The organism is Ruegeria sp. AB6 (assembly GCF_056542685.1).
In genome coordinates this window covers 1-115,343 of sequence record NZ_JBQGAD010000004.1, presented here as the reverse complement: position 1 = coordinate 115,343, position 115,343 = coordinate 1, and the positions used below count along the sequence as shown (strand labels likewise).

General features: G+C 57.8%; 101 protein-coding genes and 2 pseudogenes (1 of these 103 running past the window's edge). 45 read left to right on the top strand and 58 right to left on the bottom strand.

The window, feature by feature from the left end; genetic code table 11:
* The 11 genes from ACR0DB_RS10500 to ACR0DB_RS10450 all read right to left on the bottom strand — a co-directional run.
* On the bottom strand, positions 1-1,304 hold the 5' portion of the coding sequence (locus tag ACR0DB_RS10500) for a sugar ABC transporter ATP-binding protein (protein ID WP_480550680.1). 247 nt of this gene lie to the left of the window's left edge; 1,304 of the gene's 1,551 nt are visible here — the first part of the coding sequence; the start codon lies at positions 1,302-1,304; the stop codon falls past the left edge of the window.
* A 516-nt stretch (positions 1,305-1,820) separates the two neighbouring features.
* Positions 1,821-2,636 (bottom strand): inositol monophosphatase family protein, encoded by an 816-nt coding sequence (locus tag ACR0DB_RS10495; protein ID WP_480550678.1) that lies wholly within the window; start codon positions 2,634-2,636, stop codon positions 1,821-1,823.
* A gap of 2 nt (positions 2,637-2,638) precedes the next feature.
* A complete protein-coding gene (locus tag ACR0DB_RS10490) occupies positions 2,639-3,619 on the bottom strand; it encodes a zinc-dependent alcohol dehydrogenase (RefSeq protein WP_480550676.1) in 981 nt (326 codons plus the stop codon).
* Between the two features lie 38 nt (positions 3,620-3,657).
* Positions 3,658-4,479, bottom strand: a complete 822-nt coding sequence (locus tag ACR0DB_RS10485; RefSeq protein WP_480550674.1) for a RibD family protein — start codon at positions 4,477-4,479, stop codon at positions 3,658-3,660.
* 30 nt (positions 4,480-4,509) lie between these two features.
* The gene (locus ACR0DB_RS10480; protein WP_480550672.1) at positions 4,510-5,289 is read right to left on the bottom strand and encodes a class I SAM-dependent methyltransferase; all 780 of its coding nucleotides are present in this window, start codon (positions 5,287-5,289) and stop codon (positions 4,510-4,512) included.
* Positions 5,273-5,668, bottom strand: a complete 396-nt coding sequence (locus ACR0DB_RS10475) for a 6-pyruvoyl trahydropterin synthase family protein (protein ID WP_480550670.1) — start codon at positions 5,666-5,668, stop codon at positions 5,273-5,275. The genes ACR0DB_RS10480 and ACR0DB_RS10475 overlap by 17 nt, the downstream gene beginning before the upstream one ends.
* A 47-nt stretch (positions 5,669-5,715) precedes the next feature.
* Positions 5,716-6,753, bottom strand: a complete 1,038-nt coding sequence (locus tag ACR0DB_RS10470) for a glycosyltransferase family 4 protein (protein ID WP_480550668.1) — start codon at positions 6,751-6,753, stop codon at positions 5,716-5,718.
* A complete protein-coding gene (locus ACR0DB_RS10465) occupies positions 6,753-7,652 on the bottom strand; it encodes a lysylphosphatidylglycerol synthase transmembrane domain-containing protein (protein ID WP_480550666.1) in 900 nt (299 codons plus the stop codon). The genes ACR0DB_RS10470 and ACR0DB_RS10465 overlap by 1 nt, the downstream gene beginning before the upstream one ends.
* The gene (locus ACR0DB_RS10460) at positions 7,649-9,262 is read right to left on the bottom strand and encodes a sulfatase-like hydrolase/transferase (RefSeq protein WP_480550664.1); all 1,614 of its coding nucleotides are present in this window, start codon (positions 9,260-9,262) and stop codon (positions 7,649-7,651) included. Before ACR0DB_RS10460 ends, ACR0DB_RS10465 begins: the two co-directional genes overlap by 4 nt.
* Positions 9,259-9,984, bottom strand: a complete 726-nt coding sequence (locus ACR0DB_RS10455; protein ID WP_480550662.1) for a CDP-alcohol phosphatidyltransferase family protein — start codon at positions 9,982-9,984, stop codon at positions 9,259-9,261. Before ACR0DB_RS10455 ends, ACR0DB_RS10460 begins: the two co-directional genes overlap by 4 nt.
* Positions 9,985-10,073: 89 nt before the next feature.
* Entirely contained in the window at positions 10,074-10,820 is a 747-nt protein-coding gene (locus ACR0DB_RS10450; RefSeq protein ID WP_480550660.1) for an endonuclease/exonuclease/phosphatase family protein, read from the bottom strand.
* Between the two features lie 83 nt (positions 10,821-10,903).
* Here ACR0DB_RS10450 and ACR0DB_RS10445 point away from each other — a divergent pair, with 83 nt between their 5' ends.
* A complete protein-coding gene (locus ACR0DB_RS10445) occupies positions 10,904-11,485 on the top strand; it encodes a YceI family protein (RefSeq protein ID WP_170783440.1) in 582 nt (193 codons plus the stop codon).
* A 347-nt stretch (positions 11,486-11,832) separates the two neighbouring features.
* On the opposite strand, the gene ACR0DB_RS10440 is transcribed toward ACR0DB_RS10445, so the two are convergent.
* Positions 11,833-12,675 (bottom strand): cytochrome P460 family protein, encoded by an 843-nt coding sequence (locus ACR0DB_RS10440; RefSeq protein ID WP_480550658.1) that lies wholly within the window; start codon positions 12,673-12,675, stop codon positions 11,833-11,835.
* Between the two features lie 165 nt (positions 12,676-12,840).
* Positions 12,841-13,050 carry a hypothetical protein gene (locus ACR0DB_RS10435; RefSeq protein WP_480550656.1) on the bottom strand — a complete coding sequence of 70 codons (210 nt, stop codon included), beginning with the start codon at positions 13,048-13,050 and terminating at the stop codon, positions 12,841-12,843.
* Between ACR0DB_RS10435 and ACR0DB_RS10430 the strand changes: the two genes are divergently transcribed.
* Genes ACR0DB_RS10430 through ACR0DB_RS10405 form a run of 6 tightly spaced genes read left to right on the top strand, consistent with a single transcriptional unit; the run spans position 13,032 to position 20,368 of the window.
* Positions 13,032-14,162, top strand: a complete 1,131-nt coding sequence (locus tag ACR0DB_RS10430) for a LacI family DNA-binding transcriptional regulator (protein ID WP_480550654.1) — start codon at positions 13,032-13,034, stop codon at positions 14,160-14,162. The two genes, ACR0DB_RS10435 and ACR0DB_RS10430, sit on opposite strands and share 19 nt — an antisense overlap.
* Before the next feature lie 21 nt (positions 14,163-14,183).
* A complete protein-coding gene (locus ACR0DB_RS10425) occupies positions 14,184-15,539 on the top strand; it encodes an ABC transporter substrate-binding protein (RefSeq protein ID WP_170789221.1) in 1,356 nt (451 codons plus the stop codon).
* A 59-nt stretch (positions 15,540-15,598) separates the two neighbouring features.
* A complete protein-coding gene (locus tag ACR0DB_RS10420; RefSeq protein WP_480550652.1) occupies positions 15,599-16,834 on the top strand; it encodes a carbohydrate ABC transporter permease in 1,236 nt (411 codons plus the stop codon).
* On the top strand, positions 16,834-18,042 hold the full coding sequence (locus ACR0DB_RS10415; protein ID WP_480550650.1) for a carbohydrate ABC transporter permease: 1,209 nt from the start codon (positions 16,834-16,836) through the stop codon (positions 18,040-18,042). The genes ACR0DB_RS10420 and ACR0DB_RS10415 overlap by 1 nt, the downstream gene beginning before the upstream one ends.
* Positions 18,043-18,047: 5 nt before the next feature.
* Entirely contained in the window at positions 18,048-19,295 is a 1,248-nt protein-coding gene (locus ACR0DB_RS10410; protein ID WP_336510135.1) for an MGH1-like glycoside hydrolase domain-containing protein, read from the top strand.
* Entirely contained in the window at positions 19,295-20,368 is a 1,074-nt protein-coding gene (locus ACR0DB_RS10405) for an ABC transporter ATP-binding protein (protein WP_480550648.1), read from the top strand. The genes ACR0DB_RS10410 and ACR0DB_RS10405 overlap by 1 nt, the downstream gene beginning before the upstream one ends.
* A 160-nt stretch (positions 20,369-20,528) precedes the next feature.
* Here ACR0DB_RS10405 and ACR0DB_RS10400 read toward each other — a convergent pair.
* The 8 genes and pseudogenes from ACR0DB_RS10400 to ACR0DB_RS10365 all read right to left on the bottom strand — a co-directional run.
* Positions 20,529-20,612, bottom strand: a pseudogene (locus ACR0DB_RS10400) (IS6 family transposase); the annotation flags it as partial.
* A 34-nt stretch (positions 20,613-20,646) separates the two neighbouring features.
* A pseudogene (locus tag ACR0DB_RS10395) lies at positions 20,647-20,892 on the bottom strand (caspase family protein); the annotation flags it as partial.
* Positions 20,893-21,184: 292 nt separating this feature from the next.
* Positions 21,185-22,573 (bottom strand): FAD-dependent oxidoreductase, encoded by a 1,389-nt coding sequence (locus tag ACR0DB_RS10390; RefSeq protein WP_480550646.1) that lies wholly within the window; start codon positions 22,571-22,573, stop codon positions 21,185-21,187.
* Positions 22,554-23,420 carry an isocitrate lyase/PEP mutase family protein gene (locus ACR0DB_RS10385; protein WP_480550644.1) on the bottom strand — a complete coding sequence of 289 codons (867 nt, stop codon included), beginning with the start codon at positions 23,418-23,420 and terminating at the stop codon, positions 22,554-22,556. The genes ACR0DB_RS10390 and ACR0DB_RS10385 overlap by 20 nt, the downstream gene beginning before the upstream one ends.
* Entirely contained in the window at positions 23,417-24,037 is a 621-nt protein-coding gene (locus tag ACR0DB_RS10380; protein WP_480550642.1) for a cysteine hydrolase family protein, read from the bottom strand. The genes ACR0DB_RS10385 and ACR0DB_RS10380 overlap by 4 nt, the downstream gene beginning before the upstream one ends.
* The gene (locus tag ACR0DB_RS10375; protein ID WP_480550640.1) at positions 24,038-26,095 is read right to left on the bottom strand and encodes a hydantoinase/oxoprolinase family protein; all 2,058 of its coding nucleotides are present in this window, start codon (positions 26,093-26,095) and stop codon (positions 24,038-24,040) included.
* Positions 26,092-27,786, bottom strand: a complete 1,695-nt coding sequence (locus ACR0DB_RS10370) for a hydantoinase B/oxoprolinase family protein (protein ID WP_170789213.1) — start codon at positions 27,784-27,786, stop codon at positions 26,092-26,094. Before ACR0DB_RS10370 ends, ACR0DB_RS10375 begins: the two co-directional genes overlap by 4 nt.
* Entirely contained in the window at positions 27,783-28,349 is a 567-nt protein-coding gene (locus ACR0DB_RS10365; protein ID WP_480550638.1) for a tautomerase family protein, read from the bottom strand. Before ACR0DB_RS10365 ends, ACR0DB_RS10370 begins: the two co-directional genes overlap by 4 nt.
* Positions 28,350-28,495: 146 nt before the next feature.
* On the opposite strand from ACR0DB_RS10365, the gene ACR0DB_RS10360 reads away from it, so the two are divergent.
* From ACR0DB_RS10360 to ACR0DB_RS10335, 6 genes are all read left to right on the top strand, one after another.
* Positions 28,496-29,296, top strand: coding sequence for a GntR family transcriptional regulator (locus ACR0DB_RS10360; protein ID WP_480550636.1), 801 nt, complete (start codon positions 28,496-28,498; stop codon positions 29,294-29,296).
* Positions 29,293-30,699 (top strand): 3-isopropylmalate dehydratase large subunit, encoded by a 1,407-nt coding sequence (gene leuC, locus ACR0DB_RS10355; protein WP_480550634.1) that lies wholly within the window; start codon positions 29,293-29,295, stop codon positions 30,697-30,699. The genes ACR0DB_RS10360 and leuC overlap by 4 nt, the downstream gene beginning before the upstream one ends.
* Entirely contained in the window at positions 30,699-31,310 is a 612-nt protein-coding gene (leuD, locus tag ACR0DB_RS10350) for a 3-isopropylmalate dehydratase small subunit (protein ID WP_480550632.1), read from the top strand. The genes leuC and leuD overlap by 1 nt, the downstream gene beginning before the upstream one ends.
* 95 nt (positions 31,311-31,405) lie before the next feature.
* The gene (dctP, locus tag ACR0DB_RS10345; protein WP_480550630.1) at positions 31,406-32,419 is read left to right on the top strand and encodes a TRAP transporter substrate-binding protein DctP; all 1,014 of its coding nucleotides are present in this window, start codon (positions 31,406-31,408) and stop codon (positions 32,417-32,419) included.
* Between the two features lie 60 nt (positions 32,420-32,479).
* Positions 32,480-32,983, top strand: coding sequence for a TRAP transporter small permease (locus ACR0DB_RS10340; protein WP_480550628.1), 504 nt, complete (start codon positions 32,480-32,482; stop codon positions 32,981-32,983).
* On the top strand, positions 32,983-34,290 hold the full coding sequence (locus tag ACR0DB_RS10335; RefSeq protein WP_170772117.1) for a TRAP transporter large permease: 1,308 nt from the start codon (positions 32,983-32,985) through the stop codon (positions 34,288-34,290). The genes ACR0DB_RS10340 and ACR0DB_RS10335 overlap by 1 nt, the downstream gene beginning before the upstream one ends.
* Positions 34,291-34,338: 48 nt before the next feature.
* Here the strand turns inward: ACR0DB_RS10335 and ACR0DB_RS10330 are convergent, their stop codons facing one another.
* Positions 34,339-34,797: an Lrp/AsnC family transcriptional regulator gene (locus tag ACR0DB_RS10330; RefSeq protein WP_480550626.1), complete on the bottom strand. Its 459-nt coding sequence runs from the start codon at positions 34,795-34,797 to the stop codon at positions 34,339-34,341.
* Between the two features lie 132 nt (positions 34,798-34,929).
* Between ACR0DB_RS10330 and ACR0DB_RS10325 the strand changes: the two genes are divergently transcribed.
* Positions 34,930-36,162, top strand: coding sequence for an aminotransferase-like domain-containing protein (locus ACR0DB_RS10325; protein ID WP_480550624.1), 1,233 nt, complete (start codon positions 34,930-34,932; stop codon positions 36,160-36,162).
* A 3-nt stretch (positions 36,163-36,165) separates the two neighbouring features.
* Positions 36,166-36,813, top strand: a complete 648-nt coding sequence (locus tag ACR0DB_RS10320) for an RraA family protein (protein ID WP_480550622.1) — start codon at positions 36,166-36,168, stop codon at positions 36,811-36,813.
* Positions 36,814-37,080: 267 nt separating this feature from the next.
* Here ACR0DB_RS10320 and ACR0DB_RS10315 read toward each other — a convergent pair whose 3' ends face one another.
* Positions 37,081-37,524, bottom strand: a complete 444-nt coding sequence (locus tag ACR0DB_RS10315; RefSeq protein ID WP_480550620.1) for an SH3 domain-containing protein — start codon at positions 37,522-37,524, stop codon at positions 37,081-37,083.
* A 296-nt stretch (positions 37,525-37,820) separates the two neighbouring features.
* Here ACR0DB_RS10315 and ACR0DB_RS10310 point away from each other — a divergent pair, with 296 nt between their 5' ends.
* Positions 37,821-38,462 carry a glutathione binding-like protein gene (locus ACR0DB_RS10310; RefSeq protein WP_170772125.1) on the top strand — a complete coding sequence of 214 codons (642 nt, stop codon included), beginning with the start codon at positions 37,821-37,823 and terminating at the stop codon, positions 38,460-38,462.
* Positions 38,463-38,931: 469 nt separating this feature from the next.
* On the opposite strand, the gene ACR0DB_RS10305 is transcribed toward ACR0DB_RS10310, so the two are convergent.
* The 3 genes from ACR0DB_RS10305 to ACR0DB_RS10295 form a co-directional block, all read right to left on the bottom strand.
* The gene (locus tag ACR0DB_RS10305; RefSeq protein ID WP_480550618.1) at positions 38,932-39,792 is read right to left on the bottom strand and encodes an AraC family transcriptional regulator; all 861 of its coding nucleotides are present in this window, start codon (positions 39,790-39,792) and stop codon (positions 38,932-38,934) included.
* A 252-nt stretch (positions 39,793-40,044) separates the two neighbouring features.
* A complete protein-coding gene (locus tag ACR0DB_RS10300) occupies positions 40,045-41,679 on the bottom strand; it encodes an FAD-binding oxidoreductase (RefSeq protein WP_170783483.1) in 1,635 nt (544 codons plus the stop codon).
* A gap of 66 nt (positions 41,680-41,745) precedes the next feature.
* Positions 41,746-42,366, bottom strand: a complete 621-nt coding sequence (locus tag ACR0DB_RS10295) for a glutathione S-transferase family protein (protein ID WP_480550616.1) — start codon at positions 42,364-42,366, stop codon at positions 41,746-41,748.
* 115 nt (positions 42,367-42,481) lie between these two features.
* Between ACR0DB_RS10295 and ACR0DB_RS10290 the strand changes: the two genes are divergently transcribed.
* On the top strand, positions 42,482-43,381 hold the full coding sequence (locus tag ACR0DB_RS10290) for a LysR family transcriptional regulator (RefSeq protein WP_480550614.1): 900 nt from the start codon (positions 42,482-42,484) through the stop codon (positions 43,379-43,381).
* A 14-nt stretch (positions 43,382-43,395) separates the two neighbouring features.
* Here the strand turns inward: ACR0DB_RS10290 and ACR0DB_RS10285 are convergent, their stop codons facing one another.
* On the bottom strand, positions 43,396-44,181 hold the full coding sequence (locus ACR0DB_RS10285) for a FadR/GntR family transcriptional regulator (protein WP_170772135.1): 786 nt from the start codon (positions 44,179-44,181) through the stop codon (positions 43,396-43,398).
* A 350-nt stretch (positions 44,182-44,531) separates the two neighbouring features.
* Here ACR0DB_RS10285 and ACR0DB_RS10280 point away from each other — a divergent pair, with 350 nt between their 5' ends.
* From ACR0DB_RS10280 to lpdA, 8 genes are all read left to right on the top strand, one after another.
* Positions 44,532-45,581 (top strand): TRAP transporter substrate-binding protein, encoded by a 1,050-nt coding sequence (locus ACR0DB_RS10280; protein WP_480550611.1) that lies wholly within the window; start codon positions 44,532-44,534, stop codon positions 45,579-45,581.
* Positions 45,582-45,698: 117 nt separating this feature from the next.
* Positions 45,699-47,762: a TRAP transporter large permease subunit gene (locus ACR0DB_RS10275; protein WP_480550609.1), complete on the top strand. Its 2,064-nt coding sequence runs from the start codon at positions 45,699-45,701 to the stop codon at positions 47,760-47,762.
* A 14-nt stretch (positions 47,763-47,776) separates the two neighbouring features.
* Positions 47,777-48,964: an alpha-hydroxy acid oxidase gene (locus tag ACR0DB_RS10270; protein ID WP_480550607.1), complete on the top strand. Its 1,188-nt coding sequence runs from the start codon at positions 47,777-47,779 to the stop codon at positions 48,962-48,964.
* Entirely contained in the window at positions 48,961-50,652 is a 1,692-nt protein-coding gene (dld, locus tag ACR0DB_RS10265; RefSeq protein WP_480550605.1) for a D-lactate dehydrogenase, read from the top strand. Before ACR0DB_RS10270 ends, dld begins: the two co-directional genes overlap by 4 nt.
* A 161-nt stretch (positions 50,653-50,813) precedes the next feature.
* Positions 50,814-51,536 carry an acetoacetyl-CoA reductase gene (gene phbB / locus ACR0DB_RS10260; RefSeq protein ID WP_170772146.1) on the top strand — a complete coding sequence of 241 codons (723 nt, stop codon included), beginning with the start codon at positions 50,814-50,816 and terminating at the stop codon, positions 51,534-51,536.
* 33 nt (positions 51,537-51,569) lie between these two features.
* Positions 51,570-54,224, top strand: a complete 2,655-nt coding sequence (gene aceE, locus ACR0DB_RS10255) for a pyruvate dehydrogenase (acetyl-transferring), homodimeric type (RefSeq protein ID WP_170783497.1) — start codon at positions 51,570-51,572, stop codon at positions 54,222-54,224.
* 27 nt (positions 54,225-54,251) lie between these two features.
* Positions 54,252-55,502, top strand: a complete 1,251-nt coding sequence (gene aceF / locus ACR0DB_RS10250) for a dihydrolipoyllysine-residue acetyltransferase (RefSeq protein WP_480550603.1) — start codon at positions 54,252-54,254, stop codon at positions 55,500-55,502.
* 11 nt (positions 55,503-55,513) lie between these two features.
* Complete coding sequence (lpdA, locus tag ACR0DB_RS10245; RefSeq protein ID WP_480550601.1) at positions 55,514-57,244, top strand: dihydrolipoyl dehydrogenase; 1,731 nt, start codon at positions 55,514-55,516, stop codon at positions 57,242-57,244.
* A 42-nt stretch (positions 57,245-57,286) separates the two neighbouring features.
* Here lpdA and ACR0DB_RS10240 read toward each other — a convergent pair whose 3' ends face one another.
* Together ACR0DB_RS10240 and ACR0DB_RS10235 are read right to left on the bottom strand one after the other, a co-directional pair.
* Complete coding sequence (locus ACR0DB_RS10240) at positions 57,287-58,018, bottom strand: CocE/NonD family hydrolase (RefSeq protein WP_480550599.1); 732 nt, start codon at positions 58,016-58,018, stop codon at positions 57,287-57,289.
* 75 nt (positions 58,019-58,093) lie between these two features.
* Positions 58,094-58,789, bottom strand: coding sequence for a hypothetical protein (locus tag ACR0DB_RS10235; protein ID WP_480550597.1), 696 nt, complete (start codon positions 58,787-58,789; stop codon positions 58,094-58,096).
* A 213-nt stretch (positions 58,790-59,002) separates the two neighbouring features.
* Between ACR0DB_RS10235 and ACR0DB_RS10230 the strand changes: the two genes are divergently transcribed.
* From ACR0DB_RS10230 to ACR0DB_RS10210, 5 genes are all read left to right on the top strand, one after another.
* Positions 59,003-61,093: a tetratricopeptide repeat-containing sulfotransferase family protein gene (locus tag ACR0DB_RS10230; RefSeq protein ID WP_480550595.1), complete on the top strand. Its 2,091-nt coding sequence runs from the start codon at positions 59,003-59,005 to the stop codon at positions 61,091-61,093.
* Positions 61,094-61,255: 162 nt separating this feature from the next.
* Entirely contained in the window at positions 61,256-61,753 is a 498-nt protein-coding gene (gene aroQ, locus ACR0DB_RS10225) for a gamma subclass chorismate mutase AroQ (RefSeq protein ID WP_480550593.1), read from the top strand.
* Between the two features lie 515 nt (positions 61,754-62,268).
* A complete protein-coding gene (locus tag ACR0DB_RS10220; RefSeq protein ID WP_480550591.1) occupies positions 62,269-63,930 on the top strand; it encodes a TadE/TadG family type IV pilus assembly protein in 1,662 nt (553 codons plus the stop codon).
* Positions 63,931-63,951: 21 nt separating this feature from the next.
* Entirely contained in the window at positions 63,952-64,557 is a 606-nt protein-coding gene (locus tag ACR0DB_RS10215; RefSeq protein ID WP_480550589.1) for a TadE/TadG family type IV pilus assembly protein, read from the top strand.
* A complete protein-coding gene (locus ACR0DB_RS10210) occupies positions 64,557-65,195 on the top strand; it encodes a TadE/TadG family type IV pilus assembly protein (RefSeq protein WP_170772167.1) in 639 nt (212 codons plus the stop codon). Before ACR0DB_RS10215 ends, ACR0DB_RS10210 begins: the two co-directional genes overlap by 1 nt.
* A gap of 87 nt (positions 65,196-65,282) precedes the next feature.
* On the opposite strand, the gene ACR0DB_RS10205 is transcribed toward ACR0DB_RS10210, so the two are convergent.
* Together ACR0DB_RS10205 and ACR0DB_RS10200 are read right to left on the bottom strand one after the other, a co-directional pair.
* Positions 65,283-66,419 carry an aminotransferase gene (locus ACR0DB_RS10205; protein ID WP_480550587.1) on the bottom strand — a complete coding sequence of 379 codons (1,137 nt, stop codon included), beginning with the start codon at positions 66,417-66,419 and terminating at the stop codon, positions 65,283-65,285.
* A 62-nt stretch (positions 66,420-66,481) separates the two neighbouring features.
* Positions 66,482-67,063 (bottom strand): carboxymuconolactone decarboxylase family protein, encoded by a 582-nt coding sequence (locus tag ACR0DB_RS10200; RefSeq protein ID WP_480550585.1) that lies wholly within the window; start codon positions 67,061-67,063, stop codon positions 66,482-66,484.
* Positions 67,064-67,212: 149 nt separating this feature from the next.
* Here ACR0DB_RS10200 and ACR0DB_RS10195 point away from each other — a divergent pair, with 149 nt between their 5' ends.
* Positions 67,213-68,319, top strand: coding sequence for a hypothetical protein (locus tag ACR0DB_RS10195; protein ID WP_480550583.1), 1,107 nt, complete (start codon positions 67,213-67,215; stop codon positions 68,317-68,319).
* On the opposite strand, the gene ACR0DB_RS10190 is transcribed toward ACR0DB_RS10195, so the two are convergent.
* The 4 genes from ACR0DB_RS10190 to ACR0DB_RS10175 are packed head-to-tail and all read right to left on the bottom strand — an operon-like array spanning position 68,308 to position 71,234.
* Positions 68,308-69,372 carry an aromatic ring-hydroxylating dioxygenase subunit alpha gene (locus ACR0DB_RS10190; RefSeq protein WP_480550581.1) on the bottom strand — a complete coding sequence of 355 codons (1,065 nt, stop codon included), beginning with the start codon at positions 69,370-69,372 and terminating at the stop codon, positions 68,308-68,310. The genes ACR0DB_RS10195 and ACR0DB_RS10190 overlap by 12 nt on opposite strands.
* Positions 69,373-69,377: 5 nt before the next feature.
* Positions 69,378-69,713, bottom strand: a complete 336-nt coding sequence (locus ACR0DB_RS10185) for a carboxymuconolactone decarboxylase family protein (protein ID WP_170772177.1) — start codon at positions 69,711-69,713, stop codon at positions 69,378-69,380.
* A gap of 12 nt (positions 69,714-69,725) precedes the next feature.
* Positions 69,726-70,484: an amino acid ABC transporter permease gene (locus ACR0DB_RS10180; RefSeq protein WP_170772179.1), complete on the bottom strand. Its 759-nt coding sequence runs from the start codon at positions 70,482-70,484 to the stop codon at positions 69,726-69,728.
* Positions 70,485-70,493: 9 nt separating this feature from the next.
* The gene (locus ACR0DB_RS10175) at positions 70,494-71,234 is read right to left on the bottom strand and encodes an amino acid ABC transporter ATP-binding protein (RefSeq protein WP_170772181.1); all 741 of its coding nucleotides are present in this window, start codon (positions 71,232-71,234) and stop codon (positions 70,494-70,496) included.
* A gap of 120 nt (positions 71,235-71,354) precedes the next feature.
* Between ACR0DB_RS10175 and ACR0DB_RS10170 the strand changes: the two genes are divergently transcribed.
* Entirely contained in the window at positions 71,355-72,125 is a 771-nt protein-coding gene (locus tag ACR0DB_RS10170) for a transporter substrate-binding domain-containing protein (RefSeq protein ID WP_170772183.1), read from the top strand.
* Positions 72,126-72,225: 100 nt separating this feature from the next.
* Here the strand turns inward: ACR0DB_RS10170 and ACR0DB_RS10165 are convergent, their stop codons facing one another.
* From ACR0DB_RS10165 to ACR0DB_RS10155, 3 genes are read right to left on the bottom strand one after another with little or no spacing between them, the layout of a single operon-like run.
* Entirely contained in the window at positions 72,226-72,645 is a 420-nt protein-coding gene (locus ACR0DB_RS10165; RefSeq protein WP_480550578.1) for a GlcG/HbpS family heme-binding protein, read from the bottom strand.
* A gap of 11 nt (positions 72,646-72,656) precedes the next feature.
* Complete coding sequence (locus ACR0DB_RS10160; protein ID WP_170772187.1) at positions 72,657-73,109, bottom strand: MaoC family dehydratase; 453 nt, start codon at positions 73,107-73,109, stop codon at positions 72,657-72,659.
* Positions 73,106-74,122, bottom strand: coding sequence for an aldo/keto reductase (locus ACR0DB_RS10155; protein ID WP_480550577.1), 1,017 nt, complete (start codon positions 74,120-74,122; stop codon positions 73,106-73,108). The genes ACR0DB_RS10160 and ACR0DB_RS10155 overlap by 4 nt, the downstream gene beginning before the upstream one ends.
* A gap of 157 nt (positions 74,123-74,279) precedes the next feature.
* Between ACR0DB_RS10155 and ACR0DB_RS10150 the strand changes: the two genes are divergently transcribed.
* The 4 genes from ACR0DB_RS10150 to ACR0DB_RS10135 are packed head-to-tail and all read left to right on the top strand — an operon-like array spanning position 74,280 to position 78,214.
* Complete coding sequence (locus ACR0DB_RS10150; RefSeq protein ID WP_480550575.1) at positions 74,280-75,425, top strand: acyl-CoA dehydrogenase family protein; 1,146 nt, start codon at positions 74,280-74,282, stop codon at positions 75,423-75,425.
* Entirely contained in the window at positions 75,422-76,192 is a 771-nt protein-coding gene (locus ACR0DB_RS10145; protein WP_480550573.1) for a 3-ketoacyl-ACP reductase, read from the top strand. The genes ACR0DB_RS10150 and ACR0DB_RS10145 overlap by 4 nt, the downstream gene beginning before the upstream one ends.
* A 9-nt stretch (positions 76,193-76,201) precedes the next feature.
* A complete protein-coding gene (locus ACR0DB_RS10140) occupies positions 76,202-77,350 on the top strand; it encodes a dihydrodipicolinate synthase family protein (RefSeq protein ID WP_480550571.1) in 1,149 nt (382 codons plus the stop codon).
* Between the two features lie 3 nt (positions 77,351-77,353).
* Entirely contained in the window at positions 77,354-78,214 is an 861-nt protein-coding gene (locus ACR0DB_RS10135; protein WP_480550569.1) for a sugar phosphate isomerase/epimerase family protein, read from the top strand.
* 47 nt (positions 78,215-78,261) lie between these two features.
* On the opposite strand, the gene ACR0DB_RS10130 is transcribed toward ACR0DB_RS10135, so the two are convergent.
* The 3 genes from ACR0DB_RS10130 to ACR0DB_RS10120 are packed head-to-tail and all read right to left on the bottom strand — an operon-like array spanning position 78,262 to position 80,939.
* Entirely contained in the window at positions 78,262-78,573 is a 312-nt protein-coding gene (locus tag ACR0DB_RS10130; protein ID WP_170789147.1) for a Dabb family protein, read from the bottom strand.
* A gap of 18 nt (positions 78,574-78,591) precedes the next feature.
* Entirely contained in the window at positions 78,592-79,359 is a 768-nt protein-coding gene (locus ACR0DB_RS10125; RefSeq protein ID WP_480550567.1) for an enoyl-CoA hydratase/isomerase family protein, read from the bottom strand.
* On the bottom strand, positions 79,359-80,939 hold the full coding sequence (locus ACR0DB_RS10120; protein ID WP_480550565.1) for an acyl CoA:acetate/3-ketoacid CoA transferase: 1,581 nt from the start codon (positions 80,937-80,939) through the stop codon (positions 79,359-79,361). The genes ACR0DB_RS10125 and ACR0DB_RS10120 overlap by 1 nt, the downstream gene beginning before the upstream one ends.
* Positions 80,940-81,085: 146 nt before the next feature.
* On the opposite strand from ACR0DB_RS10120, the gene ACR0DB_RS10115 reads away from it, so the two are divergent.
* Complete coding sequence (locus ACR0DB_RS10115) at positions 81,086-81,904, top strand: aldo/keto reductase (protein WP_480550563.1); 819 nt, start codon at positions 81,086-81,088, stop codon at positions 81,902-81,904.
* A 55-nt stretch (positions 81,905-81,959) separates the two neighbouring features.
* Here the strand turns inward: ACR0DB_RS10115 and ACR0DB_RS10110 are convergent, their stop codons facing one another.
* From ACR0DB_RS10110 to ACR0DB_RS10075, 8 genes are all read right to left on the bottom strand, one after another.
* Positions 81,960-83,558, bottom strand: coding sequence for a GMC family oxidoreductase (locus tag ACR0DB_RS10110; RefSeq protein ID WP_480550562.1), 1,599 nt, complete (start codon positions 83,556-83,558; stop codon positions 81,960-81,962).
* Positions 83,558-85,063 carry an aldehyde dehydrogenase family protein gene (locus ACR0DB_RS10105; RefSeq protein WP_480550560.1) on the bottom strand — a complete coding sequence of 502 codons (1,506 nt, stop codon included), beginning with the start codon at positions 85,061-85,063 and terminating at the stop codon, positions 83,558-83,560. The genes ACR0DB_RS10110 and ACR0DB_RS10105 overlap by 1 nt, the downstream gene beginning before the upstream one ends.
* Positions 85,064-85,086: 23 nt before the next feature.
* Positions 85,087-85,644, bottom strand: coding sequence for a hypothetical protein (locus ACR0DB_RS10100; protein WP_170772211.1), 558 nt, complete (start codon positions 85,642-85,644; stop codon positions 85,087-85,089).
* Positions 85,645-85,664: 20 nt separating this feature from the next.
* Positions 85,665-86,702, bottom strand: a complete 1,038-nt coding sequence (locus ACR0DB_RS10095; RefSeq protein ID WP_480550558.1) for a zinc-dependent alcohol dehydrogenase — start codon at positions 86,700-86,702, stop codon at positions 85,665-85,667.
* Positions 86,699-87,640 (bottom strand): ABC transporter permease, encoded by a 942-nt coding sequence (locus ACR0DB_RS10090; protein WP_170772214.1) that lies wholly within the window; start codon positions 87,638-87,640, stop codon positions 86,699-86,701. Before ACR0DB_RS10090 ends, ACR0DB_RS10095 begins: the two co-directional genes overlap by 4 nt.
* A 10-nt stretch (positions 87,641-87,650) precedes the next feature.
* Positions 87,651-89,159, bottom strand: a complete 1,509-nt coding sequence (locus ACR0DB_RS10085; RefSeq protein ID WP_480550556.1) for a sugar ABC transporter ATP-binding protein — start codon at positions 89,157-89,159, stop codon at positions 87,651-87,653.
* Between the two features lie 10 nt (positions 89,160-89,169).
* Positions 89,170-90,135, bottom strand: a complete 966-nt coding sequence (locus ACR0DB_RS10080) for an ABC transporter permease (RefSeq protein WP_170772218.1) — start codon at positions 90,133-90,135, stop codon at positions 89,170-89,172.
* Positions 90,136-90,224: 89 nt separating this feature from the next.
* A complete protein-coding gene (locus ACR0DB_RS10075) occupies positions 90,225-91,331 on the bottom strand; it encodes a sugar ABC transporter substrate-binding protein (RefSeq protein WP_170783544.1) in 1,107 nt (368 codons plus the stop codon).
* Positions 91,332-91,608: 277 nt separating this feature from the next.
* Between ACR0DB_RS10075 and ACR0DB_RS10070 the strand changes: the two genes are divergently transcribed.
* The gene (locus tag ACR0DB_RS10070; protein ID WP_170783546.1) at positions 91,609-92,250 is read left to right on the top strand and encodes a TetR/AcrR family transcriptional regulator; all 642 of its coding nucleotides are present in this window, start codon (positions 91,609-91,611) and stop codon (positions 92,248-92,250) included.
* A gap of 146 nt (positions 92,251-92,396) precedes the next feature.
* On the opposite strand, the gene phnY is transcribed toward ACR0DB_RS10070, so the two are convergent.
* Genes phnY through ACR0DB_RS10055 form a run of 3 tightly spaced genes read right to left on the bottom strand, consistent with a single transcriptional unit; the run spans position 92,397 to position 96,307 of the window.
* Positions 92,397-93,839 carry a phosphonoacetaldehyde dehydrogenase gene (gene phnY / locus ACR0DB_RS10065; protein WP_480550554.1) on the bottom strand — a complete coding sequence of 481 codons (1,443 nt, stop codon included), beginning with the start codon at positions 93,837-93,839 and terminating at the stop codon, positions 92,397-92,399.
* Between the two features lie 18 nt (positions 93,840-93,857).
* On the bottom strand, positions 93,858-95,102 hold the full coding sequence (phnA, locus tag ACR0DB_RS10060) for a phosphonoacetate hydrolase (protein WP_480550552.1): 1,245 nt from the start codon (positions 95,100-95,102) through the stop codon (positions 93,858-93,860).
* Between the two features lie 17 nt (positions 95,103-95,119).
* Positions 95,120-96,307 carry a 2-aminoethylphosphonate--pyruvate transaminase gene (locus ACR0DB_RS10055; protein WP_480550550.1) on the bottom strand — a complete coding sequence of 396 codons (1,188 nt, stop codon included), beginning with the start codon at positions 96,305-96,307 and terminating at the stop codon, positions 95,120-95,122.
* Positions 96,308-96,425: 118 nt separating this feature from the next.
* On the opposite strand from ACR0DB_RS10055, the gene ACR0DB_RS10050 reads away from it, so the two are divergent.
* Entirely contained in the window at positions 96,426-97,304 is an 879-nt protein-coding gene (locus tag ACR0DB_RS10050; protein ID WP_480550548.1) for a LysR substrate-binding domain-containing protein, read from the top strand.
* Here the strand turns inward: ACR0DB_RS10050 and ACR0DB_RS10045 are convergent.
* Entirely contained in the window at positions 97,282-98,820 is a 1,539-nt protein-coding gene (locus ACR0DB_RS10045; protein WP_480550546.1) for a PAS-domain containing protein, read from the bottom strand. The genes ACR0DB_RS10050 and ACR0DB_RS10045 overlap by 23 nt on opposite strands.
* Before the next feature lie 499 nt (positions 98,821-99,319).
* Between ACR0DB_RS10045 and ACR0DB_RS10040 the strand changes: the two genes are divergently transcribed.
* From ACR0DB_RS10040 to ACR0DB_RS10025, 4 genes are read left to right on the top strand one after another with little or no spacing between them, the layout of a single operon-like run.
* Positions 99,320-100,030: a GntR family transcriptional regulator gene (locus ACR0DB_RS10040; protein ID WP_480550544.1), complete on the top strand. Its 711-nt coding sequence runs from the start codon at positions 99,320-99,322 to the stop codon at positions 100,028-100,030.
* A gap of 8 nt (positions 100,031-100,038) precedes the next feature.
* Entirely contained in the window at positions 100,039-100,956 is a 918-nt protein-coding gene (locus ACR0DB_RS10035) for a dihydrodipicolinate synthase family protein (RefSeq protein WP_170775590.1), read from the top strand.
* Positions 100,957-100,959: 3 nt separating this feature from the next.
* Positions 100,960-102,456 carry an aldehyde dehydrogenase gene (locus ACR0DB_RS10030; RefSeq protein ID WP_480550542.1) on the top strand — a complete coding sequence of 499 codons (1,497 nt, stop codon included), beginning with the start codon at positions 100,960-100,962 and terminating at the stop codon, positions 102,454-102,456.
* Positions 102,453-103,793 (top strand): NAD(P)/FAD-dependent oxidoreductase, encoded by a 1,341-nt coding sequence (locus ACR0DB_RS10025; RefSeq protein WP_480550540.1) that lies wholly within the window; start codon positions 102,453-102,455, stop codon positions 103,791-103,793. Before ACR0DB_RS10030 ends, ACR0DB_RS10025 begins: the two co-directional genes overlap by 4 nt.
* A 103-nt stretch (positions 103,794-103,896) precedes the next feature.
* On the opposite strand, the gene ACR0DB_RS10020 is transcribed toward ACR0DB_RS10025, so the two are convergent.
* From ACR0DB_RS10020 to ACR0DB_RS10010, 3 genes are all read right to left on the bottom strand, one after another.
* Entirely contained in the window at positions 103,897-105,450 is a 1,554-nt protein-coding gene (locus tag ACR0DB_RS10020; RefSeq protein ID WP_480550538.1) for a trimethylamine methyltransferase family protein, read from the bottom strand.
* 168 nt (positions 105,451-105,618) lie between these two features.
* Positions 105,619-106,569: a GlxA family transcriptional regulator gene (locus ACR0DB_RS10015; protein WP_170783644.1), complete on the bottom strand. Its 951-nt coding sequence runs from the start codon at positions 106,567-106,569 to the stop codon at positions 105,619-105,621.
* Positions 106,570-106,806: 237 nt separating this feature from the next.
* Entirely contained in the window at positions 106,807-107,679 is an 873-nt protein-coding gene (locus ACR0DB_RS10010; protein ID WP_331252389.1) for a LysR substrate-binding domain-containing protein, read from the bottom strand.
* 133 nt (positions 107,680-107,812) lie between these two features.
* Between ACR0DB_RS10010 and ACR0DB_RS10005 the strand changes: the two genes are divergently transcribed.
* Complete coding sequence (locus ACR0DB_RS10005) at positions 107,813-109,333, top strand: trimethylamine methyltransferase family protein (RefSeq protein ID WP_170789029.1); 1,521 nt, start codon at positions 107,813-107,815, stop codon at positions 109,331-109,333.
* A 110-nt stretch (positions 109,334-109,443) separates the two neighbouring features.
* A complete protein-coding gene (locus ACR0DB_RS10000; RefSeq protein ID WP_480550535.1) occupies positions 109,444-111,912 on the top strand; it encodes a GcvT family protein in 2,469 nt (822 codons plus the stop codon).
* A gap of 100 nt (positions 111,913-112,012) precedes the next feature.
* On the opposite strand, the gene ACR0DB_RS09995 is transcribed toward ACR0DB_RS10000, so the two are convergent.
* Both ACR0DB_RS09995 and ACR0DB_RS09990 read right to left on the bottom strand, forming a co-directional pair.
* A complete protein-coding gene (locus tag ACR0DB_RS09995) occupies positions 112,013-112,624 on the bottom strand; it encodes a response regulator transcription factor (protein WP_480550533.1) in 612 nt (203 codons plus the stop codon).
* Positions 112,621-115,011: a sensor histidine kinase gene (locus ACR0DB_RS09990; protein WP_170775609.1), complete on the bottom strand. Its 2,391-nt coding sequence runs from the start codon at positions 115,009-115,011 to the stop codon at positions 112,621-112,623. The genes ACR0DB_RS09995 and ACR0DB_RS09990 overlap by 4 nt, the downstream gene beginning before the upstream one ends.
* Between the last annotated feature and the right edge of the window lie 332 nt (positions 115,012-115,343).

Below are 115,343 nucleotides of genomic sequence, written 5' to 3'. Positions count from 1 at the left end.
GGTTGCGTCGCTAACCATTTGCCCAAAACGACCTTTTGTTGGTTGCCCCCGCTCAGCTTTCCGACCGGGTGATCTGGCCCTGTGGCCGCCACTTTCAGTGTTTCGATCGCCTTCAACGCCTGTTTGCGCTGCTCGACGTCCGAGTACCGCCCAAATCGCGATTGCAAAGGCATCAGCGGCAGCGCCACATTCGATGAGATTGACCGTTCGAGCAACAGCCCGTTCCCCTTGCGGTCCTCGGTGATCAGCGCCAGCCCGTTGCGAACCCCGTCTTGCGGTTTGACCGGGCGCAGCGGTTTGCCTTCCAGCGTGATCTGCCCGTGATAGTTCCCGCCGCGCGCGCCGAATAGTGTTTCCAGAAGCTCGGTGCGACCGGCTCCTAGCAGGCCACCAATGCCCAGCACTTCTCCGCGTTTGAGGTCGAACGACACATCTTCCAAAACTTTGCGGTTACCGGTCCAGGCCGACAGGTTCGCGACCTGCAGAACCACTTCGTCCTGCGCCGGGTTCTGGCGTTCAACGGCGTTAATCTCAACCGTGCGGCCAACCATCATTCGGATTAGTTCGGCGGATGTTGTCTCGGATGCCAGACGCGTTCCGATCAAGTCACCATCGCGCAGAACCGTGACCCGATCCGAGATTTCGAACACCTCATCCATCCGGTGAGAGATATAGACGACCGCGACGCCCTGCAGCGCCAGATCGCGCACGACTTCCATCAGAATATCCGCTTCAGCCTGCGACAGGGCCGAGGTCGGCTCATCCATGATCAGCAATCGCGCATTCATCAGCAGTGCGCGTGCGATCTCAACCAGTTGTTGTTCTCCGACACGCAGGTCTTTGACCGGGGTGTCGATATCCAGTGTGAATCCGAACCGCGATAGGGCCTGCCGTGCCTTCTGCCTCAGAGCCTTGCGGTCGATGAAGGTGCCGAATTTTCGCGGCTCATGCCCCAGCAAAACATTTTCGGCTACCGTCATTTCGGGGATCAGGCTCAGCTCCTGATGCATGATGACGATACCGTGCTGTTCCGCATCGCGGGGCGAGTCGAACGTGACGGTTTCCCCGTCAATCTGGAACGTTCCGAATGTCGGCTTCTGTACGCCGCTGATGATCTTGACCAGCGTGCTTTTCCCGGCACCATTCTCACCCATGAGAGTGTGGATTTCACCGCCGTCAAAAACCAGATCGACGTCTCGGAGAACGGATACACCGGAAAACGACATACCAATCCCGCTGAGAGACACGGTAATCTGACTTTCGGTTCCTTGTTGCGCCCGAAGCGCCGACTCTTGCTTCGCCATCACAGCGCCTCCCTTCGCCGATCTTAACGATTCACCGCAAAACGGTTTCATATATAAAACCACAGGCTTCAACAAAACGTCAAGAAGTATTTTGGACGGCGCTTCAAGCAGCGAATTATCGGCGTTGTCGTACCGGTTTTGACTCAGTGTGGACGCTGGTTGTCTGAAGTCGGCGTTTAGTATAAGTATAAGAAAAAGATATATAAATTTACTGTTTAGGCAAAAAACCTGCTGCGCATTTTCGCATCCTAGGTCCGCATTGGTCAGATAGTTGCCCGAAGCGGTGCTGCTCAGGTGATCCAGAATAGAAACCGTTTCACCAGTAAAGATAGAGTCGGGTTTTAGAAGAAGGATGAGCCCCGCTACGATGCCACAGGTGGCCTATCTTCATCCATCCGTCGGGCACGTCTAGGACAAAGGCTTTGGTTGCTCGATCCCAATCGAAATGGCTAGGTAGAAATTCTTAAACAACACCTTAGAGGACAACCTTCCGCGGGTGCAATCTGCCGAGCGTTTTCATAAGATGTTCTTGCGTAGCACTGTGGCAAGTTCGGAATTGCTCGCAATCAGGGACCCAGTCGCCAGAATGTCGGTGTTTGGCCAAAGGGGTTGAACCAATCCTCCGGCCTCGCGGACCAGTAGCAGCCCGGCGGCGATATCCCAAGCGCCAAGGTTGCGCTCCCAATAGCCCTCAACGCGGCCTGCGGCAACATAAGCCAGATCAAGCGCCGCCGCGCCGCCGCGTCTGATCCCTGCGCAGCTCGGCATCAGCCGTTCGATATCCGCCAATGCAGCTTTCAGATACGTCACCCGCGCGCCAGCAGGGACCCCGGTGGCAAAAAGTGCGTTTTGTGTGTCTCTCTCGCCGCTGACCCAAATGCGTCCACCGTTCAGATAGGTCCCGGACCCACGTTCGGCAGAAAATACCTCGTTCTTTGTTGGGTCGCACACAAGGGCGGCGACGATTTCGTCTTTGTCGCACAGCGCGATTGAGATAGCCCAATGCGGAATGCCCTTCACGAAGTTCGTCGTGCCGTCCAATGGATCAACAACCCAGTGCAAGTCGGTTCCTTGACCGAGGCGGCTGCCCGTTTCCTCGCCCAGCCAGCCGTAGTCCGGGTAGGCACAGGTCAGCTTCCGGGCGATCTGTGCCTCGGCCTCGCGGTCGGCCTGTGAGACGAAATCGCCCTTGGTCTTTTGTTCGACTTGCAGCGCGTTGCGGTTTGCAAAAGCTTGCTGCAAGCCGGTGGCGGCGCTTAACGCGGCGTCGGCCATGGCTAACAGGTGGTGCGACGCGTTTGGTGGAAGCCAGTGTTTTATGTCCAGCACCATGGTCAATCCCGGGCAAACCTGATCCGATGGCAAAGCGTTGATGAGGCGTCCAAAATCGCCTCATAGCTTTGTGGCAGATCGTCAAATTCCGTCTCACCCGAGATGAGAGCATCCAGAACCGGGTCTGCAAGTAGGTCGATGGCTTTACGCAGCCGTTTTCCATAGGTCCAGCGTGCGGCCATATGGGCCGGAATACGCCCGACCTGACTGCTGATTATCCGCAGGCGTTTGCGATGAAAGGCGCCCCCCAGTGGCACGGTGGTGGGTTGGGTGCCGTACCAGCTGGTTTCGACGATGGTGGCTTCGACCCCGGCTGCGGCGATTGCGGTCGCCAGCCCCGCAGATGTGGCCGAGCTATGGATCACCACATCGGAATTCTGCGGTACCTGATCGGGGTGCGCAAAGTCGCAACCCAACTGCTGCGCAATTGTGGCTCTGTCGGGGTTGGTGTCGACAAGGCAGACCTCGGTTCCGGGCATGCGGGCGTAGAGATACCCCGTCAGGGCCCCGACTACCCCAGCCCCGACGATGGTGACGCGGCTACCGGCACCGAGCTCCGCGTCCCACAGAATGTTCAGTGCGGTTTCCATGTTGGCGGCAAGCACGGCACGGGCGGGAGGGACCGATGGAGTGATTGGGATGGCCGCAGATGATGGCACGCTGAACTGCGTTTGGTGCGGATGCAGGGCAAAAACGAGCTCTCCTGCCCGAGGGCCGGACTGAATGCTTCCGACGGCGGCATAGCCGTATTTGACAGGGAATTCGAAACTGCCTTCCTGAAAAGGGGCGCGCATCGTTTCGAACTCGGCCTTAGGAACCTGCCCGCGAAACACCAAACGCTCGGTCCCGCGACTGATGCCGGAATATAGCGTCTTGATACGTGCGCCGTCAGGACTTTCGCCAAGGACCGTGTCCAAAAGCGCGGGTTTTCCGGCTTGGGTGATCCACAACGCGCGGGCCGTTTGGTCTGAATTGACTTTCATGGCGTGCCTTTGATCTTCGGGTTTGTGCCGGGGGCCGCTCAGTTTGTGTGGACGGCGGCCCGGCAGGGCAGGGGGTATGGCTTGATCTGCGCTGAGGCGGGTTCAAACGTGCAATCAAACAGCACATCCGAGCCCAACCCATAGACATCCGTCCGGGGCCGTAGTGCCTGAGACAGACGCTCGACCGGTGAGGTGGTCAGGCCCTGTGGCCCGGCGCCGATCAGCAAGGGCGCGACGGCGACATGTAGGTGGGTCAACAGATTTGCCTCAAGGAATTTGGCGATGGTGATGCCGCCGCCTTCGATCAGGATGCGGTTCAATCCCCGCTGTTGCAAGGCATTCAGGATTTGCGCGGGCGAAATCCAATGGGTGCGCGGCAGTGTAATCACCTCGACATGGTCGGGGCGGGGTTTGTCGACGGACTGGATGACAATGCAATGCGCTGACCTGTCTTGCATCAACCCGATATCGTCCGGCATGCGCCCGTTTGGATCGATGATCACGCGCACGGGGTTCTCACCTTCGACCATGCGCACGGTCAGACGAGGATTGTCGTGAAGAGCTGTCTTGACCCCGATCACAACCGCATCGGACAGCGCCCGCAGACGGTGCAGATGGACAAGGCCATCCTTGCCCGAGATATCTTTGGCATCGCCCGATACGGTGGCAATGCGCCCATCCAGCGACTGCCCAATCTGACCAATGACATGGCCACTGGACTTCGGTTGCGCCAGAGCGCCATAGATCGAAAGGGCCTGCTTTTCGCCTTCGCTCCAATCGGGGTCGCATAAGCATCCGCGACCGGCACGAACAGACAAGATACGGTCCCAGACCTTGGGTGTTACGTCAACGTCCTGCATCGTTATCTCCGTATTCCGGCTTGCCGTTGTTCATCTTGGGATCGCCAGATGATCGGTATGGCCGATGAAACCAAGCGTCTGGGACAGTGTCTTTTGTCGGGCGGCGGCCCAATCCTGGGCCTCGTCCTTGCCAACCTCATGCGCGGCCTGTGCAATTCCGGCCAACAGCTTGGCGTGCAGCGTGGTGTCCTCAGCACCAAGGTGCCAGGGGCTTTGGGCCGAACTGACCGCATAGCCATCTGCCGCGCAAACCCTTGCAAAGCGTGATCCGGCTTCGGGGCCAAGTGCTAGTCCCAGCCCCTTGTCGGTTCGCTGGTGCTGGTTAAAGGCTTGGGTGACGCCCTCGTCGTGTGGGTCTGCGGGGGACCAACGCATCACGCCGTCATAGTTGAGCGCCGTGTAAACCGGAATACCGGCCGCGCTGGCCCACTTGACTAGAGCGTCCACCCAGCTTTCGGGCATCAGGTCGAATAGGGCCGAAGCTGTGATCAGTCCGACCCGGTCCAGATCAAGACCGTCGATGCGGCTCAGATCGCATTGCACGCACTGCGCGTTGGGATGCCGCGAGGCCGCGATACGCAACAGGGCCGGATCATTGTCGACAAACCGCCAGTTGAGATCCGAAAATCCGGCACTGGCAAAGGCGCGCGCGGTCGAACCCGTGCCGCTGCCAAGATCAAGGATCGTCATCCCCTCAGCGACACAGCCCGCAGCACGCCGCAGCAGATCCTGATCCCGAGACCGGTGATCGACCGGTTCCCGCAGGCTGAGCCAGTCGGGTTCAAAGCCGATTTCAGAGGTCTGCTTCATACCACCCACGCGCGACATGGCTTTCGTGTAGCTGCACGCGGATACGCTTGAGGCGACCTTTGTCGCCAAGCCCTCTTGTCTTTGCGACATCGCGTAACTGTTCCCAGATATAGTGGCAAAGGAATTCGGTTGTAGTGATCTTGCCTTTGAAGGCAGGCACCTCGTCCAGATTAGTATAGCGCAGCGGGGCCAGCGTCTGGGCCAGGGCCTCGGTGGCCAGGCCGATATCGACGACCAGACCGTTTTCGTCCAGATCGGCGGTGTAAAAAGCGGCATCCACGACAAATGTGGCCCCATGCATCCCCTGAGCGGGGCCAAACACGGGCGAGGGCAAGGAATGTGCGATCATCACGTGGTCGCGGACTTCAACAGCAAACATGAGCTTTCCAATTCATAGCATCTGCATGGTGTAAATGAGGGCGCAGGTCATGACGCAAACCTTTCGATTACTTTGGCGAACTGGTTTGCGGTGTCCTGCCAGGTTGGCAAACTTGCGGCCCGCAAAGCCGAGGCGCGGGCCATGTGCGCAAGATGGTCGGGGTTCTGCAACAGCGCGCGCAGCTTGTGGGCAAAAGCCTCGGGTTGGTCCGGGGGGACCAACTCTGCCGCATCACAGGTAGTGTCCGGGACCGCGCCGACTGCGCATGAGACGACGGGCAGGCCGCGCAGCATCGCCTCGCTCAGGACCATGCCATAGCCTTCGTACCGGGTGGCCAGAGTAAAGAGAGAGGCGCGCTGATAGGCCGCCTCGATCGCTGTGCCACCGACTTCACCCACAAGCGTTACGCGGTCTTTCAGACCCGCCGTTTTAATCTGTGCCTGGAGCGCGGCGGCATAGGCGGGGTCTTGCGGCCGACCTATGATTTCTGCTTGCCACGGGATGTCCGATATCTGCTCCAACGCGCGGATCAGCACGTCATGCCCCTTGCGTTCGACCAGTAGACCAACGCTGAGGATAAGCGGGGGGTCAACCGGCGCTGAAACGGCGCGAGGACGTTCAAATCCGGGCGCAGCCACGGTGATCTTGTCGGCAGGCACCCCGAAATCGGATCGGAGCGTCCGTCCGATATGGGCGCTGGTCACGATGATATGCGCGACCTGTTCCAAAACTGCGGCCTCATTGCGGATTAGCGCGGCAGCTTTGGTCGGATCAGTGCCGGTTTCAAGACCAAGCGGATGGTGCACCAGTGCAATGACAGGCGCAGCAAGCGCGGCAATCGCGTCAGGCGGCATCGCGCCAAGGGCCAAACCGTCAATTATAACCGGGTCCGAGGCGGGTACGGCGTTCAACGCCCGCACAGCTCGGGACATGTCCTGCGGCGGGGCGTCGGGAAAGCTGCCGGGCAGTTCCAGATGCGTTGTCGCGCAGCCGCTTTTATTCAGCAGGTCCAAAACCGTGGCGTCATATATATAGCCGCCAGTGCGCTGGTCTTTGTCGCCGGGTATTGCAAAAACAGCACTCATCATACGTTTTCCAATGGTTTGCGCTTATGGGCATGGTCGGTTGAAAGAAGAAGAAAGCCAATCGCAGGTAGGGCGGCCAGCAACATGACAGCACCATAGCAAATGCCCATCGCTATTCCGGCCTCGGGCGTGGCACCAGCCAGCGGGAACAGCGCTGCGGCAGCGCCTTCGCGCCAGCCCCATCCGGCGATGGACAGCGGGACAATCATGGCACACAAGACCAAGGGCAGGATGGTATAGCAGGCCTCTGGCGGCAAGGGCGTACCGGTTGCACGGGCGCAGGCGTACAGTCCCAGTATCAGCAAAACCGCCGCGAAAACCGCAAGCGCCGTGATATCACGCCGGGACAGCAGCCCCAGGAAAAACCGGGTGAAACCCGCCGTCATCCTGAACTTTGCAAGCCAGATCACCAGACCCGCCGCAACGGCCAGAGCGGCGGCTATCAGCCAGCTGGTCGCCGCAGGCCATGCGATCCCGCCCGGTATCGACAGAGCCCAGAACAGACCGCCAAACACAATCGCCAGCAGCGCGGCCTGACCCAAAAGACGCTCGGCCAGCACCGATTGGGCTGCATTTTTCAGGTCGCCGTGATGTCGGGCGCGAATGGCGCGGCTGACATCTCCGACGACGCCACCGGGCAGGGCGGAGTTGGCAAGCAGGGACAGATAGTATTCTCGCACCGCGCCGAAATAGGACAGCTCAAGCCCAAGTGCGCCTGCGGTCAGTTGCCAGCGCCGTGCCATCGACAGCGTGCTGCATGTCAGGGCCACGAACGCGACCAAAACCCAGTATAGGTCGGTCTCATGGAGCCGCGCCCAGACATCGCCAGCCGCGCTGAACCAAAGAAGGCCGCCCAACAGCGCCAATGATCCCAGTATGCGCCCCATACGTCCCATCATGGCGCGGCCTTCGCCAATGGCTCGAAGGACGAGAATGCGCTCAGAAAGTCATCGCGGAATCGATCCATCCGCCGTACCGGCGTGTCAGGCGCGGGCAAAAGCCCGTCACTCAGCCCCCAATGGGCGAGATGCGACACCACCTCGGACGGGCCAATGACATGAAAGGGGACATCGCGGTTGTTGCTACCTGCCACAAATCCTGCGGCCTGATGATCTCCTGCAACAATGATCAAAGGCGCCTGCGCGCCCAGATTGGCCACATGGGCAAACACGGCTTGCAAGCTGTAATCGACCGACCGCCGATAGGCGTCCCGCACGGCGTCTCGGTCCTTCCACAACTCGCGGGGGGCGGGGCCTTGCTGGGCCATTTGTTCAAAAACCGAACCGTCTCCGATCTCCTCCCAAGGGATCATCCGGGGAACCGGGGTCCATGGTGCATGCGACGAGATCAATGCCACCTGTACAAAGCGCGGCTGCGCGGATTGGGGTAGTAGGTCCGGGTAGGCAGCAAGCGTGAATTGATCGGGCATCGTGACCCAATTGAACCGTTTGCCCTGGTAGGGAATGTCTGCGGCGGCAAACACGTGGTCAAAGCCCATGGCGCTGCTTTCCGGCCAGGCAAGCGTGATGGCGGGCATGATGGCTGCCGTCTGGTACCCAGCCCTTTGCGCATAGTGGAACAGCCATTTTCGACCGCTGGCGATCATCGCGTTGTATCGCCCGTTATCCGAGGTCCACAGCCCCGTTGCCAGCGTCCCATGCGCCAGCCAGCTTTCGCCGCCCGCCGTCGGAGAGGTCAGCCAGCCACTGCGCATGGACATGCCGGTTTCTCTGATCGCGGCCTCGGCGCTCCGCAGGGTTTGCTGATGCGTTTGTGCATAAAGCGGGTTGTCGAAACTGGCGCGCCCATAGCTTTCGATCCAAATCAGCAGCACATCGCGGCCTTCCAGCATGTCAAGCAAGCCTTGGGCCTGAAGCATCGGGTCAGACTGCGCGTTGCGGCGGAATTGGGCAAGATCGGCGGCAGTCGCCTGCATCTCGGCCCCGCGCTTGTAGATCAGGCGAGAGGTCCAGGCCGTACCTGGCGGGCTGGCTTCGAACCGCCACTGGTCAAGGTGGTGACCCACATCCGCAACGGCCCATGTACCGGCCATCAGCACACCTGCCGCCGCCGCCCCTCGCATCCAGTTTTGTGTGGGCAGATCGGCCCAGGCTTTCAACGCGAACTGAAGCAGGACAAACAAAAGGACTAGGGCTGCGCTGCCCAGCACCACCAACATAAGCGTCAGCGGCAGGCCCAAGCTGGTTGTCAAAAGGCCGAACCCGGCGTTGATCAGGAACAAATCGACGATGGGGTTGAACGTCCGGTTATAGGCGATGAACGTGCCATAGTCGGCAATTTTTACCAGCGTTGCGACAACCAACAACAGCGCAGTCACCGTCGCCAGTCCGCGCAACCGGCCAAGGGCGATCATCAGCGCAACGATCACAGGCAATTCCAACGGCCAGCGATTCAACGCGGCCCACGTCATCGTGCCGGGATGGTTGGGCAGGACCAGTACGCAAAAGATCAGGCCGGTTCCGAGGCAGAGTGTCAGGACCTGCTTCATTTCGATCGGCGCAACAGCCAGTGAATATCGGCCCCGAAAGAATAGCTGAGCGCCAAGGACGCCGTTAGTGACAGCGGCGCCAGCACAGCGGCAGGGGTCAGCGGGAAGACCAGCAATAGCAACGCCGCAATCTGGACCACGCAGACTGCTTTGCGGCGAAACGAAGGGGGCAGGTTCCCGCGCAGTTGCGGCCAAACCCACCCGGCCGCAACAAAAGCGTAACGCGCGAACCCCAAAATCAGCACATAGGCCTGCGCGGTCCCCGACAACATCACCCAAAGCGCAAGGACCGCTCCCAGCGCGGCGTCCGTTTCCATGTCGAACCGCGCGCCAAAGTCGGATTGCAGACCGGACCTGCGGGCAAACCACCCATCCAACCCATCCAGAGCAAAGGCAAACGCCCCAACCGCAAAGACCAGCCATCCAGAGACCTCGGTCGTGAAGAACAGGGCGCCGAACAGAAAAGCAACCAAGGCGGCGCGTAGCAGCGTTGTTGTGTTGCACAGCCCCAGCACGTTGTGCGGATAGCGGCTGACCAACCCCGCACCAGACAGGACCGTCGCGACCAGAAACGCGGACAATGCCCAGAACACCGAGGGCAAGGCCATCGACGCTGCCAGAGCCAACCCTGCGCCCATCACCACTGCCTGCCCGGCAAATACAGACACAGGCGAGAACGCTTGGGAATGGGTCACCGGGCCCAGGGGCCGATGCGCTTTCATGGTAGTTTCTTCGGGTCGTCTGTTACCATCATACTCAAATTAGTGCGTAATTCCGCTTTGGCTAATGTGATAACACTTGAAACGCCATTTTATTCACCAGATTTCTCGATTAGGACCTCGGCCTTCAAGGGCAGGTGGTCCGAGGCACTGCGAAGGGCCCGCGATGTGCAGACCTGCATGTCCCGGACGGCGCCTTCGCGATCCGTCAAAATCCGGTCCAGGGGCAATAGTGGGCGTTTGGCTGGAAAAGTTGCCCGTACCGGCCCGCTCAGCGACCTCCCGATAAGACGGTGCTGAAACATCGCCCCTCCCCAGGGCCGCCATTCATTCAGATCCCCCAGCAGTATGTTTTGCATCTCGGGGCGGCGACGCAGGTATTGACCGACGATCCGCATCTGAATGACGCGCAAAGGCTGGAACAGGGACAAATGTGTCGAGATAACACGAACGGGAATGCCGTCACACACGGCCTCGATGACAACCGCGCCGCGATAGCAATGGCCGGGCAGGTCCAGTACATCCCTGTGCGTGACGTTGAAGCGCGGATGCAGGAACAGAATGGTCCCCAGAAACCCATCACTGTCACGACCCCAACGCATGCCGGGCGCGTCATGCTGATAGGCAAGCCCGGTCTCGGCCGATATCCGGTTCATGTCAAGAAGACCTGCATGCGGCCTGCACTCTTCATCCGCCTCTTGCAGGGCAAAGATATCGGGAGCTAGGGGGGCAAGGTCTGATGCAACGGCCCCGTGGATGCGCGAAGGATCGACAAGGCCGTCATGCCCGCGAGCGCGGTGAATGTTCCAGGTGACGCAAATCAATCGGGTAGCGTACATTTGATGTTCTTTGTCGATGCGGAATGCGTACTATGTACAGGTAAGTCTTGCACCCTAACTCGACAACTTGACGAGGGCCACCGATGCGCCACCTAGCCTTAAGCTTTCTGATCGCCACCACCCCAGTCGCAGCCGTTGCTGAGATGGCCCGGTATGAGCTCGACCCCGATCACACAGCGGTTTACTTCACGGTCGAGCATATCGGTTTCGCAAAAACGCTGGGCATCTTTGGTGAGGTTCGGGGCAGCTTTGACTATGACACCGACACGCAGGAACTTGCGAATGTGCAAGTCGTGATCGCGTCCGACAGCGTCAACACCTTCCACGACGCGCGGGATGGGCACGTAAAGGCAAAAGATTTTCTTCATGTGTCCGAGTTTCCGGAAATCACCTTCACCGCCATGGCGGGTCAACCGGCCTCGGCGGATGCAGGTACCGTGACCGGAGACCTAACGATTTTAGGGATCACACAACCGGTGACGCTGAACGTAAAACTCAACAAAGCCGATACGTATCCGTTCGGGCACAAACGTATGGTTCTTGGCCTGTCTATCGACACATCGGTCCAACGCAGCGAGTTTGGGATGGCCTATGGCGTAGGAAACGGTCTGGTGGGTGATCAGGTGGATATCAACATCGAAACCGAAGCGATGCGGGTCGAATAACCGGTTCGCTTTTGTCTTAAACAACTTTGGCTTCGACATGTAAGGCACCGAGCAGCAATCGTTGCAAGCCATCAGAATCCGACTGTCAAAGTTTTCGCGAACGTCCTGGGCTCACACTAGGTCATCATCAACGCGTCGCAAGAAAGCGGCGCACTTTTAAGCGTTGTCGTCAAATCAGAACGCAATTAGCCGGCTCAATCCAGCCTAGAAATGCAATTGCCAGTGGGCAAAAAGGCGCATTCGATAGGCATCCAGAGCCCACTGGCAAGGTGGAGCGGAAAAAACACCTTGGTGCTAGTCTTTCTGCAACTGGCCCTTGCCAGTGAGGCACAGGGAACTTCAAACACTTACTCTAAAAGTTTGTGAGAATACCCGATTGTCTTTGAGGATTGGAAACCTTCCACCCAATCAACGGTAAAGGCATAGTCATCCTCTGTCAGGGGCTTGTGGCACGCCATGCAGGGCGCTTCATTTACGCCATTTTTGTTGCTGCCATCAGCTTCGAACACGGAATACCGCCAGTTGTCATTTCGATAGATATCGGGCACGCCATCACCCCACCCGGTTCGTTTTTCCATCGCGGTGTATAACTTTCGTTCACCAGCGATAAGACGGCCTTCGGCATCTTTGAGCAGATTGCCATCGGCGTCCTTCTTGGCGTCGAATACTTCCACAAGGAAATAGGCTCCGGGTTCAAAAGGCCCTCCATCCGCCACTCCGGCAAGTGCAATGTCGTTACCGCTGAAAAACCGCACTTGCTTGCGATCGTCATAGTCTTTGCGATGATATCGGGTGAAAGTTGTTTCGTAGTCCTCTGGAAGCTTCAAGAGTGAACCGTCCAAACCAGTTTCATTATTCGCGACCGCGCCGGCTTCACCTCCGGGCAGGCTGGCAAAATAAGTAGCCAGGTTCTCGATATCCGCGTCGGTCAGGTTTGCGGCAATTGCATTCATCAGATCGTTCTTCCTCGTCCCTGATTTGAATGCCTTCAATTGCGCCTTGATATAACCTTCTTTTTGACCTGCGAGGTTTGGAAAATTATCTGCGGTGCTGATCCCGGCATTGCCATGACAGGCGGCGCATTGACCAGCTGTCTCACCACCAGCCTGTAGATCGCCTGCATGCACTGCAATACCCATTGAAGCGCTGAATACGGCGGCTCCTAGAAGAGCTTGAGCCAAAGAGTTCATGAGGTGTCCTTTCACTGGCTAACAACATCCCAAAGACCGATAAAAAACCGTCTGTAATTCGAGGCAACAATAGGCCCGTAGCAGAGGCCCGCAATGGATGTCGGGATCACAACTTTGCACGAAATCAAGAGATCGGCTCGGTGGGTTTGCCTCTTGATGAACCTGCTATCCTGTTCCGCTGTTTTGTTTTGCTACTTGCGCCTGACCATCTCGGTCGGGATAGGAGAGCCAAACTCCTTCTACGTGTTTCCTTTCATTATTGGTGCGATCCTTAAAGCGTTCAAAAAATAACCAGGCTGCACTTATTTTAACTTTTTTGTTGCCGAAACCGGTTTCGGAGCAAACAAATAGCTTCAATGACTGCGAATCTTTCATATCCACCGCGTGACCAATCCGGTCCAGCAACCGTCTCGGGCCGGGTAAAATTGGACGAATTGGCTGCGCATCTGGGCTTGTCCAAAAGCACTGTTTCACGCGCGCTCAACGGGTATCCGGATATCTCTTCGACGACGCGCGCACGTGTTGAAAAAGCGGCTCGGGTATTGGGATACCGCCCGCTCAGCCATGCGCAGGCGATCCGAACCGGGCAAGTTCGTGCGATAGCGATGGTTATCAACAGCGAGGAACCGGATCAGCACAATCCCTTCTTGCAGGACTTTCTGGCCGGAGCCTGCGAAGCAGCAAGCTGCCTGGATTGGACCATGACGATTTCCACGGCGACCTCCGAGAAAGACACACTAAAAGTTCTTAGCCGCCTCTACGAAGAACGGAAGGCCGATGGGTTTATTCTACCGCGGACAGCGGTGAAGGATGCACGTATCGGCCTGCTGCGCAGTCTTGGGGTGCCTCATATCCTGTATGGTCGTACCGGCTATGGACAACCGAACGATTGGGACGAGACTTCGTGGTTCGACATTGCCGGGGAAAGCGCGATGCGCAATGCCGTTTTGCGGCTGAGCAATTTGGGGCATACACGCATAGGCTTTGTCGGGAGCGATCCCAAGTTCAACTACGCGCATCTACGCCGTGACGGTTATGCCGAGGGTCTGCACGCTGCTGGCCTGCCATTGGATCCGGATCTGATCCAGGAGGGCGCGCGCACGCGCGAAGATGGCGCGGCGCAGGGACGGGTACTGATGGCCTTGGATCAACCTCCAACAGCGATTGTCTTTGCGACCGATCTGGCCGCACTGGGGTTCTGCGCGGATGTGCAGGATCAGGGGCTCGAGATCGGGCGCGACGTTTCGGTGATTGGGTATGACGGCATTCCGGAATGCCGTTACGCGCGACCTGCACTGACCACATTTTCCGTCGATTCCCGCGCGGCCGGTGTACGGCTGGCGACACTACTGATCCGACAAATCCGCGGCGAAGCGGCTGCAGACTTGCGAGAACTGGTCGAGGCCACTCTGATCGAAGGTGGCTCTGACGGGCCACCAAAACTGACGTCACACGAATTGGCGCAGAAACTAAACCATCTGACGTGAACACAACCGGGGAGGAAACCGATGAAACTAACACCCAAAGCTGCGAAGTTGATGCTTGGCTCGTCACTTGCGCTGGCGCTGACAGCGCTATCAGTGCAGGCCGACACAATCCGTTTTTGGACAACTGAAGAGCAGCCCGAACGTCTGGCCAAACAGCAAGAGATGGCGGACCAGTTCAAAGTCGAAACCGGCACCACAGTTGAGGTGATCCCGGTCACCGAAAGCGATCTGGGAACGCGCGCTACTGCCGCATTTGCCGCCGGGGACCTGCCGGACGTGGTCTATCACACACTGCAATACGCTCTGCCCTGGGCCGAGGCTGGCATTCTGGACACCGAAGCCGCGACCGAAGTGATCGAAGAACTGGGCGCAGACACTTTTGCACCCGGTGCTTTGGCGATGGCTGCGTTCAACGGCGAAACCGCCTCGGTTCCAGTCGATGGCTGGACGCAGATGGTCGTTTACCGCAAGGACCTGTTCGACGAGGCGGGTTTGGAGGCCCCCGACAGCTTTGCGGATATTCAGGCCGCATTGGAAGCCTTGCACAACCCGCCGGAAATGTACGGGTTTGTCTCAGCCACCAAGGTTGACGAAAACTTCATGAGCCAGGTGCTGGAGCACGTGTTCCTCGCCAATGGCGTCAGTCCCGTTGGCCCTGATGGGTTCCAACCGCTGGACGAAGCCAAGACCACCGAAGTTTTGGATTTCTACAAAGCAATCTCCAAAGCGTCACCTCCGGGTGAGCTTTTCTGGAAACAATCGCGCGAACTGTATTTTGACGGCAAGGCCGCGATGATCATCTGGTCGCCATTCATACTGGACGAGCTGGCCGGTCTGCGTGACAGCGCCCCGCCAACGATCAACGACGACCCGACCTCGCGCGATCTGGCCGGCAAGACCGGCATCGTGACCAAACTGTCGGGTCCGTCGAACCCTGATGGTGCGGCTTGGGGGGATGTGCGGTACTTTGGTATCACCAATGATGCCGATACCGATGCAGCGATGGAGTTCGTGAAATACGCCATGGACGAAGGTTACACCCAGACGCTGGCCATCGCGCCGGAAGGCAAGTTCCCGGTCCGCCGTGGCAATGCCGACAACCCAACCGCGTTCTCGGAAGCCTGGGCAGAGTTACCTGTTGGTGTCGATCGCAAGGCCCCGCTGGGTGATCTGTACGAACAATCCATGATCGACGAAATCGTTGGCGGCCTGGATGTGGCACAGCGCTGGGGTGTGGCTGAAGGCCAACTGGCGTTGGCATCGAAGATGATCAACAGCCAGGCCATAAACCGCGTCGTGCGCCAGTATATCGACGACGAGATCGACGCGGCCGCAGCCATCGCGGCAATGAACGACGAGTTGGGCAAGGTTCAGTAACCACCCCGGCACCTGCAGCGGCGTGCGCGCCGCTGCCCCTAAACCCTTCGAGGTAAACTATGACTTCGGCCACCCCACCGACCGGAACCGGGGCGTTAGCCAAACGCGAGGCGCGTCTGGCCTGGACGCTGCTGGCTCCGACCATCATCAGTGTGTCGCTGGTTGTGATCCTGCCCCTGCTGGCGATCTTCTGGATCAGCTTCAAACCCTTCACCCTGTCTGACCTGCGCCCTCCTGCACCGGTCGTGCGTGAAAGCCTGCGTGGATCGGGTGATGATCTGCGGATCGAATACCGCCTGCGCAACTCCAGTCAGGATATTGCGATTGATGGCGTGACCGTCCGGGATGTCCTGCCCGATGGCGTGATGCCACTCGGCGACCTTGCAGCCCCTTGTGCGTTAACCGGGCAAGAGCTGTTCTGCGACTTTGGTACGCTGGAAGGTGGCCAACGCGAGCGTATTCGCGTCCCTGTTGCGGTCGATGGTGACCCGGATGCGTTCGAAGATCTGGTTGAAGGGTCAGAACCAACAGTCACTGGCAGCGGCCCCAGTGTTCTGACGAATTTCGAGTTCAGCCTGGAGAACTTCGCCCGTGTGTTCGACGGCGACGAGTTCTGGGGCGTGCTGTGGGTTACGCTGTTTTACACGGTTTTCGGCACCATCGGCGCACTTGTCATGGGGCTCTTTGCAGCCCTGCTGCTGAACAAAAGTTTCAAGGGACAAGGGTTCATCCGGGGTCTTTACCTGTTTCCCTATGTGGCCCCCGTCATCGCCGTGGCCTTTGCTTGGGTAACACTGTTCGACCCCTTCTCAGGCTCGGCCAATGCGCTGCTTGTGCAGATGGGGCTAAGCAGCGAGCCGATCAACTTCTTCGGGGAACGCCCGCTGGCGCTGATCATGGTCACCGTCTTTGAAATCTGGCGCTACTTCCCGCTGTCCTTCCTGTTCATTCTGGCGCGGATGCAGTCCATCGATAGCAGCATGTATGAGGCAGCGGATATGGATGGCGCGTCACCGTTCCAGAAGTTCTGGCTGCTGAGCATCCCGCAACTTCTGGGCATCTTGTCGGTCCTGTTCCTGCTGCGCTTCATCTGGACGTTCAACAAATTCGACGACATCTTCCTGTTGACCGGTGGCAATGCAGGAACCCGCACGCTGACTGTGAACGTCTATGAACAGGCCTTTGCGGTGTCGAATATCGGGGCGGGTGCGGCTGTGGCCGTGGTCATATTGCTGTGCCTGATCACCTTCAGCTTAGTCTTTTTCAAGTTCATAAGCCGTGAGGAGGGTCTTTGATGCGACAAGGGTATATCACTAGCCCGATCCTAGGCGCGCTTTGGCTGGTTGTAATCGCTACCACCATCGCGATCACAATGTCCTTCGCCACGGGTGCTGCTTTCCGTCCGCAGGTTCTGCTGAGCGTCATCTGGGGCGCACTTGCGGGTTTGGCATATGTCCGCTTTCCGGCCCGCCATGCCTCTGCGCGTCTGGGCGTGTCGGCCCTGTTGGGTCTAACCTGCCTGACCAGTTTTGGCCCGGTTCTGATTGGCTCGGACACCACATTGCAGGCCGTGCTGGTCACTGTGGTGGCGATTGCTGCCGTTATGCACCTATCGATGGCGGAAATCCTGAAAGAACTGCCCTTTGGCGAACTTACCCGTCATGAATATGAAGACGCTGTGATCCGGTTCTGCACTGGTTTTGGATACATCTTCTTCACGGCCATCGTCGTCATCCCCTTCTACGTGATGGTGATGACCAGCCTCAAATCTCAACAGGCCCTCTTGCAGAACCCGCTGGATTTCTCGCTGGATTTGGATCAGGGCTGGGCGCTGTTTCGCAGCTACACAGAACTGTTCCGCGACTTCAATTTCGGCTCGTACCTGTGGACGTCCTTCTACGTCTCGGTGCTGACGGTCTTCATCACACTGGCGTTCAGCATTCCAGGGGCCTATGCGGTCGCGCGGTTCCGGTTCAAGGGCCAAAAGGCATTCTCACGCTCGATTCTGCTGATCTACATGGTGCCGATGATCGTTCTGGCGCTGCCGATCTATATAGCATTCTCGCTCACTGGCTTGCGGAATTCGATCCTTGGCATCGTCATGATCTACCCGGTCACCACTATCCCGGTCGCGCTATACATGCTGCAGGGGTATTTCCGGGGTCTCCCGACCGAGGTGGAAGAGGCTGGTCTTATGGATGGTCTCTCGCGCCTGGCAGTGATCTGGAAGATCACCCTGCCGCTCAGCCTTCCTGCGCTTGCTTCGGTGTCGCTCTATGTCTTCATGATCGCTTGGAACGAATTCCTTCTGGCCTTCATGCTGCTGGACGATCCCTCGAAATTCACCCTAACCCGAGGCGTCACAATGCTGAACTCCTCGGAAATTCCACGCCAACACCTGATGGCCGGCGCGGTGATTGCAACCGTTCCGATTATGGCCCTGTTTCTGGGGCTTGAACGTTTCATGACCAAGGGCCTGACTGCAGGTTCGGTCAAAGGATGACAGACATGAACCACTTTACTTCGCCGACGGATTCCGCGCGCAATATCCTGATTGCCAACGATCGGGGCGGCTATACGATCCCAACCAGCGGGCTCTATCCCTACCAGTGGAACTGGGACAGCGCGGTCGCCGCGCTGGGTTTTGCCGAGTTCGATATCGACCGTGCCTGGACTGAGCTTGAGACGCTATTCTCGGGCCAGTGGGATGACGGAATGCTCCCACATATCCTGTTTCACAAACCGGATCCGGGCTATTTTCCCGGGCCGGATGTCTGGGGCGGAACTGGGCCAATTGCCTCGTCTGGCGTAACCCAGCCACCGCTGGCGGCCACCATGGCGCGGCGGATATGGGAGAAAGACCCCGCGGCTGGTGAAGACCGCCTCCGCGCCCTGTTCCCGGCCATGTTGGCTTGGCATCAGTGGTTTATGAGATGGCGTCTTGATGATCAAGGCGCGGTCTGCACCACCCACCCGTGGGAGGCAGGGCGTGACAATGCACCGGACTGGGATGGCGCGATGGCGGGCATTGATGCCTCGGACGTGGGGGAATACCAGCGCCGCGACACCAGCCACGTGAACAGCGCCGACCGGCCCACCAAATACGACTATGACCGCTACATCAAACTAGTGCAGATTGGGCGTGAAGCGGGCTGGGATCAGCAGCAATTGCTGGAGAAGAACCCGTTCCGTGTTGCCGACCCGACCATGAGTTTCACAGCCCTACGCGCCGCCCGCGATCTGTTGACGATCAGTGAGGAATTGGGGATCAGTGCTGAAGGCCTTAGTGCTGACGTGGACCGGCTCGACGCCGGTGCAAAGTCACTATGGAACGAAACATTGGGAGCCTTTGACGCTCGAGATGCGCATACGGGCCAGTGGGCTGAAAGCGTCTCAAATGCAAGCTATCTGTGCTGGTATGCAGGCATCGAATCCCAGCAAATGTTGGACCGATTGAAAACTGTTCTGACTACGGTTCCGCACCCGATCCCCAGCTATGATCCCACATCGCCCAAATTCGATGAACGTCGATATTGGCGCGGGCCAACATGGGCGTTCATGAACATGCTGGCGGGGTTCGGTCTGAAGGATATGGGCCACGGGGTTGAGGCCGAAGCGCTGCGCCTGAAAACCGGTCGTCTGATCGCAGGCCACGGGTTTGCCGAATACTACGATCCGATTACCGGGAGTCCTGCCGGTGGCAATTCGTTCACATGGACCGCCGCCGTCTGGCTGCATTGGGCAGGGAGAAACTGATGGGCAGCATCGAACTCAAATCCGTCGAGAAATGGTTCGGCGAAGTGCAGGTGATCAAAGGCATCGACCTAAAGATCGAAGAGGGCGAGTTTGTCGTCTTCGTTGGCCCGTCGGGCTGTGGTAAATCGACCCTATTGCGGATGATCGGCGGGCTCGAGGACATCTCGCGCGGTTCGCTACTAATCAATGGGGATGACGTCACCGATAATCCACCTTCAAAGCGTGGGCTGACCATGGTGTTCCAGTCCTATGCACTTTATCCGCACCTGACCGTGGCTGAAAATATGGGGTTCTCGCTGAAAGTGGCGGGTGTATCCAAGAACGAGATTGCCGAACGTGTGGGAAAAGCCGCCGAGGTCCTCAAGCTGGAATCCTATTTGGAGCGCAAACCCAAAGACTTATCCGGCGGCCAGCGACAGCGCGTGGCGATCGGTCGGTCGATTGTGCGTGACCCCACCGCCTTCCTGTTCGATGAGCCGTTGTCCAACCTGGACGCGGCCCTCAGGGTCGAAATGCGGTATGAGATTGCCAAGCTTCACCAGAGCCTCAACCGTACCATGATCTACGTGACCCATGATCAGGTCGAGGCGATGACACTGGCCGATCGTATCGTGGTGCTGGAATTCGGTAAGATCGCACAGGTCGGCACCCCACGCGAATTATACGAACGCCCCGCCAACCTATTCGTTGCGCAGTTCATCGGCAGCCCGAAAATGAACGTCATTCCCTGCACCGTGTCCGGTGATCAGTTTCAGCTGGAAAACGGCGGAGGTGGCCCGTTTGATCGGACTGGTACGGCCACGATGCTGGGCATCCGTCCGGAACATATAAGTGTCGTCGAACCTGGCTCTGGTCACAGCGACGGCAAGGTTGAGGTGGTCGAGTATCTTGGCGCCGATATGTTCATCATCGTCGATTGCGGGTTTGAAGAGAAAGTGACGGTTCGCCTTGGCGGGGACACACAGATTAGGGCCGGAGCGCAAATCGGCTTGCATTTTGCACCCGAGAAACTGCAATTTTTTGACGCAGCAGGGCAGACGATCAGTCCCGATGACCGGACGAAGCAATTCTGAGGTGGTCAGTCCGGGTGGGCCTAAAGATCGCTCTGCCCGGTTGTTAAGCCGATGCAGTCAATAGGCCGTTCCTGGCAGAATCAGAGATCTTCAGGCTGCCCGGCGACGGGTTTTGTCGCGAGTTTCTTCGAAGGCAACGTAGGTTGAGCAGGAAAGGTGACTATCCTGCCAATTGCGCGAACCGTTGAAACGGATGATATCCGGGCGTGAATTGACCTTTGCGGATCATGTTGACCAAGTCTATGACTGTCATTCCTAAGCTTAGCATTGGAGGCGATAAGGTAGTTGGTATTGTCGATCTCGATCCAGTGGCCGGCGAAATAGATCAACACCACATCGGCCCCCGCCGCCTTGTCGGAAAAATCACGAAGAGCCAGCCGCATGTAGCGATTGTCCAGATCGTAGAGCTCGGTCACATCAAAGTGGATACGCCCCAGTGCTGCGGCGACGTCCTGCGCGTTATTGGATGTGTTGGGAAGGTTCGAAACATAGTCATATTGTGCGTTTCTGATCACAGGCGCCATGCATTTGGCGCCCAAGATATCCGCCAACGCAATAACCGGTCCGCATAACAAAAAAGGCCCAGCAAAAGCCCGAGCGGCGAAAATCCAGAAAAAGCAATACGCAGCAACCTAGGTCCTGACCCTAGCACAATTTGCACCGCCGCGCGACCTTGGCGCAGTGCTGCCGTGGGCGGTTTGACCAGCAAGAAGATGCGCTACCAAAACCGATCAGCGATTACTGTTTATCAAGGTTTTCACGCACTTTTCCGGACAAAGATGCTGCGCGCTGACAAAAATGACGGGCCTAGAAGTTTTAGCGACTACGAAAGGCTCCGTTCTGTCGCCCAGCAATTCGCCCCAAAACAACCGCGCTCAGCAAGCCATTTCCTGACAGATATCCGCTGTCGCCCGTACCCGAGACACCGCAGGCGGCGCCTCCTCCAGCATAAAGGTTCTGGATCGCAGCACCATTTGCACGAAGCACCCGAGCTGAGGCGTCGATCTTCAAACCACCTTGAGTGTGAAACAAGGCACCGGTGACACGTACGCCCTTGTAGGGCGGGGTCAGAGGGTGTGAACTGAAAGAGCGACCAAACCAGTCTGTACCGCCTTCCGATATGTCCCGCAGCGTTTGTGTCAGGGCGTCAGCAGGCAAGGCGAGGCGGGCCGCGAGGTCCTGAATTGAATTTGCCGAATGGATGGCCCCAACTGCCTCGGCTTGTTTGAAATCCTCAAACTGGCGCGCTATCGCCGCGATGCGCTCGTCGAAGATGGCAAAGGCTTCACCACCGGGTTGAGACAGCACAGCACGGGCGGCTTCGGAATAGCCCTGCGCCTCGTTCCAGAAGCGTTGGCCGTCGCGGTTCACCTGGACGCCACCTTCGGTGATGACGGCCCAGGTTATCAGGATGCCATGTGGATGGGCGACATTGCCGTGGCCCTGAAAGGCACCGAGGTTCTGCAGGTCGGCCCCCAATGCTTCACCCCACAAAACGGCCTCACCCCGGTTGCCGCTGTGGCCGAACCAAAGGGCCTGTTCGATCTGGGGCATATGTTGCGCGACCAGTTCGCGATTGCCGCCGAACCCGTTGCAGGCAAGGATCAGACGGTCACAGTCGATGGTTTCGACGCTGCCATCCGGGCCGGTGACGGCGATGCCGAGGATCTGGTTGTCGTCTCTATACAGCACCGTTGCGCGACGGTCGCAGATGATGTCCAGACCCGCGTCTTCGCAGGCGCTGCGCAGGGCATTGATCAGTTCCTCGCCCGAGCGGGCCGGAAGGCCGTGCATCCGTCTGCGGGAATGTCCGGGATAGTCGAAATCCGTCACAACCGAAAAGGGTAGGCCGTACCGATCGGTCAGCCAGTCAATGACCTCTGCGGCATTCCCTGCCAGGAGGTCAACCAATGCCTGATCGTTCTGATGATGGGCTTTTGCCTGAATATCGTTTGCAAACAGCGCGGCAGAATCGGTGATCCCCGCGGCCTGTTGCAATCGGGTGCCCGCAGCTGGGATCAACCCCGCGGATAGGGCGGTTGAGCCGCTGGGGACCGGGTCAGCCTCGATCACTAACACATCTTGCGCCTGTTCGGCGGCAGACAGGGCCGCGACCATGCCGCAAGCGCCAGCGCCGACAATCAAAGTGCCGGTCTTCAGATCAAATTGGTTGGGCAGGGCGCTTTCAACTCTGGGGGTCGTCATAGCGCGCGCCGGCTTCCAGCATATCGGCGGTTCCGATAACTTCGTTCAAGCCACCGAAGTCGAACATGCGATCCGCAAAGGGTTTGTTGGAGCCGTTTTCGGCAAGGCTTTGGTAATAAGCCTGTGCTGTCTTGGCCAGCGCCCGCACGATACCGCCAGGGAAGATGACGATGGAATAGCTCTGCTCCTCCAGATCGCTGGCCCCGAGAATGGGGGTCGCGCCCCCCTCGACCATGTTCGCCAATAGGGGCACACGGTGGGCGAATTGGTCGGCAATGGCAGTGAGTTGCTCTCGGCTCTTTGGAGCCTCGATGAACAGCACATCTGCGCCTGCCTCAAGATAGGTTTCGGCGCGGTCGGTCGCGGCGGAGAAGCCTTCGACCGCGATAGCGTCCGTTCGCGCGATGATCAGCGTATCGGCACTGGCGCGTGCATCGGCCATGGCGGCGATCTTTCCGGCCATCTCCTGCGCCGGGATCAGCGATTTGTCCGACAGGTGCCCGCAGCGTTTGGGATAGGTCTGGTCTTCAACTTGTAGGGCCGAGGCTCCGGCGCGTTCGTAAAGCCGCATGGTGCGCTGCGCATTCAGCGCGTTGCCAAAGCCGGTGTCCGCGTCGATGATGACCGGCAAATCAACCCGGTCGGCGATCAGGGTCATGGTGTCGGCCATTTCCGAGGCAGTGGATAGCCCGATATCGGGACGACCAAGCCGGGTATAAGCCACGGCGGCCCCGCTGAGATAAAGGGCCTCGAACCCGGCCTTTTCAGCAAGAGAGGCGGTCAGCCCGTCATAGACACCAGGTGCGACAAGAATTTTTTGCTGTTGCAGGCGGGATTTCAGGTTCATTCTGCGCACTCCAGCCAGTTCAGCGCCTCGGCGCAGGTGCGTTGATGTGTGACCGTGCCCAGTGACAGGATCGTGGCCTCGTGAACTTCATCCCGGAAGGCCGCACAGCCGTCGGTCAGCATCACAGTTTCAATATTGCGCAGATGCGCGTCGCGCAGGGTCGAGGCAACGCCGCCGTTGGTAACGATCCCGCCAACGATCAGGTTTTCGATTCCCACGGCGCGCATCAGGTATTCCAACCGGGTCTGGTAGAAGGCAGAGTAGGCAACCTTTTCGATGACGAAGTCGCAAGGTTGCAGCGCGTCGACCAATGCGTGACCGAACCCGCCGGGGGCAAAATCGCCCTTGGTCAGGAAGGGGCGCAACTGTTTCAGGTGTGGGGCGATCAGCGGCTCGCCATTGCGATTGGGCACCAGCGTAAACTGGGCCGAGAAATAGCGCCCTCCGGCCTCTTGCAGCCGCCGTGCCAACGGCGCGATGCGGTCGGGCAAAGCCGCAATGGCGGGGGCCGATTGCCCGGCGCGGCCATAGGCGCCTTCGGGATGCAGGAAATCGTTCTGCAGGTCGATGGTCAGAAGGGCCGTCTTTTGTGGGTCCCAGGTGTTCGGATCGCTCATTCACGCCTCCCGCGGTTCGATGATCGTGTTGCCGTAGGCATCCACGCGGCCTTGCAGATGCGGTTCGATCAGCACCGTTGTATCGGGCTGGGTCAGGATCGCGGGCCCTTGCACAATTGTCCCGACCGGCAGGGACAGACGGTCATAGATCGCCGTGTCATACCAGTTTTGGGCAAAGTGGACCTGCCGCTTTGCCATTGGCTGTACCGGGCCTTGCGTTGAAGGGGCCAGCGTGGACAGGTCGAACTTCGGCCGTTTGCCTGTAACCGCGCTGCGCAGGTTCAGGATGCGGCGCACACCGTTCTTCAGAAGCCTGCCATAGGTGGCGTTGTAGGCCGTGTCGAAAGCCTGTTCTATGGCCGCGCTGTCCGGCGGATTGACCTTTCCGTCCGACACGGTGACAGTCAGCGGCACCGGTACCGTGTGCGTTTGTCCCACATAGGCCATGTCGAGCTCGAACGAGATTTCGCGTGCCTCGAACGTGGTTCGGGCGGCGTCCAGCAAGGCCATACCCTGATCGACGTGATCCTGCATGAAAGCCCCCATCGCGGTGCTGTCCAACTGCGATACCAGCGTGTTGATCGTTTGTACGAAATCCTGCCGCATATCCGCAATCACGCAGCCCATCGCCGAGGTTACGCCGGGATAGCGCGGAACGATGGCGCGGGCGATGCCGACCTCGGCCAGCATGGCCCCGGCATGCAGTGCTCCACCACCGCCGAAGGGCATAAAGACGAACCGCTTGGGATCAAACCCGCGTTCGATACTGACCAGTCGGATCGCGCCTGCCATGCGAGAATTGGCGACACGCAGGATGGCCTCGGCGGCCTCAACCGTGGACAGGTCAAGTGGCTGACCCACATGAGTGTCAATCGCCTGACGGGCCGCCTCGACATCCAGTCTTTCCAGTTTGCCGCCAATGGGATTGTCAGGGTCGATCCGGCCTAGCACCACATTGGCGTCGGTCACAGTCGGGCGGTCATTACCTAACCCATAAGCCACCGGGCCGGGGTTTGAACCGGCACTTTCCGGGCCGATATTCAGCAACCCCCCCTTGTCGACCCAAGCGATCGAGCCGCCGCCTGCGCCGATGGTCGTGATCTCGATCATCGGGTTGCGCACGACCATGCCAAAGTCGATCGAGGTCTGCGCAGACAGCATCGTCTGCCCTTCGGCAATCAGCGATACGTCAAAACTAGTGCCGCCCATATCGCCGGTGATAACATTGTCGAACCCCGCCGATTGCGCGATGTAACCGGCTGCGATGACCCCTGCGGCTGGGCCAGACAGGGCGGTGCGCACCGGCAATTGGCACGCGGTAACAACGCCCATGACACCCCCGTTGGATTGCACGATCATGAACTCACCATCGAACCCGCCCGAGTGCAGTGCGTTCTCAAGCCGGTTCAAGTAACCCGAAACCTCGGGCTGAAGATAGGCGTTCAGCGCAGTGGTGGAAAATCGTTCAAATTCCCGGATTTCCGGCAGGATTTCCGATGACGCGGACACATGCGGATTTGGCCAGATCTCGCGCACCGCTGCCACAGCCGCGGCCTCGTTTTCGGGGTTGGCATAGGCGTTGGCGAACAGGATCGCAATGGCCTCGCAGCCCTGATCGCGCAGTTGATTGGCCGCCGCGCGCACGGCGTCCAGATCGACCGGGGTGCGGATGCTGCCGTTGGCTAAGGTGCGCTCGGGCACTTCCAGCCGGTCGCGCCGATCCACGACGGGTTCGAAATCACCGCGCAGGCCCCATGTGCGGGGGCGGTCGCGGCGGCGCATTTCCAGCACGTCACGCAGGCCGTGGGTGCAGATCACGCCGGTTTTTGCGCCCTTGCGCTCCAACAAGGCGTTCGTGCCCGCGGTGGTGCCATGCACGACCACTGCAATTTCGGACAGATCTGATACCTCGCGTCCGATCCCGTCTAGGAAACCACTGGACTGATCCGGGCGGGTGGTGGGCACCTTGGCGACGGTTGCGGTGCCATCTTCTTCGTTCAACACGAAGACATCCGTGAAGGTACCGCCAACATCGACGCCAATCATATGTCCGGTCATTGCACCACCTCCCGCCAGGCGGAACCATAGGCCTGATCCGCCTGATCGGGGCTGACTAAACCGCGAGAAACGTCTTTGGCGATGTCTTCCGGCGCACGGCGTTTCGTGGCACCATATCCCCCGCCACCGGGGGTTTCCAACCGGACGGCTTGCCCTTGGCGCAACTTGATCCCTCGCATTTTCGACACCAAAGGCGGCGCTTTCCAACCATCATCCTGTTCGTAAGTGAAGACGTTCATCGCGCCATCCTGACCTTCGACGATCCCCTTGGGCGCAAAACGTCCGCGTTCTCCGAACAAAAATGCCTCGGCCCCGTTTTCTTCCAACACTTCGATTTCATAGACAGCCCCAAGACCGCCGCGATGCGCCCCGGCCCCGGCGCTGTCCGGGCGCAGGGCCCATTGCCGGAACATAACGGGATAAGCGGCTTCAAGGATTTCCATCGGCGGGATCGTGGCGGTGGAAATTGGCGCATTGCCGTGATTCAACCCGTCGCTTTCGATCGAGCCGCCGTGCCCACCGCCGTAAAAGCTGAACATTACCCAAGGCTGCCCGTTCGACCGTTTGCCCGCAATCGACAGAGCGTTGATCGTGCCATAGGCATTGGCCACCACCCGGTCCGGCGCGGCCTTGGCGAAGGCGGAAAAGACCACGTCGATCATTCGTAAGATGGTTTCAGTATATCCGCCGGTCGGGGCCGGGAACTTGGCCGAAAGCAGACTGTCATCGGGCACAATGACCTCGATGGGCCGCATTACCCCGGCATTGGCGGGCAGGGATGGGAAGACATGCTTGATGGCGACATAGGCCGTTGCGACAGTCGTCGGCAGAGCGATATTTACCGGCCCTGCACATTGCGGCGAGGAGCCGCTGAAATCCAGAACCATCCGGTCGCCCGATATCTCAAGCGCCATATTGATGCGCAGGGGCGTGTCCGTGATGCCATCATTGTCGAGGAAATCCTCGGCCTCCCACCGGCCATCAGGCAGGTCCTGCAACTCGGCTCGCATCAGTGCCTCGGCCCGATGGCCGAGCGCATCCAGCGCGGCTGATACGGTGTCCGCGCCGTATTCGTCCAGCAGCTCATCCATTCGCCGAACGCCCAGATCAAGCGCCCCCAACTGGCCGTTTAGATCGCCCATGGCGGATTGGGGCAGGCGGGTGTTGCGCAGCAGGATGTCAATGATGTCCTGATTGACCTCGCCCTTCCGCGCCAGTTTGACGGGCGGCAGAACGAACGCTTCCTGAAATACGTCCGTTGCGGCGGGGTTGTAGTTTCCGGGAACCGCACCGCCCACGTCATGCCAGTGCCCGACCGAGGCGAGATAGCAAAATAGCTGACCATCGCGAAAATAGGGCCGCACCAATCGCATGTCCGACAGATGCGTGCCGCCGATATGCGCGTCGTTGAAAATATAAATGTCGCCATCTTCCAGATCACCATCGGCGGCGGCCTTTTCGATCACCGCCTTCACCGCGAAAGACATCACGCCTACAAAAATCGGCAGGCCCGATTTTCCCTGAACCAACGTGTCACCAGTTGTGGCCGAGTAAAGCCCGTGGCTGGCGTCATGCGCCTCGGCAATGATGGGGTTAAAGGCCGCGCGGAACAGTGTTGCGTCCATCTCATCCGCGATTTGTTCCATGCGACCTGCCAGAACCGAAAGAGTGATCGGGTCAATCTCGCTCATGCCTGTGCCCTTGTTTCTGCGATGTCGTTCCAGACATCCTGCTGCGTGATCAGATTGTCGACGACCTCGAACCGGTCGATAAAGCGGATGCCTTCGAAAGGGGTCCCATCGGGCCATTGCCCGGACAAGGTGCCCCGGCAATAGACAATCGCGGCGTCGCTTACGCCTTGCATTGCGTCGAAGCCTTCATAGCTCTTGGCGATGCTGCGATAGCGCGGCGCCGCCCAGTCCATCAACTCGGACAAGTCGTGCATCGGTTGTGCTCCCGGGAAGTGCATCACGAAACCCGGTGCCAGTCGGGTCTTCGCTTTGTCGAGCGCGCGTTCTCTCATCTCCGTCAGAAATGCACGGACGATCTTTTCGGGGTCATCCTTCGCTGGCGCGGGCTGTCTGGTCTGGCCACCCCGGTAGTAGTCTTCAGGTGGGAGGTCATGGATAAGCACCGTGACGAGATCAGGCGGAGCAGGCACGACGAATCGCACTGCGTCAGTCAATGCTTGGCCAAGTCGTTGTTTTTCCTTGACGCTATAGCCTTCTATCACATGTAGCTCGACAATTGGCACGCCGCTTACCCCTCACAATTGGTATTATTTGTAATACAGCTTTATCAGCAATAGTAAGACTATTTTTGAAAGATCCATAATACTAAAGCTTGATTTTATAAGTGTCCCTCTTACGATTGCCAGTGCTGGGAAAGGGGAATCATCGGGTGAACCAGATCAAAGCGGCCAATCTTCCGGACGGAACCAAGGCGCAGCGCGTCTACCTGTCTCTGCGCGATCAGATCACCGAGGGGCAGTTGTCGGCAGGGGAGACCCTGCCGGGCGAACAGCGTCTGGCTGAGAAGTTCGGCGTGTCCCGCGTAACCATCCGGCGTGCGCTTGAGGCGCTGGCAGGCAACGGCCTGATCGAACGGCACGCGGGCAGTGGCACACGGGTATCGGGCCGGTCGCCGCATGGGGCGCGGGCGGCGATGGACTTCAACACCTTGATGCCGCAGCTTGTGGAAATGGGCCAAAGCACGACGGCCCGGCTCTTGTCGTTTTCCTATGGGAAAGCGCCCGAGGCGGTGGCGACAGCCATGGGTCTTCAGGACGACCGGCAGGTGCAGATTGCTACGCGGGTCCGCCTGACAGACGATGTGCCGTTTTCTCACCTGACAACATATGTTCCTGCTGAAATTGCCCGGAATTACTCGGAAAGCGATCTTGCCACGACACCGTTGTTCAAACTGCTGGAACGAGGTGGCGTGCAGATCGAAGAGGCGCACCAGACGGTGTCGGCAACGCTTGCGGGCCCCGATGTGGCCGAGGCTTTGAGCGTCGCGGTCGGCTCGGCACTGCTGTCGTTGAAACGGATTGTGCGGGATGTCGAAGGCAATGGGGTCGAATACCTGTCTGGTCTTTACCGGCCCGACATGTTCCGCCTTGAGATGCCTCTGGCGCGGGTCGGAACCGGGTCAGCCCGTCATTGGGAACCCGCCATCGGCCGCAGCGAGGTCGAGGAATGACCGCCCCGCGTACAATGCTCGACAAGCTATGGGCCTCGCATGAGGTGCTGCGGCGCGACGATGGCGTGTCGCTGCTGTGGGTGGACCGGCATCTTGTGCATGAAGGCTCGCACCATGCCTTTGCCAAGCTGGCAGAGCGCGGATTGCACGTGGCCGAACCGGATCTGACCTTTGCGGTTGTCGATCACTATGCGCCGACGCGCGATCGCGGCCGGATTTCTGATCCAAAGATTGCCCGCATGATCCAGACGTTGCGCAGCAACGCTGCCCGGCACAATCTGCGGATTTTCGATCTGGATGATCCGACACAGGGTATCGTGCATGTGGTCGGGCCGGAACTTGGGCTGACACTGCCGGGTCTGCTGATCAATTGCGGAGACAGCCATACATCTACGCACGGCGCGTTTGGGGCTTTGGCTTTCGGGATTGGCGCGACCGAGGTTGCGCATGTTCTTGCGACGCAAACCGTCTGGCAACGCAAGCCCAAGGCGATGAGGATTACACTGAATGGTCAATTGGGTCCGGGCGTCTCGGCCAAGGATATTGCGCTGAACTGGATTGCGATGCTGGGCACAGGTGGTGCGCAAGGTCACGCAGTGGAATATGCGGGACAGACAGTGCGGGACTTGTCCATGGAGGGTCGCATGACCCTGTGCAATCTGTCCATTGAAGGAGGCGCGCGTTTCGGCATGGTGGCCCCTGACGAGGTGACGTTTGCCTATCTCGAAAATCGCGATCATGCGCCGGACGGCCCGGATTTTGAGGCGGCCCGCCGGACGTGGCAAAACCTAACCACAGATGAAGGTGCGCTATTCGATCGTGATGTTGCGCTGGATGCGTCCAGCATTGCTCCGACCGTGACATGGGGCACAAGTCCGGAACAGGCACTGCCCATATCAGCATCGATCCCGAACCCTGACATGATGGACCCTGCCAAGGCAAATGCCGCCCGCGATGCGCTGGACTATATGGGATTGGCAGAGGGGCGCGCGTTGGACGGCATCCCTGTGGATCAGGTGTTCATCGGATCCTGTACAAATGGCCGCATCGAAGACCTGCGAGAGGCCGCGTTGGTCTTGTCCGGACGCCGTGCGAAAGTGCCGGGTTTGGTCTCGCCGGGATCTGCGCGTGTCAAAGCACACGCCGAAGCGGAAGGGCTGGACCGTGTTTTCATAGATGCCGGATTGGAATGGGCCGCATCCGGCTGTTCCATGTGTGTCGGAATGAACGGCGATCTGGTAGGCGAGGGCAAGCGCTGCGCTTCGTCGACCAACCGTAACTTTCGCGGCCGGCAGGGGCGCGGCGCGCGTACGCATCTGATGTCTCCGGGGATGGTGGCTGCAGCCGCTGTGACGGGTACGATCACGGATGTTCGACCATTTTTGCAGGGCAGGGCTGCGTGATGGCCGGGTGGAGCAAGCATACGGGCCGGGCCCTGGCGTTGGCTGTTGACAATATCGACACCGATCAACTGATCCCAGCGCGGTTCATGTCGGTTCCGCGTAGCGATGGGTACGGAAGGTATCTGTTGCACGATATGCGACGTACCGCCGATGAAGAATTGCACCCGGACTTCCCGCTCAACCGGCATGAAAACATCAGTATTCTGGTAGCAGGTCAGAATTTCGGTAGCGGTTCATCCCGCGAGGCAGCGGTATACGCTCTGGTCGATGCTGGGATACGCGCCGTCATTGCGCCCAGCTTTGGCGACATCTTCGCCAATAATGCAATCAACAACGGTTTACTACCCGCACGGGTAAGCAATTCGACGCACGAACGCCTTATTCAGACACTGACAGACGCACCCGCAGAGCTTTCGATTGACCTGCCCGAAGGCCGGATCACTTTTGAAGGCCGCACTGAGAAATTTGAACTGGACGACGGATGGCGCGTCAAGCTGATCAATGGCTGGGATGACATTGACCTGACACAACAGCACGCGCAGACAATCCGTGCTCACCGACACCACCGCAGTCAGACCGCGCCTTGGGCATGGCCTGCACTTTGCGAATAAGCCACGTCGCGCAAAGACGACGCAACAGGCCAAAAGGCCACGAAAACAAGGGGCGCATTCAGAAAACTGCCCCAACAACATGTGGAGGAAGACTCATGAAACTGAACTCATTGGCTGGCCTGTTCGCCGGAGCCGTGATGGTTGCCGGAGCAGCCAAAGCGGAAGAAACAATCTCTGCCGTGCACGCCTTTCCTGAAACTCTGATCTACACCCAGAGCTTTCTGGATTTTGTAAATAAAGTGAACGAGGCGGGTGAAGGTGTCATTCAGATTGACGTGCGCGGTGGCCCCGAGGCCATCGGCATGTTCCAGCAACCTGACGCGGTGCGCGATGGCATTGTCGATATGGTTTATACGCCGGGCTCTTTTTACGGCGGTGCGCTGCCTGAAAAAGACGCGATGGTAGCCTCAAACCTGACCGCGATTGAGACCCGCCAGAATGGCGGGATAGAGCTGATCGATCAGATTCATCAGGAAAAAATGGGTCTGAAATATCTCGGCTGGTTCGACAGTGGTGTTTGCTACAACCTCTGGACCCGGAATGAGCCCAGCTTTGACGCCGATGGCAATCTTGAGGTCGAAGGGCTAAAGCTGCGCGGCAACAACGTGTATAATGCGTTCTTCACCAACTATCTGGGCGCGCAGGTAATCGACTTGCCAACGGGTGAGGTCTATTCAGCCCTGCAACGCGGTGTCGTGGACGCGACCGGCTGGACCCAGATCGGTCTGATCGACCTGAAATGGAACGAATTTTTGAACTACCGGATCGAGCCCTGTTTCTTCTCGACCGATCTGGGCGTCATTGTGAATCTGGAGCGCTGGAACTCGCTGTCGGATGAGGCCAAGACGATCCTTCAAGACGTGGCGATCCAGCATGAGAAAAACAGCGTCGAAGCCCTGCGCAGCAAACGGGATGATGATTTCGCCGCGCTGGACGCTGCAGGCATGACCGTAGTCAGCTTGGAAGGTGAAGCCAAGGCGAACTACCTTGCCGCTGCGCGTGAAAAAACGTGGGAGCGGATGAATGGCCTTATGGCAGAACAGCCGGGTGGAACCGACAACTATGATCGCCTGATCGAGTTGTTCTACGATCTCGACGCAGCAAACTAAGACCAAGGACAGGCCCGCGGAAACCCTGCGGGCCTGACCGGAATTTGGGGCAATGCAGGCATGACCATGAAAAAGGCGTATGATGCGATGCTTTTTGGCATGGCCATTCTGGCGGGGCTGTTGCTGGTCTGGCTTATGCTGTCTGTTATTACCTCGGTGCTGATGCGCAATGCAGGGCTTCAGCCTTTTGCGTGGCTGTTCACCTCGGCCGAATACGGGCTGTTGTATATGACGATGCTGGGCGCTCCCTGGCTGGTGCGCGAAAAGGGCCATGTACATATCGAGCTGGTTACGGCTGCTCTGCCATTGCACCTGCGCCGGATCGTCAGCCGTTCGGTCGCAGCTGCCTGCGTGCTGGTCTGCCTGATCCTTGCGTGGCAGGGGGGCGATCTGGTTCTGACTAATATCGAACGCGGGGACTATGATACGCGCGCCTACTACTTCCCCCGCTGGATGCTGACCATCGCCTTTCCTCTGTCCTTTGGGCTGATGGCGATTGAATTTTCACGCTTTGTGTTTGGCCCTAACCTGATGCACAGCGGCGAAGCAGGGATACACGAATAATGGAATGGTACGAGGCCCTTGCCCTGCTGTTGGGCTCGATCGTGTTCCTGATGGCCATCGGAATGCCGGTTGCGCTGGCCTTTCTGGCCGCGAATATTCTGGGGGCGTGGGTATTCATGGGCGGCGAGCGCGGGGTGACACAGCTGCTCAACAACGGGCTGGGGGCGTTGACGAAATACGCCCTGATGCCCATCCCGCTGTTTCTGCTGATGGGTGAGATTTTCTTTCACACTGGCCTTGGTGGGCGAATGTTCAACGCAATCGACAAGCTGCTTGGCCGATTGCCCGGGCGGCTCAGCTATGTGACTGTTCTGGGGGGAACGGCCTTTTCTACTTTGTCCGGGTCGTCGATGGGGTCCACCGCGCTGCTGGGGTCGTTGATGGTGCCCGAGATGAAGCGGCGTGGTTACAAATCGCACATGAGCATCGGCCCCATTTTGGGCACGGGCGGCCTTGCGATCATCATCCCACCCTCGGCGCTTGCGGTTCTGCTGGCCACGCTGGCGCAGATCGACGTCGCTGCGTTGCTGATCGCGGGTGTCATTCCCGGCCTGATCCTGGCCGGGTTCTATATCGGAACGATCTGGCTGCAGACCCGGATCGACCCGACCGCCGCACCGGCTTATGACGTCGAACCGATGTCGATGGGGTACCGCCTGAAATTGCTGATGACCGAGGTGGTTCCGATGGTCGGCGTCATGGTCGTGATCATCGTTCTAATGATCAAAGGCTTTGTCACCCCGTCCGAGGCGGCGGCTTTCGGGGCATTGGGTGTACTGATCCTCGCTGCCGTTTTTCGCTGCCTGACATGGGAGGCGATGAAGAAGTCCGTCATTGGCGCGCTCAAAGTAACGCTGATGGCTTACCTGATCGTCTTTGGTTCGGCGACGTTCAGTCAGCTCTTGGCCTTTTCCGGCGCGTCCCGAGGGCTGGTCAATTGGGCGATTGCGTTCGATCTGGCCCCTCTGGCGATGCTGACGGTGATGTTCGCCGTCCTACTGCTGCTGGGCATGTTCATGGAGCAAATCTCGATCATGCTGCTGACGGTACCGATCTTTTTCCCGCTGGCCCAAACGCTCGGGTTCGATCCGATTTGGTTCGGCCTGATCATGTTGTTGTCGCTGGAAATCAGTTTTACGACGCCGCCCTTTGGGCTGCTGCTGTTCGTGATGAAAGGCGTCGCCCCACCAGGCACTACGATGCGCGAGATCTATACCTCGGCCTTCCCGTTCATTTTCTGCTCGCTATTGCTTGTGGTGCTGCTGATCGCCTTCCCAGGGATCGCGTTGACCTTGCCGTCCTTGTGACATTTTGCGCGTAGGCTGACACTGTTTTGCAGGGCGCAATCACATAGATCACACCATCTCGAATCCGGTATCGGTTTGCCCCACAACCAACATTGTCGAGGTCTCGGCAACTTCGGGAAGGTTTTGAACCGTGGTGGTAATGAACAGACGCAGGTCCTCGATATCCGGAAACCAGGCTTTCAGGATATAATCTGCCGCACCGGTCACCATCAGGCATTCCGAGACCTCGGAACTCTGTTTTACAGTTTGTTGAAAAACCGCATGGCCGTCTGGGTTGTGTTTCGCCAGTTTCACTGAAATCAGCACACAGATTTGTTTCCCAAGATTTTCCGGCGAGATGTCTGCGTGATACCCGCGAATAATCCCGGCCTGCTCAAGCTTTCTGACCCGGCGGGCGCAGGGCGTCGGTGAAAGCCCAACAATTTCGGCAAGATCACTTATGGCAAGGCGCCCATCGCGCCGTAGTTCCGCCAGTATGCGCTTGTCGATACTATCCGGGTCGAACATTAACGTTTTCCTCTATTGTAATGCTAAAAATTAGCACAAATCATCAATATTGACAGGGATAAAAGCGAAGAACGCCGAGAAAGCGCGCGCGACTTTGGCTATCCTCCCGAAGAACCGATCAGGAGACTTAATGTGAAGTTGGAAAACAAACTGGAACGTGTGGGCGAGCCGGTTGTCGAGCCCGCAGCCTTTGCCGGTTGGTTGTCTGAGACAAATGAAATCACACGAGCTTTTCTCGCGGCCGGTCAAATTCCCAGTCTGCTCAACATAGCTGGGGGGCTACCTGAACCTGCGACCTATCCCGGTCCCCAGATCGCAAAACTGGCCCAAAGGGTTATTGAGACCCACCCGACCGAGACACTGGGATATGGTCCGATCGAAGGCCTCCCGGAATTGCGCAATGCCATTGCGCACCGGTTTTCCACCAAAAACGTAAAACTGACTGCCGCAAATGTGTTGATAACAACTAGCGGCATGCAGGCGCTCGACCTGTTGGGAAAGGTCTTGCTGAACGAAGGGGATCTGATTGCGGGGCAGTTTCCGACCTATCTGGGAGCTCTTGACGCATGGCGACCCCGTCGCCCGCGCTTTCGAAACATGGATCTGAATGCCGCCGCGTTCGACCCGTTTCAAGCCATGAAAGGCGCAAAGTTTGCCTATACTGTGCCCAATTTCTCTAACCCGACAGGACGATTGGTCGGATTGGAGGCGCGTCGTACCTTGCTGGCCGCGTCCCGTCAAACCGGGGCATGGCTTGTCGAGGACGATCCCTATGGCAGTCTTTGCTACGACGGTCCTTTGCCCCCGAACCTGCTTGATCTAGCGCTTCAGACTGGGGAATTGTCCAACACCGTCTATCTGGGCACGATGTCGAAGCTGATCTCCCCCGGTCTACGCGTGGGTTGGGTGATTGCGAGGCCCGAGATGATCTCCGCACTGACACTTGCCAAACAAGGGTCGGACATGTGCACAAGCGGTATCACCCAGCGTATTTCGTATGAAATCCTGAAATCCGACTTGATCAAGGCAACACAATCGCAGGTCCTGGACATGTATCGCAGGCGTCGAGATGCCCTGTGTGCGGCTCTGAATTCCTATCTGGCGGAGTGGTTCGAATGGGAGGTGCCCGCAGGCGGCATGTTTGTCTGGGCTCGTGCGCGGGATGAGAGTATCGACACGGACCGCTTGTTTGAAATTGCGCTGGACGAAAAGGTTTGTATTTCGCCCAGCAGCGTTTTTGATGCCCATGGGGAAAACCGGCAGGGGATCCGTCTGAATTTCACCTTAAACGACGAGGTCAAACTGACCGAAGCCGTCCAACGATTGGCGAAAGCTGTTCAGCGTCAACTTGCCGAGAAAGGGTAAAGAATGTCGGTAACCATACATCCCGAAAACATTCCCTTAAGTCAGGACCAAGTCGAGGCGTGGCAGGGTGTGCCCGCCAGTATCGTGGCCGACTTGCAGCCATCCTGTCTGATCGATCCGGCGATTCAGGTAAGAACCTTGGGTGCCGGACCGCTGCATCTGCTGGGGCGGGCCCGGACTGTCTCGGTTTCGCCACCTGATTTCGGGGCCGTCATTCACGTTTTAGACCATGCAAAGCCCGGCGAAGTTGTTGTGATTGCCGCCAACGGTGAAACCGAATTCGCCATGATAGGTGAAATTCTGGGCGGGCACCTGAGGGACCTCGGCTGCAAAGGGGTTGTTGTAGATGGGGCCGTACGTGACATAGACACGCTGGGTTCATGGGAGGATTTTCCTGTCTTCGCCCGAAGCATTACGCCCCGTGGCCCCACCAGCGCTAACGATGGAGAAATCAATGCATCAGCCTCTTTCGGCGGATGCAAAATAGCTTCGGGTGACCTGATTTTGGGTGACCGTGACGGACTTGTGGTCCTTTCTCCGGTTGCTGCCCGTGATCTTCTATCCGACGTGAAGGACAAAATCGGCAAAGAAGCGGAATGGGTCGCAGGGCTCAAGGCGGGTAAGAACGCCATGGATGTGTTTGGCCTTTGAACTTCTGGGCCGTTCCGAAACTGAGACGCACAGACGGCGTCGCGGAGACGGGTTCAATCCAAGGAATTTTACCTCTCTAACTCGTTATCTTATGAAAGGAGACGCATGTCTCGTTAGCGCGCCTTGCTTCAGTAGTAGATCTTGTAATCCATGTTATGTTAAAAACAGTGTGTTATTTAACGCCAACAAAAAAGTTCACTGGTCAAACAGCTGAACACGACCTTACTGATCTTATCCTTAGGCTCTCAGCGACAATACCCGTGTCAGTCAGTGGCGGTGAAAATGGTAGTATCCGTTTCCATTGAAGGGATGATGCGGTTCAGGCTGATACAGCCGGTTCGGATCATGCGGTGGATAGTGACAGGCTGGGTCTTGTGGTGAATGGTAGCAATACGGCCCGGGGACTGGGTGATAAGGATGGTAGTAGCGGTTCCAATACGCAAACCAGGGATAGGCTTGATAGTGGTTTTCCCAATAGGCCTGGCTGAACTCTGCAATGGCAATTCCCAATGCGGCTGCGATGACGGGGTTCATCACCTTGGTCTGTCCCTCGCTATCAACCAAAATGTAGTTCGAAGCGATCCAGCCGCGCGCCGAATTCCAGGAGACGTCGCACCAAGTATAGCCCGGTTGACAGCCATAAAGCTCGATCGTTGCGTCTTTCGGTAATGTAGCCACCACGGGATAGTTTGTGCCTGGCCCTGCGCGCATATGAACTGAGGTGGTTGTGTGCGCTTGAGTTTCGGCAAGTGCCGCGCTCAGCGAGAATGCCAGAAAGAAAGTGGCCGCCAGAAAGGCACAAAAATTCGCATAATTCGATCCAATCCAAATTCGTATTTTTGCACTACAACCGTCAAAAAGACGCTCGTCAAGTTAACCTTTCAGGCGATCACGAAAGCGGATTTTCTCAAGGTTCGGACCCCGTATTTACGCCTGTCCTTGCAGACAAGTTTGAGTCTATTCTGCCGAGCGCAGTAATTTACCAATTCAATTGATCGGACCTGTTTATGCCAACGCTTTTTCATGCCCCATTCACATGTTCATTGGCTGCGCGGTTCGCCGCAGCCGAAGCAGGTGTCGAACTGGAAATTGAGCCGTTGCACCTGCGCAGTAAAAATCTGGCGGCAGGTGGTTCGCTCTATGACGTGAACCCCTTGGGGCAAGTGTCGGTTCTCAGCTTTGACGATGGAACCAAACTAACCGAAACCTCGGCAGTCATTGCCTGGATTCAGGCACAGTCCAAAGACAATGATTTCCGGATATCGCCTGACAGCCCGGAGTATTTTCAGATGCTGCGCTGGCTGGCTTTCTGCGCGACGGAACTGCATAAGGGGCTGTTTCGTGTGGTGTTCTACAAGGAAGCCACGGATGAAGTGAAAGATCGTGTACGAGCTCTGGCACCGCTCAGGTTTCAGATAATTGAGGATCATTTGAACGGGCGCGATTATCTGTTGGGTAACAGGTTTTCGGCGGCGGATGCCTATCTGACGTGGTTCTTCGTTTTGTCGGATCATGCAAAAGTTGATCACTCGGCCTTTCCAAATCTCAACGCCTATCGAGCCCGTGCCTTGTCGCGCCCGACTATTGCCGCTTTGATCGATGACGACCGGGCGCTGGATCGCAGGCTAAAAGAACTGTTTTCCGCTTAAGTCTCCAAGTTTGAAACCAAGGGAAATTGGTTAAATTGCGAGCGAACTGAATCGAAACCAATCTGGTCTTGGCAAGAGCCAGTCAGGAGTTATGAAAACCCCATCCCCGACCAGAAGGCGTACTTCAATCAGGACCAGCTCATAGCCTGCAGGGCAACTGATCCAAGATCATGAAGGTGATCGCCAGAAGTCGGGGATGGGCATCGCGTCAGCCGTTATTAGGGAAAACTTCGACGCGATATCGCTTAGATTGACGAGGAATTTTCAAACGTGTTCGGTCGACCCCATTCTGTGAAGCAACCTGTCGCTAGTTGACCGGAGAGCCACATCAACCGAAGGTGCCAAGTTAAAGACGAGGATATACAAGCCAGGTCAACTCGACAGAACATTGGCCTGCCAGTACGTCTCAATCGCCTGACAAAACGTGTCAGAACCAAGATCTGATCAAGGAATTTAGGATAGGAAAGGTCTAGACGCCGCTGTCTCGATATGCCGATGCTGTCATTCCGGCCTGCTCGCGGAAGAACCGACCAAAGGATTCCGGGGTTTTATAGCCGCAAAGATGGGCCACGATCTGGATCGGCATGTCTGGCTGGTTCACCAAATAGGATTTTGCCAGTTCGAATCTTGCGCGACGGATATGATTGCCGAACGTGTCGTTGTGGTCTTGAAACGCGCGAAACAGGGACGATCTGGAACATTGGATTGCATCCGCGACCGAGTCGGCCCTGAGATTTTCGTCCCAAAGATTCAATGCGATGTAACGCGTCGCAGCAGTATGAAGTGCGTGCGTTTGCGCAGGGGCGCCCGCAGGTGGCGGATCAGAACCCAGGCGCGACAAGGCCCCCAGAGCCAGGCTTTGCAACGAGTCAATCAGATGCAGAGTTTCAACTTCAGAAAGCTTGGTGCACTCCTTGGCCATCATATGCAACTGACTTTCCAGGAAGGGGGCCAACCCATTGGGTGCCATTTGGGCAACCCCCCTGCCCGCGGGACGGACCTCGCCCCCTAACCGATCTCGGATCAGCTCCATCGGAAGGGTCATGTAGACATGCGAATGATCTCGTGTGCGGGTTGAAACTGGGACTGAACCGTCCAGAACAACCAGGTTCGACCCCGCCGTTACCGTCTGGCCGTCGCCATCCTTAGTCTCAAGACGAACGGCCCCGGAAATTGTCGAGCTAAGAACCAAATAGTCCCCCGTCGGTTGACCGAAATAAGTGGTCGTATCGTCTGAACGGGTAAATCCGAAGGTCGCGCCCGAGGGCGCGCCAAAATAGGAAAGCTGGCCTTTGTAGTTGGCCTCGCGCGATCGGTCCGACGCGTCCATAGAAATCCACGGGTGCAGGCTGCGCCAGAATTCAAACTTTTCCTTGGGGCGGAATTTTTGGGTCGAAAGATGGACGAACCGATTTTCGGCTGCGTTGGCGTTTCCGTCTGAAATGGCCCGCTCCTTCGATCCTGCGGGTCGAACCCGGGATCGACCACATTACCTTTGCGAATTCCCAAAAGTTAGGCTGCGCAACAAGAGGTTGTCTACCCTTTGATACCGGGTTCGAAATTCAAAATAGCTTTCTCACAGCTATGATTTAGTCGTTCCAAAAACCTCAAACAGAACTCGGTCGGGCGGCACGTCCGCGTTCTCAAGCCCCGATTTCAGATCGGTTACAAACCCAGATGGGCCGCACAGCATGTAGTGGGCATCGCGTCCGACACCCAACGCCAGAAGGTCGGTGGCCGAAATCCGACCTGTCGCGTCAAAGTCCTGTCCCAGCTGGTCTGTGCTGTCGGGTGTGCTGTAGAAGATGCGTTTTCTAAGGGTGCGGTTTGTAGCCACAAGCTGTGCAACCTCGTCCGCCATGGCGTGGTGGCGCCCGTTGCGCGCGGCATGTACGAACCAGACCGGGCGTTGACTCCCCTGCCCCGCGAGCTGGTGCAGTATTGCCAGCATCGGCGTTAAACCGACGCCTGCGCTGACCAGAACCAAAGGCGCATCACCTTGGGGAATGATGAAATCCCCGGTGGGCGGCTTGGCTTCGACAACATCTCCGATGGCCACGTTATCATGCAAGAAACGTGAGGCGACACCACTGGCCTCGCGTTTGACAGTTATCCGGTAGTGGCCGCCTCCTGCTGTTCCTGACAGGGAATAGGTGCGGCGGACCTTTTTGTCATGCGACGGGATATCCAATGCGATGGGCAGGTGCTGACCGCCTTGAAACAACTTCAGCGGATCGCCGTCGGTTGCCGCAAGATGGAAGGACGTGATCCCCTCAGCCTCGACAACCTTGTTGGTGACGAGCAATTTCCGGGATGGTGTCGGTTGCGCTGACCATCTGAGCGTCAGCGCCTCGGGCCGGTCGATCACGGCGTCGAACTCGACTTCTATCATGCGCAGAATGTTCGGATCGCGCGCTTCTTCGGGAGACCAGTCAATCGTGGCGCGCCCGGTCAGATGCAACAGTCCACCGGTTTCGAAATCGACAAACAGCAACCCGACGCGAGGGTCCTGGAGCAAGTTGCCAATCGTATTGAAAAAGTTGTTGCCCGAGTAATCGGGGATGCGCAGACGGTTTGGGCTGATCACGCGAACAAATCCCGGCTCGCCCCCCCTGTGAGACGCATCATACCCGTTCGAGGCCGCCCCTTGTTGTCCTTGCTGACCAGAGCCAATGAACAAAGTGTCGGCGGCTTCAATCCGCTTGATCTGTGCGGAATTGAGGCTTTCCGATGTTAGTGGCCGGACGGGCTGGTTGGGTTGAACCCGCCACCAGTCCCGTTCGTTGATATATTGGGGGCAGTTGCCGAATGTCTGACGGATATCTATGGCGAGCCCACTATCGGTTGGCCGCGTTCTGCCGCTGAACCGGTTGCGTCGCCTTGTTGCAAGCTCGATTCCGACCACGCCAATATCGGCTCCGGCTGTCAGTGTCTGCGCCAGCGGGTCGAATGGATCCGGGGTTGTGTCCAAGGTTATTGTGTGGGCGTCAGGGGACCGGACAAAGCCATCGCGCCCTTCGATAATACTCGCCCAGACCCGGCCTTTTGTGTCTGCGGACGCAGCAACCAGAAAGGGTTGCGCCTGATAAAAGGTGCGGTGCTGGTCGGGCATGAACTCTCGGATGAAAGGCGCGCCTTTTGTGGCGATATAGCCAACGCCCGCGCGTTGCTGCGCGGCAAGTTCGCCTGCGTGGAACGGAGTTGCGGCATCGGTCATCGTCCTGATCCCTTCGGTTGCCAAAAGTCCCAAGGCCAGACATGCCGACCTTGGGGCGGGTTTGGTTCAGGCCACAAGGCCAGCGGCGGTTGCGGGCATGGCTTCGAACCCGTTCAGCGCCTCGAATCGGGCAATCCAAGCGCGCACGTTCGGATAGGGTTCAAGCGAGACATTCCCCTCGGGCGCATGGGCGGTGTAGGAATAGGCGGCGACATCAGCGATGGTGGGTTGATCCCCGACCAGCCAATCGTGGCCTTCCAGACCCGTTTCCAGCTTTTGCATCGCCTTGGCAGCGGTGGTTGCCGCGAAGTCAACGTCCAGCGGGGCGCCAAAGACAGTAATCAAGCGCGCCGCGCATGAGCCAAAGGCGATTTCGCCCGCAGCCAGGGTCAGCCATTTCTGGACTTCAGCTTCCCCGACCGCATCGCTGGGCATCCAGTCCGGCGCGTATTGACGGGCGAGATACACCAGAATTGCATTCGAGTCCGAGACAACCACATCGCCATCTTCCAAAACCGGTACTTGGCCGTTGGGGTTCATCGCCAGAAACTCGGGCGTCTTATGCGCGCCAGCGACCAGATCGACAAAGACAGCCTCATGCGGGATATCCGCCAGCTTGGCGAAAACCAGCGCCCGGTGAGCATGGCCTGACTTTGGGAAATGGTGAATGCGAACTGGGTTAGACATGTTGTGGCTCCGATCATTGAATAACTGTGAACTGGAGCGACAGATAACGCTTGCACGGGTTGATGATAATTGCCACTTTTGGTGGATGATTAAGCCCTGAGAGGGCGCAATAGCCATGGATAAGATAGACCGAATGCGCGCATTTGCGCTGGTGGCCAAGAACGCCTCTTTCACTGCCGCCGCCCAGCGGTTGGGCAAATCTGCGCGACTGGTCAGCAAATACGTGGCTGATTTGGAGGACGCGCTGGGGGTGCAACTGCTGAACCGGACCACCCGCAGCGTGTCTCTGACTGATGCGGGCGCGACCTATCTGGCTATGTGTGAGCCGCTACTGGACGGGTTTGACGAGTTGGAGGAAACGGTCAGAAATGCCCAGACATCCTTGCAGGGCGTTATTCGAATCTCGGCGCCGACCGGGTTTGGCTCTGTCCGTCTTGCGCCGTCTCTGGCTGCTTTCGCCACCCTACATCCCGAGGTCGAGATTGATCTGCAACTATCCGACCGTCGCGTATCGATCATAGAGGAAGGGCTAGATCTGGCCGTCCGCATCGGTCCGATGCGCGATAGCTCGCTAAAGATCCGGCAGTTGGGGCCGATGCCCCTGATCATCTGTGCGGCGCCCGCGTATCTGGCGCGTGCTGACGTGCCTCAACATCCATTGGAGTTGGCAAACCATGATTGCATTCTGGACGGCAACATGTCCGAACCCGCCTTGTGGCGGTTTAGTATTGATGGAGAGGATGTGGCAGTACAGGTGAATGGGCGGTTGAAAGCGAATGCTCCGGCCGCGTCAGCACAGCTTGCGGTCTCTGGCGCGGCAATCGCGCGATGTCCGGCCTATACGGTCGCCAGAGAACTGCAATCAGGTGCATTGGTCGAACTGTTCCCCGACCATCGCGTCACCCCCTATGTCGTCGCCGCCTTGTTCCCTCAGAACCGCCGCCTTACCACCCGAGTCCGTGCTTTGATCGATCACCTTGCCGGTGACGAGTTGATCTGCAACGTGGGCGTCTGACAGGTTGCAGATCGCTACTTCGACATCGAGTTCGACAAGATGCGCCTTTTTTCCGCCATGGCTTCTCGACGCCGCCTTTCCAGACCGAGTTTGAAGGATTCCTCGACGAAATCGATGTGATCGTGCGCGGCTTTCTGTGCACGGGTTTCGTCGCCGTCTATGACGGCCTGCCCCAGTTCGCGATGCTGTTCCATCAACTGTTTGCCGGTTCCGTCGATGGTTTTCAGAAAATCGCGATTGTAAAAGACGCCTTGGCGGGTCAGTTCATAAATTGACGCCATCATGTGGATCAACGTTGCGTTCTGGCTTGCGTCGACAATGGCTGCGTGCAGCGCGAAATCCGCCTCTCGCGAAGCCAGAGCATCCCCTTCACGCCAAGCGCGTTCATCCTCGGCCAGGATTTCAGAGATCCGCTCCTTGTCTGCCGAGGTTGCACGACGCGCGGCCAGACGGGCGGCAAACCCTTCCTGTTCGCGGCGGTATTCCAGATAATCAAAAAATGCCGGTTCGTGCCGTTCATAGAGCGCCAGCAAAGCAGGCAACATGGCGCTTCCGGTCAGGGCGGCGACAAAAGTGCCTTCTCCGTGCTGCGTGGTGACAAGACCGCGTTCTTCCAACGTATGCAGCGCTTCGCGCAGTTTTGGGCGTGAAACCCGCAGCATTTCGGCCAGCTCTCGCTCGGATGGTAGCTTGCGACCCTGTTTCAACACGCCCGAGGCAATCAGATCTTCAATCTGCGCAACCACCGCGTCTGCCAGTGATTCGTGGCCAATCGGTTCAAAAATCGCAGTTGGGGTCATGTCGGGCCGCCTTTCTGATCAGGGTCCTGTACATAGCATTTGGTAAAATAAGTTAACCTTTGAATCCTTACTATTCAACTTAATATTTGCCGCCAGGTTGTATTCCCGGAAAGTACACTTTTCACTGTTTTGAAAAAGAAAAATCGCAAAGAAACTGAAGTCAGGTGCTCTTGCACTCTTTCCAGTTGCGAAAAATTTCAAACCGATGGGCAGTTGCGTGATCAAACCAGTGGTAAATAAAGTTGTTGACTGAGTGCTATGGTAAACTTTATTGACCACTCAAGGCGCCAGACAACCTTGCGTCACAGATTGATTGGACGTTGCGTCCGAAACATCCCGGAGGAGAATTCATGAAAAAGACCCTGACGAGCCTTGCGGTTGCTGCCAGCCTGATGGCTGCACCCGCGCTTGCCGCTGATAAGTTGCTGTTGAAAACCCCGATCGCATTCTCGACCGAATTGCCCGGTCTGGGCTCGCCTATTCCGCGCGTGGCCGAACAGCTTGAGCTGATGTCGGGCGGCACGTTGAAGATGAAGGTCTATGAACCCGGCAAACTGGTCCCGCCGTTTGAAATTCTGGACGCGGTGTCGACTGGCAAGATCAACTCGGGCTACACAACCGCCGGCTACTGGGCGGGTAAAATCCCGGCTGCACCGCTGTTCTCGGCGGTACCTTTCGGCCCCGAAGCCGGCGAATATATGGCGTGGCTCTACTATGGCAACGGTATGTCGCTGTATCAGGAAATGTATGACCAGGCGGGCTATAACGTCCACGTCATCCCCTGCGCCGTTATCGCGCCTGAAACATCAGGCTGGTTTGCATCCGAGATCAACAGACCCGAAGACCTGAACGGCCTGAAGATGCGCTTCTTTGGTCTGGGCGGCAAAGTCATGCAGAAACTGGGCGTTGCCACTTCGCTGCTGCCCGGTGGTGAGATCTTCCCGGCGCTGGAAAAAGGCGCGATTGACGCGACCGAATTCTCGATGCCTGCAATTGACGCCCGTCTGGGCTTCCACAAGCTGGTCAAGTACAACTACTTCCCCGGCTGGCACCAGCAGGCGACTGTGTTTGAGCTGATGATCAACAAGGACGTTTGGAACGAAGCCAGCGAGCAGCACAAAGCGATCATCGAAAATGCCTGTAAGGCCTCGATGACTGACAGCTTTGCCGAAGGTGAGGCTATTCAGCACGCCGCACTGATCGACAACGTTGAAAACAACGGTGTCACCATCAAGCAGTGGTCGCCCGAGATGTTGGACACGTTCCGCGCGACCTGGGAAGAGGTTGCAGCGGAAGAGGCTGCGAACGACGCCTTCTTTGCCAAGGTCATGGATGACATGACCCAGTTCCGCGATGGCTATGACCTGTGGAAAACCAACGCGTTCCTCCCCCGTCAGTAAGCTGAATTGCTGACGCTGCCGGGGCGGCGGCCTTCCTCTGCCGCCCTGGTTCTCTCAGGATTTATACCTGCAATCCCTTGACCGCGGTTAAGCCGGTCAACCGAGCGAGGATTACACATGGCCACGCCTAAAGACCTCAATGATCCGGTCGAAGCCTATGAAGGCCTCCTGGAGCACCCCGATACAGACCGCCAGAAAATTGCCGTTGCCATCGACTCGAGCGTAAAGGCTGTTGGGCATGTCGTGATGTGGGCGAATGTGCTGCTGATGGCAGCGATCTTTTCACAGGTTTCGCTGCGCTACCTTTTCAGCCAGAACTATCCCAAGCTGGATGAGATCCAGTGGCATTTCTACGGCATCGTCACGATGATCGGCATTTCCTATGCCCTGATCACCGACAGCCATGTGCGTGTGGACGTGCTGCATATGCAGCTTTCCCGACGCGCCCAGCGAGTAATCGAAGTCATCGGCATCCTGACCCTGCTGACCCCGTTCATCTATCTGATGATCGACCAGGGGTTTGAATATTTCTACGAAAGCTTCCGCGTCAACGAACGCTCTGACAGCCCGACTGGCTTGCCGGCACGGTGGGCGTTCAAGGCCGTCATTCCGATCAGCTTCGTGCTGCTGGCGCTGGCCGCCCTCGCTCGGCTGATCCATGACGGCCACGCGCTGATCTACGGCCCCGAAAGCGAACGTGAGGGCGCTTCCCTGCGCCGCATTCTGCTGGTACTGGCCGTCTTTGCCGCCGTCTGCGTTGGCCTGACCTTCCTGGTGGAGACCACCGAAGAAAAGCTGGTCATCGCCATGTTCCTGACCTTCATCGCGCTGCTCTTCACCGGCTATCCGGTTGCATGGGTGCTGGCGGGTGTCGGTGTCGCTTATTGCGGGCTGGCTTATTTGTTCGACAACGACCTGATGCTGTGGACGGGGCTGGAAAGCACCTTTACCGGGCTGGATTATCTGACGCTGGGTGCGGTGGTGAACCGGGTCTACGCGACCATGTCCAATGCGGTTCTGGTCGCCTTGCCGATGTTTATCTTCATGGGTCTGATGCTGGACGAATCCGGCGTGGCCGAGCGCCTGATGTCTTCGATGCAGCGCCTCTTTGGCACAGTGCGCGGAGGTTTGGCGATCACCGTGACCCTGATCGGGATCATCCTTGCGGCTTCAACCGGGATCATTGGTGCGTCTGTCGTGTTGCTGGGCGTGCTCTCGCTGCCCTCAATGATGCAGCAGAAATATCAACCTACGCTGGCGGCGGGCGTCGTTTCCGCGTCGGGCACGCTGGGTATTCTAATCCCGCCCTCGATCATGCTGGTCATTATGGCCGACCAGATGGCCCTGTCGGTGGGTGATTTGTTCATGGCCGCCGTCTTCCCCGGAGTGATCATTGGTGGCCTCTACCTGACTTACATCTTCATCTTGGCGCTGGTGAAACGCGACGCGGCCCCTGTCCCCGAGGGCGCTACGGCCCCCGATTGGGCAGCCGTCAAAGACGTGTTGATCGCTGTCATCCCGACGCTGCTGCTGATCCTCGCGGTGTTGGGTTCGATCTTTGCAGGCCTGACCACGCCAACCGAGGCCTCAGGCATCGGTGCATTGGGTGCGACCCTGCTGGCCTTGGGCTATCGCAAGCTGAACTTCCAAAAGCTGTGGAACGTGCTGGTGTCGACCTTCAACACCACCGCCTATATCTTTGCGATCTTCCTGGGCGCGACCGTGTTCTCTTATGTGCTGCGCGAACTCGGCGGCGATGAGTTGATCGAACATGTGGTGCAATCCACCGGGTTCGGTGCAAGTGGCACGGTGCTGTTCATCCTGTTCATCGTTTTCCTGCTGGGCTTTGTACTGGACTGGATCGAAATCACCCTGATCGTCCTGCCCCTGATGCGCCCGATCGTGAATGGGCTGGGCATCGACATCCCCGGCTTTGGCGTCTTGGACGAACCCGCGCTGGTCTGGTTCGTGATCCTAGTGGCAGTCACGTTGCAAACCAGTTTCCTGACACCTCCGGTTGGCTTTGCCTTGTTCTATCTCAAGGGCGTTTGCCCACCAGAGATTAAACTGACCGACATCTACAAGGGCATCATCCCGTTTGTCCTGCTGCAACTGACCGGGCTAGCGTTGGTCTTCCTGTGGCCCACATTGGCCACCTGGCTGCCATCCGTCGCGTATTGATAGGAGGAAGAGACATGCGTCTGACCGATTGCCATAACTTCCGCGATTTCCGCCAACTGGCCAAGCGCCGCCTGCCGGGACCGATCTTCAACTATATCGACGGTGGCGCGGATGATGAGGTGACGTATCGCGAGAACACCAACGCCTTTGATCGCTGCGATCTGCTGCCATCGGTGTTGCGCGGGGTCAAAGACGTGGACATGTCCGTCACCGTCATGGGGCAAAAGCTGGACATGCCGATCTATTGCTCTCCCACCGCACTGCAGCGCCTGTTCCACCATCAGGGCGAGCGCGCCGTGGCGGCGGCGGCCGAGAAATACGGGACCATGTTCGGCGTATCCTCGCTGGGCACCGTTTCGCTGGAGGAACTACGCCAGAAACACAAAAACCCGCAGGTCTATCAGTTCTACTTCCACAAAGACCGGGGCCTGAACTCGGCCATGATGCAGCGCGCCAAAGAGGCGGGTGTCGAGGTGATGATGTTGACCGTAGACAGCATCACCGGCGGCAATCGCGAACGTGACCTACGCACGGGGTTCTCGATCCCGTTCCGGCTAACGCTGGGCGGCATGATCCAGTTTGCGATCAAACCGATGTGGGGCATCAACTATGTCGCGCACGAGAAATTCCGCCTGCCGCAACTGGATGAACACGTGGACATGAGCGGCGGGGCTAGTTCCATCGGCGGCTATTTCACCGAAATGCTGGACCCGTCGATGAACTGGGACGATGTGGCCCAGATGGTGCGCGAATGGGACGGTCAGTTCTGCCTTAAGGGGATCATGACCGTCGAGGACGCCCGCCGCGCGGCCGAGATCGGCTGCACCGGGATCATCCTGTCGAACCATGGCGGACGTCAGCTGGACGGCTCGCGCACACCTTTCGACCAACTGGCCGAGATCGTGGATGCGGTGGGTGACAAGCTGGACGTGATGATGGACAGCGGCATTCAACGCGGCACCCATGTGCTGAAGGCGCTGTCTCTGGGGGCCAAAGCGGTTGGTGTCGGACGGCACTATCTGTATCCGCTGGCCGCTGCCGGTCAGCCCGGTGTCGAACGCGCGTTGGGGCTGATGCGGGCCGAGATCGAACGCGACATGAAGCTGATGGGCGTCACGCGAGTTGATCAACTGTCGCGCGCCAATCTGCGGTTTCGCGACCCGGTGACGGTTCAGGGACAGGCGCATCGGAACGCGGCATGACCAACGATGCCCTCATATCCGACTTCCGCGCAATCGTCGGGTCACGCCATGTGCTGACCGGCGCACGCGCCACCGAGCGGTTCCGCCGTGGGTTCAGGTCGGGTGAAGGCGAGGCGCTGTGCGTCGTACAACCCGGCACCCTGCTGGAACAGTGGAAGGTGCTACAATCCTGTGTTGCAGCCGACAAGATCGTCATCATGCAGGCCGCCAATACGGGCCTGACCGAAGGGTCAACACCCTCAGGCCGCTATGACCGCGATGTGGTTCTGATCAACACCCGCCGCATGGATACTCTGGTGCCGCTGAACAACGGCGAACAAGTCGTCAGCTTTCCGGGTGCCACACTTTTTGCCTTGGAAAAGCTGCTGACCCCGCTGGGGCGCGAGCCGCACTCGGTGATCGGATCCTCGTGCATCGGGGCGTCGATTGTGGGTGGGGTCTGCAACAATTCGGGCGGTTCACTGGTTGAACGCGGGCCGGTTTACACCGAACTGTCGGTCTATGCCCGCATCACCGCAGACGGAACGTTAGAGCTGGTCAACCACTTGGGCATTGATCTGGGTGAAACGCCGGAACAGATCCTGTCAAATCTCGATACTGGTCAGTTCGAGCGCAATCCGGGGGCCACGAATAAACGCGCCTCGGCCAGTGACTACGCGCAAATCGTGCGCGACGTGGATGCTGAAACGCCTGCGCGTTACAATGCGGATAAGGCGAAGCTGTTTGAATCTGCGGGTTCAGCCGGAAAAATGGCTGTGTTTGCCGTACGTCTGGACACTTTCGCCAAGAACGAGGCCGAACAGGTTTTTTATATCGGAACCAACTCTCCAGACGATCTGGCCGAGTTGCGCCGGCATATCCTGTCGCAATTCGCGTCCCTGCCAGTCTCGGCCGAGTACATGCAGCGCGACGTGTTCGACATCACTAAGACCTACGGTAGGGACACGGTGTGGATGATCGACAAGTTGGGCACAGATCGCTTGCCGATGTTCTTTGCGTTGAAGGGCGCAGTTGATGCACGTTTGCGGCGCATCCCGTTTTTGCGCAATTTCACCGACCGGTTCGTGCAGGCCGCAGTCAGCCTCCTGCCGCAGGTCCTGCCCAAGAGGATGATCGAATACCGAGACGCCTTTGAACATCATCTGATCCTGAAGATGAAGGACGATGGCATCGAGGCGATCCGCGACTGGTTGCCCGGCTTCTTCGAAGGACGCGATGCAGGTTTCTTCGAATGCACGCCACGCGAAGCTAAGATCGCGGGCCTGCACCGGTTTGCAGCCGCTGGTGCTGCGGTGCGCTACATGGCGATTCACGCAGATGAGGTCGAGGACATCATCGCGCTGGACGTAGCCCTGCGCCGCAATGATCGTGATTGGCTTGAGGTTTTGCCGCCCGAGATCAGCGATCAGATTGTTCACAAACTCTACTATGGCCACTTTATGTGTCACGTGATGCACCAGGACTATGTGGTGCGCAAAGGGGCGGATCCCAAAGCACTGAAGGCTGCGATGCTGAAGCTGTTCGACGCACGTGGTGCTGAATATCCGGCGGAACATAATGTCGGGCATCTCTATAAGGCCAAACCCGACCTTGCGGCGCATTACACGTGTTGCGATCCGACAAACTCTTTCAATCCGGGGATCGGCAAGATGTCAAAATCCCGCAACTATGGCGAAGGGATCAAGTAAATCGCCTAAGGCTATGCGTGGCGTTTTTCAGATAGTTTAATGTTAAACTTTTCCTGAGACGCATAGCTGGTATTCCGCTCAGGCCTATCCGTACGCTGAAAATTACGCTACGTAACAAAGTGAGTTAGGTCAAAGTTTCTGACTAATTGGAGGGATTAAAAATGACACGTACTGCACTTGTAACCGGTGGTAGCCGGGGTATCGGCGAAGCGATTTCCAGAAAGTTGAAGGCTGAAGGATATAATGTGGCCGCGACTTATGCAGGCAACGATGAAAAGGCCGCCGCCTTCACCGCCGAGACAGGTATCAAGACTTACAAGTGGAATGTTGCCGATTACGAAGCCTCGGCCGCAGGTATCGCGCAAGTCGAAGCGGACCTCGGACCCATTGACGTTGTCGTGGCCAATGCAGGCATCACTCGCGACGCACCATTCCACAAGATGACCCCGGACCAGTGGAAAGACGTGATCGACACCAACTTGACCGGTGTGTTCAACACCGTTCATCCAATCTGGCCCGGTATGCGCGAGCGCAAGTTTGGCCGTATCATCGTCATCAGTTCGATCAACGGTCAGAAAGGTCAGTTCGCGCAAGTGAACTATGCCGCAACCAAGGCGGGCGATCTGGGTATCGTCAAATCTCTGGCGCAAGAGGGCGCGCGGGCTGGCATCACCGCCAACGCGATCTGCCCCGGATATATCGCAACCGAGATGGTCATGGCCGTACCCGAGAAGGTGCGCGAGTCGATCATTGCACAAATCCCGGCGGGACGGCTGGGCGAGCCCGAGGAGATCGCCCGTTGCGTGGCCTTCCTTGCCTCGGATGACAGTCAGTTCATCAACGGCTCGACCATCTCTGCCAACGGCGCGCAGTTCTTCGTCTGACGCGCGGACACACACAAGAAAGGACCCTGCCATATGAAAGACCTTGAACCCGACATCGACCCAATCGAGTCTCAGGAGTGGCAGGACGCCATCGAAGACGTCATCGAACGGGATGGCGCCAATCGCGCGCATTTCCTGCTGGACAAAGCGGTGCAAAAGGCGCGCGCTGCTGGGGCGACCCTGCCGTTTTCGGCAACGACGCCCTATCAGAACACCATTCCTGTCGATGATCAGTATGCCTTTCCCGGCGATCAGGACATGGAATGGCGCATTCGCACGATCAACCGCTGGAACGCGATGGCCACCGTGGTGCGGCGCAACAAGGTCAGCAGCGAATATGGTGGCCACATCGCCTCATTCGCGTCGTCGGCGGTCATGTATGACATTGGCCTGAACCACTTTTGGCGCTCGAAATCAGCGATCCATGGCGGCGATCTGGTGTTCTTTCAGGGCCACGTGATCCCCGGCATCTATGCCCGGTCCTTCATGGAAGGCCGCATCAGCGAAGAGCAGTTGGAAAACTTCCGCTCGGAAGTCAGCGGAGGAGGTCTGTCCAGCTATCCACACCCGTGGCTGATGCCCGATTACTGGCAGTTCCCAACCGTTTCGATGGGTCTGGGCCCGTTAATGGCGATCTATCAGGCGCGGTTCATGAAATACATGCACAACCGGGGCCATATCGACATGGCCGACCGCAAAGTGTGGTGTTTCCTAGGTGATGGTGAAATGGACGAACCCGAAAGCCGGGGCGCTATTGATCTGGCCGTGCGCGAAGGGCTGGACAACCTTATCTTTGTCATCAACTGCAATCTGCAACGCTTGGACGGCCCGGTGCGCGGCAACGGCAAGATCGTGCAAGAGCTTGAGGGTGATTTCCGCGGCGCAGGCTGGAACGTGATTAAACTGCTCTGGGGCAAAGGCTGGGATCAGCTTTTGGAGAAAGACACCACCGGTCGTCTTCGCCAGCTGATGGATGAGACGGTCGATGGAGACTACCAGACCTTCAAATCCAAGGACGGCGCTTATATCCGCGAACATTTCTTTGGCAAGTACCCCGAAACCGCGGCGCTGGTCGAAGACTGGACCGACGATCAGATTTGGGCGCTGCGTCGGGGCGGACACGACCCTGAGAAAGTCTTTACCGCGTTCAAACGCGCAACCGAGAATGAGGGCACGCCAACCTGCCTGTTGGTGAAAACCGTTAAAGGCTATGGCATGGGCTCGGCTGGCGAAGGTCAGAACACCACACACCAGCAAAAGAAACTGGCCGAAGATCAACTGCGCGCCTTCCGCGACCGGTTCCAGATCCCGGTCAGCGACGAAGATCTGCCAAACGCGCCGTTCGTGTCGCTGAACAATGCACAAAAGGCGTATCTCGCAGACCGGCGCAAAGCGCTTGGAGGTGAGTTCCCCAAACGCGACAGCACCGCACCTGCGCTGGATATCCCGGACCTGTCCAAGTTCGAAGCGCAGCTCAAGGGCACCGGCGATCGTGAGATTTCGACCACCATGGCCTTTGTCCGCATCTTGACCACGCTGCTGCGTGACAAAGGGATCGGCAAGAACGTGGTTCCGATCGTGCCGGATGAAAGCCGCACTTTCGGGATGGAGGGGCTGTTCCGTTCCGTGGGCATCTATAATCCAGCGGGTCAGAACTATACCCCCGAAGATGCCGATCAGATGATGTTCTACAAGGAAACGACCAACGGTCAGGTCCTGCAAGAGGGTATCAATGAGGCCGGAGCCATGGCCGACTGGATTGCGGCGGCGACGTCCTATTCCAACCACGGCGTGGCGATGATCCCGTTCTTCATCTACTACTCGATGTTCGGGTTCCAGCGGATTGGCGATCTGGCCTGGGCCGCAGGCGACAGCCGCGCGCGGGGCTTCATGCTGGGCGGCACTGCCGGTCGGACCACGTTGAACGGCGAAGGTTTGCAGCACGAGGATGGGCACAGCCATATCCTTGCGGGCACCATTCCGAACTGCATCACCTATGACCCGACCTTCAGCTATGAGGTCGCGGTGATCATCCAGAACGGCCTGCAACGGATGTATGGCAATCAGGAGGATATCTATTTCTACCTGACCCTGATGAACGAAAACTATGCCCATCCCGATATGCCGATGGGCGCTGAAGAAGGCATCATCAAGGGGCTCTACCGGTTCCAGGAGGTCAAAAAGCCGGGCAAGAAGCACGTCAATCTGATGGGCTCGGGCACCATTCTGGTGCAGGCGATGAAAGCCGCCGAGATGCTGAAGAAAGATTTCGGCGTGACCTCGGATATCTGGTCTGCAACCTCGTTCAACGAACTGGCCCGCGATGGTCAGGACGCGGCGCGCGCGAACCGCCTGGACCCGCTGGCCGAAGAACGTGTTCCGTATGTGACTGAGCAGTTGTCTAAAGCCAAAGGCCCGATCATTGCGGCCACCGACTATATGAAGAACTACGCCGAGCAGATCCGCGCCTTTGTGCCGGGCCGCTACACCGTGCTGGGCACGGATGGCTATGGCCGCTCGGACAGCCGGGTGAACCTGCGCCGGTTCTTCGAGGTCGACGCCAACCACATCGCGGCGGCGGCCATGGTCGATCTGTACCGCGAAGGTGCTGTGACCAAGGCCGAGCTCGAGAAAGCGCTCAAGACATATGAAATTGACGGCGACAAGCCGAACCCCCGGTTGGTTTAAGGCCACGGGGCACGAGGAGACATAGACATGGCAATCGAAGTAACAGTCCCGGATATCGGGGATTTCTCGGACGTTCCCGTCATCAGCATTTTGGTTTCGGTCGGTGACACCATCGCCGCCGAAGACCCGCTGATCGAGTTGGAAAGCGATAAGGCAACGATGGAGGTTCCCTCCCCGGCCGCTGGTGTCGTCAAGGAAATCAAAGTGGCCGAGGGCGACAACGTGTCTGAAGGCGCGCTGATCCTGCTGCTGGAAGGTGAAGGGGCCCCGGCTGCCCCGGCTGAGGCAGCCCCCGCCTCTGCGGCCGCTCCGGCCCCGGCCGCAGCACCTGCTGCCCCGGCACCCGCACCCGTTGTGGATGGTGGGTTCGGCAAGGCCCACGCCTCGCCATCGGTGCGCGCCTTTGCACGCCAGTTGGATATCGACCTGTCCAAGGTCAACGGCTCGGGCCGTAAGGGTCGCATCCTGCGCGAAGACGTCACCAAGTTCCTGAAAACCTCAACCGCGGCGGCCCCGGCTGCTGTCGGTGCGGCGGGCGGCATGGGCATCCCGCCGATCCCCGTTGTCGATTTCTCGAAATTCGGCCCCGTGGAAGATGTGGAAATGCCGCGGATCAAAAAGCTGTCGGGCCCTGCCCTGCACCGGTCCTGGTTGAACATCCCGCATGTGACGCATAATGACGAAGCGGACATCACCGATCTGGACAAGTACCGCAAGGAAATGGATACGATGGCCAAGGAAGAAGGCTATCGCGTTACTCTGCTCAGCTTTGTCGTCAAAGCCTCGGTAAGTGCGTTGAAACAGCATTGGGAATTCAACTCGTCCATCCATCCCGATGGCGATAAGCTGATCCGCAAATCCTACTACAATATCGGTTTTGCGGCTGACACACCCAACGGGCTGGTGGTTCCGGTCATCAAGGATGCGGACCGCAAGGGGATTGTCGAGATTTCCAAGGACCTGATGGAGCTGTCCGGCAAGGCCCGCGCAGGTGAGCTGAAGTCAAACGACATGCAGGGCGCGACCTTTACGATCTCGTCGCTGGGCGGTATCGGCGGCACGCATTTTACCCCCATCGTCAACGCACCCGAGGTGGCTATCCTGGGCCTGACCCGCTCGAAAATGGCGCCGGTCTGGAATGGCGAGGAATTTGTGCCGCGCCTGATGCAGCCAATGTCGCTCAGCTATGACCACCGGGCCGTCGATGGCGCCTTGGCCGCGCGCTTCTGCGTGACGCTCAAGACGCTGTTGGGCGATATGCGCAAGCTGATGTGGTAAGGAGAGATCAGATGGACGTCAAAGTACCCGATATCGGTGATTTCTCCGATGTGCCCGTGATCAGCATTCTTGTCTCGGTCGGCGACACCGTCGCCGCCGAGGACCCACTGATCGAGCTGGAATCCGACAAGGCCACGATGGAGGTCCCCTCCCCCGCCGCAGGCAAAGTGGTCTCGATTGCCGTGTCCGAAGGCGATAACGTCTCGGAAGGTGCGCTGATCCTGACATTGGAAGCAGCCGATGGGGCCGCGCCCGAAGCTGCTCCGGTAGAGGCACCCGCCGCGCCGCAGGCCGTGGCCGCCACCGGCACGGCGACCGGTCAAGGCGATGTGCATGCCGAGGTAGTTGTGCTGGGCTCTGGCCCCGGTGGTTACACCGCCGCTTTCCGTGCCGCCGATCTGGGCAAAAAGGTGGTCATGATCGAACGCAACCCGACACTGGGCGGCGTCTGCCTGAACGTGGGCTGTATCCCTTCGAAGGCGCTGCTGCACGTGGCCAAGGTTATCACCGAAGCCGAAGAGATGGGCGCACACGGGGTTAGCTTCGGAAAGCCCAAGATCGACCTGGACGAGCTGCGTGCCTTCAAAGACAGCGTTGTTGGCAAGCTGACCGGCGGTCTGGACGGTCTGTCCAAAGGCCGCAAGGTTCAGATCGTGCGCGGCTATGGCCGCTTCTCGGGCCCGAACATGATCGAAGTTGTGGGCGATGATGGCATGACCACCGTCTCGTTCGACCAATGCATCATCGCTGCGGGCTCTGAACCTGTTGAATTGCCTTTCATCCCGCATGACGACGACCGCGTGATCGACTCGACCGGGGCGTTGGAACTGGCGGATGTGCCCAAGCGGATGCTGGTTCTGGGCGGCGGTATCATCGGTCTGGAAATGGCCTGTGTCTATGACGCTTTGGGGTCGAACATCACCGTGGTTGAACTGATGGATCAGATCATCCCCGGTGCCGACAAGGATATCGTCAAACCCCTGATGAACCGCATCAAGGGCCGGTATGAGAACATCTTCCTCAAGACCAAAGTGACCGCGATTGAGCCCTTGAAAAAGGGCCTCAAGGTCACGTTCGAGGATGACAAGGGCGAAAGCTTCACCGACACGTTCGACAAGGTTCTGGTCGCCGTGGGTCGCAAACCCAATGGCAAGCTGATCGACGCCGAAAAGGCGGGTGTTGCGGTGGATGAACGTGGCTTCATCGCCGTGGACAACCAGCAGCGCACAGGCGTGCCGCATATTTTCGCCATCGGTGATCTGGTCGGCCAGCCCATGCTGGCACACAAGGCCGTGCACGAAGGTAAGGTCGCCGCAGAAGTGGCCGCCGGTCACAAACGGTTCTTCGACGCCAAGCTGATCCCCTCGGTCGCTTATACCGATCCCGAGGTGGCATGGTGCGGGTTGACCGAGACCGAGGCCAAGGCCAAAGGGATCAAGGTCGAAAGAGGCGTGTTCCCTTGGGCTGCATCCGGCAAATCCCTCTCCAATGGCCGGTCCGAAGGCATCACCAAGCTGCTGTTCAATCCCGAAGATCAGCGCGTCGTGGGGGCATGTATCGTGGGCACCAATGCAGGTGATCTTATCGCCGAAACCGCGCTGGCCATCGAGATGGGTGCAGACGCAGTCGATCTGGGCCACACGATCCACCCGCACCCGACGCTCAGTGAGACGGTGAACTTTGCCGCCGAGATGTTCGAGGGTACGATCACAGATCTGATCCCGCCCAAGAAACGTCACTAAGACCCGGGCAGCGAGGTCAAAAAGAAGTTGAGCGGTATGCGCTCAACTCCCTCCCTTTGCCGGTAGGTGCGTGGCTAGAAAAGCGGTTAGTGCCGCCCAGTATTCGGCCCCATCCGCACTGACGAGAGCCGACGCCCCGTGCCGACCCCGCCCGTCTGGTTGAAACCCGGTGACGGGACCGGCGATTTTGGAGGCGAAGGGCTTCCACTGACCGGCCTCATTCCGGGCCGAGGTCAAAAAGACCGGATCTTTTAAATCACCCAGCCGTTTGGTGACATAGGTCTTGCCACCGAAATACTCACCCGGCGAAAAGGCCATGACAGCATCGGCGAATTTGCGATCCTGCGCGGCGAGGACAAGAACCAAACCCGCGGAATACGAGGACCCGAGAACTCCGACATGACGCGCGCCCGCGTTCTTACGCGCCCAGGCTGACGCAGCCTGCATGTCGGGGATCGCTTCGGTGTATGCCACGTTGCCGCCTGCCTTGGCGGCGGTTTCGTTCTTTACGCCGTTGAACTTGCCACCCGAGCGTTGATCGACGGCCAGCGTTGCATAGCCAAGTTCGTTCAGCCGCTTGGCAATATCACCATATTCGCCCCGGCTGGCCCCGGCCATGTGATAAAGGACAAGGACGGTGTCATAGGCGGCACCGGGCTTTTGAAAATCGGCGGTGACAACAACTCCGTCCGCCGCCTTGAACCGCACGGTTTCGGCAAACGCGGCGCTGGTGGCAAGAAAAAGGGCTGCAAACGCAAGAAGCAGTCTGGTCATGGAATTCTCCCAACTCGGTCACGAGAACTCTAACACCCCTGCCCCATGCGCTGCGGTCACGTTTTCAGGATCAGGCTATTCGACCGCGAAGCAATAGAACAGGCCAGCGCCACCAGACCGGGGCAGATCGCCCTCGCCACACCCGCGCGAGCCGTGGGACGAATTCCACGACACCATGTTGCGCGCATCGTTCAGCCCAACGCGATCATGATGCCCGACAATGGCCGATCCGTCGGGGCTGTTGCTGGTCCAGTTGCTGCATGTGCTGTCTCCACCCGAGGTCGAGAAATGCCCCGCACTGTCCGAGCCGGTCAGAATGTCATGCCGGTTGGGCTTGCTGCCCCGCCCGTTCACCGGATTGCCGTTTTCATCCAGCGCGGTTTGCAGGCTGATATTGACCGCGTCCGAATGCAGGCTGTCGACATCCTGCGCAATCATTTCCCCCTTGGCATTATACCACGGGCCAGTCCCGATCCGGTCCCGCGCCGATATACCGTTGGTGATGGTCATCGGGTCGGTGCTGCGGTCGATCATCATGCTTGTGCTCAGATATGCCGCCCATGTCTTGGATGAACCGGCGGCGGCCGCCAATGCGTTGCAATGGGCGTCGGCCCCTTCCAGACCGCCAAGATTGGCACCATCCCCTTTCCCGACGCTGGTGATGAAGAATGACATCTTTTCGGTATCGGTGTCGTCTGCCTGAACGGTCCCCGCGATGGCGGTCGATGCGATCACAAGAAGCGGGAGGATGGATTTACGGTCTGGGAACATTGCATTTCACCTTTTCTGTAAATTTCTACCCCATGCTAAAATTGAAACTGCCGTGGGTCTATGCCGTTGATCACACGAAAACGTCATCATCGCCTATAGCGACCCCTTACCTGCCGTGGCTTGCGGATGGACGCGTTGTCGGGAATGCTCTACCACCTTTCCAACACCAGCCCGGACCCGAACAACCGGGCACCGTGTCAGAGGAGGAGCATCATGGCTGCGCAGGGTCAGCAGATCTCGGTACAGGAGGCGTTTTCGCTGGCTATGGCGCAGTACCAGAAGGGTGCGCTGGCACAGGCCGCGCCGCTTTTATCCAAAATCATTGCCGCCACCCCCAAACATGCAGACGCGCATCACATATTGGGCCTGATCGCGTTCCAGACCGGAAAAACCGATGCAGCCATACAGGCGGTTCAGCGCGCGGTTCAGTTGCGCCCTGACAGCGTTCAATACCTTGCCAACTACACAGAAATTCTGCGGAGTGCAGGGCAATTGGATCAGGCCCGCGCTGCCGGGGAACAGGCAGTCCGTCTGGAGCCGGGGCATGCGGCGGCGCAGTCCAACCTCGGTCTGGTTTATTATGACCTTGAAGACCTTGAGAAAGCCCGCGCCGCACAAGAACGGGCGTTGGCTCTGTCTCCTGATTTGGATAGGGCTTTGAACAATCTGGGCAGCATCGCCCGTGATCAAGGGGACCGCGCCAAGGCAGCCCAACTTTACCGTCAGGCGCTTCGGCTTCAACCGGCCTCGTCCGAGACTGCCAATAACCTGATCTCGGTCCTGATTGAGCTTGAAGATGTGGCCGCCGCCCGCTCTGTGGCCGAAGCGCATGCCAAAATTTCTCCGCGCGATGCAGAGCTGCGCCGCAATTTTGGCCGTATCGCGCTGTTGGAATGCGATTTGGATGAGGCCGAGAAAGCCTTTCGCGCCGCCATCTCTTTGGATGGGGCAAAGACAGAAAGCTACGTGGGTTTGTCGCAGGTTCTGTTTGAAAAGAACCACCCCAAACTGGCGTTGATCGAGGCAGAACAAGCCTTGAAACTGGACCCCGAAAGCGCGGTGGCTTGCCATCAGATGGCTTTGGTCCAAGCGCATTTGGGGGACGAGGATAGCGCACGTGCGCTTTATACCAAAGCGCTTGCGATCAAGCCGGACATGACCTCCAGCCAGTTGGCGCTGGGGCATTTGGCGATGGAACAGGGCGACTTCGACGCGGCGCGGGATGCGTTCACCGCCGCCGCCGAAACCTCGGATGATCCGCTAAGCGCGCAAATCGCCTTGGCGCGGCTGGACAAGATCACCGAGGATAGTCCGGTGTTTCAAGCCTTGGAGGCGGCTTTGACAAAGGCCGCCGAGATGTTGCCGCAAAAGGCGGTCTCGTATCGGTTTGCGATGGGGGAATGCTACGAGAAGCTACAACGTTATGACGAGGCCTTTGCGCAATTCGAGGCGGGCGCGCAGTTGAAGCGGTCTTTGATCTCCTACGACGCGACTGAGACGGACAAGCTGACCGACGATCTGATTGCTACCTTTACAACCGACCGGATCGCACAGCTTCGCCGCCATGGCGTTACTAGCGCGAAACCGATTTTCGTGCTGGGAATGCCTCGGTCGGGCACCACGCTGACGGAATCCATTCTGGACGCCCACCCGCTGGTGGTCGGGGCGGGAGAGTTGAATGATCTGCAACAGCTCTTTGGTGCGCTGCCTGACGGGCGCAACAACGTAACGCACGCTCTTGGCGGTCTGTCGGGTGCCGATCTGACACGCCGCGCCGAAGACTACGTGGCCATTCTGTCCCGTCTGGGCGGTGAAACGCCCCATGTGGTCGACAAGATGCCAGCGAATTTCCAACTGGTGGGCCTGATCCATGCGTTAATGCCCAATGCCCGGATCATTCACGTTACCCGCGACCCGCTGGATATCTGCCTGTCCTGCTACACACGCCTGTTCGAACGCAGCCAGTTGCACAGCTATGACCAAGTCGAGTTGGGGCGTTACTACAACGCCTACACGCGGTTGATGAGGCATTGGCAGACGGTGTTGCCGCAAGGTGCCTTTCATACGATCCGGTATGAGGCGCTAGTGGATGATATCGACACAGTCGCGCGCGGGCTCATCGACTATTGCGGGTTGGACTGGTCAGAAAGTTGCCTTGAATTCTATACCGGCAAACGCCGGGTCCGCACCGCCAGCGTGCAGCAGGTGCGTCAGCCTCTCTATGCGACGTCTAAAGAGAAGTGGCGCCGGTACGAAAAACACCTGCAACCTTTGATCAAAACGATCTTAGAGAACCGCCCCTGAACGACACTGTCCGCAACTCTTGTGGTTCGCAACAACGCATTGGGCTAAACAAACTATGAACAGTCGCAAGTTCTGCGGCACCGGCGGCGCCCCAAATAACGATCAGAGATCATGCTAAAACAATCTATTGGGACTTTTAGCCTTTTTGTCTGCATGCTTTTGGTGACTTCTGCGCAGCCGCGCGCAGATACGGATGCGCTGTTTAATTCCATCAACGACCGTCTGTCATGGATGAAGGGTGTCGCCGCGTGGAAGTATCGAAACGAGGTCGACGTGGAAGACCTCGCGCGTGAAGCGGTGGTTCTGCAAGCCGCTGTGGAAGCTTCCCAACAGGCCGGTCTGGCCGGCCCCAGTGTCCAGATGTTTTTTCGCGCTCAGATCGAAGCAGCAAAGGCTATCCAGCGGTGCTGGCTCAGCCAGTGGCAAAGCGGCGACTCTCCAGCACCAAACCCGCCTGATCTTGTGGCTGATATCCGTCCTGAATTGCTGCGGTTAGGTCAGACTATCCTGACCGAATTGGGCAACGAAATTTCTGAAAACGGCAAAATAGACGATGTAGACCACGCAGATTTTGACGTGGCCCTGTCGGTTCCCTGTCTAAGTGATACTGCCAAATCTGAAATTTTCGACGGGCTCAAACAAGTGACCTTGGCGCAGTGATCTAACCGTCGGCGATCTGCCTGCTATTGGACAAACGATCCAATGCGTACTTCCGGTTTCACGCTTGATACGACTGGCTCAGAGGCAACATTGCTTTGATTCTTGCAAACAATGCAGCCGCCACAGCCCTATCGTCGCCGAAATCCGGAGTAATCAGCTGAATTTCAAAGGTTTGAGAGTCAGGGCACAACAAAACCACCACATCTGCGCTGGTAGTTTGCTTCGTGGCCAAAAGGCTGCGGAGTCTTTTTGGGAAAAGCTTCTCCAATCGCGTGCAACCCGGCGTAACATCATGATTAAAAGGCCATTTTATAAACCTGAGTGTTGACCTGCTACCAAGCGCAAACAAGGTTCCAGCAACCTTGCGTCTACCTCAACGACTATTTCAAATTAACGATTGTGGCCAAATCTTGTCGGAATTTGTTCATTTTGGGTTCATCATTGGTTCATTTTGGTGTAAAGTTCTGTTTGTTTTTCGACGTTTCAACGGTTCCAACACTTAATGAGTTGTTCAGATGGGTATGAGTTTTGAGGATTTGAACGAAGGGCAAAACAGAGCACCTTCACACAAGAAACCACACTGCGATCTAATGAATTCCGGTGGCCTGCCTGAGCGGTTTCGGCGCGACACTAGAGGCGGTGTTTTGGTTCTGGTTGCGATAATGGTCATCCCGATGATGGCCTTCATCGGATATGCCTTCGAATTAGCGCTGACCGAGGACACACGGGTTAAGCTGCAAAACACAACCGATGCAGCCAGCCTGGCGGCAGCTGATTTGGAGCAAACGCTCGATCCCGAGGATTTGGTCGAAGATTTTTTCGCCAAGGCAGGTTTGGCAGACAATCTGGATAACGTAACTGTTGTCAGCGGCATTGCGGAGAGAACCGTATCGATCGAAGCCAGTGAACGTCTCCCGGCATACCTGTCCCGTGTTGTCGGCAACGAAGCTTGGGATGTGTCCGTCGCCGGCGCCGCTACGGAATCGCGTCAGGATTTGGAAATTGCCGTGGCGCTGGACAACTCAGGATCAATGTCTTGGGCACCGGGCGCGACGTCCGGCCCAGCGTCAACGCCGTCTCGGATGGATCTTTTGATCCCTGCTGCTCAGGCTTTTGTTGATGCGGTGCAACCCAGACCTGGACAGCCGGGGCGAACAACGATATCGCTCGTACCCTTTGCGACACAGGTTTCGGTTGGCGAAGCTCTGTTGAGCAATTTCTCGGCTACGGCAGAGCACAACCTGTCCCATTGCGTGACGTTCAGCGACGAGGTTGATTATCAGACCACGGCGATTTCAACGACGGATTTTTTGAACCGGACAGCGCATCATGCTCCAAGCACGGGGGCTCGTTCGGTCACCAGTGGCACGGTCGCCTGCCCCACAGACTCGGCGACCCGTGACATTGTACCGTGGTCAGAAGACCCCGAAGTCTTGAAAGCGCGCATCAGAGCAATGCAGCCGGGCGGCTTTACCTCGATTGAAATGGCGACGAAATGGGGGGCCGCTTTGTTGGACCCTACGTTGCGACCGGTTTTGTCATCTCTGTCGACTGAGCCGGGGTTTGAATATCTGTCTGGTCCGGCCGTGCGCGGTGTCCCCGACGAATTCACCAGCGATGAGACAGTCAAGTATCTGATCGTCATGTCGGATGGAGAAAACACGCAGAGCTATGACGTCAAGCCGCCGTTTAGGACCGGTAATTCACCTGTGGTCCAGGTACGTGGAACAAACAGGTTCTATTATTTCCAGAACCGCCCCAGAACCCGCAACGATTTTTTCGAAATATCTACAGCCCGGTGGGTGAGCCGACCGAACGGAACGCTGGTTCAATTGACTTGGCCAGAGGTATGGGCCCAATTCCCGGTATACAGATTTGCCGAGCTTGTTCTCGCCAGAGTTGACAGACGCAGGAGCGCTGTCGGCCACTACAACCGGATTATCGACCAAACGGTAAACACCTCGAAAAACCCGCGCACGTCGGCAATCTGTCAGGCAGCGAAAGATAACGGCATCACTATCTTTACCATTGGTATGGATACCTATGCCCAGGGTGACGCAACTTTGCTGGATTGCGCTTCGTCCCCCGCCTTTTTCTATGACGTAAATAGCTTGGACATCGACTCGGCGTTTCAATCGATTGCGCGTCAAATCAACCGCCTGCGCCTTACGCAGTAGTTGAGTTGGAGTGTTTGAATCATGATGAATTTCGCAAAAATCCCCACCCCTTCTGCGGCAACGCACGGGCGTGCAAGCGGGACCTTTTTTCAGCGCATCCGGGCCTGGCGCAAAAACGAAGATGGTGCAGTCCTGGTCGAATACGCGCTCTGTCTGCCATTGCTTTTGCTGATGCTCTTTCTGACGCTTGAGTTTGCCCATCTGAAGATGCGGCAGATCTCTCTCGATCGGGTAACCGACCAGACATTTCGCGAATTGCGACTGGGTCTGATCCCCAACCCAGACCACGACAGCGTCAAAGATGCGATGTGTGCCAAAACGCTGGCCCGGATCATTCTCTGGGATTGCTCGGAAAGCCTGTTGTTGCAGGTGCGCGAAGTTGAAAGATCGGTTTGGAATCTGGATCTGGGTCAAACCAATTGCCTGGATACGACTCCCGAGGACGGCTATATGCCGCCGATTGATTTCACGGCAGGTATCGAAAATCAGTTGATGATTGCACGCGCCTGTTTGATCCAGCGCTCTCTGTTTCCCCCGATGGACGCTTTGCGGTCTTTGCCACGCTATGATGAGTTCGGCAATTTCGCCCTTGTTTCAAAATCTGCCTTTGTGAACGAGCCCTTCTGATGTTTTCCAAACTCAAGACACATGCCCGCGCTATTCATTGTGCAATCCTCCGCTTTAAAGATGACACAAGCGGCGCAGCACTTGTGGAAATGGGGATGGTGCTTCCATTTTTGATTCTACTGACCTCTGGCGGCCTTGTGGTCCAGGACGCGATCCGGGTGTCTTATATCCAGTCGAAGGCGACCTATACGGTATCCGACATGGTTAGCCGTGAAGACAGTTTTATTGATGCCAACTATTTCGACGGGATGGACAGTGTCTTCAGGTTCCTGACTGATAACGGCTATCCAACCGAGCTACGCATATCGACGGTCGAATGTACCGAAAATTGCGCGGATGAATCGCAACGGGTGCTGGAGTTCTGTTGGTCCGAATCCACTGACGGGCTGTTGGACCTGACAAATGACGAAATAGACTTGTACGCAAGTCGCATTCCGTTATTCGCGCAAGGCGACACGATGCTGATGACCGAGTCTTTTTTGGACTACACTCCTTTGCTGGGTGATTTTATCATCTCGCCAAGCAGATACGCCTCGATTGCCTTCACGCGCCCCCGAATCGCACCTCAAATCAAATTTGATGTGGGCGCTGTAGATGTGGACGGGAACCCCATTGTTTTGGATTGCTTCAACAACTAAAGACTTATTCGATAACTTGAAGTGGCCTTTGTTCAGCCGCTTTCGGACCGCAAGCAAACACACAAGCTATGCCCTTGGCTTTTGTTTTCAGCTGCTTGTGTGGGCTCGATGACGAGTAAGGAAACCCGAAAAACGTTCCAGCCCCAGCTTTAGATCTGCCGCCGGATTAGTATAGCCCAGCCGCAGCCAGCCTTCCATTTCCAGCGCGCTGCCTGGGGTCAGCATCACGCCTTCTTCTTGCAATAGCGCGACGCATAGATCGCGCGATGTCATCGGCAGATCGTATTTTAGCAGCGCGGTGGTGCCGGACATAGGCTCGACCCAGCTCAACAGAGGTTCCGACGCGATCCAGTCCTTTACAATCTGAAGGTTCTCGCGCGTGATCCTTTGGCTGCGGGCCAGTATCTTGTCACGGTTTTCCAGCGCGATTGCGGCCAGAAACTCGTCCACGACACCGACCGAGATGGTGTTATAGTCGCGATGGATCATCACCTGGTTCAGCATGTCTTTTGGTCCGGCAATCCAGCCCACGCGCAGCCCCGCCAATGAAAACGTCTTTGAGGTGCTGGCTGTGCTGATCCCCTTTTCGTAGATATCCGCGACCGATGCGGTAAACCCGCCGCCTGTCTGGTCGGTGCCGCGATACACCTCATCACATAGCAGCCAGGCGTCCACGCTTCGGGCGATATCCACGATTTGGTCCAGCAACGCACGATCCATCAGCGCACCGGTTGGATTGTTGGGGTTATTGATCGCAATCAACCGCGTATCTGGGCGGATCATCGCGCGCAGCTCGTCCAGGTCGGGCAGGAACGCGTTTTCTGACCGCAGGTGCAACAGTTGGATGTCTGCGCCAATGCTTTTGGGTATCGAATAATGCTGCTGATAGGTCGGAATGACCGAAATCACGTGATCCCCACGCGACACCAGCGTTTGATGTACCAGTGCATTGGCACCGATGGTGCCATGGGTGGTCAGGATATTGTCACGGTTCAGGGTTTCGTACATGCCGCTGATTGCATCGCGCAACCGATCCGACCCTTCGATTGCGCCATAGGACATCTTCATCGCCGACAGGTCATTCAGAATGCTGTTGTGTTGACCAGACATCTCAAACAACTCGCCCAACGTGATGGATTCCACACAGGTTTCGGCCAGGTTGAGCTCGCAAGTTGTCTCGAACTCGTTCATCCACATTTCAACGCCGAACGGTTTGATGTGCATTGTCGCCTCGTGGTTTTAGTTCGTTGCTGTCCAAGGGGCGCGTTGCGCGGCCCCTATAGTGGTTACTCATCGGCCTTGTAGTAGCCGATGACATCATTCTCGGTCGTTGCACCAAGCCCGTTGAGCAATCTGTTGGAATAGTTGAAATAGGCGCAGACCTGATTGACCTCGAGGATCTCTCCGTCAGAGCAACCTGCGATTTTCAAAGCCTCAAAGTCCGACTTCACCATTCGGCCGACATCGGTGGTCAATTTGCCCGCGTATCGCAGCAACGCCAGTTCTTTGCCCTCGAACTCATCCTCGGGGCGGTGCGCCTTCAGGGCAGTAAAGATGCGGTCGCTGCGGGGTTGGTCTTTCAACAGGTTGCGCACATTCATGAAGTGATGGGTCAGCGAATAGGTGCAATCGTTCAGTATCGAAGTATAGCTGGCCACAATCTCAAGAAACCAAAACGGCAGCTGGTTGTCGTCGGAATGCAGGACCGAGCGGTACAGCGTGACATGCCCGTTCATCGTTTCGGGCCGCAGGGAATGGACGCGCATGACGGTGTCGACCGTGCCATGCGGGGTGCGAGCCTTGTCCAAAAGCTCTTTCAACCGGCCTTCGGCCTGATCATCCGAAACCATTTCGATCCAAGCGCTCATGCCGGGGCCTCCTGTCTAGAACGACCTCAGGTTATGGGCGAAGGCAACGCGGGTGTCAGCAGATATTTTTCCTGCAAAGTCATTTTTGCTAGATCACAGGATCGTGAGCGGGATAGTCTGCACTGTGAAATCGCGCAGGAGCCACCATCATGATTCGTCCGAACCAGAAAGCGGGCGCTGAAAACCTGTTGTTCAACTGCGCCGGGCTGTCGTCAGGCGACCACCTTCTTGTGCTGCGCGAAGACCCCGACTACGCCTATTACGATTCCGAGATCGCTGATGTTATTGTGGAATGCGCCCGTCAGAACGGCGTCAGGGCGTCGGTGCAAACCATACCCTTTGACCCGATGGAAGCGCGATTGCCGCAGTCCGTCGTGGCTGAAATGAAGGCAGCCGATCGCACATTGTTCCTGTCGCGCACGGGTGATCAGCTTCGCTTTAATCCCGAGATTTCGAATATCCGGCCGATCATGTCCTATGCGCTGGATGTCGAGATGTTGGGATCGGGATATGGCTCGGCCGATTATGCGGGGTTTGTCACGCTCAAGAATGCGGTGAACACAGCGCTGGCGGATGCGACGCACATTCATGTCACCTGCCCGCTTGGCACCGATTTCTGCGGACCGGGCGCTGCATTCCCGACCGCCAGTGCGGCGGATGTCAGCGTGACCCGCTTTCCAATGTCGGTCTTTGCGCCGGTACCTTCGGCGGGGTTTTCGGGCGTGGTCATACAGGATGGGTTTCTGGTCGGGACCGGGTCGAAATTCTACGAACCATATGGCTGCGATTTGCAGGAACCGCTTGCGGTCGCGTTTGAAGACAACAGGTTAACGGGCTTCTCGGGCCATCCAATGGACGTGCATTGCGCGCAGATGCACTACGAGAAGGTCGGCCAGATGTTCGACCTAGACCCGATGACAATGCATTCCTGGCACGCAGGCATTCACCCTGGCTGCGCCTACCCCACCCTCGCGCATGAGAATTACGAACGCTGGAGCGGCTCGGCCTTTGGCAACCCCCGTTTGATGCATTTTCATACCTGCGGAAACTATGCGCCGGGTGAGATCTGCCTGAACGTGCTGGATCCCACAATCCGCGTCGACGGCGTGGCCGTGTGGGAGCACGGCGTATTCCGGCCTGAGCTGATTGAGGGCGGCTCCGATATTCTTGAGGCCTATCCCAGCATCCGGGCCGTGTTCGACGTCCCTGCGCAACAGGTCGGTCAAGGCCCGAACGGCCGGTTGTCAGCCGGCTAGTCGCGCGGCCTCTTCCCCGGCGATCAGTTTGGCGACACGGGCCCGGAACCGCATGGCGCCTGCGTCCAGCCCCAGATTGATATACCCTGTCTTACGGCGCGCCATGCCGGTCTGGACATGTTCCAGCACCTCTTTGTCCTCGTTGAACGCCATGACTGCACCGTCAAACATACGCTGAGACATGGCCGCGTCATCCGCATGCATGTTGCGATGCTGGAACCAGAAATAGCGTGAGTTCTCACCATCGACCGGCGTGATGAAGTTGTACGAAATATTGACAAACGCGTTTGCTGAAAAGGGCCGGTCCGCCCCGCCCTCGCCCGTTGGAGTATAGACGGACATATTAATCGCCGTCGCGGGCAGGCGGCATTCGTAGTGCTGCTTGCGGTCACAGCTTGGGCCAAAGGGCAAGATTGGAGCGTAATATGGCGGCGCGGGCTCATCCGCGATCCAGCGCGAGACGATGACTCCGTCTTGTGTTTCCTCCAGATCCAGCGGGCGGTTGTCGGTTCCGGCCCCGGCGAATGAGGTCAGGTGCACCCAGGCCACATGGCTGGGGTCAAGCAGGTTGTCGATAATATAAAGGTAGTGACACGCCATTTCCATCGCGCCCTTTTGGGTTTTACCCCAGTCCGGGTTGTCGAAATTGGGGATGTCGATGATGTCATCTGTGCTGGCCTGCTCCGGGTTGCCCATCCACAGCCACAGAAAGCCCCAGCGATCCTCGGCCGGATAGGCATGCACTGCGGCGCGGCGCGGGGGGTTATCCAACTGGGTCGGCGCACTGACGCATTCGCCGCCACAGCCGAAGGTCAGCCCGTGATAGCCGCAAACCACGTGGTCGCCCTCGATTGTCCCTTGGGACAGGGGCAGTTTGCGGTGTGGGCAGGCATCTTCCAGCGCGATGGCTTTGCCAACGGTGTCGCGGTAGATGACAATCTCTTCGTCCAACATACGCAGGGCGGTCAGGTTGCGACCAAAATCTTCAGACCGTCCGGCGACATACCAGGTGTTGCGAATGTAGCCTTCAGCTCCGGCCAGATCAGGGCGCATGGGGGTTACTCCGAAAATTCGTCAAAGGCTTTCAGTGCTTTGGCACTGTAGGCAAAGGATGGGCCGCCGCCCATATAGGTGGCCATGGACAGGGCCTCGCACAGTTCGTCGCGCGTGACCCCCAGACGGACCAGGGACTTGACGTGGAACCCGATGCAACTGTCGCAGCGAGTGGCGATGGCAATCCCCAGAGCAATGAATTCCTTCGTCTTTTCGCTGAGGACGCCGTCGGTTTTCGCCGCCTTGCCCATGATACCGAAGCCGCGCACGGTGTCGGGGATTTCTTTTGACAGGGTGCCGATATTGGCCTCGGTCTCGGCCATGAAGTCTTTCCAGTCCATGACTGTTTCTCCTTATCCGCGCTCATCCGCGCCCATGCGGCGTTCCAGCCAGCGTACGCCCGCGCTGATGATCAGAACCAGGATCAGGTATTCGAAAATCAGCAGCGTATAGATCTCCAGCGGGCGGTATTCCGTCACCACCAACTCATTCGCGCGGCGGGTCAGTTCCTGCATCCCGATGACGCTGGCAAAGGCGCTCATCTTGACGATGTAGATGAACTGGTTGGCCAGCGGCGGCAGAATGCGCCGGATCGCCTGCGGCAGGATCACATAGCGCATGGTCTGCACATAGTTCAGCCCGATGGTCTGCGCCGCCTCGCGTTGGCCGCGCGCGATGGATTGAATGCCCGCGCGGTAAATCTCGGCCGTAAAGGCGCTGTCGGAAATCGCCAGCGTGATGATCGCGCCCCAGAAAGGATCGATTGGGATGTTCAACCCCATGGACTGGAACACGATGGGCAGGCCGTAAAACACCCAGAACAGCATCGGCAGCAGAGGAATCGCGCGAACGAATTCGACATAGATCCGGTTGACCCAGCGCCAGCCGCGTTTCTCTGACAGGCCGGGCAGCGCGACCATCAGGCCGAGTACGATCGACAGCACGGCGGCGATCAGCGAGATCTGGATCGTCGCCCACATGCCCGAGATTAGGAATTTCACATTCGTCCAGCCCGATTGCGTGGTCGGGTCGATCACATACCAGCCCCAAGTCTGGGACGAAGAACAGCCCGCCAGCAACAGCAAGGGCACGATCAGCAGAAGTTTTTTCATCGGCCTCTCTCAGTGCTGTAGAATCTGCGACAGGAATTTGCGGCAGCGCTCGGATTGCGGGTTGGTGAAGAAATGTTCGGGGTGCCCTTCCTCGACAATCTCACCGGCATCCATGAAGATCATCTTGTCGGCCACTTTGCGGGCAAAACCCATCTCGTGCGTGACGACAACCATGGTCATCCCCTCTTGCGCCAGTTCGACCATGACGTCCAACACTTCGGAAATCATCTCGGGGTCCAGGGCCGAAGTCGGTTCGTCGAACAACAATACGCGCGGCTCCATGCACAGAGAGCGGGCAATTGCGACGCGCTGTTGCTGGCCACCCGAAAGCTGAATGGGGCGCTTGTCGGCCTGATCGGGGATATGGACGCGGTCCAGATAGTGGCGGGCTTTTTCCTCGGCTTCCTTGCGGGACAGGCCTCGCGCCTTGATCGGGCCGAGGGTCAGGTTTTCAAGCACGGTCAGATGCGGAAACAGATTGAATTGCTGAAACACCATGCCAACCTCGGACCGGATCGTGGCGACGGATTTGGGATCGTCGGTCAGCTCGACCCCATCCACCCGGATCGCGCCTTTCTGGTGCTTTTCCAACTGGTTGATACATCTGACAACCGTGGACTTGCCCGACCCGGAAGGGCCGCAAATGACGACCTTTTCCCCGGCATTCACGGTCAGGTTGATGTCTTTCAGAACATGAAAGTCGCCGAACCATTTGTTCACGCCCGCAAGTTCTATGGCGGCTTCTGACATTGGCCGACCTGCCCCTTTTTGTTGATATTAGAATATTTTCTTGAGGTTATCTTTGGCTTTGCGCTTAAATCAACCACGAAAGCGGCCACGAAGTCGAAACACCACCAACAGGAGAAGTCCATGAAGAGTATATGCAAAGCCGCCGCCATTGCGGCGCTTAGTCTGGTCGTGACGGGTGCAGCCCACGCGCAGTCGGCCCTGAACGAGGTGCTGGATTCCGGCGTGCTGAAGGTGGGTACGACGGGGGATTGGAACCCTATGTCGCTGCGCGATCCGGCGACCAATAGCTACAAGGGCTATGACATCGACATCATGAACGAACTGGCCGCCGATCTGGGGGTTGAGGTCGAGTATGTGCCGACCGACTGGAAAACACTGGTCAATGGCGTCGTGGCAGGCAAGTACCACCTGACGGGCTCGGCCTCGATCTCACCGCCGCGCATGAAGGTCGCGGGGTTCTCGGACAGCTATATCTCGGTCGAACTGTTCCCCTACACAACCAAGGACAAGGCTGACAAGTTCGACGGGTATGACTCGATCAACCAGCCGGGCGTCAAGGTCGCCACCACTTTGGGCACCACCTTTGAAAAACGTGTGCGCGAATGGTTCCCGAATGCCGAGATCAAAGTGGTCGAGGCCCCGGCCCGCGGCTTTCAGGAGGTGATCGCCGGGCGTGCCGACGTGTTCATCACCTCGAATATCGAAGGCTCAACGCTGGAAGAAAAATTCCCAGTTGTGCGAGTCAAGAATGCGGGCCCACGGTCACCCTCGCCGATTGCGATGATCCTGCCGCAGGGCGATCAGGTCTGGATCAACTATGTGAACAACTGGATCGAAGTCAAAAAAGCCCAAGGGTTCTTCGACCAGAACCGCGAGAAATGGGGGCTTTGAGCCGCTCAAAGCTCAAAAGCCCGGCTGCATAAGCCGGGCTTTCGTTTCGGTGCGCGCTCGGCGCTGGCAACGCCAGAAGCCGGGCATTGATTGCTTGAGGTCAGAGGCCGATCGCGTCGAGTCCGGCCTTGGCGCATTGCACGTCCTCTGGCCCTGCTGCGCCAGATACGCCAATCGCGCCGATCAGAACTCCATTCTCGTGAACCGGTATCCCGCCCTCCCATGCGCAAATATTGGGGCGATTGACCATTCCCAGTTGGAGCTCTGGCCCGGACAGCATGCGTTTTGCGAAATCCTGGGTGGATTTGCCAAGAACCGCGGTTCGGGCCTTGTCCAATGCAAATCCAGCAACAGCCGCAGGCGCGTTGTCCATCCGCCCCGCCGCCAGCATGTGACCGCTGGCATCAACGACGATTGCGGCAACTGCCCAGCCATTTTGCTGAGCGTGCCCTATGGCCGCCTGAACGGCTGTGGACGCTGCGCTGCACGTGATCATCTTTTTCGAGATCGAAACCGACATCTCTTCCCCATCTATAAGTCAAAGATCAATTCGTTGGTACCCTGCTGAACCCGCTGATCATCCTGGTTCAGAACATCGAAGTGGAACGCGATAATCCCGCGCTTGCCAGACGCGGTGATGCGTTTTGCCGTCACCGTCAGAACAGCTCGTATCCTGTCGCCCGCAAATACCGGGTTTTCAAAACGCCAATCCCAACCCAACGAAGCAAGACCACCCAGTTTTGCTTCGGCCTGGAATTTCAGCCCATCGACCACCGAAAGCACCAAAAGTCCATGGGCCACCCGAGACCTGAAGCCCCGAGCGCGCGCGACGTCATCATCCAGGTGCAGCGCGTAACGGTCCCCGGTCAGGTTCGCAAAGCTCGTGATCAGGTCCGCCGATATCTCGGCCGTTTCGGTATGTATAAGATCACCGGTTTCCAGGTCATGAAACCCGTAGGTGCCGGCCTTTAGGAGCCCAGTCATGCGGGAACCGGAGCGTCCTCGCGCAGCAACCCTTTGGTTTTCAAATCGGACCAGAAATCGGCCGGAATGTCGTGGCTGAACCAGTTGAGGTTCTGATCCAACTGCTCGACCGTCCGTGTTCCAGCCATGAAGGTCGGTACCGCCGGGTGGGCGACGACAAATTGCAGCGCGGCTGCCGGCAGTGGAACATCATACTCGGCGCAGACGGCTTCGATTTTACGGACCTTTTCCATTATGTCTGCCGGGGCTGGCGCATAGTTGTACTTGGCCCCTTCTTTGGCGCCGGTCGCCAGAATGCCTGAGTTGAACCCCCCTCCCACGACAACGGCGGCGCCGCGCTCTTCACACATGGGAAGGAATTTATTCAAAGCATCCTGTTCCAGTAGCGTATAGCGTCCGGCCAACAGAAAGCAGTCAAAGTCGCGCTGTTCCAAGGCGGCGTGGCAGACTTCCCATTCGTTGACGCCTACGCCAATCGCCTTGACAATGCCTTGATTGCGCAGGCTTTCCAGTGCCTTCCAGGCCCCATCCATTGCCTGCTTGAACACTTCGGGCTGTTCGTCGCCACGGGTGAACACGTCGATATCGTGGATAAAGCAAATATCCATCCGTTCCAGCCCCATGCGTTGCAGACTGTCCTCGAACGAGCGCATCACACCGTCATAGCTGTAGTCGAAATGCATGGTGAAGGGGGCAGCATTGGTCCAAGGTTCAAAGTTGATATCCTGACGGCGCGCCGGTTTCAGAACACGCCCAACCTTGGAGGACAGGATGAAATCGTCCCGATTCTTCCAGCGCAGGCTTTGACCGGTGCGCAATTCGGACAGGCCGTGGCCGTACATTGGTGCCGTGTCGAAATAGCGAACACCAGCATCCCACGCGTGCTGAATCATCGCGTCCGAGGTTTGCTCGTCAATCTCGCGAAAGATGTTGCCAATCGGCGCAGTGCCAAAGCCGAAGGTGGATACTTCAAGATCTACGCGGCCGAATTTGGCCTTGGAATTTGGTGTCATGCAAACCTCCCTTGCGCAAACCGGGGCGGTCCGATCTGCCTTCTTATAAGTAACTGTTTGGTTATTTATATCAATTCACACTCTCGATCAAGCCACTTGACGCGGGCACCTAGGACATCATATTAGTAACTGATTAGTTACATTTGGGGACGCCACCATGTTTCTGACCGAAACACATATCCAGGTCCGCGATATGACCCGCCAGTTCGCACAGGATGTCATTCGCCCCGCCGCGGAAGAACTAGATCGCGATTCTCGTTTTCCCTCTGAAATCTATGACCAAATGGCTGAACTCGGCCTGTTCGGTATCGGCGTACCTGAAGAATTGGGGGGGGCCGGATTCGACACTTTGACCTATGCCTTGGTGATGGAGGAATTATCTCATGGTTACGCCTCAATCGCGGATCAATGTGGCCTTCTTGAACTGGTGACGACCCTACTGGTGCGCCACGGGACGGCCGAGCAACAAAGCAAATTGTTGGGGGAATTGCTGGCCGCAAAAATGCGCCCTGCCTATTGCATCACGGAACCCGAAGCGGGCACCGACGTGTCTGGCATCCGTACTACGGCGGTACGTGATGGCGACGGCTGGGTGTTGAATGGCGGTAAAATCTGGATTCACAACGCGCCCGTTGCGGATGTGGGTTTTGTTCTGGCTCGAACCGACCCCGAGGCCGGGCATCGCGGCATGTCGATTTTCATGGTCGACCTGCATGCTAATGGCGTTACGCGCGGCCCGAAAGAGATCAAGATGGGCCAGCGCGCCAGCCAGGTTGGCCCGCTCTCCTTCGACGATGTGCGCCTGTCCGCCGATGCGCTGCTGGGCACAGAAGGGCGCGGGTTCCACATGATGATGAGCGTTCTGGACAAAGGCCGCGTAGGCATCGCTGCTCTTGCAGTGGGGATCGGTCAGGCCGGTCTAGAAGCCGCAACGGACTATGCGAAGCAGCGCAAACAGTTCAACAAGCCGATCTCAGATTTTCAGGGTGTCCAGTGGTTGTTGGCCGATATTGCCAAAGACGTCGAAGCCGCCCGTTTGCTAGTTCATTCTGCCGCTTACAAAATCGACGCAGGTCAGGATGCAACCAAGGCATGCTCTATGGCAAAATGCTTTGCCGGTGACATGGCTGTGCAGCGGTCCTCGGATGCGGTGCAAGTCTTTGGTGGATCCGGGTATATTCGCGGTTTTGAGGTTGAACGGCTTTACCGCGACGCCAAGATCACCCAGATTTATGAAGGCACCAACCAAATTCAACGTATGATCATCGCACGGGAACTGCTTGCAAAAGGGGCTGCTACATGAGCAGACAGGTTGCATTAGTAACAGGATCGTCCCGCGGGATTGGTCTAGCGGCTGCCATAGCCTTGGCAAAACAAGGGTTTGCCATCGCTGTGAACGGCCCGGAAGCGGACGCAGAGTTGCAGGCCGCGCTGGACAGGGTTCGCGACCTTGGTGTTCCGGCCGTGGCGGCTGCGTTCGATGTCTCGTCCATCGACGCTCATGAAGCGCAACTGTCGTCCATCGAATACCAGCTGGGCCCTCTGACGACCTTGGTCAACAATGCCGGCGTTGGCGTTCTTCAGCGCGGAGATCTGTTGGAGGTGTCCGAAGAAAGCTATGACCGCTGTATGGAAATCAACACCAAGGCAATGTTCTTTCTGTCTCAGGCCTTTGCCAAACGTCTGCTGGCGCGGGATCGCGATGCAAACGCGTTCCATTCAATTGTCAACGTGACCTCGTCAAACGCGTCCGCAGTCGCGGCGCCGCGCGCGGAATATTGCGCGTCAAAAGCGGCGGCGGCTATGGTGTCGAAAACCTTCGCCGTGCGGCTGGGTCCCGAGAATATCGCGGTCTACGACGTGCAGCCCGGACTGATCGCGACCGAGATGACCGCCCCGGTGATCGACAGCTATGAACAGCGCGCCAAAGATGGGTTGGCCCTGTTCCCGCGTGTCGGTCAGCCCGAGGATATGGGCAATATCATCGCCTCGCTGGCCAGCGGCAAACTTCCCTATACCACCGGACAGGTGATCTCGGCCGATGCCGGGATGCTGGTCCCCCGTTTCTGAGGTCGACTGATGAAGATCAAACTGCCTGATACGGCCGGAACGCTGCATGACTATGCCCTTGTCGGCACTCCTGTTGCGCCGTCGAAGCTGACGCCCAATTCGGCCCGCGTGCTGTATTCCGCTGCCCATGTCGTGGCGGACCCGTTTGGTGATCACGACCCTACAGGTCCCGCTCAGGTGGATTGGGCCAAGACCATGGAATTCCGCCACTATTTGGCTGGGATGGGTATGGGCATCGCCGAAGCGATGGACACCGCCCAACGCGGCATGGGGCTGGACTGGACCGGAGCATTAGAGCTGATCCGGCGCACGAAAGAAGAGCTGCCGGATGCCCTGGTCGCCAATGGCTGTGGGACGGATCATCTGGACCCGGCAGAGGCCACATCGCTGGACGATGTCCGCCGCGCTTATCTGGAGCAGGTCGAAGCAATCCAAAAACTGGGCGGACGCATTATCCTGATGGCGTCTCGGGCGCTGGCCAAGGTGGCGACGGGGCCGGATGACTATATCGCGGTTTACTCCGACGTGCTGGAGGCCTGCGATCACCCGGTCATCCTGCATTGGTTGGGCGAGATGTTTGACCCTCAGCTTGCTGGATATTGGGGCGGCACAGGTTTTGACGATGCGCTGGACACCGCGCTGACCGTGATCCGCGCCAATCCGGACAAGGTCGACGGTATTAAAATCTCGCTATTGGACGCGGAAAAAGAGATCATCATGCGCCGCCTTCTGCCGGACGGGGTCAAGATGTATACCGGCGACGATTTCAATTACCCCGAACTCATCGAGGGTGATGAGCAAGGCTTTTCGCACGCCCTGCTGGGGATATTCGACCCCCTCGCCCCGGCGGCGGCCTATGCGGTCAGCAAACTGAGCGAAGGTGATACCGCGGCCTTCCGCGCGACGTTGGACCCGACCGTTCCACTTGCCCGGCACATATTCCGCGCGCCCACGCAATACTACAAAACTGGCGTGGTGTTTCTGGCATGGCTGAACGGGTTTCAGGATCATTTCGTGATGTTGAACGGCGCGCAGGCGACCCGGTCTTTGCCCTATTTCACCGATTGCTTCAAAATGGCAGATGAATGCGGCTTGTTGCGCGACCCTGATCTGGCGGTTTCGCGCATGGGGCATATGCTGAAGCTCTACGGGGTCTGATTTTTGCGCGATTTCTCTGACGATCATTCTGCGCTGGCGCTGAATACGGCTACGTTAGGCCACAATCTTGATGGCCATGGTGCCGGATGGTCGCCCGAGCAGGTGATCGACGCCTGCGCGGCGCGCGGCTATGGCGGCATCACCTTCTGGCGGCGCGAGTTGAGTGGGCGCGAGGTGGAAATCGGCGACCGGGTGCGCGCGGCAGGGATGCAAGTGGTCGGTCTGTGCCGGACGCCATTTCTGACCGGACCGCTGGCCTTGCCCTCGGACCAGCAGATTATGGATGATTTCTACCTGTCCATTGATCAGGCCGCAGGCCTTGGGACGAACGTCCTGACTATCGTCACTGGCGGACCAGAGCCCGGAACCAAAGGTGTTCTGGACAGTCAGAAAATCCTGGCCGACCGGGTGGCGCGGGCGGCGCCCTATGCAGCGGACCGAGGCGTTAACCTAGCGCTGGAACCCCTGAACCCCGCGACAGCCGGGAACCGGACCTGTCTGATGACAGCGGCGGATGCGCTGAATGTTTGCGATGCTGTTGGAGCAGAAAATGTGGGCGTTGCCATCGACGTTTACCATGTCTGGTGGGACACTACGCTGGCCGACACGTTGGCCCGCCGAGCGCAAGGCCGCATATTGGGATATCACCTGTGTGATTGGCTGGCCGACACGACCGACGTCTTACTCGATCGCGGTATGATGGGAGACGGCGTCGCCGATCTGCGTGCCCTGCGTGATGCGGTAGAATCTGCCGGCTATTACGGGCTGTGCGAGGTCGAGATTTTCTCGGCCGAAAACTGGTGGAAACACGACCCCGATGAGGTTCTAAACACGATCGTCAGCCGCTTTCGCGCCTGTTGCTGAGCGTCACGCAGGCCCTGCCACGGCGGACTGACCTGCGCTGTCGGGTGCTACATCTCGATGTCGCAGACAAAGACGCCGTCCGCGCCGCCCTCCAGTTTGGCCACAATCCGTCCGCCAATTTCTTGATGGGTGGGGTCCACAAGGTAAGCGTCACGCACCGAAATGTCCCGAAAATCAAACCAGAACATGTCGTTGAACCCCCGCACCAGGGGCGTTTCGACCGAGATATTCTTACGGTGCTGAAAATCCAGAATGCCGTCGATATGGCCCGAAAGCGCGGCCAGATCATCGTAGAGCGCTTGTTTTTCACCCTCTGACACGGTGTCAGCAAAGCGCAGGTGGACAAGGTGGCGGATCATGCTTGTGTCCTTTGGATGTTACTTCCAGAAATCTGCTTTTTTGCGGGCCTTGAAGGCGGTCAACCCGGTCTGAAGCTCGGGCTGCATAGCGGCAGCGCGGCCAGCCAAAACTTCGAAAACGCGTTCACGCTCTTCGCCCTCGGCGGCGTTGATCAGCATTTTGACCAACTCGGTCGCAATAGGCCCACGATGGCGCAGCGTTTCGGCCAGTTCGGTCGCGGCAGCCAGACCTTGGCCTTGTTCAACGACCTGATCCACCAACCCCAGACGCTCGGCCTCGACCGCGTCGAACTGAGTTCCGAACAGTGCCATGCGGCGCACGGTTTGCGCTCCGAAACGACGCACGGTGCGTTGTGTACCGGACCAGCCCGGAATGATGCCCAAGGCAGGTTCGGGTTGGCCAATTCGGATATGCGCCTCGGCGATGCGCAGATCGGCGCAAGCGGCCAGTTCCAACCCACCCCCCAACGCATGACCGTTCAGCACAGCGATCACCGGCTGCCGCAGCCGCGCCAAAGCGTCCAAGGCCTGGTGCCCGTCGCGCAGCCAGTGCCGCGCAAATCCATCGGGCGTATGATCGGCCCAGGCATCAATGTCTCCGCCTGCGCAAAACGCCCTGCCTTCGCCGGTCAGAATGACAACATGTGCATCCTCTGCCCTTTCGATCTGACGACACAACGCCAAAAGATCAACCATCATCGCTTCGGTCAGCGCGTTCAGCCGGTCCGGGCGGTTGATCGTCAGCCGCGCTATGCCGTTTTGGATATCGAGCAGGAAATGGTCCATCACGCCGACTGCAACTCCAATCCCATCAATGCCGGATCAAACAGATCGGCATCCATGGTTTTCAAATCCTCCGAGACCAGCAAGGGAGTTGCTGCCTGATCCAGAATATCCCGCTGCAAGTCTAGGCCCGGTGCAATTTCGGTGATCATCAGCCCATCATCGGTCAGTTTGATCACACAGCGCTCGGTCACATAGGTCACGTCCTGCCCCTGCATCTGCGCGCGCTGGCCCGAGAAGGAAATCTGGTCAACCTCGTCCACAAACTTGGCCACTTTCCCCTCTTTCAGGATGGTGATCTGCCCATTCTCGACCGTCATTTTTGCGCCCGCATTGAAATTGCCCGAGAACACGATCTTGCGCGCCCGCGCCGTGATATCAACGAATCCTCCGGCCCCCGCCGTGCGGTGCGGGATGGCCGACAGGCGCGAGACATTGACCGAGCCGTGTTTGTCCACCTCAAGGAAGGACAGAAGCGAGGCATCAAAGCCACCCGCCTGGAAGTAACAGAACTGATGCGGTGACGGCACGAACGCCTCGGCATTGGCCGAACAGCCAAATTTGAAATCCAACAGCGGCACACCGCCCACTGCGCCCTGCTCAATCATCCATGTGACCGAGCCATGCAGCCCCTCTTCGACCAGAATGCGCGGAACGTTGGCTGAGATGCCGAAACCGATATTGACGGCCCAGCCGTCTTTCAGTTCTTTCGCGACGCGGCGGGCAATGACCTTGCCAATGTTGAACTCGGCCGTGCGAAAGCTTTCGATGGGACGGGTCAATTCGCCCGAGATTGCGGGGTCGTATTCTGTGGCAGTGGTCTGCAACTGATCGGGCGCTTCGACAATCGCGTCCACCAGAATACCCGGCACATGTACGTCATGGGGACGGATACTGCCCGCCGCCGCGATCCGCTTTGCCTGCGCGATGACCACACCGCCATTGTTGCGAGCCGCCAGTGCCATTTCCATCGCGCCTAGATAGGCTCCTTCATGCTCAAAGCTCAGGTTGCCTTTTTCGTCAGCTGTGGTCGCGCGGATAATGGCAACGTTGGGGGCCATGGATTTGAAATACAGCCAATCTTCGCCCTCAAACTTCATTCGTTTGACAATGGGCTCGGCCCGCGCCGCTGCATTCATGGCGCAGCCTTCAATCTGAGGATCGACAAAGGTGTCCATTCCCACTTTGGTCAGAACACCGGGCCGTTTGGCCGCCGCTTCGCGCAGCATGTCGAAGATGATGCCTGAGGGCACGTTATACGCCCGCACCTGCTCGCCCGTGATCATCTGCCAGATCAAGGGCGGTTCAGCATTGCTGGGACCTGACGGATACGAGCCACCAATGATCCGCGTCAGCAGACCAGGTTTGGCAATATGATCGACCCCTTTGGTGCCAAAGAAATCTCCGGCCGCGATGGGATGAATGGTGGTCAGGTTTGTCGGCGCGTTTTCCTCATCGAAACGTTCGCCCAAACCCTTCAGAACCGCATCGGGACAGCACAGACCGCTGGACGAATTCACCGCCACAGTCGCCCCATCTGGTACGAGATTGGCTGCTTCGCGCGCTGTCATCTGCTTTGTCATGCGATCCTCACGAAAGTAACTAATTGGTTATAAGTTTATGCCTTGGCGGGCGTCAAAAGGCAACTGAAATTACCAAAACGAAGGAATTGACCTGAATACAAGTAACTATTAGGTTACTTGCAAACTTGTCCTTTGGGAGGATCATCGTGAACATATACTTTCAGAATACCAATCAACGTACATTTGGCACTTTTCCACTGACCGAGAAAGAGCTTCGCGACGCAATGGGCATCGCGGCTGAGGTTGGGTATCGTTCCTTCGATACAGCACAAATGTATGGAAATGAAAAAGAAACCGGTGACGCGCTGGCCGATCTGGGATTGCCCCGCGAAGAGATCTGCGTGACAACTAAAGTGCACCCCGACAATTTTGGCGCAGCAGAGTTCTTGCCTTCGGTCGAGGAAAGCCTCAAGAAACTGCGTCTGGACTATGTCGATGTTCTGTTGCTGCACTGGCCGCCGATCGGAGGGGATATCGCACCTTCGCTGCAACTGCTGGCGCAAGCTTATGAAAAGGGGTTGGCGAAGAATATTGGTGTATCGAACTATACCGCCCAGATGATGCGTGACGCGGTAAAAATCATTGATGCGCCGATTGTCTCGAACCAGGTCGAGTTTCATCCTTTGCTGAATCAGGATGTCCTGCTGGCCGCTGCCACCGAGACAGGTATTCCGCTGTCGTCTTATTGCTCAGTCGCGCGCGGCGAGGTGTTCAAGCATCCGCTTTTTGCCGAGATCGGCGCAGGCTATGGAAAAACGGCGGGGCAGGTCGTGCTGCGTTGGATTCTGCAAAAAGGGGTGTCGATCAACACCATGTCCACCAAACGGGCCAACATTCAGGCCAATTTCGACGTTATGGATTTCACGCTGTCCAGCATCGACATGGACCGGATCGACGCGATGACCCAAACCGGATACCGGATTGTAACCGAAGATCTAGTGCCGTGGGCCCCCGAGTGGGACTAAGGAAAAAAAGCGGTGCCGGGATACGGCACCGCCAGTTTGGGGAACGCTTTCAAGTTCAGTGATTGCCCCGGATCATGTCCGATGCTTTTTCGGCCATCATGATTGTCGGTGCGTTGGTGTTTGATCCGATCAGGCTGGGCATCGCCGAGCTATCGCAGATTCGCAGCCCATCAACCCCGCGCACCCGCATTTGCGGATCGACCACCGCCATCTCATCCACACCCATTTTGCAAGTACATGTTGGGTGATAGGAGGTACGGCCATATTGGCGGGCATAGGCTTCGTATTCGGCCTGTGTTTTCACGTTGTCACCGGGGAAGTGAATTTTGCGGATGTAGTTTTGAAGGCTTTTCTGCCGAAAAATCTCGACGCTGTGCTTCACTCCTTCGACCGAGATTTTCAGATCATCCGGGTGACCCAGGAAATTGGGATCAACCAGCGGCATATCCTCGACCTTGTTCGAACGTAGACGTACGGTGCCGCGCGCCTTGGGACGGACAGTATACGAATTCAGCGTAATGCCCGAACTGCCTTTGGGCACACTGGGAACCCCGGCCTCGGCACCGGCCCCCGCAAGGAAATGAAATTGCAGATCCGGCACCGTGGCCGTGTCGTCTCCATACCAGAACGCCCCGCCTTCAACCACGTTCGAAGTAACAGGCCCTGAGCCGAACAGGTAATACTGTATTCCAGCCCAGGCCGCCCAATGGGGCTTGTTGTATTTGTCCAAACTATAGTGCCCGTTCAGTTCGGCCACGATATCGATGCCGAAATGGTCGTTCAGGTTCTCACCCACACCGGGCAAGTCTTGTTTCACCTCGATCCCGTGCTCGCGCAGATGCGCGGCGGGGCCGACACCCGACAACATCATCAGCTTGGGTGTTCCAATAGCGCCCGAAGTGATCAGCACCTCCTGATCCGCCGATGCCGTCTCAACCTGTCCGCCCTGATCGAATTCAACACCGGTCGCCCGGCCATTTTCGATGACAATCCGATGCACCTGACACCCAGTTTTGACCGTCAGGTTCCCGCGCGACATCGCAGGTTTCAGATATCCTACAGCAGCCGAGCAGCGTTTCGCATTCCAAGTGGTCGTCTGGTAAACGCCTGCACCTTCCTGAACCGCCCCGTTGAAATCCGGGTTATAAGGGATGCCCGCCTCTTGGCACGAGCGTACAAAGGCGCGGGTCATCTCTTGCGGGTCTGGGATGTTGGACACACCCAAAAGCCCTTCGGTCCCGTGCCAGTCTCCGGACAGGATCGCATTGCGTTCGGAGCGAATGAAGTATTTCTGGATATCCTTGAAGGCCCAGCCCTCGCACCCTTCCTCATTGGCCCAACGGTCATAATCGACCGGGTTGCCGCGCGTGAACACCTCGGCATTGATCGAGCTTCCACCACCGATCACCCGGCCCTGAGCATAGGGGATTTCGCGATTGTTGGCGTTGACTTGCGGGACGGTGTTAAAACCCCAGGTATGCGGCCCGTCCGTCATCTTGGCAAAGCCCACAGGCATGTGGATCAACGGGTGCTTGTCCTTTCCGCCCGCCTCCAGCAGCAGCACCTTGACGGCGCCGTCTTCGGTCAGGCGATTGGCCAAAACACAGCCCGCTGATCCGCCACCAACGATGATATAGTCAAATCCGATTGCCATTACTCTACCCAATGTGACCGTTTGCCGATCTCGACATGGATCGACTTGATCTGCGTATATTCCTCGACGCCATGCATCCCGGCCTCGCGGCCCCAACCAGATGCCTTGAATCCGCCAATCGGCAGTTCGGGTCCCCCAGCCAGGGTTGTGTTGACCCAGAACCGTCCCGCCTGAACACGGCGAGAAATCGTCAGCGCCTTGTCGATATTCTTGGTCCAGACACTTGCCGCCAGACCGTATTCAGTATCGTTGGCAATCGAGATCGCTTCGTCAATCGTGTCGAAAGGGATGACGACCAGAACCGGTCCAAAAATCTCTTCCCGCGCGATGGCCATGTCGTTGGTCGCATTGGTGAAGATGACCGGGTCGATATATTGCCCACCCGCGATTTCGGGCGTTCCGCCCCCGATCAGCAGGGTCGCGCCCTCTTCCTGACCCTTGGCGATGTAGGACAGGATGCTGCGGTTCTGCGCGTCTGTCGTGATCGCGCCCGCCTGGGTGCGCTCGTCCAACGGATCGCCCACGCGGACCTTGCGCAGCTTGTCCGCGACCATGCCTGCAAACTTTTCTGCAACCGAGCGTTCAACGAGCAAGCGCGCGCCGGATACACAGCACTGGCCCGTGTTGAATGCGATGCCGAAAGCTACGCCATCGGCTGCGTCTTCTAGGTCGGCATCGGCAAAGACGATCTGAGGGTTCTTGCCCCCAAGTTCCAAGCCTAGCTTTTTGAAATTGCTCTGCCCCGACGCTGCAACGACCGATCGACCAACAGCGGTCGAGCCGGTAAAGGACAGCATATCCACATCCATGTGTTCCGCCAGCTTCTGGCCGATCACGCTGCCTGATCCGGTGACCACGTTGAACACACCATCCGGCAATCCCGCTTCCGACAGGATCTCGGCGAGCAATAAGGTCGTGGCACTGGTCACCTCGGAAGGTTTGGCAACGATCGTGCAGCCCGAAGCGAGGATATAAGGCACCCGTTCGCAAAGGATCAGGAAAGGGAAGTTCCAAGGCGTGATCAGGCCAACCACGCCAACGGGCTCGCGTGTGACAATCCCCATGGCGCCGTCGCCACTGTTGTTAAAGCTGTCACCGTGCAGAGCCCGCGCCAAACCTGCTGCAAATTCGAACATGCCAACGCAACCGCTGACCTCGCCCCGCGCTTGGCTGATGGGTTTGCCGTTCTCCAGCGTCTCCCAATAGGCAATTTCATCGGTGCGCTGGCGGATCAACTCAGCGGCTTTAAGCAAGACCGCCGCGCGGTCGGCCCCGGACAACCCACACCACCGGCGGTCGTCGAAGGCCGTGCGGGCCGAAGCGACAATGGTGTTCAGATCGTCCTCTGTACAACGCGGAATACGTGTAACTGGCACGCCATGTCCGGGCGAAGACCGCTCGAACAGATCGCGGTCTCCGGCAGGTACCCAGCGGCCCTCCATGAAGAACCCGAACTCACGAGGCTCGGAGGGTGGCGTCAGTATCTGTGCGTTTTGGTCCATCATCTGGTCTCCGAAATAAGCGCGCGTCAGGCCGAGGCGTCCAGCCCGTCGCGGAAATCATTCCACCCGCCATCCACAGAGGACGGCGCATCATGCCATTGGTGCAGGATATCCCCGGTTGCGGGGTCCTTGTCCGGGATAGGCAGCATCATGATCCGCTTGGCGGCGGCCTGAAACATCTCGGGCGTCAGGAAGGCTTCCTGAATGTTGTCCCAGTCGCGACCCCCGGCGTAGCCGCCGACCATCATGATATCGTCGGAATGACCCACCATCTCGTGGCTGACTCCGGCGGGCATGACGATGACATCGCCCGCCTCGATCCTGACCCGGGTCCAGCCCTCGACGGACAGGTTGAACTCCATCCAGCCAATCGCGCAGCCCAGACATTCATGCGAAGTCGAGTGGAAATGGGCGTATTCATAGACACCTGGATATTCCCAATTGTTCCCCCAGCCATTGCTGCGAAACCTGGCCTTGACCGCATCTACGCCGCCACCGGGTATTGCGCCGCGATGGATCAGCAGGGGAAACCGGCTGTTTGGGATCATGCCTTCGGGTTTGGATGTGTAAACTTCTACAGTCATGTGCGCTCCTCCCATTGCGGCTAGTCTGTTAATGCTATCTGCGTCTTGAGGTCCTGCGGACGGTCGACAAAACTGTCAAAAGCGGCCTGTATCTGATCCAGTGGATAAGATGCGCCGGTAAAGTGACAGGTTTTGATCCGCCCATAGGTCAACAGCGTCAACGCGTCGTGCATATCCTGCCCCATGCCCGCGACCGAACCCTTGATCGAGTTCTCTTGTAGAATGGTTTGAAGAATATCGACAGGTAAGGTCTCACCCGCCCCGGTGATACCGAAAGCCGCGATGTGACCGCCTTTGCGGATCAGGCGCGTCGCTTGTTGGTAAAGCGCAGGCAGTCCCACGCTTTCGATCACCACATCCGCACCGCGTCCATCTGTATGGTGCAGAACAGTGTCTTTCAGCTTTGTGGGGTCGCTGACACCCACGTCTGCACCGGCCTCCAGCGCCATTTTGACGCGCTCCTCGGACAGATCGGCCACGATGATCGGTGCCGCTCCTATTGTGCGAAGCAGTTGTACATGCAAGTTGCCGATAGGGCCCGCGCCCAGCACGACAACCGATTGACCGAAACTGATGTTCGCCTTGCGCGCGCAACGCACGACACAGGCCAGCGGTTCAGTCAGGGCAAGAACCCCGGCGCTTACATCACCGGGCGCAGGGATCACCAAGCGCGCGGGCACCGAGATATATTCGGCAAAAGCCCCATCCATCGTGATGCCCATTTGTTGCATATTGGGGCAGTTCAGGATCTCATTGCGGCGACACCAATAGCAGGTACCGCAACCGATATTCATATCGACCACCACAGGCGCGCCGATGGTCAGCCCCGTGACACCCTGGCCAAGCTCTGCAATCGTTCCGGTGAATTCGTGACCGGGAATCATGGGCAGGTTCTCGGCCGCGTAGTGCCCGTTGAATATGTGCATGTCCGTGCCACAGATCCCGACCCGAGAGATGCGGATCAAAACCTCGTCGCGACCTGGGACAGGACGGGGCACATCCTGAACTTCGAACTGGCCGGGTTTCACCAAAACGGCCGCTCTCATGGTTCCGGTCATTTCACGACCCTCAGCTTTGTGCGGTCGATGGTCAGCGCGATAGCCGTGATCAGGATCAGGCCAAACACCATCTGCTGCTGGGTGGCGTCCACCTCGAAATACAGCATCGAGGATCGAATTACCGCCACGATGAGTGTACCGATCAGCGTGTTGATCACCCCGCCTACTCCTCCGGTCAGTGGTGTGCCACCGACCAGAACCGCGACGATTGCTGGCAGCAGGAACCCGTTCGCCAGAGTGGGAGAGCCTCCGGAGAGTTTGACCGAGAACAGCAAGCCTGCAATCGCCGCAAGTCCACCGGACAGGGCAAAGGCCATGATCTTGATGCGGTTAACATTCAGCCCCGAGGCAACAGCAGCCGGTTCCCCTGCCCCGACAGCCTTGAGCGCGCGCCCAAAGGTGGTGCGCGACTGCAGGAACCACGCGCCCAGAACCAGCACTGCAGCAATGATCAATTCCGCGGGCAAACCAGCGACCGAGCCGGTCATCCAGCCAAAGGTCGAATCCCGCATCTCTGCATCCATGAACAAGGCCCGTTGACCCGACATGTATTGTGCGGCCGAAAAGGCGATGCCGCCCACTGCCAGGGTCGAGATAAAGGACGGCACAAATAGCCGAGTCGTCACAAAACCAGAGACAGCGCCCAGAACAATGCCGGCCAGAATACAGATCAACGCCGCGCCGATACCAAAAGTCGGCAGGGCAATTGTCGCCACAACCGTGGTCATATTGGCCACCGACTGTGCCGACAGGTCGATCCCGCCGATATAGATCGCGAAGGTCATCCCAAGCGCCATGATGAACAGCGGCACAATGTCGGCCATCATCGAAATCAGGTTCGCCGGGCGCAGAAAATTAGCATCCGCAGCCCCCACGACCAGCACAAGCGCCAGCAGCGTGATCCAGGGCAGATGGGGTTTGATGCGTTCAAAGCTCATGGGTCCGGCCTCAGATCATGTGGTGGACAAGGTCATAAAGCGACGGCTTGTCCCCTGGGCTGCAATCGAAACGTTTTTGGGCAACACCGTCTTTGAGAACGATTATGCTGTGGCTGAGGCCGATGGCCTCTTCCAGCGTATCTGCCACCAAGATGATGCCGACGCCGTCATCCGACATCTCACGCACCATGTCATAGACATCTTCCTTGGCGCCGATATCCAAACCGCGCGTCGGGTGATCCAGCAGGATGATGTCTGATCCCGCCGAGCGCCATTTGGCCAGCACCACCTTTTGCTGGTTGCCGCCCGACAGCCCGCCGCAATCCTTGTAGACATCGGGGGTTTTTATCGCCAAACGGTCGATCCATTGCTTGGCCAGAGATTTCTCCTCACCAATGCGAAGCACGCCGGAATTGGCATAGTTGCCCATCTGGCTGAGAGTCATGTTCTCATACACATTCATCCCGGCCACGATGCCTTCGACCTTGCGTTCGCGAGGGATGTAACCGACCCCATTGGCAACCCCGGCCTGCGCGTTAAACTTGGTAACCGTTTCCCCCTTGAGCACGACCGTTCCTGAAGACGGAGTTTCCAGACCAAAAATCGTGCGCAGGATCGCCTCACGCCCCGATCCCTCTGTACCGACAAGGCACAGAACCTCTCCTGGGCGCAGGCCGAATGAAATATCGGAGTATTTTCCGGCCACAGAGACATCGCTGAAGGCTACCAACGGTTTCGCCTCGGCCTTATAGGGCTTTTGCTTTTGTTCGCGGTAATATTCCTTGTCGACGTCGCGGCCCACCATCTTGTGCTGGATTGCATCCACATCGGCGTCATCATGGGCGACAACGTCCACAACCTCGCCGTCCTTCATCACATAGATACGGTCTGACAGGTCCAGAACCTCGTCCATGCGGTGGCTGACAAAGATGAAGGACGCCCGCTTGGTGAGTTCCCGCACGAGGCTGAACAGCAGCTCGACCTCTTCTTTAGCCAGTACGCTGGTCGGTTCATCCAGCAGGATGACCAGATCGCCGTCGATCCGCTCTTCCAGTGTCAGAACCTTGGCCAATTCGACCAGCTGACGCTGTGCAAAGGAGAGTTTCGAGGTCGTGGTCGCCGGGTCGATATCCAGCTTGACCTTGGCCAGTTGCTTGCGCGCGGCCTCGGCCATGGCTTTCCAGTTGATCACTCCATAGCTGACGAATTGCTGCTCGAACCCCAGAAAGATGTTTTCCATCACGGTCAGGTTGGTGATCAGGGATTGTTCCTGAAACACCATGCCGATGCCGTGATCCATCGCCTGACGCGGGTTCTGAAAGCGAACCTTGGTGCCATCGATGGTGATATCGCCGCCATCGGGCTGATAGGCGCCGTAGATGACCTTCATCAGCGTGGACTTGCCCGCGCCGTTTTCACCAACGAGGCCCACGATCTCACCGCGTCCGATCTTGAAATCCACGGATTTCAGCGCGTGGACGCCTGGGAATTTCTTGTCGACATTGATCAGTTCGTACATCTGCCGGCCCCTATTTCACGAAGGTTACGGATTTACGGTCGGTCGACAGTACCACCGCGGCGATCACCAGAATGCCCAAAACTCCGTCCTGCACGTAGCCGGGCAACCCGATCACAACCATGCCGTTGTTGATGACGTTGACGATCAAGACCCCGATCAGAGTGTTCCACACACCCCCGATCCCGCCCCACAGCGCGGTGCCGCCGACAACGACCGAAGTTATCGAAACAAACATGAAGTTCGACCCGGTCGCGGTTTCCGCAATCCCGATCCGACCCACAGCCAACAAGGCCCCAACCGCATAGAAAATACCGGCTAGTGCAAACCCCATGATCCGCACGCGATTGACGTTCAGGCCCGAGGCATGGGCCAGTTCCTCGCCTCCGCCGACAGCGTAGAAATTCCGACCCAGCGTGGTGCGGGACTGGATGAACCAGGCGATCAGCAGGAACAGCAGCGCGACATAGCACATGATAGGAAACCCGAACCAACGCTCGGTCAGCAGGGACCGGAACAGGTCATCCTCGACTCGGATACGGTCACCGCCCGTCAACAGCAGCGCGAACCCAGTGCCAACGAAACCCATTGCAAGTGAGGCCATGAACGACGGGATTTTCAGCAGGACATGGACCAGCCCGTTCACGAATCCTATGGCCCCACCAACCAACAGCGCCAGCGGGATCGCCAGCCACGCCCACGACGCCAACGTGCCGCCCAAGGCGATAAAGGCAAAGGCAAACACCACAGCGCAAACCGACACCGTGCCCTCCATCGACAGGTCAATCGAGCCCATGATGATGATGAAGGTCACACCGATTGCGACCATCAACGCCGGTGCGGACGAAATCCCGATCCGCGCGAAATTGCGCAGCGAAAAGAAACGGGGTTCCATCATTGTGAAAAACAGGACCAGAACCAAAAGGACAATCAGGGGCGCCCATTTGATCAGAACATCCCGTGTCAGCACATTGCTCACGTGCTTTCTCCCACTGAGTGAATTGGTGGGGGTCGCTGTCGCCGCAGACCCGCGTGAGCGGGCCGGATCACGTCCGGCCCGCCATCACTTTATTTATACTGAATCTGGCCGTTCGACGTGGACCAGAAATCCTTCCAGTCATAAGTCGGGACGCTGTCCAGATATTCAGCCTTGAACGCCTGTGCGTCTTCTGGGCGGACCATGATGGTCGGGCCGTAGAATTCGCGGTGCTCGTTGGGCTCTTCAGACGGCTTGAAGTGACCGGTTGCGGCATAATAGGCCAGCGCTGCCGTGATGCCGCCACCCCAATGCGGGTTGGTAAAGACAGTGGCCAGAATCTTGCCTTCGCCGACCAGTTCAACCGCCTGCGGGTTACCGTCATAAGATACGATGGGCATATCCTCGATACCTTCCGCACGCAGCGCTTCCAGCACGCCATAAGCAATGGTGTCGTTGGCGCAGTGCACACCTTTGATGTCGTCGCCATAGCGGGTCAGGAAAGCGCTCATGACCTGATTGGCTTTCTGAGTATCCCAGTCGGCAGGCTCGGCTGCCAGCAATTCTGCGTTGGGGTAGTCTTTCAGCGCGTTGTTCAGTCCAGCCAGACGCTCGATCGCAGGGTTGTTTGACGCGATACCGCCCAGATGAACAACCCCACCGGAACCGCCCATTGCATCCAGAAGAATTCGCGCCGTCTGTTCGGCCGGGCCTTCATCGGACCAGCTCATGTGGCTGACATAGTTATCGCCGAAGTCCCAGGGGTGCAGGTCGTCGGTCTTGTTCCACAGCGTGGATACATAAGCACCTGCCTCGACACAGCTTTCCACCACCGGACGCGCATTGGGCGCATCATTGGTGTCGATGGCCAATGCCAGTTCACCATTGGTTTTGGACAGCAACGCCTTGACGTCCGCCAAGGATTTCTCAGAAGAGCCCTCGTTGATCAGGTGAGTCAGGAAGTCCTTGGGCTTGCCCAGGCTTTCGACAAACGCCTCGCCGCCCGAAACGATCTCGTTCCAGTATGGGTTGGTGCGGTTGCGATAGGACCATGCAACTGTCGGGTCGGTAATAGCCGCACGCGCCATGCCCCCCAACATGCTGGAAATCGCAGCACCACCAACGCCATAAGCCGATGCAAGCAACAGATTACGACGCGTGATCGTCTCTTGTTCGATGTATTTTTTGATAAATGACATTACGTCCTCCCGTTTGGATCCGCAGTCAGAAGCAAAGACACGCGCGTGCCGCTCCCCCTCGGCGCAAGCTACACACCCTCTCAGGTGCGAATTTTATGCACTAACTAGTTACTTCTTTACGAGAGCATGTGTCAAGCGTTAAGAAAAGGAAACCCAGATCGCAAATTGGGCTGCGGTCGACTGCAATATTGCGCGGCTGGATGGTTTCGCTGGAACAGGATTTGAAATATTGAAGTTGCAGAGAAGCCAGTAACAAAAAGTATTGAGGACCAAGGACGTGGGCGAACCAGAAAAGAAGGGTAGAAAGCGGGATGCCCAGGCGACCAAGGCCCGAATACTAAATGCGGCCAAAAAAGAATTCGCCAAACACGGATTGGGTGGCGCGCGCGTTGACGAAATCGCCGAGCGCGCAGATGCTAACAAGCGGATGTTGTACCACTATTTCGGCAGCAAAGAGGACTTGTTCCGAACCGTTCTGGAAGAGGCCTATCTTGATATCCGCAGCGCCGAGCGCAAGCTGAACCTCGAAAGCTTGTCGCCGTCAGACGCACTGGAATCCCTGGTGCGATTTACGTGGAAATACTACCTCAAAAATCCCGAGTTCATTACTTTGGTCAACAGTGAAAACCTGCATCGCGCCCGGCATATCAAATCGCTGACCAGCTTGCAGGATTCGACCCGAGGACTTGTCGATATGGTCGAGTCGATTCTGAAGCGCGGTCAGGAAACTGGCGAATTTCGCGCGGGCATTGATGCAACCCAGCTCAACATTACGATTGCGGCTATTGGCTATTACTATCTGACCAACCGCTTTACGGGATCATTTCTGTTTCAGCGCAACATGATGGACGAGCAAGCTTTGGAAGAACGTCTGAATTTCAACGTCGAAAGCATTCTCAGGATCGTTCAGGCACCCTGAGACAGTCGATGTCGATGATCAGGCCGAACAGGAATTCAAATTGCGGTACATCCGCACGGCTGAGCGTGCCCAAACGTAGCTGACGCCCGATCGGCCAGAGTCGGGCGCCAAGGTTCTGTCGTCGGCAGACAAGAAAGCCTTTTAATTTACCCCGGCCAGGGCAAGGAATAGGTTTTGACGTTGGTGAAGAATTTCATCGCTTCGATAACGCCTTCTTTGACCCCGTTGCCGCTGTCCTTAATACCACCGAAGGGGGACATTTCGATGCGGTATCCGGGTTGTTCCCAGATGTTGCAGGTGCCGACGTTCAACCCGTTAATAAAAGCGATGGCGCGATTGAGGTCGTTGGTACAAACGCCCGAGCTGAGGCCAAATTCGGTCGAGTTCGAAATGGCCATGACCTCTTCGTCATTATCGGGCACGCGGACGATGGGAATGATCGGGCCGAAGGTTTCCTCCATCACCAGCTCGCTGTCATGGGGCACCTTGTCCACCACGATGGGCGGCAGCAGCGCACCTTGGCGACCAGGGTGATAGAGGATTTCTGCGCCCTCGTTCTCGGCCTGATGGACGCGATTCTCGAACAGTTCAGCAGCCTTGTCATGAATGACACAACCAAGTTCGGTATCCGGGTCCTGCGGGTCGCCAAACTTGATCTTCTTTGCCTTCTCCAGCACCAGCGGCACGAACTTATCCGCCACGCTGTCCTGCACCAGAATGCGCTTAATCGCGGTGCAGCGCTGGCCTGAATTCCCGGTGGCTCCAGCCACGGCGATAGTTGCTGCCTTATCCAGATCGGCGTCCGAGAGGTCATTCAGAACGATCAGCGGGTCATTGCCTCCCAGTTCCAGCGCCTGTCGTTTGTATACTGCTTTGGACGCAATCAACTTGCCGACCGGTACGCCGCCCGTGAAGGTTATGATGTCGATGTGGTCATTGGTGATCATCTCATCACCAATATCCTGCGGCCAGCCAGTGACCACCTGGAACATTTCGGGCGGCAGACCGGCGTCATAGAGGATATCAGCCAGCGTCAGGCACGTTAGAGGCGTCAATTCGGTCGGCTTGCACACCATGCAATTGTTGGTGGCGATTGAGGGCGCAATCTTGTGGCTGACCATGTTCAGCGGGTGATTGAAGGGCGTGATCGCGCTAATCGCATTCACGGGCTCGCGCGTTGTAAAGATCTTGCGGTCCTTGCCGTTGTGGGTCAGGTCGCAGGAAAAAATCTCACCGTCATCCTTCAGTGCCTCGGCGGCGGCGAATTGATAAACGTCCTGCGCGCGCTTGGTCTCATAAATCGCGTGCTGGTGGCAGATGCCAAGCTCCAGCACCAACCACTTGGCCAGGTATTCGCGGCGCTCTCCGATCAGCTCTCCGGCACGCTGCAGGATTTGGCTCCGCTCATAGCGGGTGAGTTTCGGTTTAAAGGCAGCAGCAATCTCGAACGCCTTGCGGGCATGTTCGGCCTTACCTGCGGGGACGTGCCCAACCACCTCGTTGGTGTAAGGGTACAGAACTGGCACCGTCTCGTCGGTAAAGACTATCTCGCCGCCGATACGCATCCCTTCATTTCTGATCTCGGTCATGGGCTGATCTTTCATAACTTATTGTGCCGCCGCTGTAGTGGCGTAGAAAAACGCATCAAAGTTGCGCAGATCGGGCGCGTTGCCCAGATCAACGACCCGGTTGACGATGAAGGGTACCTCTTGCTCGGTCAAGCCGCCATGGCTGCGCAGCGGCTCTTTCAGCGCGGCAAGATCGTGACGGTCGGCCGAGGTTCCAATCGTCATATTCTCGCCTGAGATCATCACGATGTCACCAATCCGGTCGGCGGGCAGCTCAAAGCGTTTGATTGCCTCTTCCTTATCCACCACCAGGATCAACTCGTCCCTTGCGTCCAGCTTGGCCATGATCTCCGCGCGATCCGCGCCCTCGGGCAGATAAGCGGTAGCAAACGCGCCAAGCGCGCCGTGATGGACCACATATGGGTCAGTAATCGGCAGGATCACGCGGGCCTGACCTTCGCCCAGCCATTCATCCATCAGATCCTGCGCGTAGATCACATTGGGCTCACCCGCAGCGTTGTGCTTGGGCTTCATGCCGTGGTCCGCGGTGACGACAATGGCCGCGCCCATCTCATCCAGCTGCGCTAGGTATTTGTCGAACATGGCGAAGAAATCCAGTGCGCCCTGCTGTTCGGGGGCGAACTTGTGCTGGATGTAGTCCGTGGTCGACAGATACATGATGTCGGGCTTGAACTCTTTCAGCAGCTTGACGCCTGCGGCAAAGACGAATTCGGACAGATCCGCCGAGTATACCTCGGGCACCGGCATGCCCAGCCATGCACTGGCATTGTCGATGCCATGCTCGGCCTTGGTAGTCTCGCCCGAACGTTCCGAAGAAAAAGCCACCGCGCGGTCTTCGTCGAATTTCAGGCCCGCGCCCAGCAGCGCGCGCAGCTTGTCCTTGGCCGTGACCATGGCAACACGATAGCCTGCATCATAGAATTGCGAAAAGATGGTCGGCGCGCGCAGAAAGCGCACGTCGTTCATCATCACCTCTTCGCCGCTGTCAGGGTCGATCAGGTAGTTGCCGCAGATACCATGGACAATCGGCGGACGACCGGTGGCAATGGACAGGTTGTTGGGGTTGGTAAAGCTGGGGATCACCGAGTGGGCCAGTCGGTCAGTGCCAGTCTCGCGAATACGTTTAAGTGTCGGCATCAGGCCCTTGGCAATGGCCACTTCCAGATATTCCGGCTCGCACCCGTCCAGGCAGATGGCGATGGCGGGGACTTTGGGGGACGGGTAGACGCGCTCATTCGCGGTCACGGGAGTTTGAATGGTCATAGGCGTGTCCTTGTCTCTTATGCGGCCAGTTTGGCGCGTTCTTTCAGAGCCTGCGCCGGAGGTGTCGCGCTGGCGACCCCCATTTGGGTCAGACTGTCTTTGGCGGCGGCCACAACCTGCCGCATCACATGTTCATCCATCTGTCCGATGCAGCCGACGCGGAAACTGTCCACTAGAGTCAGCTTGCCAGGATAGATGATAAAGCCCTTGCCCTTCATCAACTCATAGAAGCGGTCAAAAACGAACTTCTCGTCCGCAGGGCAAAAGAAAGTCACGATGATCGGGCTCAACCAACGGTTCTGCAACAGCGTCTCAAACCCCAATGCGCGCATACCCGCAACCATCGCATCGCGGTTGCGGCTATAGCGAGCGCCGCGCGCGGCAACACCACCTTCGGCTTCATGGGCTTTCAGCGCTTCCAAAAAAGCAGCAACCACATGGGTGGGCGGGGTAAATCGCCACTGGCCGGTCTTTTCCATATGCGCCCATTGCGCATGCACATCCAGCGATAGTGAGTGGCTGTTGCCTTTGGCCGCCTCAAGCTCCTCCTTGCGGGCGATGACAAAGCCAAAACCCGGCACGCCTTCGATGCATTTATTGGCCGATGACACGACAGCTTCATACCTGATGTCCGAGGGCTTCAGCTCAATTGCGCCAAAAGCAGACATCGAGTCGATCAACAACTTGCGCCCCGCTGCGTAGACAGCTTCGGAGATTTCTTCGACCGGGTTCAAAATGCCGGAACTTGTTTCGCAGTGGATAGCAATCACGTGGGTTATCGCGGGGTCATGCGCCAGAATCTCGGCCACTTCCGCGCCGCGCGGCGGCAGGTAGTCGCCCTTGTCCAGCACCACATGTTCGCGCCCCAGATAAGCAAGCGTCTGCGCCGAACGCTGCCCATAAGCCCCATTCGCCAGCACCAGCGCTTTGCCTTCTTTCGGAATGAACGAGGCCAGCATCGCCTCGACCGCGAATGTGCCGCTGCCTTGCATGGGAACGCAGTCAAACGCATCCGCACCTTCGCCCAGCAGCGCCAGCAACCGACGACGCATTTCACGCGTCATGGCTCGGAAATCTTCATCCCAGCTTCCCCAATCCCGCAACATCGCCTGTTTCACCGCGTATGAAGTGGTCAGCGGGCCGGGTGTCAGAAGATAGGGTTCGCCCATTTGCGGCTTCGGGATCGCTGTGTCGTGTCCGGTCATATCAAGATCCTGCACCAGGTTTTCACACCTGATTTGCAACGAGGTTTGCCATATGTAAAATTGCTATTATCAATCTATCAATAAATCTGGCCTATATATCGAGCTGCAGTAGTTCCTCATGCGTTACAGTCAACTTCGTGCCTTTCATCATGTGGCCTTGCACGGCGGGTTTTCTCGCGCGGCAGAAGCGCTGTTTCTAACTCAGCCTGCTGTCTCGGAACAGGTCCGACGGTTGGAACAGGACCATGACCTGCTTTTGTTTCAGCGTGAACGCAAGCAGGTGGTCTTGACCACCGCCGGAGAGCGTCTGTTCCGGTTCACAAAGCAATATTTTGAGACCGAGGCGCAGATCGAAGATTTCCTGTCGGAATCTCGCGCAGCCATTGATGGAGAGTTGCGCATAATCGCCGACTCCGCGCATCACCTGACTGACTATCTGGGGCAGTTTCGGGCCGCGTACCCCAACATCACGATCACCGTCTGCAGTGGGAATACGAACGACGTTTTAGACGAATTGCGAGCCTATAATGCGGAAATCGGCATTGTTGGCAGCCCCTCCCCCGGAAAAGACATGACCTTGCTGGACCTTGGTTCAGCCCGGATCGTCGGATTTGCCGCACGCGAACGTGTCTCGGATGATCTGCTGTCTCTGTCGATGTCCGAATTGCAGAACCATCCTTTGGTCTTTCGCGAAAAAGGGTCCAAAACCCGTCAGAAACTAGAGGATGAAGCCCGGCGCGCCGGAATCACACTAAATCCCGCCATTGTCGCTGAAGGGCGCGAAGCCGTGCGCGAATTGGTCGCCTCGGGGGCAGGGATCGGGTTCGTTTCCCAGGCCGAATTTGGCCGGGATGATCGCATCCGGCAGATCCCGCTAGAAGGGGTTGATCTGCAAATGGGAGAAAGCATGATTCATCTGACGCAGCGGGCAGATGTCCGTGTGATCCGCGCCTTCATGGAGTTTGTTGCACGCATCAGAAATGAAACTTCTGTGTGAATGAATGGCCGGGTTTTGCTACCCGACCACCGTAGGAGGTCAGGTGCGATGAACCCATGATGTGCCGGCCGTTGGCGAACTTCACATGCGCCCGTTTGCCGTGCTGGGACATCTCGGACATCATCCACTGCATGTATTCCTCGCCCGACATGCCGCCCATGTCGTAGTGCCCCATGGCGATCAGGGCGGCGAAGTTTTCAACGACACTGTCTCCGACCTCGGGGATCATGTGCTCAGCCCCTTCGAAATTCATCTTTTTCCAGGCGTCATTGCCAAAGACGTAATTCATGTCCCCGTCGCACAGCACCATGCCTTCATCCAGCGCCTGAAAAGCGTCCAGCTGCATATCCCGCGCTTCCTTCAGCGAGGTCGTGTCTGTCATCACCAAAATGGTCTCGCCCCGTGTGGTCGAGGCACGTTCGGCCAGGATGTGGCGCCCGTCCCTGAATTTCATCTCAACAGGGATGAACTGTTCGCTATGGGCGCGCATGATCGAGCGTTGGGCGCTTAGCGGGAAGCCGTCGCAAGGAACGTCGTTCAGGGCCTCGAGCTTGTCATACAATTGGGCGATGCGATCCGCCCGCGATAGCGATTTCAATTCGTCGCCCGAAATACCGTAGAAACGGCTGAACGCGTCGTTGCAATGGGTCAGGCGATGGTCTGCATCTTCGACCGCGACGCCCACGGGCAGGTTTTCGATGACGTCTTCCAGAAGGTTTTCCACCCGCGCCTGATCGGTGCGATCGCGGTAAACCAGCAGGTACCCGCCCTGATCGGTCTTGTGCCACGAGGCCAACAGTTCACGCCCGTCAGACAGCCGGATTTCGCGGTATTTGGCCCCGTTTCGCACGTTTTCAACCGCCAGCCGCGCACGGTCGTCTGGGTCGACGCCGTCCTCCAGAACCCAGAATCCATCCAGCGCGAGACGGAGCCAGATCGCCTCAAACGACTGGCCTGGTTCGAAACGGTTGCCATCTCTTTGAAAGAACTCAGACGCGCGGGTGTTGAAGACCTCAAGATTCATGTCGCTGTCGAACAACATGATCCCGTCATCCAAAGCGTCCACCGCTTCACGCAACATGTTCCGCGCGCGTTCGGCGGCCTCCATCGTATCGCGGGGTGTCACCTCGGTCGTCGAGACCAGATATCCGCCAATTTGGGCGCGTTTGGCTGAAGCCTGAAATTGTCGCCCGTCCCGCAATTTCCATGCCATACCCTGCTCGCAAGATGTAATGGCTCTTCGCAGATCGGCCTTGAGCCCTAATTCTTCCAAACCATCCGGGGTTTGGAAATGATCCAGAGACCAGTTCTCGAATGGTATCTTGTCCACTTTCCCGCTAAACCGAGATGCAGTTTCACCACCGAACGCGATATCCGCAAAGCTCTCGTTAACCAGAACAAAATTCAGATCTTCATCCAACAGCGCCATACCGCAGGCGACGCCGGAAAACGCATCTTCCAGCAAGGCAATGGCCGCATCGGCGTCAAGTTCGGAGCGTAGGGCAAAATCTTCCAAAACCACCGTCCTTTGCGAGCGTTCGACTGGCGAACAGGTTAAAGAACCATGACAGTTTTTCCATTTGATGTCGCTATTTGTATCAATTGTATCCATGCATGAACCCAAACCGACGGCGTTGAATTAGACAGAATTCAAACCTGTAAGATCGCCCCGCATTGAGCAGACAATCCAAGATCGAATTCGGATGTCATGATTGTTCTGTTTCTATGTCTCAGGGGGATGTCGGGTCATGTCTCAATTGTATGTCCGGACTTTACCGTCTCGAACGGCCAGTGTTGCACCCCGCAGGGTGCGCATCGCGCGCCACGCCTGCCCCATGGCCTCGCCGACCAATCACAGGGCCTACACCTGGACCTTCGAGCAAAAATCATGTGCGGATGATAAAATATTTTTATTGTATACAACTTGCATTTTAAGGTATCTGGCCGAAAGACAACCCCTATTGTGGCGAATCTGATTTCACAGATCGCAGGGGCGCGCGATGAGAGGACCTGAGATGAAAGATGCATCCCGGCGCAAGAAAACCCAGCTCTATGAGCATTTGAAAACAGCGGTGATGACGCTTGCACTGACGCCAGGGGAAGATTTGGACGAAGCCACGTTGTCAGAAGAGTTCGACTTGTCCCGCACGCCCTTGCGTGAAGTGTTCCGACTGTTAGCGGGCGAAGGGTATCTGGAGCTTCGCGAAAACCGCGGTGCGCGGGTAACCGGGATGTCATACACGACCCTGCGTGATTTCTTTCTGGCAGCGCCGATGATTTACGGGGCAATTCTGCGCCTTGCGGCAAAGAATGCCACAACTGCTCAACTTGCCGATCTGAAAGCCGCACAGGAAGACTTCAAGGCGGCATTGCGCTCGGGTTCGGGTGCGGACCGGGCAATGGCCAACAACCTGTTCCACGAGATTACCGGCACCATGGCAGATAACACCTATCTGTTGCCGTCCTTCAAGCGACTGCTGATTGACCACGCCAGAATTGGCATGACCTTTTATCAGCCGCAGGACCAACACATGGCCGAAAACCTATCAGTCGCCAGCAGTCAGCACGATGCCATCATCGCCGCCATCGAGGCGGGCGATGAGGCGGCTGCCGCGCAGCTGGCCATCGACCATTGGAACCTGTCCCGCGACCAGATCGAGCTGTTCGTCACGCCCGCAGGGCTTGATGTACCGCTTGGATCTTTTGCGCGCAAAACCCCTGCATGAGGATGTAAATGACACCCCTGTTCAAATTTGAAGGGATCTACACGCCCGTCGTGACCCCATATCACGAGGATGGCAGCGTCAACTGGGACGCGCTGTCGGATGTGATCGAGTATCTCATCGAAAACGGTGTGCAAGGCCTGATCTCGGGCGGGTCCACCGGCGAGAACTATGCGCAGCCGGTGGCCGAGCGCCTGGAGCTGGCGAAGTTCACCCATGAACGATTGAATGGCCGCCTGCCGCTGGTCGTCGGCACCGGTGCGATGATGACGCCGGATTCCATTGCGCTGGCGACAGGCGCGCGTGAGATTGGCGCAGATGCGATCCTGCTGGCCAGCCCGGCCTATTCGGTGCCCACCGACCGGGAAAACGCGCTGAACGCGCTGACCATCGACAAGGCGGCTGATCTGCCGGTGATGCTGTACAATTATCCGCACCGAACTGGCACCATGATGGGCGAAGAGTTTCTGGATCGCGTGGGTCGCAGCCGCAACTTCTGCGGCATCAAGGAAAGCTCGGGCGATATCAACCGGGTACACCTGCTGGCGCGTGACTATCCGCATATCCAGCTGGGCTGCGGCATGGACGATCAGGCGCTGGAATTCTTTGCCTGGGGCGCGCCGTTCTGGGTCTGTGGTGGGTCGAACTTCCTGCCAGCGGAACATGTGGCGCTGTACAATGCCTGCGTGGTCGAGGGAAACTTTGACAAAGGCCGCCGCATCATGTCGGCCATGCTGCCGCTGATGCATGTGCTGGAACAGGGTGGCAAGTTCATCCAGACCATCAAGCATGGCGTCACCATGAACGGCATCGACGCGGGCATCATGCGCCCGCCGCTGAAGGGTCTGAACAAGGATGACAAACGCGCGCTGGAACAGGTCACGCGCGTGTTGAAACGCAAAATCGCTGATATTGTGGCGGAGGGATAAAGCATGAGCTTGCTGACACAGGACGAATACAAATCCATCGCCGCAGGTCTGGACCTGCCCACCGGCGCCTTTATCGACGGCAGCTTCCGTCCGGCGATCTCGGGCAAGACCTTTACCAGCACCAACCCGGCCACCGGCGAGACTCTGGCCGAGATTGCCGCATGTGGCGCGGAAGATGTGGATTTTGCGGTCGAAAAAGCGCGCGACACCTTTGACGATGGCCGCTGGTCGAAACTGCACCCGTCCGAACGCAAGGACATACTGATCCGTCTGTGCAAGCTGATGACCCGCAATGCGCGGGAATTGGCGGTGATGGAAAGCATCGACAGCGGCAAGACCATCTATGATTGCGAGACCGTGGATGTGCCCGAGACGATCCATTGCCTCAAATGGCATGCCGAAGCGATCGACAAGATCTATGATCAGGTCTCGCCCGCCTCGGACGATCACATCGCCATGGTCGTGCGCGAACCCATCGGCGTGGTGGGTCTGGTGCTGCCGTGGAACTTCCCTCTGCTGATGTTGGCGTGGAAGATCGGCCCGGCGCTGGCGGCGGGTTGTTCGCTGGTGATCAAACCAGCGGCGGAAACCACGCTGACGGCGTTGCGTGTGGCCGAACTGGCGATGGAGGCCGGTGTTCCAGCCGGTGTCCTCAACATCGTTCCCGGAGGCGGGGCCAATGTGGGCGAACCCATCGGGCGGCATATGGATGTCGACATGGTGTCCTTCACCGGCTCGACCGTGACCGGCAAACGGTTCCTGACCTATTCGGCGGAAAGCAACGCCAAAGAAGTGGTGCTTGAGATGGGCGGCAAGAACCCCGCCATCGTGATGGATGATGCCGAAAACCTGGACCGCGTGGCCCAGCATCTGGTAAATGGGGCGTTCTGGAACATGGGCGAGAACTGCTCGGCCTCGTCCCGCCTGATCGTGCACAAGGACGTTAAGGCCGAGCTGCTGGAGCGCATCGCGCATCATGCTAAACAGTGGAATATCGGCGACCCGTTGGACCCGGAAACCCGCATGGGCGCGCTGGTATCCGAGGGGCATTACACCAAGGTATGCGGCTATCTGGACCAGGCCGAAAATGTGCTGATCGGCGGCACTGCCAAGGATGGTTTTGTCGATGCCACCGTGGTCGAAGTTGCAGACAACAATGCCGTTCTGGCCCGCGAAGAAATCTTTGGCCCGGTTCTGTCGGTGATCGAAGTCTCGGGCTTTGACGAGGCGATCGCGGTCGCAAATGACACCGAATACGGCCTGTGTGCGTCGATCTTCACCGCCAATGCCAAACGCGCCATTCGCGGTGCCCGCGCCCTGCGGGCTGGGACTGTCACAGTCAACAGCTTTGGCGAAGGCGACATCTCGACCCCGTTTGGCGGGTACAAACAGTCGGGCTTTGGCGGCCGCGACAACTCGGTCCATGCCCATGATCAATATACCCAGCTGAAAACCATCTGGATTGATCTTGCCGATGACGCCGATGAGGCTGTGAATTGACGCGGTACACCGCTAAAACCCTGCCGGTCCAACGCGGACCGGCTGCTTGGAACACGATTCTGGGTCCGCAAGCTCAGCCGACGGAGCTGGACGAGGATCAGACTGCTGATTTTGTAGTTGTTGGGGCGGGCTTTGCGGGGCTGACAGCCGCACGCCGTATCAGACAGTTGCAACCCGAGGCCAAAGTTGTGGTCATTGAGGCCGGTCGGATCGCCGAAGGCGCAGCAGGCAGAAACTCGGGTTTCATGATCGACCTGCCGCATGATCTGGCCTCGGACGACTATGCAGGCAGTGGTGACGATCGCAAGATGATTGATCTGAACAGACAAGCGATCCGTTTTGCCCGCATGGCCGTTGAGGAATATCAAATCGACCCAAACTATTTTGACCCGGCGGGCAAGGTCAATGGGGCGGTCAGCGACACGGCTGAGGCGCACAACAAAAGCTATGCGCAGCACCTGACATCGTTGGGCGAAGAAAGCCAGACGTTGGATGCTCGGCAAATGTATGAACTGACCGGCTCGCACCACTATACGTCAGGGCTTTACACGTCAGGTACGGTGATGTTGCAGCCCGCCGGTTATATCCGCGGGTTGGCGGACGGTCTGGTCGGGCAAGGCGTGCGTCTTTTTGAAAACAGCCCTGTCACCGGCTTTGCCCGCGAAGGCAAAGACTGGCGCGTGCAGGCAGAGAAAGGCAGCATCACGGCACCCATGGTGATCCTGACCGTCAACGGCCACCTTGAAAGCTTTGGGATCGAGCGCGACCGTTTGATGCATCTGTTTCTGTTTGCGTCGATGACCCCGGAATTGGGCAGCGATGCGTTGGAGAAACTGGGCGGCCAACCCCGCTGGGGAGTGACCCCGTCCGATCCCATGGGCACTACCATGCGCCGGATTGACACCGGACAAGGCGGCAACCGCATCATCACCCGAACCTGCGCCGCCTTACGCCCCGGCATGACCGCTACCGCTCGCGACCTGACGCGCGCCTCAAAGGTCATGCAGCGCAAATTCGACGCGCGCTTCCCCCAGCTTGCTGGCATGAAGATGCAGTACCAATGGGCAGGTCACCTGTGCCTGAGCCTTAACGGCGTTTCAGTCACCCGCGAAATCGACACCGGGGTCTATTCCGGCTGCGTTCAAAACGGGCTGGGCACTGCGCGCGGAACCCTCACAGGTATCGCGGCGGCAGAACTCGCCTGCGGTCACAGTTCAGCCATCTCACAGCACTTCTCGGCAGAAGCTCAACCAAAACGACTGCCACCGCAACCCTTCAGAGAAATCGGCGGCAACGCCGTGCTTCGGTGGAAGGAATGGCGCGCGCGTGTAGAATAGTCAGGGCGCCGGGCGGATCCGCTCGGTTGCCCGCAACATTGTTTTCCCACCTCGAAAAAAAAGCCCGCCTATTGAGGCGGGCCAGTACGGGGAGAGACTTTTCTCAGTAAGTCTGGTTCAGTTCATCAGCTGCAGGGATCTCACGTTCACGGCGCGCGATGTAATCCAATAGCTCTTCGTTCTTGGCTTCGTCCAATTTGGGTTCTTGGTACTCGGCCAACAGTTTTTTGGCGTGTTTCAACGCGCGTTCGGTAATCTCGACACTGCCTTCTGCTTGCCATTGCTCGATCGAGTTGTTGTCGAACAGTTCCGGCATGAAGAACGCCTCCTGGAAATTGTCTTGCGTGTGCGGATGGCCCAAGTAGTGACCACCGGGCCCAACATCTGGAACCGCGGCAAGCGCCTGATCGAAATCGTGCCATTTGGGGCCTTCTGCCATGCGATAGGCCATGGCGCATTGTTCCGCATCGACGATGAACTTGGCGACCGAGCAATGCATTCCCGCCTCGTTCCAACCGGCGGAGTGCCAGATATAGTTCGCACCGGCATGGATCACCGCACTGAGCGTTGTTGCGGATTCGTAGCCTGCCTGCGCGTCAAAGGTCTTGGCACCGCCCAAAGTGTTCGAGGTGCGCCACGGAACATCATAGAACCGCGCCATCTGACCGATCATGAAGTTCATCAGGCTGATCTCGGGTGTGCCCGCCATCGGCGCGCCGGATTTCATCGACACAGTCGACAGATAGTGACCCCAGATCGCCGGGGCCCCCTTGCGGATCACCTGTGTATAGGCCAGCGCCGACAAGGCCTCAGCCGTCAGCTGCGCCACGGTGGCGGGAACGGATGCCGGCGTGTTTGCGCCACCCAGCACAAAGGGCGAGCACAAAACGGGTTGATTGCGTCGGCTGAAAGCGCGCATCGCGCCCAGCATGGTTTCATCCCATACCAGCGGGCTGTTGCCATTGCAGTTCCCCGTGGTGACGGGATTGTTGTCGATGAACTCATCGCCGAACAGGATCGCGCACATATCCATCACGTCTTCGGCGTTTTTGGGCGAAGTGGTCATACCCATGAACATTTTGTCGGAATATTTCATGGACGAATATGTGATGCGCAAGTGACGCTGGCTGATCGGGTGATCGTAGGGCTCGACAATATGGTGGGCCGAGCTGTGCAGCGCCGGCATCATGTGGCTGAGCTTGTGGAACATCGCTAGATCTTCCAGCAACGGGTTTCGCCGCACATCCTCCAGATCTCGCAGGAAGGGCGCGCCGGTCATCGGCACGAAGACCGAGTGCTTGCCGCCCAGCTTCACATTCTTTTTCGGATCGCGCGCGTGATATGTAAACTGCGCCGGGATGGTTGCGATCAACTCGCGCACCATGTTGCGATCCAGATAGACCAGTTCGCCAACGACCTTTGCACCGGCCTTCTTCCAGTCGTCCAGCGCGATCGGATCGCGGAACTGGACACCGACGTTTTCCAGAATGTCCATAGCCGCATTGTCGATCAACTCGACCTGGGCGCCGCCCATAACTTCGCAAACCGGCAAGTTGCGGGTCAAGCCGGGAAGCATGTCGAACACCGGAGCGGTACGAATGGCCCGCCGGGCAGAACGACCGCCAGAGCGGGAACGGGTGCGAGTTTCTGTGGTCATCGGGATTCTCCAGAATTTTCACAGAATATGGCAGTTGCCGAACGCGGCTGCGTCAAAATGAGCGAAGCATATTTGATAGATGCGACATGATGGTGCCGCGTGCGACACGACAAGGGCCCGGGACTCGAATCAACCTTCGAAGCCCCGGGTCGGCCATGGCGTTTGAAGCTAGTCTATCTTGTTGCGCTGCGCATGAGGCGAAACGCCAAAATGGGCACGATAGACTTTCGAAAAATGACCGGGGCTTTCATATCCGCAGGCCAACGCAATATCGGTGATCGAATCCTCGGTCTGCAACAACAGCGTCCGTGCGCGGTCCATGCGCATTTCGACATAGTATTTTTTTGGAGTCGAATTCAGGTATTTTCCGAACAACCTTTCAAGTTGGCGGGTCGAAATGCCGAGCTGCGTTGCAATAACCGAAGGCGAGACCGGCTCGTCGATATGATCGCGCATGACACGGATCGCGCCGACCAGATGTTTGTTGCGCATCCCATTTCTGGATTGCAAGGAAACGCGCTGTTCAGCGGTGGCGTTACGAACGGCGACATAGACCATCTGGTCTGCGACATCCAAGGCGAGGTCTTCACCGTGATCCGCTTCGATCAAATGCAGCATCAGGTCCGCGGTCGCCGTGCCTCCAGAGGCGGTGATGTATTTTTCGTCCGCGACAAAGACACTGCGCACCAGATTCACATCTGGAAACTCTTCCATAAAGCTGTCGTGATATTCCCAGTGAATGGCGGCTTTCATACCGTCCAGAAAACCGGCCTCTGCCAATATCCATGCGCCCGAGCACAGCGCACCAATCTCTGTTCCTTTTGCACGTTCACGCCGCAGCGCCGCCAACAAGGGGCGGCTGACATGATTGCGCATGTTGATGCCAGACAACACCAGCAACCTATGACATTTCGGGACGACAGAAAAATCCCCGTCCACCAGCGTTTCAGAACCGTTCGACGACGTAACCGATACCCCATCTTCCGAGCGCAAGGACCATTCGTATAGTTCCTTACCACTGATCAGGTTTGCAATTCGCAAAGGCTCGACTGCACAGGAAAACGCCAGATGCGAAAACTCATCCGTCAGAAAGAACACAAACTTTTGGGGTGGGGACATAAACGCCTCAATCGCCGCCTGGTCGCGCACCAAAACCGTTAAGGGTGCACTTCTGCGCTATATCACTGTATTTTCTGCGTCAAGCGCGCAAAGTGTTCAGGACAAAATGTGGACGGTCGAGGGTTCCGTTCACGGGTCACACCATTCCGCGTCGGCTCTTCGGTATAGCAGCCCGCTTCTTTCAGCCGGTACTGGAAAATATTAGATGTAAGGCGAGACGGTTCCTTTTTTGCAGGTCTATCCGGCTTCTGCTTGCGCGGTGGCAAGAAGCCATTCCTTGACCCTCTGCGCATCATCAGACAAGGGTCTTCTCTTCGACCAGATAAGGTAAAACCCCTTCCCCGTTGTCCATTGCCATTCCGGTCTGGCCGCCAACAGACCTTGCTCAATCAGCCGGTCTGTCAGGTGTTTCCAACCGAAGGCAAAGCCCTCACCGGCCATAGCAGCCTGAAGGACCAGAGCATAGTCATTGAGACGCAGACCCGTTTGCGGCACCGCTGTATTGACCGAAAAATTCGCGAACCAATCTCGCCAACTTGGACGTTGACGAATGGGCTCTTCCAAGTGGATCAAGCGCTGGGTCAGCAGATTGGGCAAGCTACGCAGATCAACAGCCGCCGCCATGACGCGCGGTGATGCAACCGGATAGATCACCTCGGGCGCGATAAGGGCGCTTTCGCATTCCAGCCAGTTCCCGTCCCCCTGCCGCACTGCAAGACTGATGTTTTCCGCGTCGATGTCGGGGTCCCGGTCGCTGGACTGCAATCTCAGGTCAATTTGCGGGTGTTGCTGTTGCAAGTCAGCAAGGCGCGGCATGATCCAATAGTTATTGAAAGCCGTCGAAGCGCTGAGAGTCACATATCCGGTCTGACCAAGCTGTTGGATGGATGAGACAGAAAGAGCGAGCTGTTCAAAAGCGCGGGTTACATCGGCCAGCAACCTCTCGCCTGCCGTGGTCAGGACAACCTGACGGTGGCTTCGGGTAAAAAGCGCCGTTCCCAACCCCTCCTCAAGACGTCGGATCGCGACACTGACCGCCGGTTGTTGGACGTTAAGCTCTTGTGCAGCCCGCGTGAAGGATTGAAGCCTTGCGGCAGCTTCAAATACCACGAGATGCCGCGGAGATCCGAGAAGTTTCCAGAGTTCTTGCATAAATACTGTTTATGCTACGCATTCTTTTTTTCAAGCATCACAGCGCCATTTCAAGGCCTTAATATGTCGAAAAAGAATGGAGTGTTTCACTATGGCTCGGCGTTCGCGTCAATCCCGGTCCCACAGTTCAGAGCCCGGTTCGATTCCGGCCTCCCCATATATCCAGCGCAAACTGGCGTTTTTCGACCCTCTGACCGAAGAGGCCCTGACGCGGCTTGAGGCACAGGTTGACTGGATTTTTCAGGATGTAGGCATCGCATTTCGCGACGATCCGCAGGCGCTGGATTTGTGGCGACGTGAAGGTGCGCGGGTCGAAGGGGATATTGTGCGGGCCGACGCACAATGGATTCGCAGCTTGTGCGCCAAGGCACCTAAGAGCTTTACCCAAATCGCGCGCAACCCCGAACGATCAGTGGTGATCGGAGAAGGCAATCAGGTCTTTGCACCTGTCTACGGCGCGCCCTTCGTACGCGACCTTGAGGGCGGTCGCCGCTATGGCGACATTGACGCGTTCGAAAAGCTGGTCAAACTGACCTACATGCACCCATATCTGCATCATGGCGGGTTCGTCACCTGCGAGCCCTGCGATGTTCCGGTCAGCAAGCGCCACCTGGACATGATGTTTGCGCATATGACCCTCAGCGACAAACCGCATCTGGGCGCAATCACCGAGATGAGCCGGGCGCAAGACAGTGTCGACATGGCCGAGATTGTCTTTGGCGCGGACTTCATGCGCGAAAACTGCGTCATCATGGGCAACGTGAACACGAATTCTCCGCTGCTGGTCGACCGCGTTGTCACCGAAGCGGCGCGAGTCTATTCGACTCGCGGCCAAGGCATGATCGTGGTTCCGTTCATCTTGTCCGGCGCAATGGGTCCTGTCAGTACTGCCGCCAGCGTCTCACAGGCCATGGCCGAGGCGATGATGGTCTGCGCCTATGTGCAACTGCTGCGCCCCGGCGCGCCCTTTGTCTTGGGCAATTTCCTGTCATCCATGTCGCTGAAATCCGGCGCACCGACCTTTGGCATGCCTGAACCGGTGATGTCGAACTATGCGATCGGACAACTGGCCCGTCGGGCTGGCCTGCCACTGCGCTGCGGCGGCTCGCTGACCGCCTCCAAGATCGAAGACGCGCAAGCCGCCTACGAATCCGCCGATTCCATGCACTCCACCATGCTGGCCGGAGCCAACTTCGTGCTGCACTCAGCCGGTTGGCTCGAGGGTGGCCTGTGCACCGGGTTCGAAAAACTGATCATGGATGCCGACCGTCTCGGCTCTTACCAGAAAGTGCTCAGCCAGGGCCTGGATACTAGTGACGAGGCCTTTGCACGCGACGCCTATGGCGAGGTCAAGGCCGGAGGACACTTCCTGGGCTGCGCCCACACCATGCGAAACTACCAGACCGCGTTCTATGAGCCCAGATTGAGCGACAGCGAAAATGTCGAAAGCTGGGAAGAAGGCGGCTCCAAGGACATGCGCCGCCGCGCCTATGAACGCTGGAACCAAATGTTGAACGACTACCAGCCGCCTGAGATGGACGAGGCCAAGAAAGAAGAACTGGCCGCCTATGTTGCCAAGCGCAAAGAAGAAATCCCAGACGCCTGGTACTAGCACCGGGATCTCTTCATCTGGCCAAAAAATCCTCGGTGGGAATCGCGCGCCAGCGCGGCGGGGGCAGACAGCCCCCTTCCCCAGCTAAACGAAAGACACAGGACCCTCTCATGCCCGAGATTCAAAAAGATGAAACCACATCCGGCAAACAACTGCCCTCCCACGCCAAAGTCGTCATTATCGGCGGCGGCGTTGTAGGCTGTTCGATCCTGTTCCACTTGGCCAAGTTCGGCTGGAAGGACGTTGTCCTGCTGGAACGCGATGAACTGACCTCAGGCTCCAGCTGGCACGCGGCGGGTCAGATCCACACGATCAGCTCGGACCCCAACATATCGCGCCTGCAAAGCTATACCATCGATCTGTACAAAGAGATCGAGGAAACCTCGGGCCACTCGGTCGGCATGCACATCACCGGCGGTTTCTACGCGGCCTCGACCAAGGAATGGTACGATTATCTCAAGCGCGAGCGTTCGAAAGCGCGTTACATGGGCCTGCATCAGGAATTCATCAGCCCGCAGGAACTGGCCGAGCGTCACCCGCTGATCGATCCCAAACACTACCACGCCGCGCTCTGGGATGAGCAGGACGGCGACGTGGACCCCTCAGGCGCGACCTACGCCTTTGCGAAATCCGCCCGTCACCACGGCGCGCAATACTTCACCCATTGCGGTGTGACGTCGATGACCCAACGCCCTGATGGCAGCTGGGATCTGACCACCCCCAAAGGCGTCATTAATGCCGAGCAGGTCGTGAACTGCGGTGGCCTATGGGCGCGTGAGGTGGGCCATATGTCGGGCATCCACCTGCCGGTGCAGCCGATGGAGCACCACTATCTGATCACCGACGCGATCCCGATGATCAGGGACCGCATGGAGAGCCTGGGTGAAGCCGGTCGTCTGCCTGCGGGTATCGACTATGAGGCCAACATTTACTTCCGTCAGGAACGCCACGGCATGCTTCTGGGCACCTACGAGCCGAAATCGACCCCGTGGAAGGTCGATGGCACGCCTTGGGATTTCGGCCACGAGCTGCTGCAACCCGATCTGGACCGCATCGCCGACCGTCTGGAAATGTCGTTCGAGCGTATCCCCGCCATCGGTGAATCCGGCATCAAGGACACCATCAACGGCCCATTCACCTTTGGCCCAGATGGCAACCCGATGATCGGCCCGGTTCCGGGCATGAAGAACTACTGGGTCGCCGTGGGCGTCATGGCAGGTTTCTGTCAGGGCGGCGGCGTTGGCCTGACCATGGCCGAATGGATGATCGACGGCGAGCCCTCGATCGACGTCTGGGCGATGGACGTGGCCCGCTTTGGCGAGTTCGCAACACCGGACTGGGGCACCATCAAGTCCTCGGAAAACTACGAGCGTCGCTTCGTGATGACTTTCCCGAACGAAACGCTGCCAAAGGGCCGGATGCAGAAAACCACCGCGCTCTATGATCGTCTGATCGAAAAGGGGGCGGTGATGGGTCAGGGCTTTGGCCTGGAAAACGCGCTGTGGTTTGCTGACAACGCCGAAGACGCGCATGAAACCCCGACTTTCGAGCGGAACCGCAGCCACGACTATGTGGCGCGCGAAGTAAAAGCCGTGCAAGAGGCCGTGGGCGGCATTGAGATCGCCAACTTTGCCAAGCACGAGTTCAAGGGCGCGGGGGCGCGAGACTACCTAAACCGCACTCTTGCAGGCTATGTCCCGAAACCGGGCCGTCTGGCGCTGACCCCGATGCTGACCGAAAAAGGCCGTCTGTACGGTGACCTGACCGTGGCGTGTCTGGGCGATGACCATTTCATGCTGTTCGGATCGGGCGCAATGCAGGATGCGCACCGCCGCTGGTTCGAAAAGGACCTGCCTGCGGACGTGAGCTATGCCAATGTCTCGGATGACTGGCACGGGATCGCGCTGTCAGGCCCCAAATCGCGCGAACTGCTGGCCCGTATAACCCGCGACGACGTCAACGCCGATGCGCTGAAGTTCCGCGATCTGCGCCAGACCTTCGTAGGCGGCGTGCCGGTGATCCTGAACCGTATCTCGTTCGCGGGCGAGCTGGGCTTTGAGATCTACTGCAAGCCGATGTACCTGCTGCGTCTGGCCGAGGCGATCGAAGAGGCCGGGGCCGATCTGGGCTATCGCTGGTACGGCGCACGCGCGTTGATGTCGCTGCGCCTTGAAAAAGGCTGGGGCGTCTGGACCACCGATTTCCGCCCTGACTTCAATGCGGTCGAATCCGGCATGGATGTCTTCATCAACTGGAAGAAGGACTTTGTAGGCAGGGAAGCGACCGAGAAGTTCAAGGCAGACGGCGTGGCACGAAAGCTGGTCACCATGACCATCGACGTGGACGGCATCGACGTCTCAAACGACGAAGCGATCCTGAAAGACGGCGAAGCGGTCGGCTATGTCTCGTCCGGCGGTTACGGCCACCGTGTCGGCAAGTCGATGGCCATGGGCTATGTCGCCTCGGACAGTGCGGCACCGGGAATTAAGCTGCAGGTGGAAATCCTGGGTGAGTTCTACGACGCCGAAGTTCTGGGGGGACCTGCATACGATGCCAACGGTGCAAATATGCGCGCATAGCCGAGGCATTTGTATCGCGAAAGCCGAAGTCGATCCGTCAATCTGTCGAGATGAACCTGCGTCCAGCCGCCAGTAGGCTGGGCGCTTTCTTGTTCGACCTCTAGGGCGATCTACCAAAAAGCTCATAGAGTTCGATTGTGGTTTTCACCCCAACTTTCAGTTGAATGCGCCCCCTATGAATTTCGACCGTGCGCGGGCTGATATTCAATTCTGCTGCGATTTCTTTGCTGGTGGTGCGGCCGGGGTTGCGCAGAATATACTGCAATACCTCGTCTTCCCGATCTGTAAGGCGCCCTCGCTTTTCCGCAAGATCCAGCCGTCGCGCTTTTTGCTGGCGCAACTTCTCTCCTAACTCCCAAGCCACTGCGATCCGGTCTGTCAGAACGCTCAGGTCAAAGGGTTTTTCCAGAAAGTCGATCGCCCCCGCCTTGGTGGCACGGACAGATTCCGGGATGCCGCCATGCCCCGAGATGAAGATGATCGGAAGGGTCGAATCCTGCCGGACAAGGTAATCTTGCAGTTCAAGCCCGTCCATGTCGGGCATCCCGTAGTCCAGGACAAGGCATCCAGCAGCATCTGCGTCGACCTGATCCAGAAAGCTCTTAGCATCCGGGAAATGCGCAACCGTCATGCCGCGCCTGCGCAAAGAACGGGACAAGGCAATACGAACATCATCATCGTCATCAATGATATAGACGGTCAATTCGGTCATGTATCTTCTTTCCCGGAACGGTCGCTGCGCCGCAAGGTGAAACAGAACCGCGCGCCCGACAGAACAGACGGGTCATGCCAGATTTCACCGCCATTCGTCTTGATGATCGTGCGACAGATCGAAAGACCCAATCCCATGCCTTCGGCCTTTTGTGTGTCGAAGGTGTTGAACAGTACCACATCGGGACTAACCCCGGGCCCGTTGTCTTCGACCCGGACTTCGACAACATTTTCTGCGGCATGTGCAGTGATCACGATAGATCCGACCCCGGCTGAGTCTCTAGCCAAGGCGTCGATCGCATTGCGCAGCAAATTCACGAGGACCTGAGCGATCTGGGTCCGGTTTCCGATCACCGGCGGCAGGTCTACCCGATCATATCTCAGCGCTAAATCATGGGCTTTGGCTTCGGCCTCCATCAGGGTGATGGTCTGCGCGATTAGGCCACCCAATTCGAAAGGTGTTTGCCGCCCCCGGTCCTTGCGGACCATATCGCGCAAGGCACGAATGATGTCACCGGCACGACGCGATTGACGGTCAACATCGCTGAGAATTTCGGTCAACTCCGGGTCCGTCTCGCCCAGTTCGTCCAGCGTCATAATGGCCGCATCGACATTGTATGAAATCGCGCTGAGCGGCTGGTTCAGCTCATGCGCCAAGCCCGATGCCATTTCCCCCATCAGGTTCACTCGTGCCACATGGGACAGGTCGCGGCTCAGACGACTGGCCTCAGCCTCGACTAGCTTGCGGTCACTGACGTCGTCGATAATGGCCACCGCATGATCTGGCGCGCCACTTTCGTCGCGAATTAAAATCGCGTTCACACGCAGCCAGATATTCGACCCATCCTTTCGAACAAAGTGATTTTCAACGATAAACTCAGAATCCTGCAATAGCGTTTCGCGGAGTGTCACAGCGATCTGCTTGCCATCTGCAGGCAGGATATCAGCCAGCGTCATCTTTTCCAGCTCACCCGGCTGATACCCCATGATATCGCAAAGCTGCTCATTCACCCGCAGAAACCGGCCGGTTTCGGGAGAAATCTGTGCCATCCCACGCGACGCCAAATCAAAAGTGCGCCCATAGGCCGCCTCAAAACGCTGCCGCTGCCTCACCTGCTGCGCCAGCGCCGCGCCGGTATCCTCGAGCTCGCGATAGGGGCTGTGCAGGCTTTCTCCGGCCGGGATCTCTCCACTGGACAGGCGGCGCGTCTGACTGGCAAACATGCGCACAGGGGCATAAATCCGGTCCGCCAGCGCGAGACCGATGGCGCCCGTCAGAATCGCAATGGACAGGGCAATCCAGATCCCTTGCACCCGGTTCTTTTTGACTTCGCCAATAAAATTATCCTCGGCGGCATAGAGCCCGATCAGCCAGTTCAAACCGGGCTCCGAGACATCGATCAACATGGCAACATAGTCCTGACCGTCCAACTCGAAATCAGTATGAACAGGTCCGGTGATCTGACTGCTGCCCCTCAGCGCCAAAGCACCAAAGGCCTGGCGGGCCAATTCGTCGTCAATCTGATCCACCATTGGCAGTTCAGGATTGTCAAAATCCGCGTCCTGGTCGATCAGAACAAGAGTTGGGTGGGCAAGGACAGAACCATCCTCGTTCAAAACCAGCGCGGCCCCGCGGCGCTCTGACCAGATATCCAGCAAGAACCCCGACAGGGCGTCAATCTGAATATCCACCCCCAGAATGGCCCGTATGTTTCCCTCGTCATCCAGAACCGGCACCCCATACGTAATCCCCGGCTGGCGGGTGGTGAAGAAGATATAAGGCTGGGTCCAGATCGGGGCCTTCGCCTCGGATACCATCCTAAACCAAGGCCGGGTGCGCGCCTCATAAGTATCTGTCTGGGATTGCGCCGTTTCCAAAAGGGTAAACCGGTCATTGCGCCACTGAAAACTTGCCGGATGCTCGGTCAGTTCAGCGGCAAAGGGCGGGATCACCTTTGTGCGATACCGGCCTGGCTCCTCGGTCCGCATGACATAAACGAAGCGCCCGCTGTGGTCTGCCAGATAGATGCCTGCCAATTGCGGAGCCACCTGAATTTGCTGAAAGAAATGGCTTTCCAGCGCCGAAGTGTCGTTGATGTCCAGCACATCGTTTTCCGCCAGCCGCCTGGTGGCATCCAATACTTGCTGTGCCGGATTGAGAAAGTTCCGCACCTGGCCAATGACATTGACGCTGACCTCGTTCAGAGAAATCCGCGATTGCCGTAGCAGGGCTTTTTCCGAACTGACAAAAGTCGACAATGTCACGGACAGCACCGCTACGAATTGCAGCCCCGCCAGACATAGCGCCAGCGTCGCACGCAGTGATCTGCGCCTGCGGGCCGGCTCTGAGTGATCTTGATGGAAGGGTTGCTGTGCTGTCGTGTCCAATAGTCAATCCAGACGGTCTTTTCACCTGGGCCGTATCGCGGTGGCTGCTCTTTGAATCACCAGCCTATACGTAATCTACCGTATAGACACGCCTTGTCTGGGTTCGCTTAGTTCCTTGCCATCTGAATGGCTGATTCCAAACGACGTTTCGGGTGGATCAGTCATTCTCACAAGGATCAAAAAAACTGACAACAGGAGTGTCAAAGTGCTCAAAAAATCTTCTATCACAGCCTTCGCAACCGCCGCATTTTTGTCGCCTGCGGCTTATGCTGAGGAGTTTATCACGATTGGCACGGGTGGTGTAACGGGCGTTTATTATCCGACGGGTGGCG

What these genes read in the sequence shown, in the direction of transcription:
- ACR0DB_RS10495 (WP_480550678.1), bottom strand. Translation starts at nt 2,636, where the DNA reads ATGGTGCTGGACATAAAACACTGGCTTCCACCAAACGCGTCGCACCAC.
- ACR0DB_RS10490 (WP_480550676.1), bottom strand. Translation starts at nt 3,619, where the DNA reads ATGAAAGTCAATTCAGACCAAACGGCCCGCGCGTTGTGGATCACCCAA.
- ACR0DB_RS10485 (WP_480550674.1), bottom strand. Translation starts at nt 4,479, where the DNA reads ATGCAGGACGTTGACGTAACACCCAAGGTCTGGGACCGTATCTTGTCT.
- ACR0DB_RS10480 (WP_480550672.1), bottom strand. Translation starts at nt 5,289, where the DNA reads ATGAAGCAGACCTCTGAAATCGGCTTTGAACCCGACTGGCTCAGCCTG.
- ACR0DB_RS10475 (WP_480550670.1), bottom strand. Translation starts at nt 5,668, where the DNA reads ATGTTTGCTGTTGAAGTCCGCGACCACGTGATGATCGCACATTCCTTG.
- ACR0DB_RS10470 (WP_480550668.1), bottom strand. Translation starts at nt 6,753, where the DNA reads ATGAGTGCTGTTTTTGCAATACCCGGCGACAAAGACCAGCGCACTGGC.
- ACR0DB_RS10465 (WP_480550666.1), bottom strand. Translation starts at nt 7,652, where the DNA reads ATGATGGGACGTATGGGGCGCATACTGGGATCATTGGCGCTGTTGGGC.
- ACR0DB_RS10460 (WP_480550664.1), bottom strand. Translation starts at nt 9,262, where the DNA reads ATGAAGCAGGTCCTGACACTCTGCCTCGGAACCGGCCTGATCTTTTGC.
- ACR0DB_RS10455 (WP_480550662.1), bottom strand. Translation starts at nt 9,984, where the DNA reads ATGAAAGCGCATCGGCCCCTGGGCCCGGTGACCCATTCCCAAGCGTTC.
- ACR0DB_RS10450 (WP_480550660.1), bottom strand. Translation starts at nt 10,820, where the DNA reads ATGTACGCTACCCGATTGATTTGCGTCACCTGGAACATTCACCGCGCT.
- ACR0DB_RS10445 (WP_170783440.1), top strand. Translation starts at nt 10,904, where the DNA reads ATGCGCCACCTAGCCTTAAGCTTTCTGATCGCCACCACCCCAGTCGCA.
- ACR0DB_RS10440 (WP_480550658.1), bottom strand. Translation starts at nt 12,675, where the DNA reads ATGAACTCTTTGGCTCAAGCTCTTCTAGGAGCCGCCGTATTCAGCGCT.
- ACR0DB_RS10430 (WP_480550654.1), top strand. Translation starts at nt 13,032, where the DNA reads ATGACTGCGAATCTTTCATATCCACCGCGTGACCAATCCGGTCCAGCA.
- ACR0DB_RS10435 (WP_480550656.1), bottom strand. Translation starts at nt 13,050, where the DNA reads ATGAAAGATTCGCAGTCATTGAAGCTATTTGTTTGCTCCGAAACCGGT.
- ACR0DB_RS10425 (WP_170789221.1), top strand. Translation starts at nt 14,184, where the DNA reads ATGAAACTAACACCCAAAGCTGCGAAGTTGATGCTTGGCTCGTCACTT.
- ACR0DB_RS10420 (WP_480550652.1), top strand. Translation starts at nt 15,599, where the DNA reads ATGACTTCGGCCACCCCACCGACCGGAACCGGGGCGTTAGCCAAACGC.
- ACR0DB_RS10415 (WP_480550650.1), top strand. Translation starts at nt 16,834, where the DNA reads ATGCGACAAGGGTATATCACTAGCCCGATCCTAGGCGCGCTTTGGCTG.
- ACR0DB_RS10410 (WP_336510135.1), top strand. Translation starts at nt 18,048, where the DNA reads ATGAACCACTTTACTTCGCCGACGGATTCCGCGCGCAATATCCTGATT.
- ACR0DB_RS10405 (WP_480550648.1), top strand. Translation starts at nt 19,295, where the DNA reads ATGGGCAGCATCGAACTCAAATCCGTCGAGAAATGGTTCGGCGAAGTG.
- ACR0DB_RS10390 (WP_480550646.1), bottom strand. Translation starts at nt 22,573, where the DNA reads ATGACGACCCCCAGAGTTGAAAGCGCCCTGCCCAACCAATTTGATCTG.
- ACR0DB_RS10385 (WP_480550644.1), bottom strand. Translation starts at nt 23,420, where the DNA reads ATGAACCTGAAATCCCGCCTGCAACAGCAAAAAATTCTTGTCGCACCT.
- ACR0DB_RS10380 (WP_480550642.1), bottom strand. Translation starts at nt 24,037, where the DNA reads ATGAGCGATCCGAACACCTGGGACCCACAAAAGACGGCCCTTCTGACC.
- ACR0DB_RS10375 (WP_480550640.1), bottom strand. Translation starts at nt 26,095, where the DNA reads ATGACCGGACATATGATTGGCGTCGATGTTGGCGGTACCTTCACGGAT.
- ACR0DB_RS10370 (WP_170789213.1), bottom strand. Translation starts at nt 27,786, where the DNA reads ATGAGCGAGATTGACCCGATCACTCTTTCGGTTCTGGCAGGTCGCATG.
- leuC (WP_480550634.1), top strand. Translation starts at nt 29,293, where the DNA reads ATGACCGCCCCGCGTACAATGCTCGACAAGCTATGGGCCTCGCATGAG.
- leuD (WP_480550632.1), top strand. Translation starts at nt 30,699, where the DNA reads ATGGCCGGGTGGAGCAAGCATACGGGCCGGGCCCTGGCGTTGGCTGTT.
- dctP (WP_480550630.1), top strand. Translation starts at nt 31,406, where the DNA reads ATGAAACTGAACTCATTGGCTGGCCTGTTCGCCGGAGCCGTGATGGTT.
- ACR0DB_RS10340 (WP_480550628.1), top strand. Translation starts at nt 32,480, where the DNA reads ATGACCATGAAAAAGGCGTATGATGCGATGCTTTTTGGCATGGCCATT.
- ACR0DB_RS10335 (WP_170772117.1), top strand. Translation starts at nt 32,983, where the DNA reads ATGGAATGGTACGAGGCCCTTGCCCTGCTGTTGGGCTCGATCGTGTTC.
- ACR0DB_RS10330 (WP_480550626.1), bottom strand. Translation starts at nt 34,797, where the DNA reads ATGTTCGACCCGGATAGTATCGACAAGCGCATACTGGCGGAACTACGG.
- ACR0DB_RS10320 (WP_480550622.1), top strand. Translation starts at nt 36,166, where the DNA reads ATGTCGGTAACCATACATCCCGAAAACATTCCCTTAAGTCAGGACCAA.
- ACR0DB_RS10315 (WP_480550620.1), bottom strand. Translation starts at nt 37,524, where the DNA reads ATGCGCGCAGGGCCAGGCACAAACTATCCCGTGGTGGCTACATTACCG.
- ACR0DB_RS10310 (WP_170772125.1), top strand. Translation starts at nt 37,821, where the DNA reads ATGCCAACGCTTTTTCATGCCCCATTCACATGTTCATTGGCTGCGCGG.
- ACR0DB_RS10305 (WP_480550618.1), bottom strand. Translation starts at nt 39,792, where the DNA reads ATGGACGCGTCGGACCGATCGCGCGAGGCCAACTACAAAGGCCAGCTT.
- ACR0DB_RS10300 (WP_170783483.1), bottom strand. Translation starts at nt 41,679, where the DNA reads ATGACCGATGCCGCAACTCCGTTCCACGCAGGCGAACTTGCCGCGCAG.
- ACR0DB_RS10295 (WP_480550616.1), bottom strand. Translation starts at nt 42,366, where the DNA reads ATGTCTAACCCAGTTCGCATTCACCATTTCCCAAAGTCAGGCCATGCT.
- ACR0DB_RS10290 (WP_480550614.1), top strand. Translation starts at nt 42,482, where the DNA reads ATGGATAAGATAGACCGAATGCGCGCATTTGCGCTGGTGGCCAAGAAC.
- ACR0DB_RS10285 (WP_170772135.1), bottom strand. Translation starts at nt 44,181, where the DNA reads ATGACCCCAACTGCGATTTTTGAACCGATTGGCCACGAATCACTGGCA.
- ACR0DB_RS10280 (WP_480550611.1), top strand. Translation starts at nt 44,532, where the DNA reads ATGAAAAAGACCCTGACGAGCCTTGCGGTTGCTGCCAGCCTGATGGCT.
- ACR0DB_RS10275 (WP_480550609.1), top strand. Translation starts at nt 45,699, where the DNA reads ATGGCCACGCCTAAAGACCTCAATGATCCGGTCGAAGCCTATGAAGGC.
- ACR0DB_RS10270 (WP_480550607.1), top strand. Translation starts at nt 47,777, where the DNA reads ATGCGTCTGACCGATTGCCATAACTTCCGCGATTTCCGCCAACTGGCC.
- dld (WP_480550605.1), top strand. Translation starts at nt 48,961, where the DNA reads ATGACCAACGATGCCCTCATATCCGACTTCCGCGCAATCGTCGGGTCA.
- phbB (WP_170772146.1), top strand. Translation starts at nt 50,814, where the DNA reads ATGACACGTACTGCACTTGTAACCGGTGGTAGCCGGGGTATCGGCGAA.
- aceE (WP_170783497.1), top strand. Translation starts at nt 51,570, where the DNA reads ATGAAAGACCTTGAACCCGACATCGACCCAATCGAGTCTCAGGAGTGG.
- aceF (WP_480550603.1), top strand. Translation starts at nt 54,252, where the DNA reads ATGGCAATCGAAGTAACAGTCCCGGATATCGGGGATTTCTCGGACGTT.
- lpdA (WP_480550601.1), top strand. Translation starts at nt 55,514, where the DNA reads ATGGACGTCAAAGTACCCGATATCGGTGATTTCTCCGATGTGCCCGTG.
- ACR0DB_RS10240 (WP_480550599.1), bottom strand. Translation starts at nt 58,018, where the DNA reads ATGACCAGACTGCTTCTTGCGTTTGCAGCCCTTTTTCTTGCCACCAGC.
- ACR0DB_RS10235 (WP_480550597.1), bottom strand. Translation starts at nt 58,789, where the DNA reads ATGTTCCCAGACCGTAAATCCATCCTCCCGCTTCTTGTGATCGCATCG.
- ACR0DB_RS10230 (WP_480550595.1), top strand. Translation starts at nt 59,003, where the DNA reads ATGGCTGCGCAGGGTCAGCAGATCTCGGTACAGGAGGCGTTTTCGCTG.
- ACR0DB_RS10220 (WP_480550591.1), top strand. Translation starts at nt 62,269, where the DNA reads ATGGGTATGAGTTTTGAGGATTTGAACGAAGGGCAAAACAGAGCACCT.
- ACR0DB_RS10215 (WP_480550589.1), top strand. Translation starts at nt 63,952, where the DNA reads ATGATGAATTTCGCAAAAATCCCCACCCCTTCTGCGGCAACGCACGGG.
- ACR0DB_RS10210 (WP_170772167.1), top strand. Translation starts at nt 64,557, where the DNA reads ATGTTTTCCAAACTCAAGACACATGCCCGCGCTATTCATTGTGCAATC.
- ACR0DB_RS10205 (WP_480550587.1), bottom strand. Translation starts at nt 66,419, where the DNA reads ATGCACATCAAACCGTTCGGCGTTGAAATGTGGATGAACGAGTTCGAG.
- ACR0DB_RS10200 (WP_480550585.1), bottom strand. Translation starts at nt 67,063, where the DNA reads ATGAGCGCTTGGATCGAAATGGTTTCGGATGATCAGGCCGAAGGCCGG.
- ACR0DB_RS10195 (WP_480550583.1), top strand. Translation starts at nt 67,213, where the DNA reads ATGATTCGTCCGAACCAGAAAGCGGGCGCTGAAAACCTGTTGTTCAAC.
- ACR0DB_RS10190 (WP_480550581.1), bottom strand. Translation starts at nt 69,372, where the DNA reads ATGCGCCCTGATCTGGCCGGAGCTGAAGGCTACATTCGCAACACCTGG.
- ACR0DB_RS10185 (WP_170772177.1), bottom strand. Translation starts at nt 69,713, where the DNA reads ATGGACTGGAAAGACTTCATGGCCGAGACCGAGGCCAATATCGGCACC.
- ACR0DB_RS10180 (WP_170772179.1), bottom strand. Translation starts at nt 70,484, where the DNA reads ATGAAAAAACTTCTGCTGATCGTGCCCTTGCTGTTGCTGGCGGGCTGT.
- ACR0DB_RS10175 (WP_170772181.1), bottom strand. Translation starts at nt 71,234, where the DNA reads ATGTCAGAAGCCGCCATAGAACTTGCGGGCGTGAACAAATGGTTCGGC.
- ACR0DB_RS10170 (WP_170772183.1), top strand. Translation starts at nt 71,355, where the DNA reads ATGAAGAGTATATGCAAAGCCGCCGCCATTGCGGCGCTTAGTCTGGTC.
- ACR0DB_RS10165 (WP_480550578.1), bottom strand. Translation starts at nt 72,645, where the DNA reads ATGTCGGTTTCGATCTCGAAAAAGATGATCACGTGCAGCGCAGCGTCC.
- ACR0DB_RS10160 (WP_170772187.1), bottom strand. Translation starts at nt 73,109, where the DNA reads ATGACTGGGCTCCTAAAGGCCGGCACCTACGGGTTTCATGACCTGGAA.
- ACR0DB_RS10155 (WP_480550577.1), bottom strand. Translation starts at nt 74,122, where the DNA reads ATGACACCAAATTCCAAGGCCAAATTCGGCCGCGTAGATCTTGAAGTA.
- ACR0DB_RS10150 (WP_480550575.1), top strand. Translation starts at nt 74,280, where the DNA reads ATGTTTCTGACCGAAACACATATCCAGGTCCGCGATATGACCCGCCAG.
- ACR0DB_RS10145 (WP_480550573.1), top strand. Translation starts at nt 75,422, where the DNA reads ATGAGCAGACAGGTTGCATTAGTAACAGGATCGTCCCGCGGGATTGGT.
- ACR0DB_RS10140 (WP_480550571.1), top strand. Translation starts at nt 76,202, where the DNA reads ATGAAGATCAAACTGCCTGATACGGCCGGAACGCTGCATGACTATGCC.
- ACR0DB_RS10130 (WP_170789147.1), bottom strand. Translation starts at nt 78,573, where the DNA reads ATGATCCGCCACCTTGTCCACCTGCGCTTTGCTGACACCGTGTCAGAG.
- ACR0DB_RS10125 (WP_480550567.1), bottom strand. Translation starts at nt 79,359, where the DNA reads ATGGACCATTTCCTGCTCGATATCCAAAACGGCATAGCGCGGCTGACG.
- ACR0DB_RS10120 (WP_480550565.1), bottom strand. Translation starts at nt 80,939, where the DNA reads ATGACAAAGCAGATGACAGCGCGCGAAGCAGCCAATCTCGTACCAGAT.
- ACR0DB_RS10110 (WP_480550562.1), bottom strand. Translation starts at nt 83,558, where the DNA reads ATGGCAATCGGATTTGACTATATCATCGTTGGTGGCGGATCAGCGGGC.
- ACR0DB_RS10105 (WP_480550560.1), bottom strand. Translation starts at nt 85,063, where the DNA reads ATGATGGACCAAAACGCACAGATACTGACGCCACCCTCCGAGCCTCGT.
- ACR0DB_RS10100 (WP_170772211.1), bottom strand. Translation starts at nt 85,644, where the DNA reads ATGACTGTAGAAGTTTACACATCCAAACCCGAAGGCATGATCCCAAAC.
- ACR0DB_RS10095 (WP_480550558.1), bottom strand. Translation starts at nt 86,702, where the DNA reads ATGACCGGAACCATGAGAGCGGCCGTTTTGGTGAAACCCGGCCAGTTC.
- ACR0DB_RS10090 (WP_170772214.1), bottom strand. Translation starts at nt 87,640, where the DNA reads ATGAGCTTTGAACGCATCAAACCCCATCTGCCCTGGATCACGCTGCTG.
- ACR0DB_RS10085 (WP_480550556.1), bottom strand. Translation starts at nt 89,159, where the DNA reads ATGTACGAACTGATCAATGTCGACAAGAAATTCCCAGGCGTCCACGCG.
- ACR0DB_RS10075 (WP_170783544.1), bottom strand. Translation starts at nt 91,331, where the DNA reads ATGTCATTTATCAAAAAATACATCGAACAAGAGACGATCACGCGTCGT.
- phnY (WP_480550554.1), bottom strand. Translation starts at nt 93,839, where the DNA reads ATGACCGAGATCAGAAATGAAGGGATGCGTATCGGCGGCGAGATAGTC.
- phnA (WP_480550552.1), bottom strand. Translation starts at nt 95,102, where the DNA reads ATGACCATTCAAACTCCCGTGACCGCGAATGAGCGCGTCTACCCGTCC.
- ACR0DB_RS10055 (WP_480550550.1), bottom strand. Translation starts at nt 96,307, where the DNA reads ATGACCGGACACGACACAGCGATCCCGAAGCCGCAAATGGGCGAACCC.
- ACR0DB_RS10050 (WP_480550548.1), top strand. Translation starts at nt 96,426, where the DNA reads ATGCGTTACAGTCAACTTCGTGCCTTTCATCATGTGGCCTTGCACGGC.
- ACR0DB_RS10040 (WP_480550544.1), top strand. Translation starts at nt 99,320, where the DNA reads ATGAAAGATGCATCCCGGCGCAAGAAAACCCAGCTCTATGAGCATTTG.
- ACR0DB_RS10035 (WP_170775590.1), top strand. Translation starts at nt 100,039, where the DNA reads ATGACACCCCTGTTCAAATTTGAAGGGATCTACACGCCCGTCGTGACC.
- ACR0DB_RS10030 (WP_480550542.1), top strand. Translation starts at nt 100,960, where the DNA reads ATGAGCTTGCTGACACAGGACGAATACAAATCCATCGCCGCAGGTCTG.
- ACR0DB_RS10020 (WP_480550538.1), bottom strand. Translation starts at nt 105,450, where the DNA reads ATGACCACAGAAACTCGCACCCGTTCCCGCTCTGGCGGTCGTTCTGCC.
- ACR0DB_RS10015 (WP_170783644.1), bottom strand. Translation starts at nt 106,569, where the DNA reads ATGTCCCCACCCCAAAAGTTTGTGTTCTTTCTGACGGATGAGTTTTCG.
- ACR0DB_RS10005 (WP_170789029.1), top strand. Translation starts at nt 107,813, where the DNA reads ATGGCTCGGCGTTCGCGTCAATCCCGGTCCCACAGTTCAGAGCCCGGT.
- ACR0DB_RS10000 (WP_480550535.1), top strand. Translation starts at nt 109,444, where the DNA reads ATGCCCGAGATTCAAAAAGATGAAACCACATCCGGCAAACAACTGCCC.
- ACR0DB_RS09995 (WP_480550533.1), bottom strand. Translation starts at nt 112,624, where the DNA reads ATGACCGAATTGACCGTCTATATCATTGATGACGATGATGATGTTCGT.